Consider the following 115,343-nt stretch of genomic DNA (forward strand, 5'->3'; position numbering starts at 1 on the left):
CGCGGCTCACCGGAGCGTGGCTGGCCCGAACGCCTGCCTCACCAGCGCCACTTCGAGCCGCGCCAGGTGCTCACGCGTCCGTAGCGCGAGTCGTCGCGGTCCCACAGCCGGTAGCCCCGATTCGCCAGCAGGGACAGGCCGATGCCCAGCGCGCCGATGCCGAGCAGGCCGGTCAACAGCGCGAACAGTGCCGGGCCCGGGCCCACGTCCCCGCTCAGGGCGTCCGCCGCCAGCGCGGTGAGCGCGAGGCCGAACGACAGGACCAGCAGCCCCAGGCGAATGCGGCCCAGCGTCGACCAGAACCCCGGCCCCGACCGCACCGGAGGCAGCGCCGCCAGCGGGTCACGGGACTCGCGGCGCACCCGGAGGGCCTCCCCGACCGCCGTCACCCCGGGCCCGAGCGGGACCAGGGCCAGTACGCCGCAGGCCGCCGCCCCGACAGGTTCGCCTCGCCCGGCCAACGAGCCCGCCGTGAACACCAGCACCCCGCCGACCAGCAGCGACACCGTCGCGAACAGCGTCCAGCCGCAGACCCGCAGCACTCCGAGCCATCCCACAGCGCCCCCCGTCCCACCGTGCCGCCACGCGTCTCCCGGCGGCGGAGCCGCCCACGCCGCACCGCCACCGGCCGGTCCGTCCAGCGTGGCACGGCGGGTGACCGAAGAGAACACCGAAGGGAACACGGCGGCGACCCGGTCCGGGGAGTTCCGGGGCGTGCTCACCGAGAGTTATGGGGAGGAAGCCGGGCCCTCGCGGTCGATAGGATTTCGGCATGGCGGCCACTGGAGCAGAGCAGCGAAACGAGCGCGACACCGAACGGCGGGACCCGGGCACGTACTACGTCTCGACCCCGATCTACTACGTGAACGACGCTCCCCACCTGGGCCACGCCTACACGACCGTCGCGGGCGACGTGCTCTCCCGCTGGCACCGCCAGCGGGGCGAGAAGGTGTGGTACCTCACCGGCACGGACGAGCACGGTCAGAAGATCATGCGCACCGCCGAGGCGAACGGCGTCTCGCCGCAGGAGTGGTGCGACAAGCTGGTCGAGGAGGCGTGGAAGCCTCTCTGGCGACACCTCGACATCGCCAACGACGACTTCATCCGCACCACGGAGAAGCGGCACACCGAGCGGGTGCGCGAGTTCGTCCAGGACCTCTACGACCGGGGCGAGATCTACCAGGGCGGGTACGAGGGCCCGTACTGCGTGGGCTGCGAGGAGTACAAGTCCTTCGGTGAACTCCTGGACGGTGAGGGGGAGTTCGCGGGCGAGAAACTGTGCCCGATCCACCGCAAGCCGGTCGAGATGCTCCAGGAGGAGAACTACTTCTTCAAGCTCTCCGCCTACGGCCCGAAGCTGCTGGAGCACTACGCGGCGCACCCCGAGTTCATCCAGCCCGAGTCGGCGCGGAACGAGGTCACCCAGTTCGTCCGGCAGGGCCTGGAGGACCTGTCGATCTCCCGCTCCACCTTCGACTGGGGCATCAAGGTGCCCTGGGACGACAAGCACGTCATCTACGTCTGGATCGACGCGCTGCTGAACTACGCCACGGCCGTGGGGTACGGCTCGGACCAGGCCAAGTTCGACGCCACCTTCCCGGCCGACGTGCACCTCGTCGGCAAGGACATCCTCCGCTTCCACGCGGTGATCTGGCCCGCGATGCTGATGGCGAACGGACTGCCGCTGCCCGGCAAGATCGCGGCGAACGGCTGGCTGATGGTCGGCGGCGAGAAGATGTCCAAGTCGAACCTCACCGGCATCTCCCCCCAGCAGCTCACCGAGCACTTCGGCGTGGACGCCTACCGCTGGTACTTCCTCCGGGCCATCGCCTTCGGCCAGGACGGCTCCTTCTCCTGGGAGGACTTCACCGCCCGCTACACCAGCGAACTCGCCAACGACTACGGCAACCTGGCGTCCCGCGTCGCGGCCATGGTCGGCAAGTACTTCGGCGGGGAACTGCCCGAGGCGACCGCCGCCGGTCCCGCCGAACAGGCCATCGCGGACGGGCTGACGCACGCGCTCGCCGAGGCCGACCGGCGGATCGGTGAGGAGCTGGACTTCTCCGGCGGTATCCAGGCCATCTTCGACTTCATCAAGCAGGTCAACGGGTACCTCACCGAACAGGCCCCGTGGAAGGTCGCCAAGGACGACAGCCCCGAGGCCCGGGCCCGGCTCGCCACCATCCTCTACACGGCGGCCGAGGCGCTCCGCGCCTGCGCGGTCCTGCTCAACCCGGTGATGCCCGAGTCCAGCGAGAAGCTGTGGACCTCCCTCGGCGCGGAACCCCACCTCGGCCCGCTGGCCGAGCAGGACGTCACCGACACCGCCCGCTGGGGCCAGCTCCCCCCGGGAGCCACCGTCACCAAGGGCGCGGTGCTCTTCCCCCGCCTGGAGGAACCGAAGACCGCCTGAGCCCCCGGCTTCCGCCCCCGGGTCCCCGAGACCCGGGGGCCACGGGGGCGGGACCGGAGCGCGGGGTCGGTGGCGGCTGGCGACGGGGCTGGTTGGCTGACCAGCCCTTGAGTGGTTCGGTGTCCGGCTCGGTGCCCACCGGATCGGGCAGTGTCACGCCGCCGCCGAAGGGAACGGTGACGACGCGGCCGTAACGGGCCCCGTCGGGTTCCGAGCGCACCCGCAACCTCGCAGTGGTCCCGGTCGACGAGCGGATAGCGGGGTGGGTTTCGGGCGGGGTCACGGTGGGTGCGCCACCCTGCCGAGCCGCGCGGGCTCGTTCCACGGCGTGCGGCCACCCTGGGCAGACGGTGCCGCGCCCCGGGCCCGGGCCGGAGCGGTCAGAGGCCGGGCCAGGTCCAGGTGGTGATCTCGGGTGGATCGACGCCGGTGCGGCGCAGCTCGTCGCGGACGCGGTCGCGGTGGCGGGCGTATTTGGTGGCCAGGTCGCCGGTGACGGAGGCGCGTCCGGGCAGGTGCCGCAGCACGCTGATCGCCAGGTCGTGCCGGGAGGTGCCGTTGCTGGCCAGCAGGTCGTACGGGGTGGTCGTGGTGCCTTCCTCCAGGTAGCCGCGCACGTGGAAGCGGTCGGGGCGGGGCCGGTCGTGCAGCAGTTGGTGCACGGCGGAGGGGTAGCCGTGGAAGTCGAGGACGACCGGGGTGTCCTCGCCGAACAGCTCGCGGAAGGCGTCGTCCGACATGCCGTGCGGATGCCGTTCGCGGGTCGCCAGCACACACAGGTCGACGATGTTGACGGTGCGGAGACTCAGGTCGGGCAGGTCACGGCGGAGCAGGTCAACGGCGGCCAGCGTCTCGACGGTTGGGATGCCGCCAGCGCAGGCGAGGATCGCCTCGGGGTGGTCCCCGCCGTGGGTGGAGGCCCATCGCCAAACGGACGCCCCGGCGGCGCAGTGTTCGCGGGCGGCCGCCATGTCCAGCCACTGGGCGGCGGGTTGCTTCCCCGCGACGACGATGTTGACGCGGCCGGTGTCGGCGAACAGCCGCTCCATGGTGACGAGCAGGGTGTTGGCGTCCGGCGGGAGGTAGACGCCGGTGACGGTGCTCTTCTTGGTGAGCAGGTTGTTGATGAAGCCCGGGCCCTGGTGGCTGTAGCCGTTGTGCTCCTGCCGCCAACCCTCGCTCGTCAGAAGGTAGTTGAGACTGCTCACCGGGGCGCGCCAGGGCACCTCGCGCGCCATCTTGAGCCACTTCGCGTACTGGTTGAGCATGCTGTCCACCACCGAGGCGAACGCCTCGTACGTGGGGAAGAAGCCGTGCCGCCCGCTCAGCAGGTACCCCTGAAGCCAGCCCTGGCAGTTGTGTTCGGACAGCATCTCCATCACCCGCCCGTCCGGGGCGAGTTGCTCGGCGTACTCGTCAACCGGCCAGGAGCAGGCGCGCGGGCTCGCGTCCAGTACGCGGTCCAGCTTGTTGGAGGCCAGTTCGTCGGGGCAGACGATGCGGAAGTTCCGCTCCTCCTCGGAGCGCCGCAACACGTCGGTCAGCCACTCGGCGAGGACGGTGGTGGGGCTGGCGGTCGCCGTTCCCGGCCCCTCGGGCAACGCGACGGCGTACGGGCCCAGCGGCGGAAGGTCCAGCGGCCGCCTCAACCTCCCCCCGTCAGCGGCTGGTTGGGCACCGATACGCAGAGGGCCCGTCGGGCAGTTGGCACGGACCGCGGCCTGCGGCCGTCCCTCGGCGTCGAACAGCTCCCCGGGCCGGTAGGAGAGCAACCAGGCTTCCAGCGCGGCGAGTTGCTCGGGATCGTCATGCACCCCCTCCAGCGGGACCTGGTGCGCGTGGAAGGTGCCCTCGATGCGCCTGCCCTGCACCTCGTACGGCGCGCCCTGCCCCTTGAGCCCCCTCAGGACGATCATGGGCCAGGCGGGACGCTCGCCCGGCTCGCCGGAGCGGGCGCGGAGCTGGATGTCCTGGATGTCGGTGTGCGCCGCGCGCACCGCGTCGGCCAGCGGCTCCTCCACCGGGCCGGAGCGCACGTCCACGAGGCGCGGCGCCCAGCCGTAGCCCCGGAACAGGTCGAGCAGCTGGTCGTCCGGCATGGTGGCGAAGACGGTGGGCGAGGAGATCTTGTACCCGTTCAGGTGAAGTACCGGCAGTACGGCGCCGCCGGTGGCCGGGTCCAGGAACTTGGTCGAGTGCCAGGCGGTGGCGGTCGGCCCGGTCTCCGCCTCCCCGTCCCCGACGAGGCAGGCGACCAGCCGATCCGGGGCGTCCAGCGCCGCGCCGAACGCGGTGGACAGCGCGTACCCCAGCTCGCCACCCTCGTGCAGGGTGCCGGGCAGGGCGGGCGACAGGTGGCTGGGGAACCCCTCCGGCGCACAGAACCGCTCGGCCAGCGCGCGCAGCCCGCGTTCGTCGCGGGAGAGCGCCGGGTCGTACTCCTCGTGGGTGCCCTCCAGCCACAGGTTCGCGTGGTTGGCGGGCGCGCCGTGGCCGGTTCCGGTCACCAGCAGCACGTCCGTACCGCGCTCCCGGACCAGCGTGTTGAGCGCCGCGTAGACCATCGTGATGCCGGGGCAGGTGCCCCAGTGCCCCAGCAGCCGGGGCTTGAGATGCTCGCGGCGCAGCGGCTCCCGCAGCAGGACGTTGTCCCGCAGGTAGATCAGGACGAGCGCGACGTAGTCGGCCGCCCGCCGGTACGCGTCGAGCGTCTCGTGGTCCTCTCGCACGGGGTCGCTCCCTCCTCTCGCACGGGGTCACTCCCTCTCGACGGTCTCCCTCCCCCTGGACCGGTCGCTCCCTCCCGACGGTCTCCCTCCCTCTGGACGGCGGCAACGGGCGGGGGACGCGACCGGGGTACCGCCGTCGGGCGGACACCTACTCCCGCGCCACGGCCTCCCGGCCACGTACCACCGAGGGCCACGGCCTCCCGGCCACGAACCCCCGGATGCCGACAACGGCCCCGGGGTGCCGGGCCCCCAGGCGCCCGGATTCTCCAGACGTCGGGGCCGCCGGTCTCCGGGCGTCGGGTGCCGGAGTTCCCGGGGTCGCCGGTCCCCCGGGCAGCGGATCCCGCACGGCGGGTTCCGGACGTGGACGGGCAACCGGGTTCCCGGAGTCCCCGACCCACACCCCACAGGGCCGACCACCGCCGTCACCTCGTCCCGGCCCGGCACCACGGGTCGCCGCGCCCCGGCCCGGCGGCCCGCTACCCCGCGTCCCGGCCCACGGTGCGGTACCCGCGCCCTGGTCCGTCGGCCCAAGGACAGCCGTTCCTCCACCGTCACACAGCTCGCCCCACCCCGCACCGCCACACCCGACCACCCCACCCCACCCCGAACCCCCGACCTCCGGATGCGGTGTGGCCTCCCTCAACCCAACGCCGCCACGGGTCACAGCACATCGCGCTCGCGCTGTCCAGGGGAGCAAGGAATCCGCAAGGTCGCGACAAGGAGTCCGTCCGGAAGGCGGCGTAACCCTGTCGTCGAAGGACGTTTCTCGACCACAGGGGGATTGACCATGACAGACCCGCGGTACGCGGACGCGGTGGCGGAACCGGCCGTCATACGGGGCGGCCAGTGGCTCACCGTGCGTGACTGCAAGCGTGTGCTCGTCGTCGCGCACACCATGACCTACGCTCAGCGGCTCCGTGACGCGTTCGAGCTGCTGGCCCGTGATCTCCGAATCCAGGTGACCTTCACCGTCGCCCCACACCCGTTCGGCGGCGGGGTGCACCGCTACCTGCGGCACCTGGGAATCTCGGTCGTCCCGTGGCAGCAGGTGGTGCACAAGCCGTTCGACCTGGCCCTGGCCGCCGGTTCCCGGGGGATAGAGCAGATCGACGCACCGGTGATCCGCCTGCCCCACGGCGCGGGCCACATCAAGCCGCTACGGCAGGACGACATCACGCCCACTGCCAGCACGCGGCCCGCTGGCATGCTCAGCCGCACCCAGCTGACGCACGACGGCAAGGTCACTCCGGCGGCCATCGGGCTCTCCCACCGACGGGACCTGGACGAACTCGCGCGTTCCTGCCCGGAGGCGCTACCGGTGGCGACGGTACTCGGCGATCCCGCGCACGACCGCCTGACGGCCGGTCTGCCGCGGCGGGCGGAGTTCCGGCGCGCGCTCGGCCTCCGTCCCGGCGAGCGGCTGCTGGTGGTCAGCTCCACCTGGGGTCCCACGTCCACGTTCGGCCGCCTCGACGCGCTGCTGCCACAGCTACTGGACCATCTCACGGCCCCGTACCGGGTACTGGTGCTCACGCATCCCAACATCTGGGCCGGTCATGGCGGTTGGCAGGTGAACGCTTGGCTGCGGGACTGCGCGCAGCGGGGCGTGAGCGTGCTGCCACCGACATCCGACTGGGAGGCGCCCCTGATCGGTGCCGACGTGCTTCTGGGCGACCACGGATCGCTGACCGCGTACGGCACTCTCACCGACGTCCCCGTCCTCCTCACGCACAGTCCGCGACGGGCCATGACGCCGTCGTCACCCGCGGCGGCGCTCGCCCGGACCGCTCCGGTGCTGTCGCCCGGGCGCCCTCTCATGGAGCAACTGAAGTACGCGGCGAGGGAGTTCCGGTCCGGACAGTACGCGGAGGTCGCCGAGTCGCTGACTTCCGAACCGGGGCGCTTTCACCGGCGTATGCGGGCACTGATGTACCGCATGCTGGACCTCGGTGAACCCGCTTTCCCCGCACAGCCACCCGATCTCCCGTTACCCCCGGCTCTGTTGGAGCCGCTTCCGCATCCGCACGGCCCTGCGAACAAGCGACCCGAGGACACAGCCCACGAGTTGGTGACTCGCCCGGGGGCGTCACCGTGCGACTCGGAGGAGTTCGACCAGAGCAGGTCGGCGTGACCGGCCCGGCGGACCGTACCCATCGGGTCGTGCCGATGCGGGTGGTGTGGGCCGCCCCGTCCGGGAGCCTGGTCTCCGCCCAACGTTCCCACAGCGAACCAGCGTTGGTGTCCACGTCAGCTTCGAACCCAGCGGGGCGGCCCCCGGGTGGCGCCCAGGGCCGTGCCCTCTTCCGAATCGGTCCCGATCCGGTCCGTCCGTGCGCCGGGCCCGGGAGCCATCCCGCGGGTCCGGCAACCGCCGGATCGCACGGCACCCTCGCGCCCGCCCCGACGGGGCTTGTCGTCCCGAGCGTTCGGCCCCTGACCGGTACCCGCCGTCCCCCGCGCGAGGCGGCCTCCCGGGCGGTCGAACGCGGAACGGACACGCATCTGCTGGTCCTTCTGGACGACCGGGCCGGGACGGAGCGCACGCCCTGGGACGAGTGCGCGGACGTTCTCGTGCACGGCACCGACGTAGCGGTAGGGACGGCGGAACGGACCGTCCACACACTCCTCGACCGTCGTCCGGGGGCTCTGGTCGCGGCCGTTCCGGAGACCGGGGGTGGGGCCGTCGGAGTGCGCGCCCAGCCCGTGTTGCGAGTCGAGCCGACGTCCGCGGTGGCCCGCTCCCACATGTGGACCGGACTGCTGGCGTCCTTCCTGCACGCGTGGACGGTCTCCGGGCGAGGGCCCGGGACACTGCGCGGCGCGGTGCTCCGCACCACAGCCGGGCGGATCGCCCTCCGCCTGCGGTGAACCATCCGGCGCGGCCCGCCCAGCACGGACGGGCCGCGCCGGAGCGTGACCGAGCAGAGGCGCTGGCGGAGCAGAGGCGCTGGCGGAGCCCACGCGGAACAACGAACGACGGCATACGAGGTACCACTCACCAACCAACCATCGTCTGATGTCGTCGAGTTGGCATTCCGTCCTCCGTGTATTCCACCCCGCCAGCCCGATCCGTCTCGCCCCGACCCGGCGGTTGGCGTCAGAGCGCCGCCAGCAGCTCCTCCAGCCGCGCGGCGTCCGTCGGGCTGAGCGGACGGTAGATATCGCGGGCCGTCCGGTAGCTGTCCCGGGCCACGGCGACGTCCCCGTGCTCCTGGGCGGCCTGTCCGTGCTTCTCCAGCGTGCGGGCCCGCCAGTGCGCCGAACCGGTGGCCCGGAACTCGTCAACCGCCTGCCGCAACAGCCGTTCACCACTCGGATAGTCGCCCGCCCCCGCCGTCGCCTCACCGAGAAAGGCCAGTGCCCGCGCCGCGTCGTAGGCGTCTCCAGCGGCGAGCAGCTCGTCCCGCGCCCGGGTGAGAAGGGGGACGGCGTGCGGGTGGCGACCGGCCGCGAGGGCCGTCTGTCCCAGGCAGACCCGGGAGAGCGCGGCGCCGCGGGAGTACCCGATCGACTCCCGTAGCGTCAGCGCCTCGACGAAATACCCCTCGGCATCCGTGAGTTCACCTGCGGCCAGGCACGCGTTCCCCAGACCGTTGAGGGCCTGCGCAACCTCGCGTGGCCCCTGGTGCGACCGCGCGTGCTCCAGCGCCTCCGCGTACCAGGTGGCGGCCTCACCGTGCCGCGCGGCGTTCCGCAGGCCCGCCCCACCCGAGGTCAGCATGCGCGACACAGCCTCACGGTCGGACAGTGCCCGGGCGGAGACGATGCCCAACTGGTGTGCCTTCACCCACCATTCGGTGGGTCGGAGCCGGAGGAACCACGGCCAGGACGCGTCCACCAACTGCCAGCAGGTAGCGTGCCATCCCGCCTCCGCGCACTGCCGCACCGCGCCCTCCAGTGCGCCGCCGTGGGTCTCCAGCCAGCGCAGGGCCATGGTCTCGTCGGAGAACCGAGGTGTCTCGGCGGGGGGTTCGACGTAGGTCCGGGCCAGGTTGCGATGGCTGGGCGTGAGCAACTCCTCGGCCGCGGTGGCCGTCGCCAGACACCAGTCGACGTATCGGCGCAGCGTCCGACCGCGCTGCTCCGCCGTGTCCGCGCTCTCGGCGCACTCGCGTGCGTGCGGCAGCACCAGATCGTGGAAGCGGTAGCGTTCCGGCGCTAATTCCTCCAGCAGGTTGTTGTCCAGCAACACCTCCAGGGATCGGTCCCGTTCAGCGGCCGACTGCCCGGTGACGGCCGCGGCCATGGCGGGATCGTAGGAGGGGGCGGGGAGAAGGCCGAGCGCCCGGTAGAGAACAGCCGCGTCCGGGGGCAGCAGCCGGTACGAGGCGTCCAGCGCCACCCGCACGGCGGCCTCACCGTCGGCTCGCAGGGCCTCCAGCGGACCTTGCGCCCCGGCGAGGGAGTCCGCGAGGGAGGAGAGCGTCTGCCCTGGCCGCACGGCGAGTTGGGACGCCGCCAGGCAGAGCGCCAGGGGCAGACGCGCGCAGAGCCGCGCCACTTCGCGCGCGGCGTCCGGCTCTCGCCGTACTCGGGGCGCCACGCCACTCCCTGCCAGCAGTTCCACGGACGCCTCGGTGGAAAGGGTGTCCAGCCGGTAGAGCGTCGCACCGTCCACCAGTAGACCCGTCAGGTGGTTTCGGCTGGTTACCACGGTCAGACTCCCGGCCCCGGACGGCAGCAGCGGACGTACCTGGCCCGCGGTGAGCGCGTCGTCGACCATGACTGCCAGTCGCCGGTTCGCGGTCAACGACCGCCACAGCGCGACGCGTTCGTACGTCTCGGTCGGTACTGACCGAACCCCGATCGAGCGGAGCAGATGCTCCAACACAGCGCCGGGTTCCTTCGGTCCGGCACTGTCGTAGCCGTTCAGCTCGGCGTAGAGCTGTCCGTCCGGGAACTCGTCCGCGCACCCCCGCAACCAGTGTGTGAGCAGTGCCGTCTTGCCCACCCCGGCCAGACCGCTGACCACCAGGAGCTGCACCCCCGAGTCCGGAACGGCCGAGCGGTACGCGTCCAGCTCCCGCAACTCCGCGTCCCGGCCCACGAAGTACGGGCGAGCAGCTGGGAGTTCACGGGGTACGCGGAACGGGGAGGACTCGGGTGGCGGCTGCGCGGACACCGACTGGTGGAAGTGCACGTCCCGAACCGCTCCGGCCTGTACGGTCGGCCCATACACCCGCGCCGAACCATCGATGGTGTTCCCCGTTGCCGACGGGCGTCCAGCCAACCAGGTGCGCAACTCGACCGACAGTGCCTGGTCCTCCCGCGCCAGTACAGCCAACCGCTCTGCGAACGCGGTGAGTTCGTTAAGCGGGTTCCCGGCCGACTCCACCGAATCCCGGAGCCGACGCAGTCCGGCGTCCCGTTCGAGCCACGGCGCCAACCGAAGTTCCAACTCCCGCCAGACATCATCATGTTCGGAAGCACGTGCGGAAACCATGGCCGCCAGGAGCATGGGGGCCGTGCTGTAATCCTCCATCGTTCCCCACCCGTCTGTCACCGGAGAGCCCGCCCAGCCCACCGGGGACCTCGCATGAGGACTCCCCCGGTGGCCCCACCACTCGTTGCCTACCCGGGGGAAACCTGGCTGCACCACACCTCCGGATCCGGGGCGGAATCCCGTCCCCCACCCGGCCCGACGCCGTATAGCCGAGCATGTGCACTTGTGCGATGCTCAGTTGGTTCGTCTCGCTCATCCACGGACATGCCGGACCGGCGGGAGGTCGCTGGTGGAGTTCCGCATCGTGCTGCTGGGCCAGGTGGAGTTACGGGCAGGGGCCACACGCGAGCAACTCGGTGCCCCGAAGGAGCGGATCGCCCTCGCCGCACTCGCCTGGGACGCGAACCGCAGTATCGGGGTCGACACCCTCGTCCATCGCGTCTGGGGTGAGTCACCGCCCGCCAAACCCCGGGACGCGCTGTACTCCCACATCTGCCGAATCCGCAAGAGGCTCCGGGAGTTCGTCGACCCCCGGGTGGCCGAGGTGGTCCGGCGCGGACACACCTACACCCTCACCGCGGATCCGGACGCCGTGGACCTGCGCCGCTACCTCACCCTGCTCCAGCAGGCCCAGACGCTCGCCGACGCCGACCTCGACAGCGCCTGTGCCGCCGTCGACACCCTCGACGAGGCCGCCCGGCTCTGGGGCGGCGAGCCACTCGCCGGACTCCCCGGCCCCTGGCCCCAGCACCTCCGTGAGACCGTGGCCGAACGGAACCTGGCCGCCTCCGTGCTACGCGCCGGCGTCGCCCTGCGGCGCGGGCGGTACACGGAAGCGGCAGCGGACCTCCAGCCCCTCGCGGAGGCACATCTCACCGCCGAGAAACTGGTCGAGCAACTGGCCCTCGCGCTCTACGGATCCGGGCGCACGGCCGAAGCCGCCCGGCTCCTGCAACGCGCACGCCACCGGCTGCTCAGGGAACTCGGCAGCGAACCAGGCCCGGAGCTTCGCAGGGTCCACGAGGGCATCCTCGCCCGCACCCCGATATCCCAGCTGCTCCCCGACAGCCTGCGAGAGAACTCCGGCGCCCCACCCCCCGACACTCTTCCCCGCGACGTCACCTGGGTGGGCCGCCGACCGGTCCTGGACCGCCTGCTCGACAGCCGATCGGCGTCCGGCGACGACACGCGCACCGGATCCATCGAGCTGCTGACCGGAATGCCGGGCACCGGAAAGACCACCCTCGCCGTCCACGTCGCCCACCGGCTCCACGAGCACTACCCGGACGGACGGCTCTTCCTCGACATGCGCGGCCACGCCGCCTTCCAGCCACCGCTGCCCCCCGAAGAGGCCCTGAGCACACTGCTCCGGCTCCTCGACAGCCGACTGACCGATCTGCCAACGGAGTTGGACGACCTCGTCGCACTCTGGCGGACCACCGCGCGCCACCGGCGCTTCGTCGCCGTCCTGGACGACGCGGCCAACGCCGAGCAGGTCAGACCGCTGCTCCCCGGCGCCTCCCCCGCCATGATCCTCGTCACCAGCCGCAAGACCTTCACCGATCTCCCCGGGGTGCGCCCCACCACCCTCGACCTTCCCTCCAAGGCCGAGGCGAGCGCGCTGTTCCAGCACTTCGTCGACGGGAACGCGGTGGCGGCGCCGGAGTCGTCCGAACTGGTGCGACTCGTCGGGCGTCTCCCCCTCGCCATACAGATAGCGGCAAGCCGACTCCTGGCCCGGCCCTCCTGGAGCACAGCAGACCTACTCGAACGTTTCAATGACGCAAATTCTCGACTCCCCGTACTCAAATCCGGAAACATAGACCTCCGGCACACCTTCTCGCTCTCCTATCGCACGCTCACCTCCACCCAAGCCCGCACCTTCCGTCGCATAGGACTCCATCTCACGCCCGAGTTCGGCCCGGAAGCCGCGGCCGCCCTCAGCGATCTTCCGCGCGATGCGACAGAACAGACGTTGGAAGAGCTGGTGACGTACAACCTCATACGGGAAACCGCACCCAATCGTTTCCGACTGCATGATTTAGTACGGGAGTTCACACTCGAACTGGTGAAAAAGGAACACGGCGCCGAAGAACGCACGGCTGCTCTCCAGCGCCTCCTACGGCACTACACGCACTCCGCCGACCACGCCGACCGACGGGCCTATCCGCACCGCACCCGCGGCCCCGTACCCGAGGACCTCCACTCCCCGACGACGGACGAACGCGCCGAACACGGCGACGCACAGCAGTGGTTCACGACCGAGGGCCCGAACCTCCTCGCCACGCTGGAGTACACCCACACCCACGGGTCAGCCCGCGACGCGGCCGTCCTCGCCCACGTACTGGCGGGCTTCCTCGACGGCGAGGGCCACCTCAGCACCGCGTTACCGCACCTCAGGCGTGCCGTCGACCACTGGAGCACCACCCGCGAACACGAGCCACACGCCCACTCACTGCTCGACCTCAGCTCCGTGTGCACCCAGGCGGGCCATTACGACGAGGCCATCGAAGCCGCCAACGCGGCGCTCGACATCGCCCTCCGCCTCCCCCACTCCGCCGCGCTCGCCGCCGAGGCCCGGCACCAGCTGTCGATAAGCCACTGGCACACCGCCCAGTACCACCCCGCCTACGCGCACCAGCAGCGCGTCCTGCAATACCGGCTCACCACCGACGACCGCAGGCAACAAGCCCGGAGCTACAACATGCTGGGCATGATCTGCCTTCATTTGGAGCGGCACAACGAATCCCTCCATTTTTTCTCCCTTGCTCTCGCAGGGTTCCGCGAAACAGGAGATACCTTCGGCGAGGCGATAGCACTTAACAATATGGCAGAAGCGAACATGAAATCCGGCGACCGAGAACAAGCAGAAAGGTTCTACAAACAGGCACTGCGAATCTCCGCCACGCTCGGACTCAAGAGTCGGCTTGCCATAATTCAAATCAACTACGCCAAAACCCTGCGCCTGAGTGGGAACCACGAAGCAGCACTCAAAATCTACGAAGAGGCTCTTCCCGTTCTGCGCAGCTCCGGAGATCTCCGGAGTGAGGCGATAGCACGGAACGGCATCGGCCAAGTACTGCACGCGCTGGACCGGAGCGAGGAAGCACTGGCCCACCACACAGCCGCGCTAGCCGCAGCGCGAAGAATCAGCGCGAACCCCGAGGAGATTCAAACCCTGCGCGACCTCGGCAGCGCCGAACTGAGCACGGGCAGACATGGACAAGCGCTGGTGCACCTGAGGACAAGCCTGGAGATGGCGCGACGCCTCGGTGAGACATCCGAAGTCACCCAGACCCTGGAAGTCCTCCGTGCGCTGGACCAGGCACGAGAACACAGACTCGCGTCCTGACCCACACCACCTCAAGCACCACCCGCTATCGTTCACGCCTTTGGCATATGCCTTGTCGCTCGCTGTGGGCACACACTTCTCGAAAATCGGAACCTTTGATTCCGAAGCTGGCGCCAGGGACATGGGTAAAACCGCTCCGGAGAACCAGGCGCCCGCCGCAGCATAAATCCGTCTCTCATGCACAAAGTTGCGATCCAGCGCGATATCTGCTGGAATCTCCGCCCGGCTGATCGAACCGGGGATCCATCAGAGCACCTCCAGGAGCACGTGTGCAAAACAACGTGAGTCGCCTTCGGGCGACCCAGCAAGTCGCAGCCATCGCACTCTCCGCCATCGCATTGATATGCATACCGTACGCGGGGTCAGCGATGCAGGACTTGACCAGCCATGAAGGCAAAAAGAGCGTAGTTAGCGCACCCCTGGAGACGAGAGCGATATCCATCGCCTCATAAGCGCATTTCACATGCTGGCCGGGCCGTCGCACCCAAGAGTGCGACGGCCCGGCCTTCTATGCCCCGTCATCTCTCACCCCTCACTCTTGGAGCCCCTCCGTAGCGGGTGGATCTCCACTCGGGCGACGTCCACACGTGACGACCCATTGCCACGGACGCGACCGGCAGCTTCCGACGACACGGGACGTGGGACCCCGACGGACTGCAGGTGCGGCCCCGAGACTCGGATCACCCTTGTATGTGCCAGGGGAATCGGCTTAGTGTGCCGCGTATGCAGTCCTACACGATCGGTCAGGCGGCACGGCTGCTCGGCGTCAGTCCGGACACCGCGCGGCGTTGGGCGGATGCCGGTCGGATGGCGACCCACCGGGACGAGGGTGGGCGCCGTCTGGTGGACGGGCGCGATCTCGCCGCCTTCTCCGTGGAGTTGGCGCAGTCGGGCGGGGAGGGGGGCGGGGCCGAGGAGTCGTACACCTCGGTCCGGAACGCCTTCCCCGGCATCGTCACCGCCGTCCGGCTGGGGGACGTGGCCGCGCAGGTGGAGATCCAGGCGGGCCCGCACCGACTGGTCTCGTTGCTGACCCGGGAGGCCGTGGAGGAGCTGGGCCTGGAGGTCGGGGTGGAGGCCACCGCGCGGGTGAAGGCCACCAACGTGCACGTCGACCGCGCCTGACCGGGCTCACGGACGGCGCCAGGGACGGCGCCACGGGGAGCCCGGCCCGCCGCTCACCAGCGGGACGCCGTCCAGCGGCCGGCGGGCTGCGGTCGGCGGGCTGCCGGTAGCAGGTGGCCGACAGCCGGATGCCGGGTGTCATGGAAGCGGGCCCCGTACCTCGGGGGGTCACGTAGGCCGCGCCCCGGTGTGGGTGCGCGCACGAACGCAAGGAGCTGTCCATGTCGCGTGGAGGACGTCGGGAGAGTCGGGTCCGTCGGGGCCGTCGGGAAGCTGCCGGGGTGACGGCGGGGCGCCGGGCCGTACTCGCCACCACCGCCTGCCTCCTGGTCCTGCCGCTCACCGCCTGCGGCGGCGGGGACGAGGGAGGGGGCCGTACCGAGGTGACGGTGCTGGCCGCCTCGTCCCTCACCGACGCGTTCACGCGCGCTGGCAAGGTCTACGAGCGGGAGCACCGTGACACGAAGGTGCGGTTCTCCTTCGCCGGGTCGCAGGAGCTAGCCGCCCAGGTGCGGCAGGGCGCGCCCGCCGACGCCCTTGTCACGGCCGACACCGCGACCATGGACGGGCTGCGCGAGGAGACCCGCGAGCCCGCCGTCATCGCCAGGAACCGGCTGGTCATCGCGGTGCGGCAGGGCAACCCCGAGCGGGTCGAGAAGCTGCGGGACCTGGGGAAGGGCTCGTTGAAGGTGGTACTCGCCGCCTCGGACGTCCCCGTAGGCCGGTACGCGAAGCAGGTGCTGGAGGAGCACGGGGTGCGGGTGCGCCCGGTGTCGCGGGAGGCGAACGTGCGGGCGGTGCTCAGCAAGGTCGAGTTGGGCGAGGCGGACGCCGGGATCGTCTACCGGACGGACGTGGCCGCCGCCTCGGACGCGGTGGACGCGGTGCGCGTTCCGGACGGTCGCGGCGTCGTCGCCACGTACCCGGCCGCGGTCCTCAGCTCCTCGGGCGAGGCGAAGGCGGCTGAGCGGTTCGTCAACTGGCTCGGCACCCCGAAGGCCCAGAAGGTCCTGCGGGACGCGGGCTTCCAGCGGCCGTAGCGGGCGACGGACGCGGCAGGGAGATGACGGGCATGGCGGGCGAGCACGACGGACGGACGGGCATGGCGTCGGCACGATCCTCGGTGGACGGAGCCGGAGGCGCGGAACCGGAACGGGACACGGCGATGACGCACGGAGACCACACGGAGCCCACGACCCGCACGGAGCCCACCGACCGCACGAAATCCACGGCCCGCACGGAGCCCACCAACCACACGAAACCCACCAACCGCACGGAGCCCACCGACCGTTCGGAGCCCACCGACCGTTCGGGGTGTACGCGGGCCGGGTTCGCGCGAGCGGGGCGTACGCGGGCGGCGTTCGGACGGGGGCGCTCAGGCCGCGCGCACCCAGCGGCGGGGCAGAAGACGACAGGACAGGCAGGGGAAGGACGAGCGGGGGAAGGGCGGAGGCGCACCGGGCGGAGGGAGGGCGGACCGAACGAAGCCGGGCGGAAGAAGGCCGGGCGGAAGGAGAGCGGGCGGAAGGAGAGCGGGCGGGCGCGAGCGCCCCTCGCCTTGACGCTGCCCGCGCTGCTCGCGGTGGCCTTCCTGCTGGTACCACTGGGCGGCATCCTGGTCCGTACACGGTGGAGTGAACTCGGCGCGCACCTCTCCGCTCCGGGCGTCACCGAGGCCCTGCGGCTCTCCCTGCTCGTCTCGGGCTGGGCGCTCGGGCTCTCGCTCCTCCTCGGGGTGCCCCTGGCCTGGGTGCTGGCCCGCGTCGACTTCCCCGGAAAGGCGCTGGTCCGGGCGCTGGTGCTGCTGCCCATGGTGCTGCCACCGACCGTCGGCGGGGTGGCCCTGCTGCTCGGGTTCGGCCGGCGCGGCCTCCTCGGCCCGTGGCTGGAGGAGACCTTCGGTCTGGTGCTGCCCTTCCACACCTCGGGGGCGGTGGTCGCCGCGACGTTCGTCGCCATGCCGTTCCTGGTCATCAGTCTGGAGGGGGCGCTGGCCGGGCTGCGCCCCGGCTACGAGGAGACGGCGGCCTCGCTGGGCGCCTCCCCCCTGCGGGTGTTCGCCACCGTCACCGTCCCGATGGTGGCTCCCGGACTCGCGGCCGGGGCGGCGCTCACCTGGGCGCGGGCGCTGGGTGAGTTCGGCGCGACGATCACCTTCGCCGGGAACCTTCCGGGGACGACGCAGACCCTGCCACTCCAGGTCTACCTGCTGCTCCAGGACTCCCCGGAGGCCGCGACCTCGCTCTCGTTGTTGCTGCTCGCGGTCGCGATGGCCGTCCTGGTCGCGCTGCGGGGACGGTGGACGGGCGGCGCACCACCGCGCGCGGGGCGCCGCCGCGCGCGCCGCCGCCACGACGTCCCCGACGAGCCCTCGGACACCTACCCGGACGAGCCGTCGGACGAGGGGCCGGGGGCGGGCGCCGGTCGCTCGCGCGGGCTCGACTCAGCGCACCGGGGACACGAGACGACCGAGGCGACCGGGGCAACCGGGGCGACCGGGGACACGCACACCGGCGGAGGTCGGGAGCCAGGGGAACGCCCCGTCGGACGGGCCGCCGTCGAGGCCACGGGTGGAGGAACGCTGACGGCCGAGCTGAGCGGCTTCGTCCGGCTGGCGCTGGGGGCCGAACCGGGCACCACCATCGCGGTGGTCGGCCCGAACGGCGCGGGCAAGACGACGCTGCTGCGCGCGCTGCTCGGGCTCACCCCGCGCGCGCGGGCGCGGCTGCTCCTCGGTGGGCGGGACGTCTCCCGCCTCCCCGTACACCGCCGCCGGGTCTCGTGGGTACCGCAGGACGGCGCGCTCTTCCCTCACCTCAGCGCGCGCGCCAACGTCGCCTACGGGCTGCGCGCGCACGGTGTCCGCCGGTCGTCCGCCCGGCGGACCGCGACGCACTGGCTGGACCAGCTCGGCGTCGGCCACCTCGCGCACCGCAGACCGGCGCAGCTCTCCGGCGGGCAGGCCCAACGGGTCGCGCTGGCCCGGGCGTTGGCCAGCGATCCGCGGCTGCTGCTGCTCGACGAACCGCTCGCGGCGCTCGACCAGACCACCCGTACCCGGGTCCGGCGCACCCTTCGACGGCACCTCGACGGGTTCACCGGCGTCTGCCTGCTCGTCACCCACGATCCGGTGGAGGCGGTCTCGCTGGCCGACCGGGTGCTGGTGCTGGAGGCGGGCGCGGCGGTGCAGTACGGCACGCCGTCGGAGGTCGTCCGGCGCCCCGGCTCCCGCTGGGTGGCGCGGATGCTGGGCAACAACGCCTGGCCCGGCACCGTCACCGCGCACGGCGGTCTCGCGCTGGACGAGGGCGGCGAACTCGCCACCGACGGTGTACCGGCCGACGCCGTCCTCCCGCACAGCCCGACACCACACAGCCCGACACCAACCCCGATCCGGGCACCGGCACCGGCACCGGTACCGGCACCCGACCCGGCCCCGGAGGGTGCGCTGCGGGTGGGCGGCCGGGCGCTGGCGGTCGTCGCGCCGGACGCGGTGTCGGTGTTCCGGCGGCGCCCGGACGGGAGTCCACGGAACGTCTGGCCTGGCACGGTACGCGAGATCACCGCGCTGGGCGGGCGGCTGCGCGTCGTGATCGTGCCGGAGAGCGGGCCGGAGCTGATCGCGGAGATCACGTCGACGGCGGCGGCCGAGCTGCGGCTGGCCGAGGGCACCCACGTCTGGGCGGTGCTGAAGGCCACGCAGGTCACGCTGATACCGACCTGAGCCGGTATCCCGCCACCGCCGCGCCCGGACCCGCGCCCCCGCGCGACAAGCCCACGCCGGGCCCACCCCATCCGCCCACCCACGCCCCGACCCGCCCCGCCCCGCGAACCCACCCCGAACCCTCCGGAACGAAACCCCGAGCCCCCGAACCCTTCGGCCTGGACCCCGCCGCCCCCCCGCCCCGGACCGTTCGGCCGGACCGCGGTTCCGAGCGACCGTTGCGGGCTGAAACGGCGCTGACCTGCCCGTACGTCCTGAAGCGCCGGGGATTCGGCGGGAGTGTCAGAGGGGGCGCCTATCCTTGGGCCGATCCGACCGCCGCCCGGCCCCCGCGTCCCGTGCGGCCCGCCCACCTACGGAACGACCGCGGGGCGCACGCCCGGCGGACGGTACCCGGGGCGGCGGCGCGCCGTCCCTGACCGGCAGCCGGACCGGGGGGGTCACCGCAGTGCACCGGCGTCGCGCGGAACCGACGTTCCGCCGGAACCGCCGCCGCGCGGGATCGCCGTCACCGTGGCGACCCGGGCCGTACGGGCGCCACGGTCCCGGGTCCGCCGGGTGCCGGTCCCCCGGCCCACGGGAGCCGGGGGCCGTCGGCCGGATGGGCGGGCCCGTGGACCGGGCGGCGGCCGAGCGCTGTCCACCGAAGCCGAAAGGCGCCGCAGGAAACGCCGCGAGACCCGGTGTTCGGAGCCCACCTCCGGAGCCCCGCCCGTCGGGCGCTTCGAGTCCGGACCCGCGCACGCGGGCGCCGGACCCGTCCACGCGGGCGCCGGAGCACGCGCGGTTCGGAAACGCCGGACCCGCGCGCGTGGGACCCGGGTGGCCCGCGCGCGGTTCAGGAACATCGAGAGACCGAGAAGTTCGAGCAACGCGAGGAGCCGTTATGGCCGCCGACCCGTCCCGTCAGCCGTCCCCCGAGACGGACCGTCACCGCGCGCTTCAGCCGGCGGACGGGCACAACGTGATCAGGGTTCGAGGGGCGAGGGAGAACAACCTGGCCGACGTCTCGGTCGACATACCCAAGCGGAGGCTCACGGTGTTCACCGGGGTCTCCGGCTCGGGCAAGTCCTCCCTGGTGTTCGGTACCGTCGCCGCAGAGTCGCAGCGGCTGCTCAACGAGACGCACACCGCCTTCGTCCAGTCCTTCCTGCCGAGCCTGGGCCGTCCGGACGTGGACGCGCTGGAGAACCTCAGCGCGGCGATCCTCGTCGACCAAGAGCGGATGGGGGCCAACTCGCGCTCCACCGTGGGCACCGCGACGGACGCGTACACCATGCTGCGGATCATCTACAGCAGGCTCGGCACCCCGCACATCGGCACCTCCTCGGCGTTCAGCTTCAACAGCGCCGAGGGGATGTGCCCGGCGTGCGAGGGGCTGGGCGAGGTGTCCAGCGTCGACATAGACCAGCTGGTGGACCGCGACCTGTCGCTGAACGAGGGCGCGATCACCGTCCCGGGCTTCGCCGTCGACTCCTGGTACTGGCAGATCATGGCCGGATCCGGGCTCTACGATCCGGACAAGAAGCTGCGGGACTTCACCGACCAGGAGTGGGACGACTTCCTGCACAAGCCCACCACCAAGATCAAGGTGGGCTCGCACAACATCACCTACGACGGGTTGCTGCCGAAGGTGCAGCGGGTCCACCTCGCCAAGGACCGCGAGTCCATGCAGTCGGCGGTGCGCGCGTTCGTGGACCGGGCCGTGGTGTTCCGCCGGTGCGCGGACTGTGAGGGGACCCGGCTGAGCGCGGCGGCGCTGTCCTCCACCATCGACGGCGTCAACATCGGCCAGTGCTCGGCGATGCAGATCAGCGACCTCGCCGTCTTCGTCCAGCGCGTCGCGGACCCGTCGGTGGCGCCGCTGCTGGCCACGCTCCGCCAGACGCTGGACTCGCTGGTGGAGATCGGCCTGGGCTACCTGAGCCTGGACCGGCCCGCGTCCACCCTCTCCGGCGGGGAGGCCCAGCGCGTCAAGATGGTCCGGCACCTGGGATCCAGCCTCACCGACATCACCTACGTCTTCGACGAGCCGACGGCCGGACTGCACCCGCACGACATCCAGCGGATGAACGGCCTGCTGGAGAGCCTGCGGGACAAGGGCAACACGGTGCTGGTGGTGGAGCACAAGCCGGAGGTGATCACGACGGCGGACCACGTCATCGACCTGGGCCCGGGCGCGGGTTCGGACGGTGGCCAGATCTGCTACACCGGCGACGTCGCCGGGCTGCGCGCCTCCGGCAGCCTCACCGGGCGCTACCTGGAGCACCGTGCCGCGCTGCGCGAACCGGCCCGGTCGCCGCGTGGGGCGCTGACCATCAAGGACGCCGACCTGCACAACCTGCGGAACGTCTCCGTCGACGTCCCGCTCGGGGTGCTGACCGTGGTCACCGGGGTGGCGGGCTCCGGCAAGAGTTCGCTGATCCACGGCTACGTCTCGGAGCGGGAGGGTGTGGTGGTGGCCGATCAGTCCCCGATCCGGGGATCGCGCCGCAGCAATCCGGCCACCTACACCGGACTGCTGAACCCCATCCGTACGGCGTTCGCCAAGGAGAACGGCGTCAAGCCGGGGCTGTTCAGCGCCAACTCAGCCGGAGCCTGCCCGAACTGCCAGGGCATCGGCCTGGTCTACACCGACCTCGCGATGATGGCCGGGGTGGCCTCGGTCTGCGAGGAGTGCGAGGGCAAACGCTTCACGCCGGAGGTGCTGACCTACACCCTGCGCGGTAAGAACATCAGCGAGGTGCTGGGCATGTCGGTCGCCGAGGCCCACGCGTTCTTCACCTCCGGTCAGGCCCGGGCCATCCTCGGCCGCCTCACCGACGTGGGACTGGGGTACCTCCGTCTCGGCCAGCCGCTGAACACCCTCTCCGGCGGGGAGCGGCAGCGGATCAAACTCGCCATCCACATGGCCCAGAAGTCCTCGACGTACGTGCTGGACGAGCCGACAACCGGGCTGCACATGGCCGATGTCGACCAACTGCTGGCACTGCTCGACCAGTTGGTGGACAGCGGCAACTCGGTGATCGTCATCGAGCACCACCAGGCCGTGATGGCCCACGCCGACTGGATCATCGACCTCGGCCCGAGCGGCGGACACGACGGCGGCCAGGTGGTCTTCAGCGGTACCCCGGCCGACCTCGTGGCCCACGGCGAGACCCGCACCGCCCAGCACCTGCGCGCGTACGTGGGCCACGACGCCTGACCGTCCGCTGTCGGCCATCGTCGGCCGCCGTCGGACACCGACCGGTCCGCCCGGCCTGGCCAGCGGAATGAGCGGACGGAGGCGGCGGAGGCCGACGATGACGCGGTGCGGGCGCGGGCCACGGCGAGGCGTCGCGCCGAGGCGCGGCGTCGGCATGGGCATCGGCATCGGCAGCGGCAGCGGCAGCGGCAGCGGCAGCGCGCCGGGGCGTTCCCGGGGACGGGGAATTCACCCGACCCGGGAACGGCCCCCGACCCCAACCGACCTGTCCCCACGGGCAGTTCGCCTGGTGGGAGGCGGTAACCCACGGTACGGAAGCGGCGGCGGGACGGTACGGGACCCGATCCACGACGCGGCGGATCGCCCGGAGGGCTTCTAGGCTGAGCGCGCATCAGACGGGAACGGCCGTCGTGGGGGACGCAGTCCCCGGCGCGGCGCACCCAGCGACCGGCACCGGCCTCCGCGTCAGCACCCGGCACCGGTATCCGTACCGGTACGGGCGTCGGCAACGGCATCCGTACCGGCGGTGGTGTCCGTACCGGCGGTGGTGTCCGTACCGGCGGTGGTGTCCGTACCGGCGGTGGCGCGACTGCCGTCGGGGCTCCGGCGGTGGCGCGGCGGGGGGCTCCGGCCGTCGTCAACTCCCCGGCGTGGGAGACGACATGGTCGCCGCACTCCCCCTCCGGGGCGGTCGTGGCCGGGCCCTCCCGGAAGCGGTCGTGGCCGGGCCCTCCGGGAGCGGTCGCGGTCGGGCGCGAGCCTGGTCGAGACGGACGGCGGGGTGTGAGAGGGCGAGCGTGGGGCAGCGGGGGCGTGGGACGGCGCGGGCGCGGCGAGACGTGGCGGAGCGGGGCGATCGGAGAGGGCCGCGGGAGCGGGGAGGAAGGATCCGGGGGAAGAAGGGATGGGGACCCGTACGAGGCGGGGCCGGACCGGACGGGCGAGAGCCACCGGTGCGGGCGGGAGCGGTACCGGTCGGGCCACGGAACCGGTGTGGGGCCGGGGGAGGGCGATACGGCACAGGGAGCGCCCCCGTGTGGGGCATGGCAGGCGGCACCGCGCGGGTAGCGCGGAAGCAGGTGGAGAGGCAGGGCAACCGATGGTCAAGTACGGCGATCAGCCCGGAGAGAGTGGCGGACGCAGGCGCGGTCAGGGCGAGTTGGAGAGCCAGGTGCTCGCGGTGCTGCGGGCCGCGCCCGGGCCGGTGACGGCGGCCTGGGTGCGTCAGCACCTCGGGGACGAACTGGCGTACACCACCATCGTCACCATCCTGACCAGGCTGCACGCCAAACAGGCCGTGACCCGGGGCAAGTCGGGGCGGTCCTACCTGTGGTCGGCCCTCGCGGACGAGGCCGGGCTCGCCGCGCTGCGGATGCGCAGGGTCCTGGACAGCGAGAGCGACCGGAACGCCGTGCTCACCAGCTTCGTCTCCTCGCTGTCGGAGGAGGACGAACGGCTGGTGCGGGATCTGCTGCGGGAGGAGTGACGCATGGACCGGATGGCAGCGGCGCTCGCCTTCCTGCCGTTCGTACTGCCGCTGACCGTCCTGCCGGTCGCGCGGCTGGCCGACCAGCGCACCCATCCGCGCCGCGCGGCCCGGATGCTGACGGCACTGGGGGTGGCGCTGGCGCTGTGCAGCACGCTCTCGCTGGTGCTGCTCGGACTCGTCGGTACCGCTCAACTCCCCGGCAACCCGCTGCCGGACGTCTGGGCGGACCCGGAGGTCAGCACCGTCATCCCGTACGCCCACCTCACCGGGCCACCGGCGATCGGGCTGCTGCTCGCGGTCGTCGGGGCGTGTCTCGCGGCGCTTCGGCGCCACCGCCGGGTGCTGGCCCGTACACGGCACGCGCTCGCCACCCTCGCCCCGGCGGCCGGAGCGCCCGCCCCGGCCCCGGGAAGCCACCCGGACCGGGAGCGCTGCCCGGGGCCGGAGGGCCGCGCGAGCCGGAAGGGCCGTGGAGAACCGGGGAACGCCGGGGCCGGAGAGCCGGGGAGCGGGGTGGACAACAGGCCGGAGAGCGGACCGGGTAGCGGGGCGGGGAAGGGGCCGGGGGTTCGTACGGCGGCGCACCCCACCGGCGAGGACCCGGTGGCGGACCTGGGCCCCGGAGTGACGGTCCTGCCTGACGAACAGCCCTACGCCTACGCCTTACCGGGCGCACCGGACCGCATCGTGGTGTCCACCGGGATGCTCGCCGGGCTGGAACCGGCCGAGCGCCGCGCGATGATCGCGCACGAACGCGCCCATCTCACGGGCGGGCACCACCGGTACCTGCTCGCGGTGGCGCTGCTGAGCCGCGCCAACCCCCTGTTGTGGCCGCTGCGTTCGGCGGTCGGCTACCACCTGGAACGCTGGGCCGACGAGTCGGCGGCCCGGGCCGTCGGTGACCGCCGCACCACCGCGCGCGCCGTGGCCAAGGCCGCGCTCGCCGCCCGGACGACGGGGGCCTCCGCCCCACCGGGGCTCCTCGCCTTCGCCGCTCCCGCGGACCCCGAACCAGCACCGGAACCGGCGCCGTTGCCGCTGCCGTTGCCGGAACCGTCACCGGGATCGGTGACGCTGCCGGAAGCAGCGGTGGAACCGGCGCCGCCCGTCGACCGCACCGCCCTGGGCGGCAGGGCGGAGGCGTCCGCGGCTCCCGTCCGGCTCCCCGCGCGCCCCCGAGGGCCAGCGCCCGCCCGCACTCCCGCACCAGCTCCCGTCGCCCCGCCCGAGGGGCAGTCGCCGTCCCGTCCGGTACCGCCTCCCCCGGCGGCACCGCCCTGCGAGGAGGTCCTGCCCTCGGCGGCGGGCGGGCCGGTGCCGCGCCGGGTGGCGGCGCTGCTGGGTCCGGTGCCGCCGGAGCACGGCTGGTTCCCCGCGGCGAGCCCCGCCGGCCTGGCGGCCTTCCTCGCCACCGCGGGCACCACCCTGTCCGCCGTCGCCGCGCTGGACACGGCGCTGGCTCTCTTCCTGGTGCTCAAGGCGGCCACCCCACTCTGACGGGCCGCCGCTCGCCCCGGGTTCGGCGGACCGGGACGCGGGGCCCGGCGCGGCGTCCCGTCCGGTGGGGCCGTGCGGCGCCGTGTCGGGGGTCGGTGGGGGCTGGGCAGCGCGCGGCCGACGCGGCGCGCTGGGGTCCCCTTCATCCCGCCCCCGGGCGGCTACGCTCCTCCAAGCCCGGCCCGTGCCCGTGTGGCAGCCCGGTGGCACTTTCCCTGATCAACTCTGCCGTGGAAGGGGCCCGGATTCGGCACGGACTTCGACCGGAAACGAAGCGGAGTTCAGACAGTGAGTCTTCAGAGAGCTTCACCCACGGAACACCGTGCGCACACTCACCGATCAGGCCGAGTAGCAGCCTAAGCGGAATCACGACAGAACCAGCCGGTCCAGCGCCTGGCGTGCCACCCCGTTTGGATCAACTCTTGAACGAGTCGGACCGTTCCACATGACCCCGACAACCGGCACATGCCGAACCCGGGCGGCCTTCCAATGGTTTCGCAGCACGTTCACAACTGGCTCGAACCATCCGGTCACTTCGGCGACCGACCCTCCACCGAACGCACATGACATGGGAAATCGCGCTCCGGCGGGGGGTTCGGCGGTGGCGGCGCCGGGGCGGCCATATCGCGGAGAAGTCATTTCGTTACTCGCGGATTCGGGGCGGAACGCGCGCTGCGGGACTACGCTCCTGTCCCCTCGAAGGCTCCGCAGCCAGTGGGGCGCCGCGCCCCGACGAGGCGGCTCCGGCCGCTCACTCGATGACACTCCTTTAAAGATTCATGGTCTGTTTTTGAAGGTCCATCGACCGCTGTATGACGCATGCAGACCGCGCCGTCGGGTAGCGGGCTTCTGTGCTGCCGTCGTCTGTACATACAAGAGTCGACAACTTAAGTGGAGGAACGGGTGGACAAAAAGCCACGCAGCGGTGAGGTCCCCACGGGGGCTTCTCCCAGCTCCAGTCTGCGACCGGCGCTGAGACCACCGCCGACGGACTACGTGGTGTTCGGCGTCACGGCGGCGCTCACCCTGGCCTTCGTGCTGTGGGGTGCCTTCGGCACGGACTCCCTGGAGAGCGTCTCGACGAGGATGCTCAACGAGACGATGCACAACGGCGGTTGGGCCTTCGTGCTGGCCGCCTCGGGGTTCGTCATCTTCGCCCTGTGGCTGGCCTTCAGCCGCTACGGGAAGATCACCCTCGGCAAGGAGGGCGAGAAGCCGGAGTTCCGCACGGTCTCCTGGATCGCGATGATGTTCAGCGCCGGTATGGGCATCGGTCTGATGTTCTACGGCGTGAACGAGCCGCTCACGCACTTCGCCGATCCCCCGCCCGGTACCCACGGGGCGGACGCCGACGCGGCGGACCGGATGGAGACCTCGCTCGCCACCACGCTCTTCCACTGGACGCTGCACCCGTGGGCGATCTACGCGGTGGTCGGTCTGGCCATCGCCTACAGCTGCTTCCGCCGTCGGAGGCGGCAGACGATCAGCGCGGTCTTCACCCCGCTGATCGGTGAGCGGCACGCCAACGGCACCATGGGCAAGATCATCGACATACTGGCGATCTTCGCCACGCTCTTCGGCTCCGCCGCCTCGCTGGGTCTGGGCGCGCTCCAGATCAGCAGTGGTGTCGAGGAGGTCGGCTGGGCCGACAACGTCGGCCAGACGGTGCTGGTGCTCATCATCGCCGTGCTCACCGTGGCGTTCGTGCTGTCCGCCGTGTCCGGGGTGGCGAAGGGCATCCAGTGGCTGTCCAACATCAACATGGTGCTGGCCGGGCTGCTGGTCGTCTTCGTCTTCGTGGTCGGGCCGACCATCCTGATGCTCAACATGGTGCCGAGTTCGATCACCTCGTTCGTCGGTGAACTCCCGCAGATGGCCGGGCGTACCGACTCCTCCGGGGGTGAGGACGTCGCCACCTGGCTCTCCGGGTGGACGGTCTTCTACTGGGCCTGGTGGATCTCCTGGACGCCGTTCGTCGGCATGTTCATCGCGCGCATCAGCCGGGGCCGCACCATCCGGCAGTTCGTGGGTGGCGTCATCCTCGTGCCGAGCGTCGTCAGCCTGATCTGGTTCTCCATCTTCGGCAGCACCGCGATGAAGCTGGAACAGGACGGGGCGAAGCTGACCGACGAGGCGACCGCCGAGGGCCAGCTGTTCGCCGTGCTGAACGAGTACCCGATCGCGGGTGTCACGACGCTGCTCGTGATGATCCTGGTCGGCATCTTCTTCGTCTCCGGCGCGGACGCCGCGTCCGTGGTCATGGGCACGCTCTCGCAGAAGGGGACGATGGAGCCCACCCGGCTCGTCGTCATCACCTGGGGTGTGCTCACCGGTGCCGTCGCGGCCATCATGCTGCTGGTCGGAGGGGGTGGGGACAAGGCGCTCGAAGGGTTGAAGAACCTCACCATCCTGGTGGCGGTGCCCTTCACCCTGGTCATGATCGGACTCTGTATCGCGCTCCTCCGCGACCTCCGCAGGGATCCGCTGATCCTGCGTGGCGAGCGCGGCGAGGAGGCCATCGAGAGCGCCGTCATCGCCGGACACGAGCAGTACGCCGGGGAGTTCGAGATCCAGATCGGTCCCGTCTCCGACGACAACGGCAACGGCAACGGTGACGACGGTGGCAAGGCCGCCGCCGGATCCGGTGGCCCGTCCGATACGCCCAGCAAGGGCGAGTAGACGCCGTGTCGGGGTCACGGGTCGCCAGGACTCGTGACCCCGGCGGTCGTTCGCCGCGCGGGCCACGGAGCGTGTCACACGACGGGTGGCCTGCCGTACGACCCGCCGGACGACCGATCAGACGCCCCGCCACGGAGCTCCGTGGCGGGGCGTCCGCGTTCCCGCCCCCTCCATGGCGGCGGGCCAATCCAAAACCCCTGCACAGAACGGGACTTGGCCATCCGACCGGGCGGTGACGCGGGTTAGCCCGACCTCACGGTCCGACGGAACGAGCGGCGTCTCCGCCGGTAGCGTGGCCGTATGTCTTCCGTACTCGTCATCGGCTACGACCCACGAGCGCTCCCGGAGGGTGACGGGGAACGGGTACGCGCGGCGCTGGAGGCGGAGTTGGCGCGCTTCGCGGAACACGGCGTCGAGGTGGGCACCGCGCTGGTCAAGGACGACGCCGCGGCCGAGTCCGTCCTCGTAGCGGCACTGCGCGAACGGCCGTGGCGGGTCGTGGTCATCGGCGGGGGAATCCGCCAGGACCCCGCGCTGCTCCCGCTGTTCGAGCGCATCGTGAACCTGGTGCGCCGCCACGCGCCGCGGGCCGCCGTCGCCTTCAACTCCGGCGTCACGGACACCGTGGACGCGGCGCTCCGGTGGCTCTGAACCACCCGGTCACCGCCTCGCGCGGCCGTTCCACCCCCATGGCGTACGGGGCGTGGGAGAGCCCAACCGCCGTGTGACGGGCGGGGCGTGGGCGTGCGCGACGACGGCCTGGGACAGGCGGTGCGGCGCGACCACAAAGACCACAACGACCATTAGTTTTCCAGCGCGCGCGAGGGGAGACATCCGCCGGCCGCCGGGGCAGCATGTGGGCGCTTCGCTCCCCTCCCCGAAAGGCGGTGCCCGCGTGCGCCTCCGCGCAGTGGTCTCCACGCTCTGTGCCGCGCTGCTCCTGCTGGTCGGACCTCCGCTGATCAGTTCCGGCGACGGCAAGGACACCGGCACCAACATCCCCGGTCTGCGGTTCATGGTGCCCAACACCCCGGGCGGCGGCTACGACATCACCGCCCGTACGGCGGCGAAGGATGCCGAGGACGCCGAACTCAACCACAACATCGAGGTGTTCAACCTGCCCGGGGCGGGTGGCACCGTCGGCCTCAGCCGTCTGGTCAACGAACGTGGCAACGGCAAGCTGACCATGTCGATGGGGCTGGGAGTGGTGGGCGCCGTCCACACCAACCGCGCCCCCTCCACGCTCGCCGACGCGACACCGATCGCGCGGCTGGTGGAGGAGCCGAACATCGTCGTCGTCGCCAAGGACTCCCCGTACAAGACGTTCCGCCAACTGCTGGAGGCGTGGCGGAAGAAGCCGCGCTCGCTGCCGGTCGGCGGTGGCTCCTCGGCCGGGGGCCCGGACCATCTCGCGCCGATGCTGATGGCCGAGGGCGCGGGGATCGCCCCGAAGACGGTCAACTACGTGCCGTACGACGGTGGTGGGGAACTGCTCGCCTCGGTGCTGGGCGGCAAGGTGGCCTTCGGCGTCTCCGGACTCGGTGAGTACCGCGACCAGATCGAGTCGGGCGAACTGCGGCTCCTCGCGGTGACCGGGCCCCAGCGGGTGGACGGCTTCGACGCGCCGACGCTCAAGGAGGCCGGTATCGACGTGGAGTTCACCAACTGGCGCGGCATCGTGGCACCTCCGGGACTGTCCGACACCCAGCGCACCAGACTCATCCGGTTCTTCGGCACCCTGCGCGACTCCAGCCAGTGGAAGGAGTCGTTGCGCCGCAACGGCTGGGACGACGCCTACCTCCCGGGGGAGAAGTTCGGGCGCTTCCTGGCGTCGGAGGACCGGCGCGTCGACTCCGTACTGAAGGGACTTGGCCAGTGAGTCCGATCGCTCCCGCCCCAGGCCCACCGGAACACCCCGGTCGCCCCCGACTCATCATCCGCATACGGGAGTTGCTTCGGGGTCGCGCCGAACTCGGCGTCAGTGCCCTGTTGCTGGCTCTCGGCCTGCTGGTGCTCTTCGACGCGCTGACGATGGACCAGGTGGCCACGGAGCGCGGCCCGGTCGGCCCCCGGACGGTTCCGCTGGTGGTGGGCTGCGCGCTGCTGCTCGTCTCGGTGGCGCTCGCCGTGGAGGTCGTACGGGGTGGCCCACGGCGGAGCGGACGACCGGACGCCGCACCCGAGGCCGAGTCCGAGCCCGATTCCGCCACCCAGGTCACCTCCCAACTCTCTTCTTATGAACAGGAGTTGACGGGTCGCGCGGCAGACAACCCGGACACCGGCACGGAGCCGGAGGGCTCGCGGCCCACCAAGCCGGAGGCCACCGAACCGGGCGCCGCCGAGCCCGACTCCGGCGCGGACGGCACGAACTCCGGTGTAGGCGGGGCGAGTTATGACACGGACGGCCCGCCCTCCGGTACGGACGGGCCGGGGGACTGGCGGACGGTCGGGCTGCTCGTCGGAGTGTTCCTCCTCACCGCGGCCCTGATCGAGCCGCTCGGCTTCCCGCTCGCGGGCGCCCTGCTGTTCTGGGGCGCCGCCTACGCGCTGGGCAGCCGCGCCCTCGTCCGCGACCCGCTCATCGCCGCGGTGCTCGCGCTACTCACCTACGTCCTCTTCCACACCCTGCTCGGGGTGCCGCTGCCCGGCGGCCCCCTGATGGGGGTGATCTGAGATGGACGCCCTCTCCTCCCTGATGGACGGCTTCGGCACCGCCCTGGCCCCCGTCAACCTGATGTGGGCGGCGATCGGCGTGCTGCTCGGCACCGCCATCGGCGTCCTGCCCGGCATCGGCCCCGCGATGGCGGTCGCCCTGCTGCTGCCGGTCACCTACGGGCTCGACCCGGTGGGCGCCTTCATCATGTTCGCCGGGATCTACTACGGCGGGATGTTCGGCGGCTCCACCACCTCGATCCTGCTGAACACCCCCGGTGAGACCGCGGCGGTGATCGCCGCCGTCGAGGGGCACCCGATGGCGAAGGCGGGCCGCGGCTCGCAGGCGCTCGCCGCGGCGGCCATCGGCCACTTCGCGGGCGGGCTGATCGGCACCGTACTGCTGGTGATGCTGGCGCCCACGGTCGCCGAACTCGCGGTGGACATCGGGGCGCCGGACTACCTCGCCGTCATGGTGCTGGCCTTCATCGCCGTGACCTCGGTGCTGGGCAGCTCCCGGGTACGCGGCTTCGCCTCCCTGCTGATCGGGCTGACCCTCGGGCTGGTCGGCCTCGACCAGATGACCGGGCAGCAGCGCCTGACCTTCGGCAGCCTGCAACTCTCCGACGGGATCGACGTCGTGATCGTCGCCGTCGGGCTCTTCGCGATCGGCGAGGCGCTGTGGATGGCCGCGCGGCCCGGCGGCCCGGGTGGGCCCGGCGGGGCCACCGGGCCGGGCCGGAAGGGGCGCGGCACCGCGCCGGAGGCGGAGCCGGTGGGACGGCCCTGGCTGGGCCGGGCGGAGCTGCGGCGCAGCTGGAAGCCGTGGCTGCGCGGCCCGTTGATCGGTTTCCCGTTCGGCGCGATCCCGGCCGGCGGCGCGGAGATCCCCACCTTCCTCTCGTACATCACCGAGAAGCGGCTCTCCCGCCACCGGAAGGAGTTCGGCAAGGGCGCGATCGAGGGCGTGGCCGGTCCGGAGTCGGCGGCCTCCGCCTCCGCCGCCGGAACGCTGGTCTCGATGCTGACGCTGGGGCTGCCCACCACGGCGGTTGCCGCCGTGCTGCTGGCCGCCTTCCAGAGCTACGGGATCCAGCCGGGGCCACTGCTGTTCGAGCGGGAGCCGGAACTGGTGTGGGGGCTGATCGCCTCGCTGTTCGTGGGCATGGTGATGCTGCTCGTCCTCAACCTGCCGCTCGCGCCGGTCTGGGCGAAGCTGCTGCGCGTCCCGCGTCCCTACCTCTACGCGGGCATCCTCTTCTTCGCCGCGGTCGGCGCCTACGCGGTCGGCGGCGAGCCGATCGACCTGGTGATCCTGCTCGTCATCGGGCTGCTCGGACTGCTGATGCGGCGGTTCGACCTGCCGGTGCTGCCCGCCATCATCGGCGTGATCCTCGGGCCCGCCGCCGAACAGCAGCTGCGCCGGGCGCTCCAGATCAGCGACGGCAGCGTCACCGGCCTCGTCAACACCCCGTTCTCGGTGACGGTGTACGCGGTGATCGCGCTCGTGCTGGCCTGGCCGTGGCTCAAACGGCTGCTGTGGCGCCCCCGTCGCCGCGTCCGCTGACCCTCGCCCCGTCCGGCACTCCGGCCGCCCCGCGCACCTCGGGGGCGGCCGGACCCATGACGGCGCCCCCGCGCGCGGTCCCGACCGGCCACCGAGCGCCCGGTGGCCTCCCCGGCGGTCACCGGGCGCCCCGGGGGACGCCCCCGCCCCGCCGGCGCCGACCGTCGCGTCCCCCTCCCCACCTGCGAAGTCCCCCTGTCTCCCGGGGAGTTCACCCGAGGTCCGCCCCGCCACCCGCGCCTGTGCCGCGTCCCCCCGTCCCGCGCTCCGGCGCCCGCGCGGACCGGTCCCCGCGCCCCGTCCGCGCCGGGACGCCCCCGTTCCGCCCCGCTCCAGAGCGCGGGCGCACCGCCCGCCCGTCATGACGGTACGTACCGGCGGAATGACGGGGAGGGTTTACGCCAGACCGGACAACGCCCTCCGGGCCGATGGGTTTCGTTTGGTAATCTAAGTATTAACGCGCTCTTGACGCCTACTTGACAGTGCTGCCCAGACGCCGAGGAGGAGATCATCCAACCGCCATCCCCCGTCCCCAGCCCCCGCTCCCCACGCCGCACCACCCCCGACGTCACCAGCGCCACCGGCCCCACCCATGGGGGGCGTTGACCCATGGGACACGCGGACACCCTCATAGCCATGGGCGGCGCCTTCGTGGCCGCCGCCGTGCTCGCCCGGCTCGGCAGCCGGATCGGCCTGCCGACCATCCCGCTGTTCATCCTCGCCGGGATCATGCTCGGCCCGAACACCCCCGGCTTCGTGCTGGTGGACGACGCGCACGACCTGGAGATGCTCTCCGCGCTCGGCCTCGTCCTGCTGCTGTTCTACCTCGGCCTCGAATTCCACATGGACGACCTCAAGTCCGGTGGCAAACGCATGGCCCTCGCCGGATGCGGCTACCTCGCCCTCAACGTCGGCGCCGGACTGGCCTTCGGCTTCGCGCTCGGCTGGGGCACCTCGGAGGCCCTGGTCCTAGCGGGCGTCCTCGGCATATCGTCCTCCGCGATCGTCACCAAGGTCCTGGTCGACCTCGGCCGGATCGGCAACCCCGAGACCAAGCCGATCCTCGGCATCATCGTCGTCGAGGACATCTTCCTCGCCCTCTACCTCGCCGCGCTCCAGCCGGTCCTCGCGGGCGCCGACGGCCCCACCCAGGCCCTGACCCAGACCGGCAAGGCGTTCGCGTTCCTGCTGGTGCTCGCCGCGGCGGCCCGCTGGGGCACCCGGTTCATCGGGCGGCTGTTCTCCACCAAGGACAACGAGCTGCTCGTCATCTCCTTCCTCGGCGCGGCAGTCCTCGTCGCGGGCATCGCGGAGGAGTTCGGCGTCGCGGACGCCATCGGCGCGTTCATGGTCGGCCTGATGCTCGGCAACACCACCTCCGGTGAACGCATCCGCGAGCTGGTACACCCGCTGCGGGACGCCTTCGCCGCGATCTTCTTCTTCGCCTTCGGCCTCTCCATCGACCCGGGCGACCTGCCGAGCGTGCTGTGGCCGGTGATGATCGCCGTCTGCCTCACCGTGGTGATGAACGTCCTGGCCGGGCTGCTCGCCGCGCGGATCTACGACTTCGACGCGCAGCCCACCGCGAACATCGCCTCCACGCTGCTGGCCCGCGGTGAGTTCGCCCTGATCCTCGCCACGATGGCCGCGGCGGCGGGCCTGGACGACCGGCTCTCCCCGTTCATCGCCGGGTACGTGCTGATCCTCGCGGTCATCGCGCCGCTCGCCGCGGGGAAATCGCACTGGCTGGCGCGGATGCTGCCGAACCACCGCGAGGAGCCGGACGAGGCGTCGGCCGAGCCCCCGAAACTGGTGAACCACTGACCGTGCCGTTACCCCCGACCGCTCCGGCGCCACCCGGCAGTGCCAATCCGGCGCCGCCACCCCGGAACAGGCAGCCGCGCCCCCGCGCCCCCGGCCCACTCGGAGCGCGGGGGCGCTGTCGCGTCCGGCGCACGGCCCCCCACCGGGCGAAGCCGCCCCGGGGCGGACACCGGCCCGCGGAACCGGGCGGAGCGCCACCCAGCCGGGGGATCACCGGGGGCACCGCACCACGCGACCCCTTCGGGGGAATACCGTACGATCTGGCCTGTTCCAGGCGGGAGTTGTCCCTTTACGCCAGCGTGACAAGGCTGCGCTCAGCACCGCTGTCCCGGTAGGCTTTCCGTGTGATCTTCAAGCGAATCGGAAACGGGCGGCCGTACCCCGACCACGGCCGGGAGAGCACCCGCCAGTGGTCGGACGTGGCGCCACGCCCGGTCCGCCTTGACCAGCTCGTCACCACCAAGGGCCAGCTCGATTTGGAGACCCTGCTCGCGGAGGACTCCACCTTCTACGGAGACCTCTTCGCCCACGTCGTCAAGTGGCAGGGCGACCTCTACCTGGAGGACGGACTGCACCGCGCCGTCCGGGCGGCCCTCCAGCAACGCCAGGTGCTGCACGCCCGCGTCCTGGAGCTGGACTGACCGGACCGGCGGGCGGTACCGCTCCCCACCGGACAGCCGGACCCGACCCCGGGCGGCGGCGCGGAAGAGCGGCACGGGACGAGCGGCCCGCGGGCGCTCACTAAGCCCAGCCGCCGCACCGGGTTGCCCCTTTTGGGTAGGCGATCGGTTCGGGCATTGATCATCTAGTAGGCACCGCCCGCCGGGCGCACTACGCTGCGCGTATGAGCATGCTCACACCTCCCGGCATGGGCGGAAAGTACCGCATCACGGGTGACCGCTACCCCCGGATGCGGAGGCCGAAGGGACAGCGTCGGGTGGTGATGGCCTCCGTCGCGGCGGTCGTGGCGCTCGCCGCCGCGGGGTACGGCACGCTCGAACTCGTCCAGGTCTTCTCCGGCGACGACAGCTCCACGGAGGCCAAGCGCGGCGGCGGCGCCTCCCCCTGCCCCTCCCCGTCCACCGGGGACGGCGGGAGCGAGGGCGCGCGGACCGCGTCCGGTGACGCGAAGCCCGGCGCGGAGCCCCGGGCGGAGCGGCTCCCGAAGCCGGGCTCGATCACCGTCAACGTCCTCAACGCGACCACCCGTTCCGGGCTGGCCAAGGACACCGCCGACGAGCTGAAGAAGCGCGGCTTCACGATCGGTGAGATCGGGAACGCCCCGGCGAAGCTGGACAAGAAGGTGAAGGGCAGCGCCCTGCTGCTGGCCGCCCCGGGGAAGCGGACCACGGCCAGCCTCAAGGTGCTGGGCACCCAGCTCACCAAGCCCGAGACCAGTTACGAGGAGCGGGACGGGCGGGAGGTCGACCTCGTCCTCGGGGACGACTTCACGAAGCTCACCGGGAAGAAGGAAGCCGACCACACCCTCTCCACCCTGCGCCGCGCCACCCCGGCTCCCGCCGCCTCCAACTGCTGAGCCCGCCCCGGCAGTTGGCCGAAGCCGCCCCGTGCGGCGCGGTGGCCAGGCGACCGGCCCGCCGCCCGAGGCGGGCGGAGCGTCGGCCGGGTCAGCCGGCGGTGCCGTACATCCGGTCACCGGCGTCGCCGAGACCGGGCACGATGAAGCCCTGGTCGTTCAGGCAGCTGTCGACGGAGGCGGTGACGACGGTCACCGGGGTGCCCGCCAGCTCCCGCTCCATCACGGCCACCCCCTCCGGCGCCGCCAGCAGGCAGAGCGCCGTGACGTCGTCGGCGCCCCGGTCGATCAGTTCCTTGATCCCGGCCACCAGGGTGCCGCCGGTCGCCAGCATCGGGTCCAGCACGTAGACCTGGCGCCCGGAGAGGTCGTCCGGCATCCGGTTGGCGTAGGTGGACGCCTGGAGCGTCTCCTCGTCCCGGATCATGCCGAGGAAGCCGACCTCGGCGGTGGGCAGCAGCCGGACCATGCCCTCCAGCATGCCGAGGCCCGCCCGGATGATCGGCACCACCAGGGGACGCGGGTGCGAGAGCCGCACCCCCTTCGTCTCGGTGACCGGGGTGCGGATATCGACCTCGTCGATGCGCACGTCGCGGGTGGCCTCATAGGCGAGCAGGGTCACCAGCTCGTCCGCGAGACGCCGGAATGTGGGGGAATCGGTGCGCTCGTCACGCAGCGTGGTGAGCTTGTGCGCCACCAGCGGGTGGTCTACGACGTGGGTCCGCATGACCCCGACAGTATCCGAGGGTCCCGGCGGGGAGACCGCCCCGGGTGCTCCGGGCGCATGGCCACAGCCTGGAGGGGAAGGTAGGGACGTCGACGCACGATCGCCGCAGGCACCCCGCCCCGCGCGGGCACGCACCGGAGGTGTGCACATGCCAGAGCGAGACGACCCCGGACCGGCCAGAGGCTCCGGCAGAGCGCGCGGCGGCGCCTCCCCCCGGGACGGCGACCGGCCCCGCGAGGAGGGCCACTCCCGGGAGAGCCCCACGAGCCGGGAGCGGGAGCGCGCTCCGGCGGTCGCCGGCGGCCGCGACCCCGGCCGCACCCGCGAGTCCCCCCGGTACCTGCCGCCTGACGACTCCCAGCGGAGCCCCGAGGACACCGAACGCGCCGAGCGGCTACGCCGCCGCGCCCGCTTTCTCCGGGAGCTGAACGAGGCGAAGGAGCTGCGGGAACGCGTCCAGCCCCGGCGGGCCCGCGCGGCGCGGATGCGGCAGCAGATGCTCATGCGGACGTTTCGCTGGTGACACCCCCCGGCCCGCCGCCGGACCCCGAACGCGCCACTGCCCTGGCAGACCTCCTGCCGCGCCACCGCAAACGCGGGCGCGGCGCACGACCGAAGACCCCTCGCACGGCGCCGGTTTCTGCCACGATTCCGATGGGGCGGGGGAACCTCCTCGTCAGCACTCGGACATCTGGAATCAGTGGGAGAGTCACGGTGTATTTCGCCGCACTGCTCGCGCGCACCGAAGACGGGTGGGAAGCGAGCGACACGGAGCTCGACGATGTGGAAACCCTCGCCGACCTGGCCGACCTGGCCCGGGAGGCCGCTACGGACGACGAACCGGTACTGGTCTGCATCGAGCAGGAGGCCGCCTGGTTCGGCATCGTCCGGGTAGACGGAGAGGACGACCCGCGCGTCTTCGTCTCCGACGCCGCCGCCGCGACGCGCAGTTCGTACGGCGAGATCCTGCTCTCCGACGAGCTGCTCGGCCGCGAGCCCGAGGACACCTCGGTCCTGGACCGGCTGGCGAGCCTGGACGGCACGGAGGAGGGCGAACCCGACGCCGCCGGGGAGGAGGCGACCGGCGAGGAGGACGCGGAGCAGACCCCCGTCGGGCCGCTCGGCGACTCCGGGCTCCTCTCCGACCTGGGCCTGGGCAGCAGAGCGCTGCTGGGCCTCACCCCCCAGGACGCGCTGAGCGAGATCGCCGACGCACTGGGATGCCCCGACGTCCTGGAGGCCGTCCGCTGACACGCCGCGCGGCCCCGGAGTCCAGGCCCCGGGCTCCGGAACCGCCGCGCCCCACGGCACCACGCCCTCCCCGGGCCGGGCGGCCCGAACCGGCCGCCCGGCCCGGGTGCACACTGACCGTATGACCGAGCACCCCGGCCGGACCGCGCACACCGGGTCCGAAGGGCCCGCCGCTCCCGTCCCCGGCCACCCCGGGTCCGCCCCCGCGTGCGACCCGGCGCGTCAGCCGGTGCCCGATCCGCCGTCTGACCCGATCCACGCCCCGGCCCCCGACCCCGTACGGGACCCCTGGGTCGCGCCGATGCGCCGGGCACTGGCACAGGCCGCCCGCGCCCCCGAGTCCGGTGACGTACCGGTCGGTGCCGTGGTCCTGGGCCCGGACGGCACCGAGCTGGGCCGGGGCCACAACGAGCGGGAGGCCACCGGCGATCCGACCGCGCACGCCGAACTCGTCGCGATCCGGGCCGCCGCCCGCGCCCTGGGCGGCTGGCGGCTCAGCGGCTGCACGCTGCTGGTGACCCTGGAGCCCTGCACGATGTGCGCGGGCGCGATCGTCCTCTCCCGCCTCGACCGCGTGGTCTACGGGGCGCCGGACGCCAAGGCCGGAGCCGCCGGTTCCGTCTGGGACGCGGTACGGGACCGGCGGCTGAACCACCGGCCGGAGGTGATCAACGACGTGCTCGCCCCGGAGTGCGGCGCCCTCCTCACCCGCTTCTTCCGCGCCCCCACACCCCCCGGCACACCCCCGCACCCCACCGCACCACCCGCACCGCCCGGCACCCCCGCGCCGTGATCCGGGCCGCCGACCGTCACGAGGAGGCCCGGATACCGGTTTCCGTCCACGCGCCCCCGTGGGCTAGAGTTCCTCTCGGTAGCGTGTCCGAGCGGCCGAAGGAGCTCGCCTCGAAAGCGAGTGAGGGGCAACCCCCCTCCGTGGGTTCAAATCCCACCGCTACCGCTCAGCAGTACGGCGAGGGCTGGACCTGACATCGGGTCCGGCCCTTTTCCGTGCGCGCCCACCCGGAGGGCTCCGGCAACCCCCGGCACCCCACCTCCTCCCGCCTTCTCCTCGCCGTCGCCTTCCCTCGTCCTCTCCCGTCCTCTCCGGTCTTCTGCCGCCTTCTGTCGGCCTCTCCCGTCTTCTCCGCGCGGCTCCGTACCGGGCGAGGGGGCGGCGTCGAGCCCCCGGCCGGGCGGTCGGGCCCGCGACGGGAGGCGCCGGTCAGGGGGCGGCGGGGAGCGCGCGAGGTGCGGGTTTCGGGGGTTCCGTGGGAGGTGTGCGGGAGTTTGGTGTATGCCCCAAATGAGCGGCCACCCAGGCGTTTTGGTCTTTCCAAACCCCGACCGGAGGCCGAACGCGCCGGGCTAGACTCGCACACCCAACCGATCGCACCGGTGACGTGGCGCGCAGCGGAGAGGCAGACATGGTGCAAGCGAAGAAGGTCGTGACCTACTTGGTCATCGTCTTCGTGCTCTACACGATCATCACGTCACCGGCCAGATCCGCCGACCTCGTCCAAATAGGCTTCGAGGGCATCTCCAGTGCCGCCCAGGGCGTCGGGGAGTTCATGACGCAACTCGTCCACTGACCCTCACGGCTCGCGTCCGGCACGGAACCCCGCGCCCAGCCGGAACCCCCACGTCCGCACGCCGCCCACGGACGCCCACGCCGTCGCCTCCCGTCCGCCCACGAGGCTCGGCGTGACGCCCCCTCCGGCGGTCGCCGGTCCCGCTGACGGCCACCCGGCCCCGGGATCGTCCCGGCCGCCCGCCCGGACCCCGCGGCGGTCACCCGGCCACCGGCCTGACCACGGCCCCGCCTGACGGTCCGGCAGCCGCCGTCCACGGGCACACCGCCCTCCGCCCGCCACGGCCCGTCGACCCGCGGGGCCCGCGCTCCGGGTGCCGCGCCCGGCCCACGCGCCACCGGCCGCCGCCCCGTCGGCCACCCCTCCCGGCCGACGGCTCCGCTCGGCCGTCCCCGCGCCCGCCCGGCCCACGGAGCCGGGACGGGCGCCAGCGGGGCGAGCGCGGCGCGTACCGCCGTCCGCCGGTACCCGGGTGCTCCCCACGGGTGTGCGCGGGAGCGCCTGCGGTGCGCCGGTCGTGCGCCAGCTCTGGAGAACCGGAGTCTGACCTCGACGGCGGAGCCACGGGGCCTCCCGGGCTCCCGCGACCCAACTGGCCAGCAACACGGATTATTACGGTGCTTGCACACAGTGCACATGTCTTGTGATGCTATGACCGCTTTGGGCGGATGACTGGACGGATGAACCGGGACCAACAACCCCGGTACAGCTCGGCATCACGAAGGGGTGTGACTGAGTGGACGGGACCCGGACCCTCCACCCGGATTCGCCCGGATCCGCACGACCCGGCAACCGGGGCGCGCAGGCACGGGCACTGACCCAGGTGCTCTTCGAGCAGCTGGCCGACCTCACTCCCGGCTCGGCCGAGCACACCAGGGTCCGGGAGGCACTGATCGAGGCCAACCTGCCACTGGTCCGCTATGTCGCGGCCCGTTTCCGCAGCCGGAACGAGCCCATGGAGGACGTGACCCAGGTCGGCACGATCGGGCTGATCAACGCGATCGACCGCTTCGACCCCGAACGGGGCGTGCAGTTCCCCACCTTCGCCATGCCGACGATCGTCGGGGAGATCCGGCGGTACTTCCGGGACAACGTGCGCACCGTGCACGTCCCCCGGCGACTGCACGAGCTGTGGGTGCAGGTCAGCAGCGCGACGGAGGATCTGACGACGCTGCACGGCCGCTCCCCGACCACCGCCGAGATCGCCGAACGGCTCGGCACCCCGGAGGAGGACGTGCTCGCCTGCATCGAGGCGGGCCGGGCCTACCGTGCCACCTCGCTGGAGGCGGCGCAGGAGCGCGACGACGGTTCCTCGGGCCTGCTGGACCGGCTCGGCTACGAGGATCCGGCGCTGGACGGGGTGGAGCACCGCGACCTCGTACGGCACCTCCTTGTGCAACTGCCGGAGCGTGAGCAACGGATTCTTCTGCTCCGCTACTACCGGAACCTGACGCAGTCCCAGATCAGCGCGGAGCTGGGAGTCTCCCAGATGCACGTGTCCCGGCTGCTGTCCAGGAGTTTCGCCAGGCTCCGCGCCGCAAACCGGATCGACGCGTAGCCGGGTCGAGTGACAGGGTCAGGATCCGGCAACCTCATCTGTGCAGTTTTATCGACATGAGGCTACGTCGCGTTGCTGACTTGTGACATTCTGCGAGAGCTGCGTTTGCCGCAGCGGTACGCCCGGTATTGAGGGGGAGGTGCATCCTTCAGCCGGGAGCGCCGCCGTGACGACCCGTCCGCGACCTCAAGGGGGTGGCATGTCCGTAGAACTGGGCAGCTCGAAGGTGCTCACCGAGTATCCGCATGGGGAGACACCGTCCACGCGCACCGGAGCTGCCGAGGCTCCCGGCACGTCCGACGTCCCCGGAGTCACCGACACCACCGAGGCCTCCGGTGCCACCACGGCACCGGAGGCGACCCCGGAGTACACGGACTCCGGCGCACTCGACACCCGCACTCTGTCCCGATCGCTCTTCCTCCGGCTCGCCGCCCTGGAGGGAGACAGCGCCGAACGGACCTACGTCCGCGACACGTTGATCGAACTGAACCTTCCCCTCGTCCGGTACGCGGCGGCCCGTTTCCGCAGCCGGAACGAGCCCATGGAGGACATCGTCCAGGTCGGAACGATCGGCCTGATCAAGGCGATTGACCGCTTCGACTGCGAACGCGGCGTGGAGTTCCCGACGTTCGCCATGCCCACCGTCGTCGGTGAGATCAAGCGGTTCTTCCGCGACACGTCCTGGTCGGTGCGGGTGCCGCGCAGGCTCCAGGAGCTGCGCCTGGCGCTGACCAAGGCGAGCGACGAGTTGTCGCAGACCCTCGACCGCTCCCCGACCGTCACCGAACTCGCCACCTCCCTCGGGGTGTCCGAGGAGGACGTGGTGGACGGTCTGGCCGTCGGCAACGCCTACACCGCCAGCTCGCTGGACTCCCCCTCGCTGGAGGAGGAGGGCGGCGAGGGCTCGCTGGCCGACCGCCTGGGGTACGAGGACGGCGCGCTGGAGGGCGTCGAGTACCGCGAGTCCCTGAAGCCGCTGCTGGCCAAACTCCCGCCCCGCGAGCGGCAGATCATCATGCTGCGGTTCTTCGGGAACATGACGCAGTCGCAGATCGGCGAGGAGGTCGGCATCTCGCAGATGCACGTCTCCCGTCTGCTCACCCGCACCTTGGCGCAGTTGCGCGAGGGGCTGATCGCAGAGGAGTGATGTGACACGGGGGATGCGGGAACTCACGGGGTACGCGATCACGGTGATCCGGCCAACCGTCCACCCTCCGGGGGTGGTTCGGACAGCGGGCACCAGTCGGCAGCACAGGGCCGCCGGGGCGGGAGACGCCACGGCGGCCCTGCGTCGTGCGTACCGCCCACGCCGCCGCACCTGCCGCCGTACGCGTCGGAGTCGCGCCGCTTCTCCTGGCCTCCGCGTCCGCCAGCTGACGGCGCGCCACCCCAACGCGCGCTGTCAGGCCGAGGGTTGGGCAACTGGCCGGTTCGCGGGCGGATGTTGAGCCGAGGGCTCCGCCGGCCTCGCCGTCCGGGCGGACGGCCGGCACCCCGCGTCGTCCATCAACAGACGGGCACATGAGGTCACTTGGGACTTCCTGGTGCGACCTGGCGCTGCTCGGTGCAGTCGGAACCGTCCGGTGTCGGTCAGTGCCGCTCGGGGCCACGGTGGGTCAGCGGGTGTGGCACGGCGCGCCGCGGAGCGGCGCGGACCGTGTCACGTGTCCGGATCAGGAGAAGGCCAGCCAGGCGACGCCGGCGAGGACCACCACGACGGCGACCACGCCGACGATGACGCCGACCCGGGGGCCGCCCTGCGGAGCCGCGGCGGGCTGACCGCCCGGCGCTCCCCCCTCGTTGACGAATGCGCGGAACATCTGGGTGCTGCCCGCGGGGTCCTGCTGACCTTCGGGACCCTGCGGCGCTGGGGAGTTGTGAGCCATGGGGCAGGACCCTAGCGAACGCGCCACCGGGCGACCATCGGTCCCCCGCACCCCGTAACCCCGCGCCTGAGCCCGGGGCCGCGCCCGCGCCCGGCGAGCCCGCCCGCCACGCTCCGTCCACACCGTCCCGGCGGCCCCGTGCCGCGCTCGCGGCACGTCCACCGCTCGCCGACGCGCACCGCGCACGCTCCGCTGGCCGCGCTCTCGCCGTCCCGCGCCCCGTACCGCCGGGCGGGCGCGCCCCCGCCCGCGCGGCCGCCCCGCGCGCCGCCTCCGGGCGCCCGGGCGGGACGGAGAGCGCGACGTGAGGCTGATCACATTCGGACGGCCAGGGCGGCACGGAGAGGGCGACTCCGTACCCAGGGCGGCGTATCGGTGGGTCAGCGCGCGACCACGGACAGCTTCCGGGCTTGGAGCGGGACACACGAAGGCTTGGCGTTTTGTTTGCCTCGGTTGCCCCAAATCAACTTGCGTACAGCAACTAATGGCTCCTACGGTTGCCCGGAGCAACGATACGAGGGGAGTCACGGTCGCGGTGGCCGCACGAGGGCTGTACGAGGAGCTGGCGAGGCAACTGAGCGCGGTCGGCGTGGTGAAGCGCGAGATGGCCCGCGAGCTGCCCGGCGACTGCCCACCGGCCTCGGTGGGCGTGCTCATGCTCCTCCACAAGCACGGCGAGATGCGGATCAGCAGGCTCACCGAACTGCTCGCCATCGACATGTCGGTGACGAGCCGGCACGTCACACACGTCGCGGAGCGGGGCTGGATCGAGCGCCACCCCGACCCGCAGGACGGGCGGTCCCGGCTGCTGCGGCTCAGCGAGGGCGGCGAGCAGCTGCTCCAGGAGCTGTCCCGCCGCACGGCGGAGACGCTGGAGCGCCAGCTCCGCGAGTGGTCCGACGAGGACGTGGCCCGCCTGGCCACGCTCCTCCAGCGCCTGCGGGACAGCTTCGGGGACGGCCGTGCGCGCCTGCCCCAGCAGGGCGCCGGAGCCGCCGTGGAGCCACCGGGCCCACCGGAGCGCCCGACGGCGAAGCCCCGGCCCGACTGAGGCCGGGCCCGCCCGGCGCCTCCCACGCGCCGGACGTGCGGGCTCGGCCCGCCCCGTACCGACTGCCCGTACCGACCACCGGCCCGACCGCGGGTGAGGGCCCCGAACAGAGACGACCCGCGAACGGCGCCCGAGGGGGCGGCGGACGCCGGACGCCACCGGCGCACGCGGCACGCACCAGTTCCCGCACACCGGAGTGACAGGGCGACGCCACGCGCGTAAACCAGCACCACCGAAGACCACCGCGCCGGAGCCACGCCAGAGCCCCTTGGCACCACGGGCGCCACAGGAACCGCACGGCACAGGAACCACCACACGAGCAGCACCCACCAGCACCCCTGGAACCTCACGCACCACCAGACCCACCAGACCCACCAGACCCACCAGCGTCATCCGACCCGGCGCCCGGCCACGGGCGGGCGCCGCGAGGGCCGGAGCACGCACCGGCCCCGAGCGGACGCCCGCCGGAGGGGAGGGCCGGACGGCGCCGCCGGACCAGGAAACGAACCAGCTGAGCGACACGAGGCGAGAAGGAATCGGCATGACCACCACCCACCCCCCGTCACCGCAGGGGAGGCCGCACCCCGCACCGGACCAGGGGTCGGACGTCCCCGGCGGCGGCGCGCGGCACACGGCGCGGCACGACGGTGACACTCCCGGTGAGTCGCCGGGCATGACCCATCGGCAGGTGCTGGAGGCGCTGTCGGGCCTGCTGCTCGGCATGTTCGTCGCCATCCTGTCGTCGACGATCGTCTCCACCGCGCTGCCGCGGATCATCGCGGACCTCGACGGCAACCAGGGGTCGTACACCTGGGTCGTCACGGCCTCGCTGCTCTCCATGACCGCGAGCACCCCGCTGTGGGGCAAGCTCGCCGACCTCACCAGCAAGAAGCTGCTGGTGCAGTCGGCGCTGATCATCTTCGTGCTGGCCTCGGCGGGCGCCGGGCTCTCGCAGAACGCCGGGACGCTGATCGCCTTCCGGGCCGTCCAGGGACTGGGGATGGGCGGTCTCGCCGCGCTCGCCCAGATCATCCTGGCCGCGATGATCTCGCCGCGCGAGCGCGGCCGGTACAGCGGCTACCTGGGCGCCACCTTCGCCATCGCGACCGTCGGCGGGCCCCTGCTCGGCGGTGTCATCACCGACACCTCCTGGCTCGGCTGGCGCTGGTGCTTCTACGTCGCCATCCCCTTCGCCGTGATCGCGCTGGTCGTCCTCCAGAAGACGCTCCGGCTGCCGGTGGTGAAGCGGGCCAACGTCAGGATCGACTGGGCCGGTTCGCTGGTCTTCGCCGCCTCGGTCAGCCTGCTGCTGGTCTGGGTGACGCTGGCCGGGGACTCGTACGACTGGGTGTCCTGGCAGACCTACGCGATGGTGGGCGGCTCGATCCTGCTGGCGCTGCTCTTCCTGCTCATCGAGTCCAAGGCCGCGGAGCCGATCGTTCCGCTCCGGCTGTTCCGGAACCGCACGGTCTCGCTGGCCTCCTTCGGCTCGATGTTCGTCGGCGTCGCCATGTTCGGCGCGACGGTCTTCCTCTCGCAGTACTTCCAGCTGGCGCGCGGGCAGTCGCCCACCATGGCAGGGGTCTCGACGATCCCGATGATCGCCGGCATCTTCCTCTCGTCCACCGTCTCCGGGCAGGCGATCACCCGCACCGGACGCTGGAAGGCCTGGCTGGTGGTCGGCGGCATCCTGCTGACCGGCGCCTGTGGGCTGCTGGGCACCATGCGGCACGACACCCCGTACTGGCACCTGGCGATCTACATGGCGCTGATGGGCCTCGGCGTCGGCATGATGATGCAGAACCTGGTGCTCTGCACGCAGAACCAGGTCACCCCGCAGGACCTGGGGGCGGCCAGCTCCCTCGTCACCTTCCTCCGCTCGCTGGGCGGCGCCGTCGGCGTCTCGGTGCTCGGCGCGGTACTGGACGAGCGCACCCGGGAGCTGATGGCCAAGGGCCTCGCCGCGATCGGGATCAAGCAGGACGGGGACGGCGGCGGAAGCCTGCCCAACCTGGCCGAACTCCCCGCTCCGGTACGGGCCGTGGTGGAGAGCTCCTACGGGAAGGGCATCGCCGACATCTACCTGTTCGCGGCACCCATCTCGCTCGTCGCCCTGCTGCTCGTGCTGTTCATCAAGGAGGTCCCGCTGAACACCAAGTCCGCGATGGAGCAGGAGGCGGAGCCGGAGGACGGCACCGGACTCGGCGCTGGCCACCCCGGGGGCCCAGGCGCCCCGGTGGACCACGACCCCGCCCTGGCGAGCGCCACCGCCGTCCCGCCGGAGGCGGTGACGGTCACCCCCGAGGGCAGCCCGGACTTCCGGCAGGCGCCCATCGGCTACCCCACGTACGCCATCCCCGCGGACCCGGCGCACGACAGCGTGCCCAGCCCGGTCGGCGGCGGCGTGATCGCCCCCGGCGGCTCCGGGATCGCGGTCCGGGGCACCGTGCGCGGTGCCGAGGGCGGGCTGCCCCGCGCCGCCATCACGCTCATCTCGGCGGACGGGCGGCAGTTGGGCCGCTCGGTGGCGCACCGGGACGGCCAGTACGCGCTCGACGCGCCGGCGCCGGGCTCGTACGTCCTGATCGCGGCGGCCGACGGTCACCAGCCGCTGGCGTCCACCGTGCACGTCGGCACGGAGCCGCTGCACCACGACATCCTGCTCGGCGGCGTCAGCGGCCTCACCGGGGTGGCGCACGACGCTGAGAACGGCGAACTGGTCCCCGGCGCCGTCGTGGTCGTCACCGACGCCCGCGGCGAGGTCGTGGCGTCCGGACGGACCGGCGAGTACGGCGAGTTCCGCTTCGACGAGCTGGTGACCGGCACCTTCACCGTCGCGGTGAACGCCGCCGGGTACCGGCCGACCGCCCGCCCGGTGGAGGTCACGGGACCGGGGGCCACCCGGATCGAGATACCTCTCGCCCAGGGCGCCCGGGTGCACGGCACGGTGCTCGCGGGACCGGGGCGCCAGCCCCTCCCGGACGCGCGGGTGACCCTCCTCGACGCCGCGGGGTCGGTCATCGCCACCGTCACCACCGGCCCGGACGGCGCCTACGCCTTCACCGACCTGGACGCGGGCGAGTACTCCCTCGTCGCGAGCGGATACCCGGCGGTGAGCAGTCGGCTGACCGTCGAGGGCGACGGCGTGGAGGCGGTCGACATCGAGCTACGGCACCCGGACAACTGACCCCCGGCCGGACGAGTCGGACCCGGCGCGCCCGGGCCGGCCCGTTCCGGGGCGGTACGCCCGGCCGCGACGTACCGGACCGGTGACTGGACCGGTACGCCAACCATCCGGGCGGGACGGTGACTTCCGCCCCGCCCGGACCGTCCGGCCCCCGCGCCGCGCACCCCACGACGACTGGCACTCCCCACGACGGCTGACACCCCCACGACCCACCCCGGCCCTCCCGCCCCGCCCGGGCCCGTCCACAGCTCCAACTCCCCACCACACCCGGCGTCCTCGCTTCCGAACCGGCCGACTCCCGCTCCTGCGGGGCCGGTTGCCCGGATCTCCGGCCCGGTCCAGCACGAGCCCCCTCGCGGGCGGAGTGCGGGGTGCGTACGGGCCGAGCGGGGTCGCATGGGACGCACGGGGGCGCGCGGAACGTCGAACTCACCCTGGAAGTCCAGGGGTTCGACCCCCTACTTGAAACATCAGCGACACTACGCACGCAGAGGTGAACGGGGAACGGCTGAGAGTGATCAGAACCGGCGGCGGAGGAGATCCGGCGGAGCGGGCACCGGCTCACGGAGACGACGACCGCGTCACGATCGCGTCCGGGGCGGGGGGCTCCGCACCCTCGCGGTACGACGGCCCCGGCCCGAACAGCGCACGGCCACACCCCCGGCACCGAGGACGGACAAGGAGCGGCATGGCAGGGGTAAACGCACGCATCAGGACCCGGGACGGCTGGGCGGTACAGCACGCCGTGCTCACCGTCACCGACATGGAGGGCGCCCAGGTCCTCCGGATCGAGGCCGACGACGAGGGCGCGGTCCGCAGCGAGACGCCGCTGGAGCCCGGCCCGTACACGGTGATCACGACCGCGCTCGGCTACGCCCCCTCCGCCTCCACCGCCCTCGTCACCGCCTCCGGCCGCGCCGAGTTGGGCATCGTGGTGCTGACCCGGCAGGGCGGGGTCGAACTGCCGCCGCCCGGCGCCTGGACGATCGACCCGATGCACTCGTCGGTCGCCGCCACCGCGCAGCACCTCGGCATCTCCAGCGTGCACGGCCGGTTCACGGACTTCTCCGGACGGATCGAGATCGCCCAGGACCCGGAGAAGTCCAGCGTGGAGGCGGTGATCCAGGCGGCCAGCATCGACACCGGCAACGACATGCGGGACGAGCACCTGCGCTCCGCGGACTTCCTCAACGTCGCGAGCTATCCGTACATCACCTTCCGCAGCAGCCGCATCGATCCAACCGGCCCCGACCGGTGGACAGTTCGCGGCGAGCTGGCCATGCACGGGGTGGTGCGTACCGTGGCGCTCGACCTCGGCTACCTCGGCACCGGCCCGGACCCGTGGGGCGGCACCCGGGCGGCCTTCCGGGCGACCACCGAGCTACGCCGCCGGGACTTCGCGATCAACTTCAACCAGCTGGTCGCGACCGGCGTCGCCGCCGTCGGCACCACTCTCAGGGTCGAGTTGGACATCCAGGCGACCCAGGGCGAGACCCTCCCCTACGCCTGATCCGCCAACCGCCCAGCCCTCCGCCCGGACCCCGTACGCCGGACACGGCCACCGGCGCGGTCCGGCACGCTCCGCCGGAGCCGCTCCGGCCGCGCCCCGCCGCCCGCCGCCAACACCGAACCGCCTGTGCTGAACTGACGGCATGGAGATCGTCGCCACCAGCGTCATAGCCGTCGTGGGGACCCTGCTGGGCTCCGCCAGCACCTACCTCTTCCAGCGTCGCGCGACGCGGCGCGCCGAGTGGTTCGCCCGTACCGAGCGACTTCGGCAGGAACGCCTGGACGCGTACTGCGCGTTGGGCGGCGCCTTGGCCAACTACCGGCGCGGCCAGCTGGACTACTGGTTCGCCCACCACGCGCGCCGCTCCCCCGGCGATGTTCCCGAGCTGAAGCGGGAGGCCCAACGGCTGCGCACCGTCGCGCTGGAGGCGATGTTCCGGGTTCGTCTGCTCACCGAGGACACCGGAACCGTCGACACCGCCCAGCGGGCCCTCCGGTCCGTCGACCGCCTGTACTACGCCACCGACCGCGACGAGTTGGACCGGGGACGGGACGCCTCCCGCTCACTGATCGACGAGTTCGTCACCGCCTCCAAGTCCGGCGTCGCCCTCCCCCAACTCCCCTGAGACCTCCCGCACTTCCGTCCGCCCCGCGCGGCGCGGCACCGACCGCGCGGGGCGGTCACCATCGGACACGGCCCCGCGACCACGGGTGACCGCGACGACCACTCGTGGTCGCCGGTTGTCCATATCGAGCTCGTAAAGGTTTTGGGAAAGGTCTCGGCCACATCCGGTCGGCGAGGCCAGGATGTCGCCGACCGGGTACCCCACACGACACCCGGCCCCCCACACCAGGAGGCTCCATGTCTCTGTTCTCCCAACTCAGCCGCCGGGCACGGATATCGCTGGCCTCAGCGGTCGCCGGTGGCCTCGCGGTCACGGGCATCGCGATCGGCCCGTCGTTCGCCACCGCCGCGCCGCCCAAGGCCACCAAGACGGCCAGCGCCTCGACCTCCGCCGCCGCCAAGGCGGAACCGGTCACCCGACCCGAGGTGCTGCGCCGCGCGGCGACCTGGCTGACCGCCAACAACGGCTCCCAGGTCCCCTACAGCCAGACCTCGGTCTGGTCCGACGGCTACCGGCAGGACTGCTCCGGCTACGTCTCCATGACCCTGGGACTCTGGAAGTCGGGCCCCAACACCGTGGAACTGGCGAGCAACCGCGATCTCACGACGCCGATCTCGTTGAAGGACCTCAAGCCGGGCGACCTGCTGATCGACGCCGAGGGCAGCAACACCACCCGGCACGTCGTGATCTTCGAGGGCTGGACCGACTCCTCACGCACCGCCTACAGCGCCTTCGAACAGCGCGGCGGCCACGGCACCGACCACCGCGTCCTGACCTACGGGCTGGACGGCGGCGAGTACAAGCCGTACCGCGCGGTCAACATCAGCGACTCCGACACCCCCGACGACCCGCCCAAGGACCCGGCTCCCAGCTGGCCGACCCTGAAGAGCGGCAGCAAGGGCACGGACGTCACCACCGCCCAGTACCTGCTCAACGGCCACGGCCACCGCACCGCCAACGACGGCTCGTTCGGCCCGGACACCACCTCCCGGGTGAAGTCCTTCCAGCGCGCCAACGGCCTGGTGGCCGACGGCGTGGTCGGCCCCAAGACCTGGGCCAAGCTCGTCACCACCGTCCAGAAGGGCGCCAGCGGCAACGCCGTACGCGCCGCGCAGACCCAGCTGAACGCCCAGGGCCACCAGCTCGCGGTCGACGGTGAGTTCGGCCCCGCCACCGACGAGGCGGCCCGCGGCTTCCAGAAGAGCGAGGGCCTCGTGGTCGACGGTTCGGTGGGTCCGCTCACCTGGGCCGCCCTCCTCGGTTCCTGACCCGCCCGGAGGGGCCGTCCCACCACGACGACCCGACGGCCCCTCCCCAGCGGACACCCCCACCCGCACCGGAAAACCGCGACGCCGCACGTCGCTGCTGGACGCCGCCCACCGCGCCGCTGGACGTCGACGCCATACGCGCCCAACGCGAGAGGCCCCCGGGATAACCCGGGGGCCTCTGAGTTGCTGCGCGCTCGGCAGGATTCGAACCTGCAACCTTCTGATCCGTAGCTCTATGCGGATCAGTCGGTGGGGGTCAGACCGGCCGCCTGGAGGCTCCGAGGAGGCCTCGCCGGGCGATGTCGGTTACTGGGGTTGCTGTACTGCTGTACCGCGACGGCCCGCGTGGACCCCAGCCGCAGACAGCCCGCCACGACGGCGGGAACGCCGAACGATCAGGCGCGCGTGTGGCTCGCCGCACCGACTGCCGGTCCAGCCACGCTACCGAGCTATCGACGCCAACCAGAACAGACAGCAGCAGTTGCCCGGTCCGCAAGCCCGGAACCTGAGCTTGGGAATCAGGGGGTTGGTGGAGGCTATTGGGCTGGTGAGCTGGGCGGATGACGAGTTCGGTGGGTGTGCTTCGCGGGGTGGATGACCGCTGTTGACCGGTCATCACCGGCTGTTCTGGTGCCGATCTGGTGCGGTGTGGTGCTCTCTAAGCAGCTCAGACAATCAGGGGAATGCAGTCACTGCCGAGGAGGCGGATGAGAGTTGACGGTCTTGGCTGGTTGGCGTGGCTACAGTACTTCGCTGTTGTACACATGGACTTCCCAGTTCCGGCGACGTCCACGAAAGGGACAAATCGACAACTTGTACCCCAGACCGACTGAGCGGTGGCACGCTAGCCTGCATGCCCCGTCGTGTTCGCGCCACGAGAGAGATCATCTACCTGTCGACCGCCAAAGTTGATGAACTCGCACCTCCTCGAAGGTTCGCTGTAAACACTGGTAGGTCATTCGAGATCGAGACAGGAATCACACCAGTTGGCAGCTTTCGTTTAGCCATGGGGGAGCGGCAAGCCAACCGAACTGGAAAGTTCCGCACAAAGAAGGCCATCAAGCGCGTCAGAAGTTCCTGTTGCGCACACACTCAAATCCCGAAGTCATGCGACGGCCTACTTGCGCGAGACTGGGTAGAGTTCTCCGGGAACTTTATGTGCGGCCCAGTCATGAGAGATTCCATCATCCCTGGAGTCGACAGATTCCAGGGGGTATACGGCTACGCAAGTTTTCTGAATTATGATTGCGCCATCCCGGATTGCCAGGGGGTTGAAATACTGCTTTGTGGCTCGATTTCTCACGTTCTGGAATATGCAGATGCGGAGCCGACACGTATGGGCTCCCGGACGGAGTGGGTCCACGATCTGGCGGTTCGAGTGGCCGCTGCGGAGGCCGAACGGCAGCCGATAGAGCCTCCTTCGGTCTCTCTGGCGCGGGTTGAGTACCATACGAAGGCCGAAACCGCCGTGCATTTTGCGCACGACATGCTCTCCGGCCATGCGGCCTACGGGCCAGCAAAGCTCCACGGGTACGCGCGCGTGCTTTTCAACTTCCCCCCGACAGCGGGCCGTGGGCACCGCATGATTCTCGCCACTCCACTCTATGTGGAGTCGATTCCGCGTACCACTCAAGATGGTTCGGTCTTCCTTCCGTGTCCCGGCATTTCTGCTCCATAGATACGAAGTCGGTGGAGCGGCTTTGGGCTGGAGCTGCTTTGGCGTGAGAGATCAGGGGGCCTTACGCTCGCCAGCGGATCGGGCAGCCTCTGCCTGCCCGCGTTGTGCCCGATCGGCCCCCTGATCTTCGAGGCTCGCGGGGAGCTCTGGCAGGACACCCGCGGGCTCGTCTTCACGACGAAGTACGGGACGCCGATCGAACCGGGCAACCTGACGCGCATGTTCGCCCTGCGGGCCAAGCGCGCCGGCCTCCGCTTGATCCCGCTGCGGAACACCCGGCACACCACCGGCGCGCTCCTGGTCGTGGGCAAGGTCCACCCAAAGGTGGCACAACGCATCCTGCGGCACTCGCAGATCGCCATGACAATGGACGTCTACGCGGACGCCGACGACGCCGAGGTACGGGACGCGCTCCGACAGCTCTCGGAAGCACTGCGGGGTGGATCAGCCGCATAAGAGTCCGTTGCCGCACTTCGCTGTTGTACGACGCGGAAGAGCCCCACTCCGAGTGATCGGAACGGGGCTCACACTTGATGCGCGCTCGGCAGGATCAAACCTCCATCCAACTGATAGACGTCTCACACCAAATCGACCGGGTTCCAGGGGCCGGGCTAGGATGGAACCGGTTCGTACGGACGATGTCGAACGCTCGGTCGCGATACAGCGAGCATGGCCTGCGGCCGGTCCGATGGCATATGAAGCCTTGTAGGCTGCGCAGATTCATGACTGGGTACCTGGGGCCCGGTTGCGTCCTAGGTCTCTGCATCCAAGTCGATTACAGATCCCGAACCGACCTCCGCGTCTCGTCGCATCCACTCTGTAGTGGAGAAACAGGACGCGAGCCACAGCGCTTCGGGCATGTTCAAGATGGTCCCGTTGACCATCGCGATGGGCGCGAGCCGCCGCATCTCCTCGGGGAAGTCGCTACCGAACTCAAGTCCCAGAGGTGCACCCCCCGGGATGAGCAACCCGCCGGGGGTGATCAGAACGGGGTCCCAGTCGAGGTCGCTGTGCAGAAGAACCGCGTGGGACTGACCACGGCGTTGCCAGAAGATCAACTGCTCGCCGTGTTCATTGACCCAGTGAAGGACATGGTCAGCAGGCTCAAAGGTCACTCCTGCCATCTCGCCGAGGTGGGCCAAGACGGCATTTCGACCTCGGTACCCGCCCACATACGCGCGGGCCCTGTGCACGAACGACGCCATGGAGTCGTCATCGAGCACATCCGTGGCCAGGACCCTGATCGTTCGCAGCCGACTGCTCCTGCTCGCCCCACGTCGTAGATGCTCAGTGGCATTCGCCCAATGCAGTCGGCCCGTGTCCGGGTCGAAGACGACACAGAACACGGGAACATTCCCATTCGTCCAGGTCTCTCCATGCTGCCGAACCGGCACAGCGTATCCATAGGATCGCCGCCATGAGGCACCCCCCTTGACCTGGACTTTGATGACGTCATTGGTCACGCGGCCAGCGTCCGCGAAGGTAACGAACAGGTCTTCGCCATAGTCGTTCTGGCCCGAGATCTCTTCCACCACGTGGCCGTGGCTCTGCAGAAGCGTGCGTAAGGCGTTCACGGCTGCCTGCTCCATCCGCCGCCCCCTGGGAATCTTGGTCACTGCTCTCCCTTCGCTCGATCGCGTGCGCCGCACCTTCTCACCCGCCTCTGACACTGAGACAGGGAACGAGGACTCTCGCCAACGCGAGACTGTGCCGTGCCGATGCTTCATGCACGCAGTGAGCGCTTCTGGAGGGCGCCGTCGGGCAAGCTTCGGGGTTGCTCTACCGAGATGGCCCGAACGCGGTGATCTATAGCTGTGACAGTGGGCGCACCGCCGCTGACACGGTTGCTGTACTTCGCTGCTGTACAGCAAGTGAAAGCCCCGTCCCGAATGATCGGAACGGGGCTTTCACTTGCTGCGCGCTCGGCAGGATTCGAACCTGCAACCTTCTGATCCGTAGTCAGATGCTCTATCCGTTAAGCTACGAGCGCCTGGCCTCCGTCTGGTCGGTCAGACCGGACGGCGCGTTGCGGGGACAACATTACAGCACCCGTGGCCGCTGGCGAAATCTCTTTCCCCTACCCCTTCTGACCTGCACGAATACCCTGATTCAGGGGCTGCGGCGGCGGGGCCGGACTCCCCGGCCGGTCGACGCCACGGGCGTCGTCGAGGGCCGGATCAGTCGCTGTCCGTACCCGTGGACGCAGGCATGCTCACCGACGGTGAGTGAGGTGACTGGGCCCACCGAACACCGTCACCTCCCGGCCACCGAGGGAACCCGAGGGGGAGCCGGAGGGAGCCAGGAGACACGGGCGCGACGGGATACGCGAGGCCCCACGGTTGCCGGGACACGCGAAAGCCCCGACCGGGGTCGGGGCTTTGTGATCATGGTGATCCAGCGCGGAGGCGGAGGGATTTGAACCCTCGATGGGGGGTAAACCCCAAACCGCATTAGCAGTGCGGCGCCATAGACCAGACTAGGCGACGCCTCCATACACCCACCGGATGGCGTTGGGTGTGTGCAGATGATGGCACAGCCGGTGCGGCCGTCTCCAATCGGACCCCACCGTACTGGGTCAGGGGAGCGGTGGGCAAAGAGTTACCCCCGGAGCGGTCGAGGAGCGGGCGAGGAACCCCGGGGAGCACAGGGGAAGATGGGCGAATACCGGGGAAGATGGGGCAATTCCGGCAGGGAGTACGGCGGTAGCCGCCGCGCGAGCCCCGCTTCGCACCCACCTCGGCCCCACTCCAGCCTCCACCTCCGGGCACCTCGGCCCCACCTCGACCGCACGGCAGCCCCGTTTCGACCGCACCCCGGAAACCACGGCAACCCTCGCGACCCCGCTTCGACGGGACTTCGGGCCCAGCCGGACGGCACCCCGAGGACCACGTCGACACCCCGGCCCCGCGACGCCCGCCTCGCACCTCCGCTTCCCCGCCATCCACCCGAGGCTCGCGGCGTCGCGGAGGCGCGGAGAGACGGGGCGCGGAGGGGCGAGGAGGGGCGAGGGGGCCGGGGTTCGCCGAGAGCGCGTGACCGGCTGGCGTCGCGGATCGTGTTCGGGCGTACGCGGGTCGTGTGCGGGAACTGACGGCTGGCGCGGGAGACGACGGGGTGCGCCACGGGGGAGCGGCACCCGAGCGGGGGAGTTGGTCGCGCGTACGGACGCGGGGGCGGGAGATGACCGGCGGCGCGCAGTCGGCGGGGCGCGGGAGAGCCCCGCCGCCGGGGCGCCCGTGGGGCCGTACGCCGGGCGGAGCGCGGTGACTGGCTGGAAGCGTTCGGTGACGCGTGCTGTTCGGCGTCTCCGCACCCACTGATCCGCAACGGAGGGCGGTATGGCGCGTTAGGCGGAGTGGGATGCCCCGCTTCGCCCCCCGGCACCCGTGCCGCGCGGAGGCACCGGGGGGAGCGGCGGGGAATCGCGAAACCGGCGAGCCGTTGCCACCATGACGAACGTGGCAAACGGGACGGAAATCCGTGAGCCGGGTAACCAGGGCCAGGTCGCAGAGAGACAGGAGTGACGATGTCGCACCGCATCCTCGTTACCGCCACCGTGGGACTTGTGGGCGCCGCCGCGACGGCGGTCGGCTACGCGGCCCCGGCCACCTCGGCGGCCGGGAGCACCACCGAGGTCATGCGCCCGGTGGGGTCGGTCAGTTCCGGACAGCAGGCGCGGTCCGCGCCCAAGGACGGCTCGGTCGGGCCGAACACGCTGGACTTCGTCGTCAAGGACAGCGGACGACCGTCGATGGACGGTACGTACCGGCTGGAGTGCGATCCCGTCGGCGGAGACCACCCGAAGAAGCGGGAGGCCTGCGCTGCGGTGGACCGGGCGATGGGCGGGGAGCGGAACCCCTTCCGGCAGGTGGGCGCGGACGAGCAGTGCGCGATGATCTACGGCGGTCCGGCCACCGCCCACGTCACCGGCAACTGGCGGGGCAAGCCGGTCGACGGCGAGTTCACCCGCGCCAACGGGTGCGAGGTGGACCGCTGGGACTCGCTCGTCCCCGCGCTGCCGAAGATCAAGTGACCGACGCGGGACGGATGCCGGACAGCTGCCCGGCTGCCGGGGTCCACCGCGAAGGCCACCGCCGTGGTGGTGTTCCGTCCCGGCACGCTCGTCCGCTCGCCGCAGCCCCCGTGGCGCGCCGGGTGCGCCACGGTCGGGGGGCGGTCAGCGTCGCTTCGTGATCATCCGGTGGTACGCGGTGGAACGGCCTCCCGCATGCGGACGGTGGGCCCGTCGGATGGGCCCGGCTCGCTGAAGGCGGTCAGCGGGGCGGCCACCGGTTCGGGTGATGGAAGGGGCCGGGGTGGCAGCGGGGTCCGGTGGCGGGCCCGCACGGAGGTCGTCCCGGGGTGAGCGGCCCGGAACGGCGAGCTCTCCGGAACGTACTGCTCCGGATCGGGACGTCCGGGCGCTGAAGCAGCCCGGAACCGGGGGAATCCGGCCTGATGTGACCAGCGTGTGAGAGGAGTGAGAGGGGCGGGATGGACAGGTCGGGCGCACGGGAGGAATTCGCTCCTCCCTCTCGCGCATCGCGTACATCCCCCGCCGCGTGTCGGAGGGCTCCCCGTAGACTCCCCTCTAGTGACACGCCCGGGGCGAACGGCAGACTGTCGGCCGAGACCGGATCGGCCGAACCGGGCGTCTGGTCACCAGCACCGTGGGGTCAGCAGGGAGGAACGTCGCCGTGAGCAGCAGGCCATCCCGAGGCGCTGCTCGCCTCGCCGCCATACTCGACGCGCTGCCCGACGCGTTGCTCCTCGTGAACTGCAACGGCACGGTGGTCAACGCGAACACCATCGCGCTGGAGGCGTTCGAGACTCCGGGCACGGCGCTGGTGGGGCGTGGACTCCTCGATCTGCTGCCGGAGTTCGACTCGCGGCGCATCCCCGGGTCGATGCGCAGGCCCGAGGAGCGCGCCGAGGAGAACCAGGGGCGGACGAAGCCGACCAGGATGGTGGCACGCCGAACGGACGGCAGCACCTTCCCCGTTGAGGTGACGAGCGCCAACCTGGAGGACGGACGGACGCCGTACGCCTCCGCGTTCGAGGCCGCGTACGCCGACCACCCGCCGGGGAGCAACGGCTACACCGGCAACGAGCTGCTGATGCTCGTGGTGCGGGACCTGACCGGCACGCTGCATGCCGAGGCCGAACTCGGGCGGCAGCAGCGGCAGACGGAGATGATCCTGCGGGCCGCGTCGGAGGGCGTGGTGGGCGTCGACGCGGGGGGCCGCGTCGTCCTCGTCAATCCGGCCGCCGCGCAGATCCTCGGATACCGCGCCAGCGACCTCGGCGGTCAGGAACTCCACCCGCTCGTGCACCACTCGCGGGCGGACGGCACCCCGGTGTCGCTGGAGGAGACGCCGCTGGGCGACACGTTGCGCTCCGGCCGTAAGCACCGGGTGCGCGCGGGTCAGGTGCTGTGGTCGAAGGACGGCACCGTGGTACCCGTCGACATGACCACCGCGCCGGTGCGGGACGGGGAGCAACTCGTCGGCGCGGTACTGACGTTCACGGACCGGCGGGCGCACAACGCGATGGTCGCGCGGCACGAGCAGCTGCTCGCGGTGCTGGAGGAGGCGCTGCGGGGCCCGTTGGAGCAGCTGCGCGGCGAACTCACCGGGCTGGCCGCCGATCCCGCGGGGCAGCTCTGGCCGGAGGCGAACCAGCTGCTGCACCATCTCGCCGCCGGGTACGGCCGGATGACCAAGCTGGTCGAGAACGTCCTGGGCTACCAGCGGCTGGACGACGGCCGGGAGAAGCTGCGCTACGCCAGGGTCTCGCTGGACACCGTGGTGGCGGCGGGCGTTGACGGCGCGGTGGAGCTGATCGGCCCCGGGCGGGCGCAGTTCGCGGTGCACGCCCCGCCGATCGAGGCCGAGGTGGACGCTGAGCGGCTGGCCGTCGCGCTGTCCCATCTGATCGCCGACGTGGCCGGAGTGGACTCGACGGGCAACACGACCGTGGCGCCGCCGCCGGGCGTCGACCCGACGATCGTGGTGGCCGCCGCGCGACGCGGCACCGTGGTCCGGATCGAGGTGCGTGGGCCGCACACCGGCGGGGACCGGGTGCACGAGCCGATGGTGCGCGGCATCGTCCGGCAGCACGGCGGCGTCTTCCAGACGCACGAGATCCCTGGCGGGTCCGGTGGCAGCGCGTACGTGCTGGAGGTCCCGGTGACACCCGACGGCGGTGAACTCCCGCCCGCCGAGGGCGCGGAGGCCGCTCCGGGCGCGGTGGACGGCGGGCAGGGCGGCGCGGTGGACGGCGCGTCGTCGCCCGAGCGGGACGCGGCGGAGGGCGCGGGCGAGGGGGGCGCGGAGCCGCCGGAGGCGGACGCGACCCTGGGCGGCCAGGCCGTCGAGGGCAACGAGACGACGGTGATGCCGGTGCCGGCCCAGCCGGTGCGCGGCACCGAGGACCAGGCCCCCTCGTCCGGGGACGGCTCGGGCAGCGCGCACGGCGCGTCCGGGGTGGGCGGCGCCTGGGCGCACTCCAGCCCGGAGCCCGCTCCGGGTGCCCCGGCATCGCCCGTGGGCGGCGTCCCGGCGGACGCGGGGGTGGCGTCGGGCGCGGGCGAGCCGACGGCGGCGGGCGTGGCCGACGGCGGCGAGGCCCCCGGCGCGCCCCAGGACGAGACGGCGCGGGGTCTGGTCCCCGCGCAGGCCCAACTGCCCGCCGCGGAGCGGCAACGCCCGACGGGACGGCGGCGGGGTCGCCCCAGTCCGGGTGAGCGGGCGGCCGTCGAGGGCTCCGGGGAGTACCCGGCGTTCGACGGTCCGGCCGAGCCGACGGCTGGGCACGCGCTGCCCGGCGGCGAACCGGAGGCCCCGGTCGGCCCGGAGGAGGCGCACGCCCCGGAGCGTCCGGAGGGCGTGGCGCTTCCCCAGCCAGCGGGCCGTCGGGCGCGGCGGCCGCTGGCCTCCCCGGCCGGGCACCCCGCGGACCCGTCCGCCGAACAGCCGGGAACGGGAGCGCCGACGGCGCCCGGGCCGGTGGACCCGGCGGGTGCGTCCGAGGGCGGACGCCGCCAGTTGGTGCCCTCGCCCACGCCCCCGCCCGAGCAGGCGGTGCTGACGGGCCCCACCCCACCGGGCGGCCCCACCCCACCGGGCGGCCCCACCCCACCGGGCGGCCCCACCCCACCGGGCGGCCCCACCTCTCCGGCGGGGACCACCTCTCCGGCGGGCCCGGCCGGTGGGCAGCCGGGACCGGGGGCGCTGCCGCGCGACCCGGCCCAGGGGGAGCTTCCGCAGGGCGAACTCCCGCAGGGCGCGGGGCAGTCGGGCATTCCGAACCAGGCCGCACCGGGGACCGGTCGACGTGCGCGCCGCCCTGAGGACGGCGGGGCCACCGCTGCCGAGGGGGAGTCCACGGCCGGTGAACCGACCGCCTTCGACCATCCTCCGGCGGGTTCGAGCACCGGGGGCGGCGGACGGCGCGCTCGTCGGCTCGCGGCGCAGGCCCGCGCCCGGGCCGAGTCGGAGGCGCTGGCCCAAGGCGCGGAGTCCACCGCCGAGGCCGCCGTGGCCGAGGCGCCGTCCGGACCGGCCGCGCTGCCCGGATCGGCCCGTACGACGGACCCGTCCACCGGTTCGCCGGGGGCCCCTGTTTCGGCGCCCGCAGCCGGGCCCCCGATCGCGGAACAGCCTGGCCCGCTCCCCGCTCCGGACGCCGAGGGGCACCTCGCACAGCAGCCCCCGCAAGCACCGGCATCGGCACCAGCACCAGCACCAGCACCAGCACCCCAACCGGGACAACCGGCGGCACCGCGACAGGGGCCGCAGGGGCCGCAGTTGCCTCCCGGGCAGCCCATGCCCGCGCAGCCGCTGCCGGGGCAGCCGCCGGGTCAGCTCCCCGAGCGGGCACCGTCGCCGGACGCACCGGGGCTTCCGGGCGTTCCGGGTTCCGGTGCGGCGCCCGGGCTTCCGGCCGAGGTGGTCGCCGGTGCGCCGGTGTCCGCTCCGGTGGATCCCCGTCAGCCCGGACCGCAGGGGCCGCCCGACCAGCCAGCCCAGCCAGCGCGGCCAACCCAGCAGGGGGAGACGGCCGTTCCGGGGGACGCCCCCGAGGAGGCGCGGCCGGTTGATCCGCGCGCCGGGGACGCGCTGGGCGCGACTCCGGAGGCCGAGGCGGGCGACGGTGGACCCACGTCCGAGCCACAGGGCGTTCCGACGGGCGGCACGCACAACGCGGTCGCCGCCAGCCCCATCCTGGGCGGCGGCGCGCAGGCGCCGGGGCGTCCCCCGCTGCCTCCGGCGGAAGCGGAGCGTCCGGCGGATGATTCCGGCCAGGGTGGTCCGCGCGTGCGCACGCTCGGTCAGGGTGTGCCGTACGCGCGGCACGTGGCCGAACAGGCCGCCGCCCAGCAGACGTCGAACGGAAGCCAGGGCGGCCAGGGGCCGGTGAGCACCGCGACCGCCATACCGTCCACCCCCTCCACCCCGGCTCCGCCGCCCGGTTCCGGCCGGCGGCGGAAGCTCGCGACGCCGACGGAGAACCCGGAGGCCGCCCCGGGGCAGGCCGTGCCGGCCGCCCCGCCGTCCGCGGCGCCGGGTCCGCAGGGCTTCGTCCAGCCCGGTCCGGGGCCGCTGCCGCCGCAGGAGGGGTCCGCTCCCCAACAGTCCGGTCCCGCACGGGAGTTCGCGGTGGGTTCGGGGAACGGTTCCTCGGGTGGCGGCACGGAGGGCCCGGAGCCGCTCGACGGTCCGGACAGCCCGGTGGAGGTCACCGACGGCCGGGGCGTGCCGGTTCCCGCCGCGCTGCGGGACGCCGAGCTGCCGCCGGAGCCGCTGGACAACCCACGCCGTCTGCTGGTGTGGCCGGAACCGGACGTCTCCACCCAGCAGGCGCTGTCCGAACGGGGCTACCGTCCGGTCCTGGTGCACTCCCGGGAGGAGGTCGACGCGCAGATCGCCGCCTATCCGGCCGCGCTGTTCGTGGACCCGCTGACCGGGCCCATCACCCGTACCGCGCTCCAGTCCCTGCGCATGGCGGCGGTGGCCGCCGAGGTTCCGGTGCTGGTGACGGCCGGGCTGGGACAGGCGACCCGGGAGGCCGCGTACGGCGCGGACCCGGCGGTGCTGCTGAAGGCCCTGTCACCGCGGGACAGCGAGCAACACCCGCCGCGTGTCCTGTTGGTGGAGGAGCACCAGCCGATCGCGGCGGCGCTCACGGCGACGCTGGAGCGGCGCGGGATGCAGGTCGCGCACGCGGCGTCGGACGCGGACGCGGTGAACGTCGCCGCGCGGACGCGGCCCAACCTGGTGGTGATGGATCTGCTCCAGGTGCGGCGGCGCCGCGCGGGCATCATCGACTGGCTGCGCGTCAACGGGCTGCTCAACCGCACCCCGTTCGTCGTCTACACGTCGGCGGACATGGATCCGGCGGCGCTGCCCCGGCTGGCCTCCGGGGAGACGGTGCTGTTCCTCGCGGAGCGGTCGACCAGCCCTGAGGTGCAGTCCCGCATCGTCGATCTGCTCACCAAGATCGGCGCTCGCTGACCGTCCGTCTCCCGGGGGGCCGACCCCCGGGAGCGCCGTCCCTCTCGTCGCCCCGTCCGAACTGTCGTGTCGGGGCGATGTGTTGACCGGATGTCGGGCGATACGAGCTACGGGGCCGCGGGGCTACGGGGTGAGCAGGGTGACGTCGAGTTCCCCGGCGGCGTGCCACGCGCGGAGCACCTTCTTGTCGAACTTCCCGACGCTCGTCTTGGGGATGGCGCTGACCCGCGTCCACCGCTCGGGTAGCTGCCAGCGGGCCACCCGCTCGGCGAGGAAGGCGCGCAGCTCCTGGTAGGTGACGGCGTCCGCGTCCTCGGCCAACACGACGGCGGCGAGGGGGCGTTCGTCCCACTTCGCGTCCGGCACCGCCACCACGGCGGCCTCCGCGACCGCCTCGTGCGCCATCAGCGCGTTCTCCAGCTCGACCGAGGAGATCCACTCTCCGCCGGACTTGATGACGTCCTTGGCGCGGTCGGTGATGGTGAGGTAGCCGTCCGGGGTGATGGTGCCGATGTCGCCGGTGCGGAGCCAGCCGTCAGCGGTGAACTTGTCCTCGGGGCGCTGCGGTTCGCCGTCCGCGCCGCCGTAGTAGGAGGCGGCGATCCAGGGGCCGCGCACCTCCAGCTCACCGGCCGACTCGCCGTCCCAGGGCATCCGTTCGCCGTCGGGGCCGGTGAGCCGTGCCTCGACGGAGCCGACGAACCGGCCGGTGCGGTAGCGGTATCGCCAGCGTTCCTCGCCCTCCGCTCCGGCGGGGGGATGGCCGACGCAGCCCAGCGGGGAGGTCTCCGTCATGCCCCACGCCTGCACCAGGCGCAGGCCCAGCTTCTCCTCGTAGCCGCGCATCAGGGTCGGGGGGCAGGTGGAGCCGCCGGAGATCACCAGGTCCAGCGAGGAGACGTCCCGTGGTCTGGCCTCCAGTTCGGCCAGGAGGCCCGCCCAGATGGTCGGTACCCCGGCGGTGAAGGTGGGGCGCTCCCGCTCGATCATGTCCGCCAGCGGGGCGGGCTGGAGGAAGCGGTCCGGCATCACCAGCGAGGCGCCGCTGAAGAACGCGGAGTAGGGGATGCACCAGGCGTTGACGTGGAACATCGGCACGACGGGCAGCACGCGCGAGGAGAAGCTGAGCCCGAACACCTCGGGGGCCAGCGTCGCCACGGTGTGCAGGTAGATGGAGCGGTGGGAGTAGGTGACGCCCTTGGGGTCGCCGGTGGTGCCGGAGGTGTAGCAGAGCGCGGCGGCCTGGCGTTCGTCCAGTTCCGGCCAGTCGTAGTGTTCGGGGCGTCCCGCTATCAGCTCCTCGTACCCGTGCACGTGGGCGTGGTGCCCGTCGAGCGCGGCGCGGCTGCCGTCGCCGGCGACGACGATGTGCCGCACGCTGTCCAACCGTGGGAGCAGCGGGGCGAGGAGGGGGATCAGCGTGTCGTTGACGATGATGACCTGGTCCCGCGCGTGGTTGATGATCCAGGCCAACTGGTCGGCGGGGAGGCGGAGGTTGAGGGTGTGCAGCAGCGCGCCCATGGACGGCACCGCGAAGTACGCCTCCAGGTGCTCGCCGTTGTTCCACATCAGCGTTCCCACGGGGGTGTCCGTGGTGACGCCGAGTTCGTCCCGGAGGGCGTGGGCGAGTTGGGCGGCGCGGGTGGCGGTCTCCGCGTAGTCGCGGCGGCGCGGCTCGCCCTCGCCGGTCCAGGTGGTGACCTCGGCCCCGCCGTGCACCGTCGACCCGTGGGTCAGTATCCGGGACACCGACAGCGGGATGTCCTGCATCGAACTCTGCACCGGGGGCCTCCACGGGGTACGGCTGTAAGGGTGCCCGTGATTCTCGCGGCGTACCGCGCGGTATGTCACTACCCCTGTCACACCCACTCCCCCGGCGTTCCGGACCCGGGGGGCCGGTGGGGGTGGGAGGACCCGGGGCCCCGGGTCCTCGGCGGGGAGCGCCGTGGTTTCCGGCACTGGTCCCAACTCCCCCGGTCTCCCCCGGTGTTGGCGGGTGACTGCCGTGGCGGGGGCCGGTGCTCAGGTGGTCTCCCTGGCCCCTCGGTAGGTGCCGAAGGTCCACAGGTTGCCCTCGGGATCGCTCGTCGTGAACGTGTAGGAGGCGGCTCCGGAGCCGAAGGTGGCGTCGTGCGGGGGCTCGGCCACGTGTCCTCCGGCCTCCCGCACGCGCGCGTGGACGGCGTCCACCGCGTCCACGGTGTCCGTGGCGAGGTAGACGGCGCTGGTTCCGGCCCGCATCCCGCCGTGCACGCTGTCGGTGTGCTTCGTCGATCCGAGGACCAGGGCGCCCCCTCCGGACCAGCCCAGTTCGGCGTGTACGACGTCCCCCTCGTCGTCCGGCACCGCGATGATCTCGTCCAGTCCGAGGACGTCGACGAGGTAGCGCAGCGCCGCGTTCGTGTCGTCGTAGTGGAGGACCGGCCAGATCGGTGAACTCGTCGCGTGGGTCATGGAGTTCACCGTAGGACGGTCGCGGGAGGCGGGTGGGGCCGGGGCGGCGCCGGACGGGGTGCGCGTACTCCGCCCGCCCGGCCGGGGTGCGCCGGCGGGGTGCGGAAACACGGCGGCCGGGCCGCCCGTGGAGGGGACGGCCCGGCTGCCGGGTGGGACGCGGGTCAGACGGCGGCGACCGTCCGGCACGACGAGATGAAGCGCGTCAACTCGTCCATCCGGTCCGATTTGGCGTCCACCGCGCGGTTGACCACGCGTATCAGGTGCTCGTAGGCGTCGGTGTGGTCGTAGCGGGCGGTGTCCGCGATCTTCAGGGCCCAGCGCCAGTACCCGCGCATGGTGCCCGCGAGCGGCATCCGGAAGGTCGCGATCACGTCCCGTACGGGTTCGACCACCGCGTCACCGTGTTTGCGCAGATAGCGCTCGACGGTGTCCGCCATGAACGCGAAGTGCCGGGCCTCGTCCCGGCTGAGCCGCCCCAGCACCTCCGCGAGCACGGGCTCCTCCACCACGTCCCGCAGCTGCTGGTAGTAGATCTGGGTGGCCTTCTCCTGCACGAGCGTGTACGCGAAGTACTGCACGGCGTGCTCGTAGGGCAGCGTGAACTCCCGCTGCCCCTCCACCGCCAGCTCCGCCCGGAGCGTCTCCGGGTCGGTCAGCCCGGAGGCCGTCTGGTAGCGGGTGAGCGCCCGGGCGTGGGTGTCCTCCTCGGCCGCCCACCGGACGGTGAAGTGGTACAGCTCCCGGTTGTGCAGGTACGTCTCCCGTTCCACGTCGCCGTTGACCGGGAACAGCTTGTGGTACATCGCGAAGTAGCCGGGCAGGTGGTCCTCGATCAGGGTGACGAAGCGCACCGCCGACCGCTGGCCGTCGGTGAGACGGCCCGCGTCGGCCTGGTCCCAGCTGGTGATCGACTCCACGTCCCAGCGCCGGGAGACCGGCGTGGCCCGCATGAAGTCGGTGACGGACTCCTCCACTTCGAACGGCTCCAGCATGGGGCCGATCGCCGTACCGGGCGGGGTGGTCGCCGCCCGGGCGTCCTCCGGCACGCCCATGCCGCCGCGCGCGCCGTCCTCCGTGCCGGGCGCACGGGGCTGACGGGTCTCGCCGCTCATCGCCTCACCTCCCCTTCCGGCACACCAGCGCGTAGTGCTTGGTGGTGTAACCCCACCCCGCGTTGGCGACCTCCAGATAGCGCTCCAGGTGCTCGGCCATCCCCGGCCGCACCGCGTCGATCCGCTCGGCGCGCTCGCGGACGTTGACGATCCAGTCCTCGATGGTGCGGTGGTAGTCGGCGGTCAGGTCGTCCAGGCTCTGGATGGAGAAGCCCACGTTCTCGGCGCCCCGCACCAGTTCGGACAGCGGCCGCAGTTCGCCGTAGCCGAAGATCGAGTCGCGGACGAACTGGGTGCCCGCCCGCTCGTCGAACTCGGCGCGGACCCCCTCGCTGCGGAAGCAGCTCTCCGACACGTACAACCGCCCGCCGCGCCGCAGCAGTCGGCGGGCCCTGCTCAACACGGCCTCCAGGTCGGGCATGTGGACGATGGAGCCGAGCATGGTGACGGCGTCGTAGCCGCCCTCCGGCAGCTCCACCTCCTCGAAGTGCCCGACGACGCTGGACACCCGCTCGGAGACGCCCAGTTGGGCGGCGCGCTCGGCGATGTAGGCGTGCTGTTTCCCGGCGGGGCTCACCCCGAGCGTGGAGCAGCCGTACTCCTTGGCGAAGTGCAGGATGACCGAGCCCCAGCCGCAGCCCGCGTCCAGCACCCGCTCGCCGCCGCTCACTCCGAGCCGGTCCGCGACGAACGCGAGCTTGTTGAGCTGCGCCTGCTCCAGGGTGTCCGAGGGGGACCGGTACAGCCCGGAGCTGTACTTGCGCAAGGGGTCGAGGAAGAGCCCGAAGATGTCCGGGTCGAGGTCGTAGTGGGTGTTGGTGTTCGATAGGGACGGACTGTCCGTCCCGGCTGGTGCCGTGGTCATCAGTTGCCCTCCGCCAGCGCCTTCTCCACCACGGTGACGACTTCGGTGATGGTGGAGAGACCGAAGACGTCCTCGTCCTCCAACTCGATGTCGTACCGCTGCTCGATCTTGGCGACCATCCGCAGCACCTTGACCGAGTCGGCGCCCTCCAGGGAGCGCAGGTCGGTCTCGGGGGTCAGGGAGTCGGCCGACTGGCCGATCTCGCCCGCCACGATCTCGGTGACGGTGGTCAGGATCTGCTCACGCTGCTCGGTCATGCTGGATTCACCTTTCTAGGGGTACTGCCGGGTCTGGCGGCCCTTCGCCCACTGGCGAGGAGCGTCGGATCCCGGGGGTGGGATCCGGGTAGTGGTCGGTCCCGAGGGGCCCGCTCGGTCGGGGGGTGGACGGGTGGTTGGGGAGTCGGGTGGCCGTCAACCGGCGGGAACGCCCGGGCGGTCGCGCCGGATCCGGCAACTCCCTCCCACGTCCACGCCTTCCGCGTCACCCCGCGAAGCGCGGGCGTGCGCACGGACCGTCGGCGGCACCACGGTTCACTCCAACCATTCGTGTGTGACGGGGAGTTCGGCTCCGGCGTCAGCCGGAGGCCGCGCCGTCACCGCCGGGGCTGGCGGTGACGGACGAGGCGCCGGTCAGGCCCTCCGTCCGGGTGCGGTCGAGCCGTTCGACGAGGTCGGCCGCGTCGTGGTCGGTCATGCGCAGGTGCTCCCTGGCCCGGTCCATCGGGACGCAGCGGTAGCTGGCGGTGACCGTCGCCATCACCTCACCTGCCGCGTCCACGACCTCCGCCGTGGCGTGCGTGATCTCCTCGCCCTCCTTCTCCGGACGCAGCCGCGCGACACAGTGGTACCGGTCGCCGACCGCGAGCGGGGTGAGGTAGCGGACGCGCATCGCCACCGTGAAGGCGGGGGTACCGCGCCGGAGCACCACGAGGTTGCCCATGGTCTCGTCGCAGATCGTGGAGATCAGTCCGCCGTGCACCACACCGGGGTACGACTCGTGCGCCCGGCCGAGCCGGATCTCGGTACGCAGCCCTCCGTCGTGCTCCTCGAACAGCAGCCGCAAACCTGCGGAGTTGTGCGGCGAGCAGCCGAAGCACTGGTAGTCGGGCTGGGCGGCCCAGGGCACCTCGATTCCGGCTCTGCCGGTGTCGGCGCCGCCCTCGGCCTCCGCCGCGCCGTCGGACGCGGTGGCGGTGTGCGCGGCGGTCACGAGAGCGCCCCGGCGAGGGCGCGCCGGATACGCGCGCCGCTGGTCAGGTCGAGCCCGGTCATGGAGCCGAACGCGCCCCGCACCTTGGCGTGCAGCTGCTCCAACTCACCCTCGGAGGCGACCTTTTCGAGGAAGAACTCGAAGCCGGTGTCGATGGTCTCGAAGTCCCCCTCCACCAGGCTGTCCTTGAACAGGCTGACCGGGTGCTTGATCTTCGCCTCGGAGGTGTAGACGTAGAGCGTCTCCAGCACCGAGGGCAGTTCCTCGGGCAGCCGTTCCAGCCGCGTCTTGGTGTAGTGGATGAACTCCCGTGCGTGGCCCGCCTCGTCGCGGCTGGCGCGCCGCAGCAGGTCCCGGAGCACCGGCTCCCGCACCCACTCCGCCACGGCGCGGTAGACGTGGTTGACGGTCAGCTCCGAGATGATGTTCGTCGCCAGCGTCGCCGAGGGCGTGCTGCCGGGCGCGTACGGGGCGCGCATCGCGTCCACCGGACGCTGGTCCACGTCCTCGTCGATGGCGCGCAGCCAGGACTTGAACGCGTAGTGGTGCTGGAGTTCCTGGTAGCCCCAGATCGCCGCGAACGCCGAGAAGTCGTAGTCGTCGACGAACTCGTTGAAGAAGCCGTGGGTGGCGGCGATCGAGTTGCACTCACCCATGACCGCGCTCTTGGCGAGGGTCACGTACTCCGGCTCCACCAGGGAGCGGTCGACCGAGTCGAAGTCGATGTCGGAGAGCTTCCAGTGGTTCCGTTCGTAGTGGTTGAAGACGTCGAAGGCATGCATCTGGACTCCATTGCTGCGAGGGTGTTCCTGCTTGTCGGATGGCTCGGTCAGGGCCCGGGAGCGCCGGGCCGGGCGCCGTACACAGGAGCGCACGACCCCGAGGTCACGGTGTCCCGGCCCGGGCACGGGGTTCCGCGCTCCGGGCGAGCCGGGTCGGAGCGACGGGCCCACCGTCGCCCCGTACGGGGGAGGTTGGTCAGCCGCTCGCCTCCTCGACCGCCTTCCGGGCCGCCAGCCGCTGGAACTTGCCGCTGGTGGTCCGGGGCAGGGTGCGCGGCGGTACGACGCGGACCAGCACGGCGTCCAACCCCAGCCCGCTGGAGACGTGTTCGCGCATCTCCTTCTCCAGCGCGGCACGGGCGGCCTCGTCGCGCGCCTCCCGGCTCTCGGCGGCGAGGACGATCCGCTCGGATCCGTCCGGCGCCGTGTCGGCGTAGGCCACACAGCGCTCCTTGTAGACGCCGGGGTGGGCACGGCCCAACTCCTCGACGTCCTGCGGGTAGTAGTTGTCCCCCCGGACGACGATCATCTCCTTGAGGCGCCCGGTGACGTACAGTTCGCCGTCGCGCGTGTACCCCACGTCCCCGGTGTGCAGCCAGCCCGCGGTGAACGAGCCGCGCGGGTCGGCCTCCGCCGTCAGGTAGCCGCGGGTCACCGAGGCGCCCCGGATGAGCACCTCGCCGACTCGTCCGTCCGGCAGCGCGGGCGGCCCGGCCTCCGCCGCCACACCGTCCAACGCCGGTGCCCCGCCGGTCTGTTCAGCGGCTCGGGTCTCCCGTAGGTCCGTCGCGCAAACCCGCACCTCCATGCCGCGGACCGGCGGGCCGACGGACGCCACCGCGCGCGCCGTGGGGTCGTCCTCCTCCACCGGTACCGCGACGCCCTCCAGGGAGAGCCGGTCGCGGTCGACCACGTCCCACACCGGTTCGCGGCCCAGCGGGGGGAAGTTGACGGCGAGGGTCGCCTCGGCCATCCCGTACACCGTCATCAGCGCGCCGGGACGGAACCCGGCGGGCGCGAAACGCTCCAGGAACGCGTCGACGCTGTCCCGCCGAATCGTCTCGGCACCGTTGAAGGCGATCCGCCAGCGTGAGAGGTCCAGTGCGGCGGCCTCCTCGGGCGTGACCGCGTCCGTCAGGTAGCCGTACCCGAAGTCCGGGCTGGTGGAGATGGTGGCGCCGCTCGCGGCGAACTCGCGGAGCCAGCCGCCGGGTCGCTTCACGAAGGAGAGCGGCGACCAGACGGTCGCGGGGATACCGGCGAACAGCGCGCTGAGCGTGGCGAAGAGACCCATGTCGTGGAAGAGCGGCAGCCACATGCCGAGGCTGTCCTCGTCCCCCAGCTCGATGCCGACGGAGATGGCCTCCAGGCACGCCAGGATGTTCGCGTGGCTGAGCTCCACCCCCTTCGGGTCGGCGGTGCTGCCCGAGGTGAACTGCACGATCGCGGTGGACTCCGCCTCCACCGTGGGTGGTTGGAACGCGGCGACGGCGCTCGTCTCTGCGGTGGCGGCCAGGTCGCTGGAGAGGACGGCGACGCCGGGCAGCGCGCCGGTGAGGAACTCCCCGAACGAGGCGAAGCTCGCCGAGAGCACCAGGTGCCGCATCCCGGCGACCTGGGACACCCGGCCGAGACGCCCGAGATAGGCGTCCACGTCCTTGGGCCCGGTCGGTATCGGCAACGGGCAGGCGGCGCAGCCGAGTCGCGCGGCGGCGAACAGCGCGACGAGGAAGTCCGGTTCGTTCTGGCAGAGGACGCCCAGCCGGTCACCGGGCTCGACCCCGGCACCGGTGAGCGCCCGCGCCATACGGCGCGAGTCCTCGGCCAACTCCCCCAGGGTGGTGGAGCGTTTCTCGGACGGGAAGTCGACGGGCACCGTCGGACGGCGCTCCGCCACGGAGTCCAGGGTCTCGTGCAGGGTCTTGGCAAACATGAGTCTCCCAACTGGCCATCGGGTGGGGTGATGTGAGGTCCTCGCGCCGGTCAACCGGTGTGCGGCACCGGGGCCCCGCGCGGGGAACGGCAGGCCGCGCGCCGGGGGCGGCGCCGGGACCACACGCCTGGTGGCACGAAGCTCCCCGGACCGCCCCCTCACTGACGTACTGACGCTGCTGGCGTACCGCGGCTGGCGCGCTGGACCGTTTGACCGCGGCGTCGCGGTGCGTTGCCGCGTACGCGCCCGGTGGTGACGGTCCCGTGATGCCGCGCCACCTCGGCGCTGCCGTGGTCACCTCGCGGGCCGCTCCGGACGGTCACGTCCGCGGCGCGTCCCGGCTCCGTGGCCGGACACGGTCCGCGGACCCGGCGGCGGAACGGTTCCCCGGTGTCGGCGGCGGTGACCGGTGTGTTCCCGAACAGCGGGACGGGGGCGGCGCGTTGGGGCGGACGGCGATTCCGGCGGCGCCCCGGAGGTGGCCACGGCCACCGGCCAGGACGTTGGCCGACCGGCCATCCACCCGCGTTCCGCCCGCCGTTCGCGGCCCACGCCCGGAGGGCGCCGCCGGGAACGCGCGGAGACCACTCGCCGCCGGGGCGTGCCACGCCCCGTCGCCGGTCGTCCCGTACCGGACACGTTCGTCACCCAACCGTCCCTCCCGCACCTGTCGTTGCCCTCGGCTCCGGGCCCCCACACGAGGCGAAGCCCCGAGCCAACCCGAGCCTGGGTACCGACACCAGATCCGGAACCCCGGTTCTGACCCCGGGGCCACGCTCGACCCGATCCCGTCCCGTCCGGGCACGTACCGTCCGGACCACCCCGGACGGGCCGGAACGCCGTGCTCCCCGGCGGCGTTCCGCTCCGTGCCGTTCCGGCCGCCCAGCCGGTCCGGACCAGAAGCGGAATCCCAGGACGAGCCCCGCTGCCCGTACCGGACCACCCTTCCCGTCCGCGCCCGCGTCTCACCCACCTCCGTGGGTCGCGCCAACCGGAGTGCGGTCACGTGGAGTTCGCGTCCCAGGCCGGGGGGCACCGGACGCGGTCGCGCGCATCACGGACCACCACGGCGCGCGACACCACGACGGGCGTGCTCGTCTCCGGACCCGAGCGGGAGCGTGCGCCCCCGCCCCGGACGGCCACCGGCCGGGGAGGCGGGCAGCACCGGGGCGCGGGTACGGGCCGCAGGACGCGACGACCGCCCCGCCGACCGCGCCCCGGGCCCGCCACCCTCCCCCGCCATGCCCGCCGGGTCCGCCATGACCGCCACGACGGCCGGGTCCGCCGTGGCTCCGGCGCGGGTCACCGTCCAGCGGGTCCAGCGCACGGCCGGGGGGCTGGCGGCGCGCACCGCGAGGGACAGCGCCCGGCCGGGCACCACGTGGGTCCGCACCAGGTGGCCGGTGGGGCCGCCACGCCAGTGGGCGACCGCCCACCCGGCTCCGCCCGGGAGCGGCTCGGTCGTCACGGTGCGGAGCCCCGCGCGAAGGCCCTGGCCGAGCGCCTTCGCCACGCTCTCCTTCGCGGTCCAGCGGGCGCGCGCCTCCACGCCCGGCCCCGCGTCCGGGCCGTCCCGCCGGTCACCGGGTGTGACGTGCCGGACGTCGCCGGGCACCGCCCAGCCGGGGCCGCCGAGTTCGCCGGGCGCGCAGAAGCGCGGGGCCACGTCCACGAAGTCCGTCACCGGCCCGTCCTCCACGTCGACGCCGCAGTCGTCCGGCGTGTCCTCCCGTCCCGCGCGGAACGCCACCGCGAGACCCACCCCGTCGTGGCTGACGCCGAACGCGGGCGGCGGGCCGCCCCGGGGACAGCGCGCGGCGGCGTACCGGGTGCGTCCGTCCGCTCCCCGGACGAGCGGTACCGCGCCGGGCTGTACGTCCAGAGCGCGGGCGAGTACCGCGCGGAGCACCGTCCGGGCGAGCGCCGCCTGTAGCTGACGGCGCGCGCCCGAGTACGCGGTGGCGTGCGCGAGGTCGTCCGCCGGGAGCCCGGGGACCTCGGCCACCGAACTCCAGGGCACGTCGGCCCAGTCGAGCAGGTGCACCTCGACCGCCCCGGCCTCCTCCTCCCGGTCTGCCCGGGCCACGGGCCCCGCCGCCTCCGCGACGGTGGGCTCCGTGGCTTCCCCGGCGGTGGCCTCCGCCGCCCGGCCCCCGCGCGTGGTCACCGCCCGGTACGCACGGGCAGTGAGCGCAGCCCACGGAACTGGAGGCTGTCCGCCCGCCATTCGTGCGGGCGCTCCTCGTCCAGCCGCATCCCGGGGAAGTACCGGAGCAGCGCGCCGATCAGCAGCCGCCCCTCCAGCCGCGCGAGCGCCGCGCCCAGGCAGTAGTGGATGCCCGCGCCGAAGGCCACGTGCTCGACGCCCTCGCGGCCCACGTCCAGCCGGTCCGGGTCCGGGAACTGGTCCGGATCGCGGTTGGCGGCGCCCCGGATGAGGTAGACGATGTCCCCCTCGGATATCCGGGTGCCGTGCAGCTCGATGTCCTCGGTGACCCGCCGGTGGGTGAGCTGCACCGGCCCGTCGTAGCGCAGGAGTTCGTCGATCGCGGTGTCGAGCAGGGCGGGGTCGGCGGCCAGCCGCTCCCACTGGTCGCGGTTGCTGAGCAGCGCCAGCGTCCCGTTGCCGATCATGTCCATCGTCGTGACGAAGGCGGCGGCCAGCACCAGCACCACCTGCGCGACGACCTCGTCCTGGCTCAGCAGGTCCCCACGGTCCTCGGCGTGCACCAGCCGGGAGATCAGGTCGTCCCGGGGCTCCTTACGCCGCTCGTTCACCGCCTCGGTGAAGTACCGCATCATCTCGTCGATCGCGGCGGCGGCGGGAGCGGCGGTCGCGCCCAGGTCGGGGCTGCCGCCGACGAACACCTTCATCGCGTCGGACCAGCCCTTGAGCCGGTCGGCGTCGGCACGCGGGATGCCGTAGTAGTCGGCCAGCACGTAGGCGGGCAGCGGGTAGCCGAGCGTCGGGACGAGGTCGAGCCGGTCGCTCTCCAGGTGCGGGGCGAGCAACGTCTCCACGGTCTCCGCGATGTGCTCCTCCATACCGCTCACCGAACGCGGGGTGAACGCGCGGTTCATCAACCGGCGGAGCTTGGTGTGGTGGGGCGGGTCGTTCATCCAACTCCACTGGGAGGCCACGGTGATGAACGGTTCCGCGATCGGCTTCGCCTCCTCGGGGACCCGGCCGTCGATCATCTGCGCCAGCCGTACGGAGGAGAAGCGCCCCGGGTCCCGCAACGCCCCGTAGACGTCCTCGTAACGCGAGATGATCCACCCGTTGAGTTTCGTGTCCCAGTGCACCGGATCGTGGTCTCGCAACCGGCGGTAGGTCGGGTACGGGTCCCGCAGGACATGGTGGGACAGGAGGTCGATCTCAGCGGCGGATTCGTCGTGTGTCCGATGTGAAGTGCTCTGACCAGGCATGCGCGAACCTTTACTCAGCCTCCTGGGAGGCGGTGGACCGATACGGAAAACCAGGGGGGTTGACCGGGGGAGGCGCACTTGCTCAGGAGATACGGGACGAAACGTGCGCGGAGCACGTGTACGTGACGGCACCGTGGGGGCGGACGGTCAGCGGAACGATAGGCGAACGGTCAGACAGCGACGGTGAGTTGATGAGCGTGCCGAGAAGTACGAGAGGGCCGGGAGGAGGGGGAACGGAGACGGGTGGGAGGGGTGAGGGAACGTACCGGGCGAGGAGGGCGGGTTCACGATCGGCGACGGATGGCGAGAAGACACCGCCCGGCGAACCGGACCGCGGACCCCCGCTGTTCGGCCTCGGGCAACCACCGGGCCGGGCGAATCCGGGGCACGGCCCGGTCGACCGTGTGACGCGGAACGGTGAGTGATGTGACGCGCGGAGACCGTTCCCGACCAGCGATCAGCCGAACCGGGAACGAACCGTCCGGCGCATGGACCACACCACCAACCGCCCTACGAGAGCAGGACCTTGGGACACCCGCCCCCGCTCACCCCGCTCGGGGGCTGCGCTCTGCCCGGCTCACCCCGCGGCGTCCGCGAACGCGCCGGTGCACTGGCTCACGAGGACCTCCGTACCGTTCTGGTTGCGCACCGTGGTGGACAACGTCAGGACCGGCTCGGGGGAGTTCGCCCCCTCGCCAGCCGTCTCGGCGCCCTCGCCCGCCGGGGCGGCGACCTCCTCGACGAGCACCTCGGAGTCGACGGTGTCGCCCACGTGCACCGGCTGGAGGAAGACCATCGACACCGTGTGGTGCCGAAAGCCCCGGTCACCCCGGATGAGGGGCACGGAGGTGGAGGTCAGCAGGCCCTGGGCCATCTGCCGCTCACCGGAGTGCCCGAGGTGGTGGGCCCCGTAGTCACCGGTGATCTCCGCGCAGAGCGCGATGTCCTCAGCGGTGACGGTGGCGCTGCCGCGCAGCACGGCCCGCGGCGCGATGCCGTCCAGCAGCGCGGCGTCCGCCTCGGGTCGGCCGGGGTGCGGCGCGGCGTCACCACCCTGCTCTCCAGGGCTCGTTGGGGCGTCCGCGACGTGCAGCACCAGCCCCTTGCTGTGGCCGTCGAGCACCACCTCGCCGTCGCCCGCCCGGACCCGGGCGTCGAAGGCGATGCGGTGGAAGCCGGCGTCCTCCTCCAGCTTGAGGACCTCCAGCTCGGCCGTCAGCTCCTCGTCGGCCAGGACCGGGCGCGTACGCCGCCATGTCATCTTGCGCGCGAGGTAGTTGAGGTCCCCGCCGAGCTTGGTGAGTGGCGCGACGACGAGCAGGTCCGGGAGTTCGCCCGCGCTCCCCCGTGGTGCGCGTACCCGCCCCGACAGGGAGTCGTAGGAAGCGATCTCCGCCGGGCTGTACCGACGCGTATAGGTCAGCAGCCGACCCACCTGGAGCTCGCCGTGCGGCGTCGGTGGAAGGGACATGATCGACACCAATCCTCAAGGCCCGAGGGGAAACTGGGCAGGTACCGGACGGTACGGTAGCCCACGGACAGCCTCGGCGACAGACGTTCCGGCGAACCTGACGGCCGGGCCGCGCCCGCTTCGCCCGGCCTCCGGGAGCCACCTCTCCGCCCCTCTCCCCGGTCCCCGCGCACCCGCCCAATGACCGTGACAACGCCCGCAGTTCGGCAGCACCGGCGGTACATCCACCCCGGACGCACCCCGCCACCCCGTCCAGCGGCACCTCCGGGGGCGCACACCGAACAGCCCACCATCCGGCGGGCGTTCGGTCCCCCACCCCAACCGGCCCGCAGCGGGCGCCCACAGTCCGCCCACCACCCCGAACCGGCCCACCACGGGCGCGTGTTGGAAGACGGAAGCCGGAGGACCGCGGACGAGAACCCGGGCGGGAGGTGCGCGACGAGGAACGGAGGGCGCGGGCGACCAGGCGGCCGGTCAGCCCACGGGCTGGGCCTCCTGGTGCAGCTGCGGATCGTCCCGCAGCTTCGCGAGCGCCCGGGACACCGCGCTCTTCACCGTGCCGACCGAGACCCCGAGTACCTCCGCGGTCTGCACCTCGCTCAGGTCCTCGTAGTACCGCAGGACGACCATCGCCCGCTGCCGCGCCGGGAGTTTGAGCACCGCGCGCCACATGGCGTCCCGCACCGCCTGCTGCTCAGCGGGGTCCGCCGCCGTCACCGGCCCGGGCTCCGGCAGCTCCTCGCAGACGTACTCGTCGACCTTGCGCTTCCGCCACTGCGAGGTCCGGGTGTTCACCAGCGCGCGGCGGACGTAGCCGTCCAGCGCCCGGTGGTCCTCTATCCGCTCCCACGCCAGGTAGGTCTTGGTCAACGCCGTCTGGAGCAGGTCCTCGGCGTCGGACGGGTTGGCCGTCAGCGAGCGGGCGGTGCGCAGCAGCACCGGACCCCGGGCCCGCACGTACGCGGTGAAGGTCATGCCCCCGGCGGTGGCCGTCGGCACTCCCGCCGCCCGGGACGACGCCCCGGCGCACTGCGGTTCGAGCGGGGCGTGGCCCCCCACCTCCTGCGGCACGGTGGCCGACACGACGGCCTTGGCGTACGTCCGTGGGGCCGTCGGCCCGGGGCGTACCCCCGGGGTCGCGAAGGCGGCAGCGGCGGTCCGGTTCTCCCGGAGAGTCCCAGGCGTGGTCATGGCTCAACGCTAGGAGAGGAGGCCGGGTGAGCGGATCGATCGGAGGTCCCGATGGACTGTCCGCCTCAGGGTGTAGGGGTGGTGCTGCCTACACCTCCTGAGGGTGGAGACCGTACGGCGCCGGGATCAGGGTGGCTCAGGGACTCACCTGATGATCGCGACCGGAGCGTCCACCTCGTTGCGGTCGATATGGAGCGTCCTGCCACCGTATGTACGCTTCACGTTCCCCTGGAACTGGTGAGCGCGGCGGTGCGGCCACCAGTGGGTACGACGCAGCGCGGGCGCCGCTTCCACCGAGGGGCGCACTCCCCAGCGCGCGAACCAGAGCGCCATCGGCAGATCCCGGCTCCCCTCCCGGCGGACCCGCTCCATGTGCGCGATACCGGACTCCGAACTGCTGTAGAAACCCGGCAGGTACCCCGCCCGCCGCACCGCGGCCGACCAGCCCCGGACGAAGCGGAGCGTGGTCTTCGCGCAGCGCGTCCTCCTACTGTCGTACGCCTCCATGTCCAGGTAGATCGCGCTGCGCGGCGCCATACCCAGCGCCTTCACCCGCCGCACCGCGTCCCGCCCCTCCCGCACCCCCCGGGTGCGGGGCGCCCGGCGGCCGATCGCCACGCGCCGCTTCGACTGCTCGGTGACGCAGGGCGCCTGCGATCCGACGTACAGCGGCAGCAGGCGCCAGCCCATCCGGTCCACCCCGCGCACCCAGTCCGGCGTCAGGTTCGGCTGCCGGGGACAGGCCCGCCCCCGGCCACCGATGTAGACGCCCACCGCGCGGAACGGGGACGCCCGCCGCCAGGCGCGCATCGTGTCGTACGGCGGGGTGTGGCAGGTGTCGAAGGCGGCGCCCCGGAACACCCGCGCCCCCAGCGCGCGCGGATCGCCGGTCAGCGAGTACGGCAGCGCACGCGGGGCCCCGGCCCGTCCCGCCCCGCCGTCGGACCGCCCGGCCACCGAGGCGGCGGAGGACGCCGAGACGGCGGGGGTCACGGCGGGACCGGCGGCATGGCCCGCCGAAGACCGGGCAGCGGCCGGACGGGCGGGATCCGCCAGGCTGACGGGGGCCGCCGGGTCCACCGGACGCTCCCGGGGAGCGCCCGCCGTGCTCAGGGGCGCCTCCCCGGAGCGGTGCTCCGGCGACGCGGAGCCGTCTCCACCCGGGATCGTGGTGGCGCCGGACGGGTCCATCGGGAGGAGCACGGTGACCGTCGCCAGAACACATCCGATAATCCGCCTTTTTTGGTGCATGGGGCGAGTGAAGCCGCGGACCCTGACTCCCACCGTCCACCACGCCGCACCGACCCGAGGAATCAGCCATCCGCCCCAGCCCCGCCACCCAGCTCCCGCCAGCCGGAGCCCGGTCCACCGCTCCCACCCCGAGCGAGCTGCCTCCGGTGCACCCCCGATTGGGCCGACTCCGGCCGACCCGGCCCCACCGGATCGGCCCCGCCGCCGTACGGGCGCGCCGCCGGGTGTGGCGGCCCAGCCCCGGAACCGTGGCCACGAACCAGGGCCACGAACCAGGGCCACCGGTGGGAGCGTCAGCCCGTGAGCCGTCCGCGACCGGCCGTGGGTGGTGGCCGTGAGCACGGGGCCGTGAGCACGGGGCCCTGGACCGGCAGCACACAAGACCGTGTGCCCGAACCGCCCTGGCGGTACGAGCACACGGCCCTAACCCATCCCCATGAGCACCCTGCTCCACTGAGTTACCCCAGACACACCACTCCCTCTGCGAACCAGACTTCCTCGCGCGAGCGCGAGACTCGGAGGCCACCTCCGGTGCGGGTGCGCAACTCCTCGGATACGCGGCCTGAGTTCCCCCCGGTGTTGTCGACAGGCACCGCGTGTGTTCCACCATCGCCCGTGACCGAACGGCCAGTTCGGCGCTGCCCCACCCCGGGTGCCCGTGTTCACGGCCGGAGCGGCCGCGAACACCCGCCCCTCATCACGGAGATCGCCCGCGACAACATCCGCGGCGACTCACCCGGTCATTCCGATGACGTACCGTCATACGTTCCTCCGTGACGCTCGACTCAGCGTTCCCAACGGACAGTTGACGATCCGTGACCACTTTCGCGGCTCCGTCTCGCGAATCCAGAATTGCCCATGAGCCGGCGGTCGAACCACCCCTTCTGTCCTGGTTCGCTCGCACGAAGGATGGCGCGGGAATAAACCTTGGGGACTCCGGAGATTCCCGCCTCGGGCGGACGAGGCACCCCTGGACGCCCCGCTCTCCGCCCACACGCGTGGAGCGCCGTCCCGTAGGGAACGGCGCTCCACTTCCACTCCACGCCGGGGCGCGGACCCCGGCTCCACGCCCCGGACCACCCCGGGAAGGACCCGGTCCCGTGCCCGTCCCGGGGCCCAACACCCGCTGACGTTTACCTACTTGGAGGCCGTCCGGGGGCCGCGTACGGGGCCGGGGCCACGGGCCGGGCCGGGGCCATCCGGCTGGCTCAGCGCTCCTCGTACACCACCCAGACCTGGCCCGGGTCGAACGGCATCCGCGTGCCGTCCGGGCGCGTGAAGGTGGTGTCCGCCGTCTCGTCGGTGCGCTCCCAGGTCGTCTCGAACGCCTCGCCGTCCCGCAGCACCGTCGCCTCGCCCTTGCCGACCGTCTCGATGTAGGGCGTGGTGTTGGTCGGGTCCTGGAAGTCCGAGGGCGGCATGTCCACCTTCTGGATCACGACGGTCTTTCCGCCCAGCCGCTCACCGTCGGTGCTCGTGGCGGGCTTTCCGTCAAAGGAGGCGAGCCAGCGCTTCTCCTTTTCCGACCAGCTGAATCCGGTCTCCGCCGACGGGTATTTCACACTCCGTTCCTTCGTTGGTTCTCCGCCGCCCGGCTTGTCACCGAAACGGAATCCGATATCGGAGCTGAGACTCGCGTCGGGGGCGGCGTCGAGCACCTTGTCGGGATTCAGGAAGAGATTGTGCGGCGGCTCCCGTCCCTCATCCCGGTAATAGCCGCTGGGAAAGGTGTCGTTGGACAGGGCGTACAGCGGCGACTTCTGGATGAGGTCCTCGACTCCGGCCTGCGCTCCGGAGTACGCCAGCGCCGGACGGTCGAAGGTGCGCAGCTGCTCGACGTTGTACTCCCGGGCGCTGCGGACCGGCCCGACCGTCTCGGGCACCTGCGAGGAGTACACGCCGATCAGGCGGCTCATCCCGCCCTCGACCTTCTCCACGAACACGATGTCCGCGTCCTCGACGGCCGTGTGCGGCCGCGCCTTGGACGCGTTGTCGATCTTCACCGCCAGCACCGGCGCGGGGTCGGCGGGGAGGCCGGTGAAGGGCGAGGTCGACTCCTTCACACGGGAGTCCTCGGAGGCGTGGGACTGCGCCGCCGTTCCCGCCACCAGCACCCCGATGACGGAGAACGCCGCGAGAAGACGCCTGGTTCGCCGGGTATTCCGGGATACGGCCCCTTTGGTACCGGAGGATGGTGGAGCGGTTCTGCTTCGCATAACGCTGCCTTTCGCCGTGGGGGGTCAGCTGCGGAGCAAGCTCATCCCCACCTTGGCCGCCCGTCAATCCCGCGTGCGCGTCCGCTCTCGCGTCACACGGAACGCCTGCCGCGTCCTTCGCGAAGCATCCCGGAAAACGGCACAGGATCCCCACGCACCCCCTACCCCATACCGCGCCACACCCCCGGACGGCGACACCGCCCGCGTCCCCGCACAACGCGGAGCTCCGGCCGCGCCGGAACCCACGCGCCTGGCCCCTCCCCGGAGTTACTCCCCGGAAGACCGGGCGTCGCGGTCGTCACCGAGGCGGGCGATGCCGTCGAGGATCCGCTCCAGCCCGAAGTCGAAGGCGTGGTCCGGGTCGTACATCCCCTGATGGCGCTCTCCCGCCGCGCTTCCGATCCGTGCGGCGAGGGGGAACCGGGCGGGATCGAAGACCTTCGCCAGGAGGGGTTCGTTGGCGGCCCACCACTGCTGGTCGGACATCACGCTGTCGCGGGCGGCGGCCTTGGCGTCGAGGGCCGCGCGGGCGGTGGAGTGCACGAAGCCGAGGAGAAGGGTGAGGGCCTCGTCCGTCTCCACGTCACCGAGGCCCGAGCCCTCGAACGCGGCCAGCTCGTGCTCGTACTTGGCCATGAGACCGGGACCCAGCGGTGGGCGCGCCGTGGACATCGTCACCACCCAGGGGTGGCTGCGGTAGAGGTCGCGGTTCTCCCGCGCGACGGCCTCCACCGCGCCGCGCCACGAGGCGGCCGGCCGGTCACCGCGCGGCATCCGCAGGTACACGGCGTCCAGCATGAGGTCGAGCAGTTCCACCTTGCCCGGGACGTAGGTGTAGAGGGTCATCGGCGTGACCCCCAGCTGACGGGCGATGCCGCGCATGGTCAGCGCTTCCAGGCCGTCGGAGTCGGCGAGTTCGACGGCGACCTGGACGACGGCGTCGACCGACAGCCCCTGCCGGGGCCCGCGGCGAGGCTGCCCGGCCCCGGGCTCCCGCCACAGCAGTTCCAGGATGCGCGCCGGGTCGCTCGTGCCTCCGTGTTCCTTACCCATCGCGCCATTCTCCCCGCCGGGGCCCGCACCCGGGCGGGTCGGCCTGAGACACCCCGACACACGGAAAGCCGCCCCTCGTTGAGGGGCGGCCTCTCATCGCGTGTTCGCTACCGCTGCGGAGGCGGTGGGATTTGAACCCACGGTGACATCGCTGCCACGACGGTTTTCAAGACCGTTCCCTTCGGCCGCTCGGGCACGCCTCCCCGCGTCGCCACCAGCGGCGACGCGGGGACAGCCTAGCGCGTGCGGAGGGGGTGGCCGCACGCCGTATCCGGTGGCCGGACGGTGCGGTCAGCGGTCGCCGCGCTGGGCGCCGAGGGTGACCTCGGTGGTGGCCTCCTTGCCGTCCCGCTTGTAGGTGATGGTCACCTTCTCCTTGGGCTGATGCGTCCAGATGGTGCCGATAAGGGTGGGTCCGCTGTCGATCACCGTGTCGTCGAGCTTGGTGATCACGTCGCCGGAGCGGAGACCGCCGCGGTCGGCGGGGCTGCCCTTCGGGATCGCCGGGCCGCCGTCCTGGCCGCCCTCCGCGATGGTGGCGCCGCCACCGGTCTCGCCCATGTCGACGGTGGCGCCGATGACCGCGTAGACCGGGACACCGTCCTTGATCAGCTGGGCCGCGACCCGCTGAGCCTGGTTGACGGGGATGGCGAAGCCGAGGCCGACGCTGCCCGCCCGCGACTGGCCGCCGCCACCGCCGGACTCGATGGCCGAGTTGACGCCGATCACCGCGCCCTGCGCGTTCAGCAGGGGGCCGCCGGAGTTGCCGGGGTTGATGGAGGCGTCCGTCTGGAGCGCGCTCATGTACGAGGCCTTGCTGCCCGCGCCGTCGCTGGAGGCGACGGGCCGGTTCTTGGCGCTGACGATGCCGGTGGTGACGGTGCCGGAGAGGCCGAAGGGCGCGCCGATGGCGATGGTGGCGTCACCGACCTGCACGTCCCCCGACTTGCCGAGCGGCAGCGGGGTGAGCTTCCGGTCGTCCGCGTTCCGGAGCTTGATGACGGCGATGTCATAGCCCTGGGCCTTGCCGACCACCTCGGCCCGGTACTTCTTGCCGTCCGAGAAGGTGGCGGTCAGCTCGCCGCCGTCCGCCGCGTTGGCCACCACGTGGTTGTTGGTGACGATGTGGCCCTCCTTGTCGTAGACCCAGCCGGTGCCCTGCCCCTCCTCGCCGCCGCCCGCCGACTGGAGGGTGACCACGCTCGGCAGTGCCTTGGCCGCTATTCCGGCGACGGAGTTCGGCGAGCGGTTCAGGATCTCCGGGTCTCCGTCGGCCGAGATGGTGGTGCTGTTGCCGTCGCTCCCGCTGTCGGCAGCCCAGAAGCCGACGCCGCCGCCGACCAGTCCGGCGAAGAGCGCACCGGCCACGATGGCGGCGGTGAGCCCGGAACGGCGCCGTCCACCGGGGGGCGGGGCGGGCGGCGCGCCCCAGGGGTACTGCGGTCCTCCGGCACCGCCGCCAGGGGCACCGGGGGCGCCCGTCCCGCCGTCCGCGCCGAAGTACTGGCCGCCCGCGCCCGCCGCCGGACCGCCCGCGCCCGCCGCCGGGCCACCGGGGGGCGCGTGGTGGTCGGCCGCGACCGGTTCGCGGCGGGTGGGCGCCTCGCCCGCGCTCGCCGCCGGGGTGGTGTCGGTGGGCGCGGGGCCGCCGGGGGCGGCCTCCGGTGCGGGGTCGGGGGTGTCTGGCCGTGGCCGGGTGTCCCCGGCGTCGGCGCCCTCCGGCGCGCGCAGCGGAAAGTCCCCCTCGCCGGCCGGACGGGAGCTTTCCGGCTCCGGTGACGTGGGGGTCGGCCGCGCCGCAGGCGTGCCGGCGGCGCCCTCGTTCTCGGTGCTCACGCTCTCTCCTCCGCTACAGGACGTCCCACGGACGGCTTCGGTGCCCGGCTCTCCGTACGGACCGGACCTCGGTTCGGCTCCTGCTCGTTCGCTCTCCCACCGGCCGGTCCTGGCGCCCCGTCCCGACTGGGTCCGTTCGGGTCCGCTCAGGTCTGCCCGGTGCCGCCCAGGTTGCCGACGGCTCATCGACTTCCGTGGACCACTTCGTCCATGAGCATTGCTCATGAGGCGTCAGACGGACGTAAGGCGGCATACCGTCCCGGGCGGCCGGACCTTATCCCCGGCCGACGCCACGGGGGCGGATACCGCGGCGGGGCCGGTCTCCCCGCCGAGTCAAGCCTGCCGTCAGTTCTCCCGGGCACGCACCCGGGACACCCGCCACCGCGTCCATCCGGACCTCGGTGGCACGATAACCCGGTGAGCTTCCCGATCAGCCCGGGGCCGGGAGCCGCCGGGGCCCGGCCCATCACCGTCATCGCACACCGCGGCGCCTCGGAGGACGTCCCCGAGCACACCCTCGCCGCCTACCGCAGAGCGATCGAGGACGGGGCGGACGGCCTGGAGTGCGACGTACGCCTGACCTCGGACGGGCACCTGGTCTGCGTGCACGACCGCCGGATCAACCGGACGTCCAACGGGCGTGGCGCGGTCTCCGCGCTGGAGCTGGCCGACCTCGCGGCCCTGGACTTCGGCTCCTGGAAGGAGTACCCGGACCCGTACGAGTCGCCGGAGCACGAGGAGCGGGAGCGGACCTCGGTCCTCACTCTGGACCGGTTGCTCCGACTGGTGGCGGACGCGCCCCGTCCGGTCGAGCTGGCGATCGAGACGAAGCACCCGACCCGCTGGGCGGGACAGGTGGAGGCCCGGCTGCTGGAGCTGCTGGACCGCTACCGGCTGACCACCCCGGTCCGCGTCATGAGCTTCTCCGCGCGCTCGCTCCACCGGGTGCGGGCCGGCGCCCCGGACCTGCCGACGGTGCTGCTGACGCACTGGCTGCTGCCCCGCCACCGGGAGGGCCGACTGCCACCCGGCGTGCGGATCGCCGGACCCAGCATCCGCGCCCTGCGCGCCCATCCGGAGTACGTGGCGAGAGCCCACGAGGCCGGGTACGCGGTGCACGTCTGGACCGTGAACGAACCGGAGGACGTGCGGTTCTGCGCGGAGTTGGGCGTGGACGCGGTGATCACCAACCGGCCCCGGCAGGTGCTCGCGCAGCTCCGCTGACCCCGCCCGCCGCGCGCCCCGCCGTGGCCGCCAGCCCGCACGGCCGCCGAACCGCCGAACCGCCGACGGCACCGCGGGCACGAGCCGGACGAGCGGCACGCGGGGTACGCGGGACACGCGCGGCACGCGGGACACGACGAGCGGCAGCGGGGCAAGGAGCGCGAGCGGCTCGGGCCGGGCGCGGAGGGGCGGGCTGGCGCGCGGCGGGAGGCGGAGCTCCGGTGCGAGGACGCCGGGGAGGGGCGCGGCGAGCGCACGGCCCGGGGCGGTGGGGCGCGGCCCCGGGGAAGGGGGCGCGTGCGGGGGGCGCCACCCCGGTGCCGTATCCGCGCCGCTCTCGTCCAACCCCTCCGGACCTGCGTCTCTTTGGGCCGACCCGCACCGTTGTGCCCCTCCGTGTCCCCGGGTTCGGGCCGTCCTGTCACCGCCGAGGGGAACGGCCGCGCCGGTGGGGGCACTTACCCGGAGTGCGATCTCCCACCCGGTCTGTAATGGATCACTACTCACGCGTCAAGAGACCGCGCATGGCCGGTTTCCGATCCACCGCACCTGGGCATTCATCTTCTGGCGTGGGGCAAAGGAGGTCTCGGGGGTGGCGTTGGTCGTGGCACAGGAAGTGCCTACTTCGTCGACCATGGCCGTGCCTCACAGCCCAGCGGGCGTGGGGACGGCACGGCGGACGGTGCGTGAGGACCTCCTCGCGCACGGAACGCCCGATTCGGTCGTCGACGATGCGATTCTGATCCTTTCCGAACTACTCAGCAATTCGTGCCGACATGCGCGCCCACTGGACGCGCGGGAATCGGTACACGTGGCCTGGAGTCAGGACACACGGGGCGATATCACCATCTCGGTCACGGACGGTGGTGGGCCCACCCGCCCACTTCCAGCCACTCCATCGGTTAGCGCCCGAGGAGGCCGCGGACTGGCTATCATCACGGCGCTCGCGCGGGACTGGGGCGTCACCGAGGAGGCGCGCGGGCGGCACCGGGGCGACCCCGGCGGCCGCGGCCCGCGCGCGAACCACGGCGACGAACAGAGCCCCGCGTACGGGCGGTTGGGGGGCGAACCGGACCCGGGCAGGGCGGTCACCGTCTGGGCGGTCCTGACGACGGACGACGCCTTCGGAGACGGACTGCCGGGGCGGGGGCTGACGGACCGCGTCGGCGTCGAACTCGCCACGCTCGACGGGCTACCGGAGGGCCTCCCGGGCACCTGACCAGCGGCTGACCGCCCACCACCGGCGTCCGCTCCGCCATGACGGCGGGCGCCGGGGCACACCCTCCGGGGTCGCGCCCACGGCACGGCGGGCCCCGGGGGCGGCGCGGCACGACAACCGCCGCACGACGCTACGGCGCGACGATGCGGAACGGCGGCCGGGCGCACTCCCGCCTCCGGCGCATAACCCACCACCGAGGCCCGTTCAGCACGTTCACCCCGCTCGGCCCGCTCGCGGCAGCGGCAGCGGCAGCCGTACACGGCGACGCGGAACCGCGGGCGGGGGGACGGCGTACCACGGGCGCGGGCGCTAGGCTCACAGCGTGCCTCCCGCGCTCCGTGGCCGGGAGGCACCGTCAACCGATGCCGCACCGTGGAGAGCCTTCCGTCATGGCCAAGAAGCGCCGTCCCCAGACCAAGGCAACCAAGCCGCAGCTCGCCGACGGAGAGGTGCCCGTCGTCGGCGCGCGGGAGCCCTGCCCGTGCGGTTCGGGGCGCCGCTACAAGGCGTGCCACGGACGGGCCGCCGCGCAGGCCGTCACCGAGCTGGTGCGCCGCCCCTTCGAGGGGCTGCCCGGCGAGGCGGACTGGGTCGCGCTGCGCGAACTCGTCCCCGCCGGGACGGTGTCGCTGACCCTGAAGGACGGGCTACCCGAGGACGTACCCGCGGTCACCCTGGCCACGGTGCTGCCCATGGCCTGGCCCGCGCTGCGCCGGGACAACGGCGAGGTGCTGCTCGGCCTCCAGAACGACACCGCCTCCGGCGACCTGAGCCGCGACCTCGCGGACACCCTCCAGCGCGCGCTGACCACCGAGCCCGGCTCCCCCGTGGACGCGGGACGGCCGGACCCGGAGGGGCCGCGCCTCCAGGACCTGCTGGACCCGGACGCCGCGTTCACGCCGGTGGTACACGAGGGCTTCGACTTCTGGGTGGACGACGCGGAGAAGGCCACCGGCGAGGTCGCCGCCTCACTGGAACGAGCCAATTCAGCCGCGATCCCGACCGCCCGGCTGAACGGGACAGAGGGTGCCTACTGGTGCGAAACCCCAGAAAAGAACCACTTGCGCTGGGTGATGACGCACCCCGAGGAGCAACTGCTCGACGCCCTCGCCCGGCTGCACGCCGCGGGTCGCTCCACGCTGGGTGAGGACACCAGGCTCGTCGGCTCGTTCCGGGCGCACGGGCTGACGGTTCCGGTGTGGGATCTGCCGCGTGGCATGTCAGCCGGGGACTGTGAGAAGCCCGCCGCCGAGTTCGCGGAGCGGCTGGCGGAGGCCCTCGCCTCGGCGGCGCCACTCTCGGCGGAGGAGCGGAAGGCCCGCAGCGGCCTCACCAACCGCCAGGTGACGCTCAGCTGAAACGGTGACGGGTGGGACCACCGGGGCCTGAGTGAACTGACGGTAACCGGGAGTCCCGCCACGCTCCGTCGTACGGGGCTTAAAACCGGAGGTAATTCGGCGTCTGGATCTGGGCGATCGAATTTGCGAACAGCCGATCTCTTGTTACCTTCTTAGGAGCCCGGTCGCTGGTGCATCCCCCGTCGCCAGCGGCCGGGTTTTTCCTTGCCCGGATTCGGCCGCCCGGATTCCTCCGCCCGAACCCGCCCGGTCCCGTGGATCGGCCCCCACCGGACTCGCCGCACCGCGCCCCCACCCCACCCCGCGGGCTCAACAGCCAGCGGATTCCGGACCGTTGATCGTCGTCCGTACCGGCTGCCCGTGGCGCGGCCGATGCCCCGGTCCACGCGCCACTCGCCCCCGCTCGCGCCGGGTGGGGTTCAGCGCCCCCGGCGTCCGCCGGGCGACTCGCTGCCCGCCCGCAGCAGCAGCCGCTCGCCGTCGGCGGTGGCGACCTCGACGACGGCCGTGCGGCCGCGCCCCGCCATCCCCCCGCCCTCCCGGCTGGGCTCACCGTCCACGGCGGCGCGGGGACGGCCGGGGGTCTCGCAGGTCTGGAGGCCGCCGGAGGCCGGGAGCGCGCAGCGCACCCGGAGCGAGCGCCCGTCCGGCCCGAGCAGCGTCAGTACCGCGCGCAGCCGGGAGTTGGTGGCGTTCCGGACGTAGGCGCGGGCCCGCGCGGCGCGTCCTTCGGTCAGCACGCAGGTCTGCGCCTCCACCCCCACGGGGGCGGCGACCTCGGGGCCGCAGGACGCCGGGGACCCGACGGAGGAGGGGCGCGGCGCGCGGCGCCCCGTGGGCTCCGGCGGGCTCTGCTGCCGTGCCCCGGAAGCGTCCCCGCCGCGCTCCGCCGGGGGGTGGCCGGGCTCGCGGGGGGACCCGGTGTCCTGGGAGGTCTCCGGGCCCACCTCCCGGGTCAGCCGGGACAGTCCGAGCGGCGGGTGGTCCCCGGTCGCCTCCGACGGTCCGTGCCGGCCGGCGCCCGCGCTCTCGTCGGCCGAGGGGGAGTGGGAGTGGCTGGTCCGCCGCTCGGGCGCGGGCCGGTCGGTCCCGGCGGTCGCCGCGGCGAAGGGCAGGATGACGGCGAGCGCGACGCCACTGGCGAGCGCGGTGAGACGGAGCCGGGAAGCGCCCTGGGGCTGCGACAGTTGCATGAGGACCCACCTGCAACTCACTGGTACACGGGGGACGGACACCGGACCCGTGGATACGGCGTCCGGGAGGCGCGGAAGACCGCCGGGCTGAAGACCGGCGGGGCGAACATACCGAGAGAGCGGGGCCTCGTCCGGGGAGCTGTCCGTGTCCGCCGCGCGTCACGGACTCCCGGTTACCCGTACGGGTGAGAGTCCGTCGTCCGGCTCCCGCTGGCCCTCCGCCCGCCCCCGCCAGCGGCCACCGTCCCGTCGGCCCCTGTCCGGAGGCCGCACGCCGCTTCCCGCCCAGGTGTGCCCGGCGGGCGCGCGTGGGTACGGTCCGCGCCGCCGGGGTCCTCCGCGCGGCGCCACGGTCGCGGCTCGCCCCCGCTCGTCCAGCACCCGGCCTCGTCCGCCACCTCCGCTCGGACGGACGGGCGGGCGGACCGGTGGACGAGCGGGCGGTGCCGAACGCCCTCCGGCGCGGGCGCGGTTGAGGACCGGCGGAGGCTCGGCGCTGGGGCGGGACGCTCGGCGCTGGGGGCGGCGGCGTACCACGGACGGGCGCTGGGGGCGGGGAGCTGGGGCTGGCGGCGCGGCGACCCCGGCACCGCGCGCCGCCGTCCGGGGTCAGTACCGGAGGGTGCTGCCGGTGTCGGGCACGCTGCCGCTCTCCTCCACCAGCACGTCCAGCACGTCCACGACCCGGGGCAGCCAGGGCGTCTCGCCCGGCCCCTCCGCGACGGGACGCCGATCCCACCGCACCATTCCGCCGCCGGTCCGCGAGGGGGGCAGCGCGACGTATCCGCCCGCGCTGTGGAAGCGCAGCGAACTCGGCACCCGGTCGTAGGAGTACAGCAGTTCGCCGAGTTCCTCCAGGAGGTACGGGGCGACGAGGACGGAGTAGCGCGTCGGGGTGGCGAGGACCGGCCCGAGGCGGACCCCCGCGCCGTCGAGGGCGGCGAGCGCCCGTTCGCCCGCGATGGCGGGCAGGCTCAGGGCGCAGGGCGCGTCACCGCCGGTCGCGAGGATCAGCGAGGCGCCGGGGCGCTCCGTCCACCACCAGCTGACCATCCGCGGGTCGGTCGTGGCGGCGAGCAGTACCGGGTCGAGGGGGTGCGCGCCGGGGACCGCGCAGTCGGCGTCCGGGCACTGACAGGCTTCCGACCGGCCCGGGGCCCGCGAGGAGGACGACGCGGTGCCGACGCCGGGAACGACGGGCCAGCGCCACCGGGTGGCACAGTCGAGCGCCGCGTTCCGCAGCGAGGACCGGGGCATGCGTCGCCTTCCGAGGATCTCACGCATAAGCACTCGTTCCTTTCCGTGCCGAAGGGTCGACGTCGCCGCGAGCATCGAGCGGTCGCCCGATGGGTGGCCAGGCCCCATGGCGGCAGCCGCAGATCGATGACCGCGTAACGCCGGAACAACTGATGGCTCATCATGCCGCGCCACACCGCGTGGCGCTCGCCGGGACGATGCCGGTGGAACGGCACACCATGCCAGGTGGTGGAACGTGGAACGACGTGGCGGGTGGCGCGCCCCTGGGCGCCCGGGTGCTGCTTGGTGCTGCGCTGTGCTAGCTGGTGCAGTCCCGCCAGTACGGGAGGGTCACGGACGCCGATCCACTCGGCGCTCCGCGCTGAAAGACGGACGTTCTGCTGTTGAGACGCTGTGTCTTCCCTTGTGGGTTCCGTACCCGCGGCAGCCGGGCCAACGCCCGGCCGACTGGCCTCAGTCGACAGTATTCCATGCCTCCTCGGCACCATTTCACGCCAGTCCCCCTTCTCGCGCCACCCCCGGTGACCCACCGGTTCATAGCGGGACACCTCACACCCCACCAGGGCAATGCTGGACATCCCATCATCCGCCCGTGTACATCTGGGAGGAGTGCAGGCGGCCAGCGTGACTTGGGGGTTTGTGATGCGGTTGCGAAGCGTCCGGCACAGCGGAAGCCGGTGGCCATGACCTCACCCCACATGCCGAAAGTGGCCGGATTCGAACCTTCGCCCGCCTCATCGAGCGAGGCGGCCACACCTGTCCCGTCCTCATCTGACGCCTCGCCAGGCACCGTCACGGCGGAGCGTGACGAACTCCACCACCGCCTCGCCGATCTGCGGCTGCTCCACGAGCGGACGGAACGCCTGGCGCGCACCACCACGCTGGACGGCGCCCTGCGCGAACTGCTGCACGGGGGAGCCGCCCTGCTCGGTGCCCGGCGCGGGCTGCTCACCCTGGTCCCCGGTCTGCACGGCGCGTCCGGCGCGGCCCCGGCCCACCATCCGGCCGACCCCGTCACGTCCGGGGCGGGCGCCGCCCCGCTCGCCGGGCACCCGGCGGACGGCGCCTGGCCCGCGTTTCCCGGACTGCGCCCCGGGCGCACCGTCGGGCTGGGCCTGGGCCCCGCCGACCTCGGCGAACTGGAGACCGTGCCGCACCACTCCGGCTGGCCCGCGTCCCAGGCGGCGTCCCCCGCGCCCGGAGCGCCGCCCGCCGAACCCTCCGAACCGCCTGGGTCCGCCGCCCCCCTGGCGCACCCGGCGCCCGACGGCGAACCCCCCGACCCGACGCCCACCGCCGGTCACCCCGCCCCCGACACCCCAGCGCCCTCCGGCGCTCCCGGCGTCCCCTCCGGTACTCCGGGCGTCCCTCCCGGGGCGGGGCGCCCCGAACACAGCCGTGCGGAGGGGGAGTTCGACGCCGTCCCGCATCCGCTGGCCGGGATCGCGCATCCCGACATCGCCGCCGACCACACCCTCGACCCCCTGCACCGGGCCGTCGCCGCCCGCCTCGGCTACGCCGCCAGCTACGCCGCCCCGCTCGCCACGTCCGAGGAGGCGGACGGCACCCCGAGCACGCTGCTGGGAACCGCCGTCTGGCTGTACGACCAGCCCGCCGAGCCCTCCCCCGGCCAGCGCCTGCTGCTCGACCAGTACCTGCGGTTCGCCGCCGCGCACACCGCGCGCGAGCTGGCCCGCAGCGGCGCCGAGCGCGCCCGGCGCGAACTCCACGCCGAGCTGCTGCCGGGCGGGCTGCCACGCCTGCCGGACGTCACGCTGGCCGCCCGGCGGCGCCCGGGGCCGGACGGCGGCGCCTGGTACGACGCGCTGCCGCTGCCCGACGGGGCGCTGGGCCTCGCCGTGGGCGGGGTCACCGGGGACGGCGCCGCCACCACCGCCACGCTGAGCCGGCTGCGCTCCGCGCTCCGCGCGTACGCGGTGCTGGAGGGCGAGGATCCGGTAGCCGTCCTCTCGGATCTGGAGGTGCTGCTGCGGCTCACCGAACCCGGACGCACCGCGACCGCGCTGTTCGCCTTCGCCGAGCCCGCGGCCCGGCGGGTGCGGCTGGCCGGGGCCGGGCACTGCCCGCCGCTGGTGACCGGCGAGCGGCGCACGGAGTACGTGGAGACCACCGTCTCGGCGCCGCTGAACATGCTGGCCTGCTGGGAGGCGCCGAGCGCCCAGCTGACCCTGAGGGAGGGGGAAACGTTGCTGCTGTACAGCGACGGGCTGCTGCGGCGTACCGGTGACCCCGTCGACCTGGCCTTCGCCAGGCTGCGGTCGACGGTCGCCGCGGCGCCGGACGAGGTACGGGCGGACCCGGAGGCCCTGGTCGACCACGTACTGCGCGAGCTGCTGCCGGAGGCGCCCGTCGAGCGGGCCACCGGGAACACCGGGACCTCCGAGGACACCGGCGCGGCGGGGGAGTCCGCGGACCGTGCGGAGCATCACGTTCCGGGGAGTGTTCCCGGCGCGGCCGGGCGGGCCCGCCCGGCGAACGCCGAGGTCGCGGACGCGGTGCTGCTCGCCGTCCGCTTCTGACTCCCTCTGCCGTTGTCTGCTGTTCTCCACTGATATCTGCCGTTTGTCCGCCGCCGCCGGTCCGCCCGGCGGCGGCCACCACGGGGCGACCGGGGCACTTCCGCGGGACGGCTCCGGGGGTGCGACGCGGCCTCACCCATACGATGGAAGGCGGACGTCACCGTCAAAGAGGAGGCAGGCGTGGCAGACGCGACCGGGAAGCAGCCGATCAAACCGCGGAAGAACGGCCTGTACTCGGGCGTCTCCGACGAGCTGGCCGAGAGCATGAGGACCGGCTGGGCCGACACCGAGCTACCGGACCTGGAGCCGATCGAGCAGGCCGAGCACACCGCCCGGCGGCGCGACCAGCTCTCCGCCCGCTTCCCCGGCGAGCGGCTGGTCATCCCCGCCGGCAACCTCAAGACCAGGTCGAACGACACCGAGTACCCCTTCCGGGCCTCCGTCGAGTACGCCTACCTGACCGGCGACCAGACCGAGGACGGTGTCCTGGTGCTGGAGCCGACCGGCGAGAGCGGCCACGCCGCCACCCTGTTCCTGCTGCCCCGGTCCGACCGGGAGAACGGCGAGTTCTGGCTCAGCGGACAGGGCGAACTCTGGGTCGGCCGCCGGCACAGCCTCGCGGAGAGCGAGAAGCTGTACGGGATGCCCTGCGCCGACGTGCGGACGGTCGCGGACGAGCTGCGCGAGGCCGTCGGCCCGGCCCGGGTGGTGCGCGGGTACGACGCGGGCATCGAGCGGGCGCTGACGGACAAGGTCACCCAGGAGCGCGACACCGAACTCCAGACGTTCCTGTCGGAGATGCGGCTCGTCAAGGACGACTTCGAGATCGCCCAGCTCCAGCACGCCTGTGACGCGACCGCCCGCGGCTTCGAGGACGTCGTGCGGGTGCTCGACCGGGCGGAGGCCACCTCGGAGCGGTACATCGAGGGCACCTTCTTCCTCCGCGCGCGGGTGGAGGGCAACGACGTCGGCTACGGCTCCATCTGCGCCGCCGGGCCGCACGCCACCACGCTGCACTGGACGCGCAACGACGGCGCGGTGCGCTCCGGCGAACTCGTCCTGATGGACATGGGCGTGGAGACCACCACCCTCTACACCGCCGACGTCACCCGTACCGTCCCGGTCAACGGCCGGTACGGCGACCTCCAGCGCCGGGTGTACGACGCCGTGTACGAGGCGCAGGAGGCCGGGATCGCGGCGGTGCGGCCCGGCGCGAAGTACCTGGACTTCCACCACGCCGCACAGCGGGTCCTGGCGACCCGGCTGGTGGAGTGGGGGCTGCTGGAGGGCCCCGTCGAGCGGGTCCTGGAGCTGGGGCTCCAGCGCCGCTGGACGCTGCACGGGACCGGCCACATGCTCGGCATGGACGTGCACGACTGCGCCACCGCGCGCCGCGAGACCTACGCGGACGGCACGCTGGAGCCCGGCATGTGCCTGACCGTCGAGCCCGGCCTGTACTTCCAGGCGGACGACCTGACGGTTCCGGAGGAGTACCGGGGCATCGGGGTCCGGATCGAGGACGACATCCTCGTCACGGAGGACGGGAACCGCAATCTGTCCGCCGCCCTCCCCCGTACCAGCACGGACGTCGAGGCGTGGATGGCGCGGCTGACCGGCTGAGCCGGCGGCCCGTCGGGGACCGGCGCGGCCCGGGACAGGCGGCCGCCCGGGCCGCGCCGGACGACGGGGCCGCCGGTCACTGCGATTCGGTAAACACGCGGCCAGGAACGATCGGGGTGCGTACGCTGCGAGCCCCCGGTCCCGGACAAGGAGAAGAGCACACTGTGGGCTCCCGGCTGAGGTTCGGACTGCTGTCCGCGTTCCCCTTCCTCGCCATGGGCGTCGTGGTGCTCGTCGACCTCGCGGTCGGCCCCGGGTTCGGCTTCCTCCCGATGATGGCGCTCGGCCCGGCCTTCGCCGGGCTGGTCGGGAACATGCGGCGCAGCGCCCTGATCGGGGGGCTGGCGCTGGTGCTGTCCCTGCTGCTGATCGTCTACGACGGGCAGCTCGGGGAGCGCCGGGGCTACACCACGCTGATCTCGGTGGGCGGCGTCGCCCTCGCGGGGGTGGTGGCCACCGCGATGCGGGAGCGGCGCGAGGCCGAACTGGCCAGCGTCCGCTCCATCGCGGAGGTCGCCCAGCGGGTCCTGCTGCGGCCCGTGCCGCGCGGCGCCGGGCCGCTGCGGGTCGGTGTCTCGTACACCTCGGCGCTCGCCGAGGCCCGGATCGGGGGCGATCTGTACGAGGTGGTCACCGGCCCGAGCGGGGTGCGGGTGCTCGTGGGGGACGTGCAGGGCAAGGGGCTGGAGGCGGTGGAGACGGCCGCCGTCGTCCTCGGCGCCTTCCGGGAGGCGGCGTACGACGAGCCCGATCTCACCGCCGTCGGCGAGAAGCTGGAACGCGCGCTGGAACGGCACCTGCCGACGGAGAAGTTCGTCACTGCGGTCCTCGCGGAGGTTCCGCTGTTGTCCGAGGACCGGGCGCAGGCGTATGCGACCCTGCTCAACTTCGGTCATCCGGCGCCACTGCTGATCAGCGCGGACGAGTCGGTGCGCTACGCCGAACCCCCCGCCCGCGCCCTGCCACTCGGCCTCACCCTGCACGGGGGCGATCCGCCCCGGCCCCACCGGGTGCCCTTCGCCCCCGGCGACCAGCTGCTCTTCTACACCGACGGGGTCACCGAGGCCCGCGACCACGAGGACCGCTTCTACCCGCTCGACGAGCGCGCCCACCTGCTGAAGGAACCCGATCCGGACCGGGCGCTGGACGCCATCCGGCAGGACGTCAGCGAACACGTCCGCTCGCCGCTGCACGACGACGCGGCGATGCTGCTGCTCCGCTACCGCGAGCCGACACCCCCGCGCCCCACCCCGCCCGAGGACACCCCGCCCGGCTGACAACCGCCGTCCGAGGCGGGGAGGCGCGCGCGGCGCGGGCGAGCAGGGGTCCGGCGGCACCCCGCTGAGGTGCGGGTTCGCGGAAAAACCGCACGCCACGGGTGGTCTCCCCGGGTTAGCCTCGGGCCCGTCCGCCGCCCGCCTCGGCGGCGTCCCCGGCCAGTGAAGGTGAGGACCGTCACCGTGAGTTCGCACATCGCCCGCTTCAACCCCGAGGGGCTGCACGAGACCCCGGGCTATCACCACATCACCGTCGTCGAGGCGGGCCGCACCGCGCACCTGTCCGGGCAGTGCCCGCTGGACCTCGCGGGCGAGGTCGTCGGCGGGGCGGACGTCGTCGCCCAGACGGACCAGGTGGTGGCGAACTGCCGGACGGCGCTCGCCGCCGTGGGCGCGGCCCCGGAGCACGTGGTCCGCTCCGTCATCTACGTACGGGAGGACGCACGGGGCAACGGAGCCGCGGGGGACGGTGCGGACGCGGGTGGATCTCCCCGGCTCGACGCCGTCTGGGAGCGGCTGACCAGTTCGCCGCTGGGCCCGGCCTTCAGCACCGCCAGCACCATCCTCGGCGTGAGCAGCCTGGGGTATCCGGGACAGCTCGTCGAGATCGACCTCACCGTCGCGCTGCCGCCGCGCCCCCAGGACCAGCCGCTCACCGACCAGCCGTCGAGCGCCCCGGCACCGAGGTCCGGAAGTTCGTGAACCGGAGTTCGTGAACGGGTCGCCCACGTACGGGAGTTCGCGAACCCGGCGCGGAGCCGCGCCGGTGGGGGGAGCGGGGGGAGGCGGGGGAGCGGGGGGAGGCGGGGGACCGGGCGGGTCAGGCGACCAGGTGCTCGTCGCCGTGCCAGGTCAGCACCTTGTCGAAGCTGATGATCGCGCCGCCGCTGCCCGGTCTGTTGTGCCACCGGACGTGGTCGGCCAGCGACTCGATGAGGAAGAGGCCGCGCCCCGCTTCCGCGAACTCCCCCTCGGGCGCGAGCAGCGGCCGGTGCTCCCGGCCGAAGCCGCCGGGAAAGCCCGGGCCGGTGTCCGCGACCTCGATCCGGCAGCGGTCGCCGTCCAGGTAGGCCGTCACCCGGTAGGCGCGGGAACTCTCCCCCGCCCCGTGTTCCACCGCGTTGGCGCACGCCTCCGAGAGGGCGACGGAGAGGTCGTAGGAGGTCTCGGAGTCCACCCCCGCCGAGCGCATGGCGTCAAGCAGCAACCGGCGGGCGAGCGGCACGCTCGCGGCCTCCCGGCGCAGCTGAAGCGACCACCACATCCTCATGCTCACCCTCCGGACCGCGACTCGACGGCGGGCTGGCCTGGACGACGGTGCGTCCGGCCGTACCGATAGGTATTGCCGTGAGCACGCGGCGCTACGCGCGCGGCGAATGTGATACCCCTCATTCGGCGCAGGCGGCGAACGCTCCGGCGACGGCCGTCCGGGCCCGGCCGCCGTTCGCCCACGCCCCTCCCGCACATCGCGTGACCTGCCCGGTCAGCCTCCAGCGCGGATTCACCCCCGGTTCCGTACGCCCCCGGCGGAGCGTCAGGGGCGGCGGCCGGGCGACCCGCGCCCGGCGTGGGCGGAGCCGGTGGGGGCCGCGCGCGGGGTCCCGCGCCCCCGCCCGGACCCTGCCACGGGGGCCCCGCGCGGCCGGTGAGATGATGGCGGCGCCATGGCCGCCGGTACGGATCTGCGAGTTCTGCGGGCCGCGGTCTTCGCCGCGGTCTGTGTCGCGCTGTCCGCGGCCGGGCACGCGCTCGCGGCCGACGCGCCCCTTCCACTCTGGACGTTCGCGGTGGCCTTCGGCGCCTGCTTCGCGGTCGCCGTCCCCCTCGCCGGGCGGGAGCGCTCACTCCCGGGCATCGCGGCGCTGCTCGCCGGAGGCCAGCTGCTGCTGCACGCCCTGTTCTCCTGCGGACCGCGCGGTCACGCCGGGCCCACCGGCTCCGCGCACGCCGGGGACGGGGGCGGTCTGGTGGCCTTCGCCCGTCAGCTGATCTGTGGTGAGCCGTCCGCCGGTGGGCCCATGACGGAGAGCCGGGCGCGCCGCATCGTGGCCGAGGCGGGGATCTCCCCGGCGGACGCCGCGGCGCGCGGCGGTGCGGCGCCCGGCGTCACCGACCATCCGCCGCACGGCGCGCCCGGTTTCGCCGAGGCCCCGCTGGAGTGCCTGCGCGGCGCCGCCCGGACGGTGCTGGCCTCGCTGGACGGCCCGATGCTGCTGGGCCACCTCTGCGCCGCGCTGCTGCTCGGGCTGCTGCTGCGGCGCGGTGACGCCGCGCTGGGCCAGCTGATCCGGCTCTCCCGGTGGCTTCCGGCCCACGCGGCGGAGGCGGCGCGGGAGCTGCTGACGGTACGCGCGCTGCGTACCGCCCTCGGTCTCGCGGCGGCGCTCAGCGGCGCGCTGACCTCCGGTGCCCCGGTACACCCGGCGGGCGCGGCGGCGGACGGGCTTCCGGCTCCGCGCTCCGCCGAGCTGCGGCACTCCGTGCGCCGGCGCGGTCCGCCGTTGCCCGCCTCGACCTCGTACCTGCTCGCGGCCTGACGCGCGACCGCTCCCGCGGTACCCCTTCCGGGGCCCGGCGGAGGGACGGTGGCGTCCGCGCCGCGCGGGTTCGCCGTGCCGCGCGCCGGTTCCGCCGCGCGCCGAAGGGCACGGGCCCACCGCGACGCCACGGCACACGGCCGCGCGGACGGCCCCGGCAGGGCGACCCCGTCTCGCAGTCGCACCGACCTCTCCGTCCTATCCGTCCTGCCTCTGACAGGAGCGCACGCGATGAACCACTTCCACGGCCGCGCCGTACCGCGCGCCGGGATCACGACCGCGCTGACCGCGACGGCCCTGCTGCTCACGGCGGTGCCGGTCGCCGCCCACGTGAGCGTGGAGCCCCAGTCCGCCCCGCGCGGCGGCTTCAGCACCCTCAGCTTCAAGGTCCCCAACGAACGGGACGCGGCGGCGACCAACAAGCTGGAGATCTCCTTCCCCACCGACCAGCCGCTCGCCTCGGTGATGCCGCAGCCGGTGCCGGGCTGGGAGGTCAAGGTCAGCAAGGAGAAGCTGGACAAGCCCGTGGAGAACCACGGGGAGCAGATCAAGGAGGCCGTCACCAAGATCACGTGGAGTGGGGGCCGTATCGAGCCGGGCGAGTTCCAGCAGTTCCCGGTGTCCGTCGGCCCGCTGCCCGAGAGGGGCGAGCGGTTCGTCTTCAAGGCCCTCCAGACCTACGAGGCCAAGGACGGCGAGAAGGGCGAGGTCGTCCGGTGGATCGAGGAGCCGGAGCCGGGTGAGAAGGAGCCGGAGAGCCCCGCTCCGGTGCTCCGGCTGACCGCCGCGGCCGACGGCCACGGCGCCTCCGACAGCGAGACCGCCGAGGACGGCGAAGGTACCGAAGACGGTGAGAGCGGCGCGTCCAGCGGCCAGGCGGCCTCGGACGACGGCGGCGACACCACCGCGCGGGTGCTCGGCGTCATCGGCATCGTGACCGGCGTCGGCGGGATCGCCTTCGGCGTCCTGGCCGGCCGGCGCCGCACCGCCTGAGCCCCCACCGGACGGCGGGGCGCACGCCAACTCCCGGCGCCCGCCCCGCCGTTCGGCCCGTACACCCGGCCGGTGCGCACCCCGACGGGCGCGCACCGGCCCCCACACCCACCTGACCCCGGGAAGACCATGAACAGCCCCGCACCGCGCACCACCGACCGCACCACCGGCGACCCGCGCGCCGACCGGAACCACCCCCGGCGCGGCACGAGACGCGCGCGCCGCGCCGCGCTCCCGCTGACCGCCGTGCTCGCCGCGACCGCGCTGGCCCTCTCCGCCTGCGGCACAAGCGACACGGCCGACGAGGCGGGCGCCACCCTCTCCGCCTCCGGCGAACCGGAGAAGAAGGGCGGCATCGTGCTCCAGCAGCCCCGCGAGAAGCCGGACCTGACGCTCACCGACACCGAGGGGAAGAAGTACGACCTGGTCAAGGAGACCAAGGGGCAGCCCACGCTGCTGTACTTCGGCTACACCAACTGCCCGGACGCCTGCCCGCTGATGATGAGCAACCTGGCGGTCGCCAAGTCGAAGCTGACCAGGGAACAGCAGAAGAAGCTGAAGGTCGTCTTCGTCACCTCCGACCCGAAACGGGACACCACGAAGCGGCTGGACAAGTGGCTGCGCATGCAGGACGCCGACTTCCTCGGGCTGACCGGCGACTTCGACACCATCCAGGCCGCCGCGCAGAGCGTGAACGTCGCGCTGGAACCCCCGTACAAGAAGAAGAACGGCGACATCGTCTCCACGCACGGCAAGGAACTGCTCGTCTTCTCGCCCAAGGACGACCGGGGCCACGTCCTCTACACCGAGAAGGACGCGACACCCGAGGTGCTGGAGAAGGACCTGCCGAAGCTCATCAAGGGGCAGAACCCGTGACCGCCGCCGAACCCGCCCCCGCCCGCCCCTCCCCGAGGACCGGAGGCCGGCGGACGCGCGGCGGCCGGACCTCCGGTGCGGCCGCGGCCCTCGCGCTGGCCCTCGGGCTCACCGCCTGCGGCTCCGGCTCCGGTGACGACCCCGCCGACGACTCCGGATCGGGTGGCGGGAAGCCCGAGTTGACGATCAGCGGCGCCTACGTGCCGCAACCCGTGCTGGACGACATGGCGGCGGGCTTCCTCACCGTCACCAACGGCGGTTCCGCGGCGGACACCCTGACCGGCGTCTCCAGCGACCTCTCCGCCACGGCGGAGCTGCACACCACCAAGGACCAGCGGATGCGGCAGGTCAGGTCCCTCCCCGTCCCGGCGGACGGCAGCCTGAGGCTCACGCGCGGCGGCCACCACGTGATGCTGATGGACCTGAAGCGGAAACCGCGCGTGGGCGAGCGGGTGACGCTCACCCTCCGTTTCGAGAAGTCCGGCAAGCGAACGGTGCGCGTCCCCGTCAAGGCGACCACCCACAACCCGGACACCCCGGCACCGGACGGATCGGCCGGGCACGACGGATCGTCGGACCACAAGGAGACGCCGGAGCACGACGGGGCGCCGGAGCACGACGGGACCACGGGGAGCGGATCCCACGATGGACACTGACGCGGTGGGTGGTGGCCGCCCGGCGGCCACCACCCACCCGGTCTCCGGAGCCCCTCCGACCGCCGGGGCGCCTCGGGCCGCCGGGCCCCACCCGGCCGCCGGGGACCACCCGGGTCCGGCCGCGCGCTGGCTGGTGACCGCGCTGTTCAGCGCCGTCTGCGCGCTCCTCGGGGTACTCGGCGCCGCCACACCCGCCGCCGCGCACGCGGTACTCACCGACAGCGCCCCCGGCGAGGACGCCGTCCAGTCCACCGCGCCCCAGCGGGTCACGCTCGACTTCTCCGAGTCGGTCAGCATGGCCGAGGGCTCGCTGCGGGTGCTCGACCCGCGCGGCGAGCGCGTCGACACCGGCCCGGTGCGCGACCTCGACGCCGACGGCACCGTCCGGCGCGGCGTCGACCTCGAACGCGGGCTGCCCCGGGGCACGTTCACCGTGGTCTGGCAGGCCGTCTCGGCCGACAGCCACCCGATCTCCGGCGCGTTCACCTTCTCCGTCGGCGCGCCGTCGAAGACCTCCGTCCAACTGCCCGAGTCCGGGTCCGGCTCCAGCGGCGGCCTGGTCGGCACGCTCTACGACGGCACGCGCTACGCGGCGTACGGCGGGTTCGCCCTGCTCGTCGGCGGTGCCGCCTTCGTCCTGCTGTGCTGGCCCGGCGGCGCCTCCGCGCGCCCCGTCCGCCGGGTCGCCCGCGCCGGGTGGCTCACCCTCACCGCCGCCACCCTCGCCCAACTGCTGCTCCGCGGGCCGTACACCGGGTCGGGCGAGCTGTCCGACGCGGTCGACCTGACGGTGCTGCGTGCCGTCGTCGCCACCGACTCCGGCACCGCCCTGGTCTCCCGGCTCCTCCTGCTGGGCGTCGCCGCCCTGTTTCTCGCGGTGCTCTTCGGCACATACGCCCGGCACACCGGCACCGGCACCAGCACCGACACCGACACCGGGTGTTCCGAGGTGGAACGTCCCGCGACGGAGGCCGGGACCGCGGAACCCGCAACCCCGGAGACCGACGTACGGACGGTGGGGACACGGCCGGAGACGGACGGCGGACGGGCCGAGGACGGCGCTCCCGGGGGCGTGCGCTGGCGGGCACGGCAACGCGATCTCACGCTCGGGCTCGGGCTGGGCGGCGGCGTCCTCACCGTCGGCCTCGCCGCCACCTGGGCGCTGGCCGAGCACGCCTCCACCGGCATCCAGACCTCCGTCGCGGTACCCGCCGCGATCACGCACCTGCTGGCGGTCGCGCTCTGGCTGGGCGGACTGGCCACGCTGCTCGGCGCGCTCCACACCGGCCCGCCCCCGCCGCGCGCCGCCGTCCGCCGGTTCTCCCGTACCGCGTTCGTGTGCGTAACGGTGCTGCTCGCGACCGGCCTCTACCAGTCCTGGCGGCAGGTGGGCAGCTGGTCCGCGCTGACCGGCACCGAGTACGGACGGCTGCTGCTGGTCAAGGCGGGGCTGGTCGGCACGCTGCTCGCGGTCGCCTGGGTCTCCCGCCGCCGCCTCGCCCACATCACCACCACGCCCGCGCTCGCCGCCCCCCGCCGCTCCCCCGAGAACACCGCCAGCAGCGCCTCCGATGCGGGCACCCCCGCCGAGCCGGACCCCGAAGCGGGCACCCCCGCCACCACGGCCACGCCCGCCGCGCGGGCGCCAGGCACGAAGGCGCCCGGCACGGCGGCGTCCGGCACGGACCGGCCGGAGACCTCCGCGAGGGGTGAGCGAGGGCTCGCCACACCGACGGTGGGACCGAACGCGCCGGTGGTACGGGGGAGCGCGCGGGAGGCCCAACTGGCCCGCCAGCGCGCCGCGATGGCGGCCGCCCGCCGGAAGCGGGAACGGGACGCCGATCCGCACCGTTCGGCGCTGCGCCGCTCCGTCCTCACCGAGGCCGGTGTCGCGGCGCTGCTCCTCGCCGTCACCACCGCGCTGACGGGGACCGAACCCGGGCGCACGGCGGAGACCTCGCGCGCCGCCCAGGACTCCGCGCGCGCGGCGCGCGGCCCCGTCGAGACGGACGTGGCGTTCGACACCGGCGGCCCGAAGGGCCGGGGCACCGTCGGGCTCACCCTCGACCCCGGCCGCGCGGGGACCGAGAGCAGGCTGCACCTGCGCATCACCGGCCGGGGGTCGGCTCCCCTCGACCCACCCGAGGTGAAGGTCGCCCTGACGCACCCCGGCAAGAAGATCGGCCCCCTGCCCGCCCGTCCGAAACCGGTCGCGGGCGATCCGGGGCACTGGCTCGCCACCGGCCTCCAGCTGCCCGTGGCGGGTGAGTGGGAGGTGGCCGTCACCGTCCGTACCTCGGACATCGACCAGGTGACCGAGACCACGACCGTAGAGATCGGCTGAGGCGGGCTGAGCCATGACTGACCGGAACCCTCCAGACCGCGACCGCCGCGCCGCCCCCGGCGCCGCGCCGCCCCCGACGACCGCGCGGCCCCCGAAGCCGAGCGGACGCCCGAAGCCGGACCCACACCGGAGCCCGGGCCCACACCGGAGCCCGGGCCCACACCAGAGCCCGGGCCCACACCAGAGATCGAGCGGACCGGGAGCACCATGAACACGGACCAGACGGGAGACACGGAACCGGTGGCCGAGACGGGTGGAGCAGACGAGGTGGCCGAGACGAGCGGCACCTCCGGAACGACCGTACCGGCCGGGAAAAGCGCGAAAGCCGGGACGAGCGGGAAGGCCGGGAGGAGCGCGAAGGCCGGGAAGGCCGGGAAGAGCGGGAAGGGCGCACCGGGCGCGGACGCCCGGAAGGGCGCGCGGGGGGGCACGGGCGGGAAGGCCGGGCGGGGCGCTGGCGGCGGACCGGCCAGAAAGGGCGAGGGGGACGCGGCGAGCGGACAGCCCTCGGCGAGCGGGCGGGACGCCGAGACCGGGCGGAACGCCGAGACCGGAGGCCGGTTCTCCCGCCGGACGCTGCTGGGGAGCGCGGGCGCCGCCGGTCTGGCCCTGGGGGGCGCGGGCGGGGCGTACGGCAGGGCGCTCACCGAGGAGACGCCCACTCCGCTGGCCGCCCTCGGCTCGGAGGCGGTGCCGTTCCACGGCACCCACCAGCCGGGCATCACCACCCCCCAGCAGTCGTACGGGCAACTGATCGCCTTCGATCTCGTTCCCGGCGCGGGCCGGAAGCAGGCGATCACGGTGATGCGCCACTGGTCCGACACCGCACGGCGGCTGATGGCGGGCGAACGGCTGCCCGGCCGGGCCGACCCGCTGATCGGCGCGGACGCCGGACCGTCCGCGCTGACCGTCACCTTCGGCTTCGGGCGGAGCTTCTTCCGGCGTACCGGTCTGCTGGCCGCGCTGCCGGAGGAGCTGGCCCCGCTGCCGGAGTTCTCCGCCGACGTACTGGACAGGGACCGGTCGGACGGGGACCTGTGGATCCAGATCGGTGCCAACGACGCGCTCGTCGCCCAGAACGCGCTGCGCGCGCTCCAGCGCGCGGCCGACGAGGCGGGCCGCGCCTCCTCTGACGCTTCCGGCAGCAAGGACGGCTCGGGCAGCGAGGGCGGCTCGGGTGGCTCGAACCGGTCGGGCGCGCGAGGGAAGATCGTGCGCCCCCGGTGGCAGATGAGCGGCTTCAACCGCTCCCCGGGCGCCACCGCGAACCCGATGACCGTCCGTAACCTGATGGGTCAGGTGGACGGGACCAACAACCCCCGTCCGGAGGACCCGGACTTCGGAGAGCGGGTCTTCGTGCCGTCCTCCGGATCGCCCGCCTGGATGCGTGGCGGCTCGTACGCCGTGGTGCGGCGGATCCGCATGCTGCTGGACGACTGGGAGGACCTGCCGCTGGCCCGGCAGGAGCGGGTGATCGGCCGCCGCAAGTCCGACGGCGCCCCGCTGACCGGCGGCGAGGAACGCACCGAACCGGATCTGGAACGGGAGCGCCCGGACGGCTCCCGGGTCATCGCGGCCGACGCCCACGTACGGGTGTCCGCGCCCGCCACGAACGGCGGTGCCGCGATGCTGCGGCGTCCGTTCTCGTACCACGACGGGCTTCGCCCGGACGGGGCGCCGGACGCGGGGCTGCTGTTCATCGCCTGGCAGGCCGATCCGCTGCGCGGCTTCGTGCCGGTCCAGCGAAAACTGGACAGCGGCGACGCGCTCTCCCGCTTCATCCGGCACGAGGCCAGCGCCCTGTTCGCCGTTCCGGGCGGCGCGGCGGAGGGCGAGTACGTCGGGCAGCGGCTGCTGGAGGGCTGAGCCCGGCCACCACCATCCGGCCCACGGCCCCGCGCGGGTGCCCGGTGCGGGTGCGGCCGTGCGAGTGCGGGGCCGGGGTGGTGGGGTGCCACGGGGGCTCCGTGCCCGGTGTCCGGAAGTGCTCATCGGGGTGCCCGGAGCGTGAGACGCGGTGCGGCCCCTCCCGGGGCGCGACTACCGTGATCGCATGAGCCCCGCGATCACTCCCGCCAACGGCTACACCTACCTCGGTCCCGAGGGCACCTTCACCGAGGCGGCCCTGCACACCCTGCCCGAGGCGGCCACCCGGCAGCTCGTCCCGATGGTCTCGGTGGCGGCGGCGCTGGACACCGTGCGGGACGGCGAGGCGGCGGCGGCCTTCGTGCCGATCGAGAACTCGGTGGAGGGCGGGGTCACCGCGACGCTGGACGAACTGGCCCGGGGCCGCCAGCTGATGATCTACCGCGAGGTGCTGCTGCCGATCACCTTCGCGCTGCTGGTGCGCCCGGGCACGAAGCTGACCGACGTCAAGACGGTGACCGGCCACCCGGTGGCCCAGCCGCAGGTGCGCCAGTGGCTGGCCCGGGAGCTGCCCGAGGCGGTGTGGGAGTCGGCGGCCTCGAACGCGGACGGCGCCCGCCTCGTCCAGGAGGGCCGGTACGACGCCGCCTTCGCGGGGGAGTTCGCCGCCGCGACCTACGGTCTGGAGCCGCTGGTCACCCGGATCCACGACGCGGAGAACGCGGCGACCCGGTTCGTCCTGGTCGGACGCCCCGCGCGGCCCGCCGCGCCGACGGGGGCCGACAAGACCTCGGTGGTCTTCTGGCTCCGGGAGGACCACCCCGGCGCGCTGCTGGAGCTGCTCCAGGAGTACTCCTCGCGCGGCGTCAACATGATGCGTATCGAGTCCCGCCCCACGGGCGAGGGAATCGGGCGGTACTGCTTCTCCGTGGACTGCGAGGGGCATGTGCAGGACCGCCGGGTGGGCGATGTGCTGATGGGTTTGAAGCGTGCCTGCCAGCGGGTGCGCTTCCTCGGCTCCTATCCGCGCGCCGACGAGGTGGGCCCGACGGTCCGGCCGGGCACCCGGGACGAGGACTTCCTGGAGGCCGCCGACTGGCTGGGCCGCTGCCTGGACGGCCGCTGCTAGACCGGCTGTTGGCAGGGGAGCACCGGACCTCCCGCCCCGGTCACCGGCTCCCGGTTCCCGGCTCCGGACCGTCCGGGGTCACGCGCCGCGTTCCAGCCACGGCGTCCGACGTAAGGCATCCCACGTACCGCCACCGGCGGTCGCGACCGGCCCGGCCGCCGTGCCCGGACGGGCGGGGCACCGGACGGGCGGGGGCATCGGACGGGCGGGGGCAGAGGTCAGCGCTCCGGGCCCCGCTGATCCAGCGGTCGGGAACGGTCGCGGGGCGGGCGGAGACCGTCAGGGGCGATCGATACCGGGCGGAGGGAACGGCGGGATCGGACGGCCGGGCAAGGGGTTCGGGAGCTGAGCTGGTGTGGGGCGCTCCGGGAAGCCGCCCGGGGTGGGTTGTCCACAAAGTTATCCACAGGTCGTCTCACCAGCCTGTGCACAAGCGGGCGCACCATCCGGACACTATCGACAAAACGGCATGCAGACCCCAGGGTGCTCCACAGCACCCCAGAGTGTCACTGGCCCCCTCAATTCCCTTGATCAACACGTGGGATACCTGAATCGCACGCGTTTACCTGCGGATTTCTCCGACGTATCGGAAATTGCGGACAGTGGATCGCGTGGCCCCGGAACCCGCGACTTCCACATCCACAGCCCGGCAAGGCGCCCTGTGGATATTCGAGGTTCCACTCTTCAACCTGTGGATAACTCACGCCCGAACGGTCAGCCCCCGAGCGGATTCCCCCGCCTTCGGACCTATTCCCGGGCCCCCGAGCCCCCGGCGGACGGCCCGACGGGAAGCACCGGAGAAGCGTCAGGGAACCACCGCCGAGGAGAAGGCGCACCCGGGACGCACCCGGGTTCCCTGCGACCCCGTGACATTCCACCGCTCCGCGTATCCCCCACAGCCGTATCCAGTTCAGGGCAATTCATCCGATTCAGGCCGTTTTATTGCGCATCGCCCCGCGCGCACCGCCATCCCATTCACCTCCCCCTCCCCCACGCACTCCCCCTCACCCCGCACACGTCACCCGGCCCTCCGTGCGCCCCCGCGCACCGAGGCACCGCGATTGCCGCCGGAACCCCACTCGCACCACCCATCTCCGCGCACCACCGCTCACCCCGCACACCCCGCACACCCCACCCATCCCGCACGCCTCCCCACGCCCCTTCGCCCTCCGCCTTCCGCCCCACACCCCCCTCCTCGCGTTTCCCTCTCTCCCACCGTCGCCGCACCCCGGATCGGCCCTCCTCAAACCGCTCCACCCACGGAGCCAATGAAAATTCCCAAACCGCCGTAAAACTCCGGTAAATCAACGCTCTATCCCGCAGCTCCGCAATGCTTCCCCCGCTGCGCCGCGCCTCCCCGCAACCGTCGCCCCGAGGCCGGACGCCCTCTGCCGCCTATCCCCGGATATCCCTGTTTCGCTCTGGTTCCTCCCCGCGCTCCGCCGGTTCTTCCCGGGTCTCCGCCAACTCCCGCGAGGATCCGTGCATCCGCCCCGGACCCCGTGCCGCCCGCCCCGTGCCGCTCCGATATCGCCCCCGGGTTTCCGGTCTCCCCGCACCTCTCCAGCCCCACTTCCCGTCCCACTTTCCCCGTCCTTCGCCCCTTCCGACCCGCCCCGCCCCTTCCGGCATTCCGGCTCCGCTCCGCCCCTTCCGGCATTCCCCTCTTCCGTCCCCGTTCCGGCTGGGACACCGCTGCCGCGGCGCGTCACAATTCCGCTCGGCTTTCCCGAACGCCAGCCGGCCCCGCACCGGATACGGCGGACCGGAAAACCGCGGCCACACCGGCGGCCATCTCCACGGAGCGCCACGAGAACACCCGGGGAACTCCACGGGGAACGGCACGAGGAACGCCACGGGATAAACCGGGTGAACCCCTCCGTTGGTCGGTCCGTGGAGACGGTGAGCGGCGCACCGGTACCCTGACGGGGTGATTGACCTTCGTCTGCTTCGTGAGGACCCCGACCGTGTACGCGCCTCGCAGCGCGCCCGTGGAGAGGACGTCGAACTCGTCGACTCCCTGCTCTCCGCGGATGAACGACGCAGGTCATCCAGCGCCCGCTTCGACGAACTGCGCGCCGAGCAGAAGCAGCTGGGCAAGCGCGTTCCGAAGGCCAGCGGGGACGAGAAGGCGGAGCTGCTCCAGCGCGCCGGTCAGCTCTCCTCCGAGGTCAAGGCCGCTGACGCGGAGCGGGACGCGGCCGAGGAGGAGACCCAGCGGCTGCTGCTGCGCCTCGCCAACCTGGTGCACCCCGAGGTGCCGGTGGGCGGGGAGGAGGACTACACGGTCCGCGAGACGATCGGCGTACCGCGTGACTTCGCCGCCGAGGGCTTCGAGCCGCGGGACCACCTGGAGCTCGGCCAGCTGCTCGGCGCCATCGACGTGGAGCGCGGCGCCAAGGTGTCCGGCTCCCGCTTCTACTTCCTGACCGGCGTCGGCGCGCAGCTGGAACTCGCCCTGGTCAACGCCGCCATCAACCGGGCCAGCGAGGCGGGCCTCACGCCGATGCTGACGCCCGCGCTGGTGAAGCCGGAGACCATGGCGGGCACCGGCTTCCTCGGCCAGGCGGCCCAGGACGTCTACCACCTGGACAAGGACGACCTGTACCTGGTGGGCACCTCCGAGGTCGCGCTCGCGGGCTACCACATGGACGAGATCATCGACGCGGACCGCCTCCCGCTGCGGTACGCCGCCTTCTCGCCCTGCTTCCGCCGGGAGGCCGGTTCGTACGGCAAGGACACCCGGGGGATCTTCCGGGTGCACCAGTTCGACAAGGTCGAGATGTTCTCGTACGTCGCGCCGGAGGAGTCCGAGGCGGAGCACCTGCGGCTGCTGGAGTGGGAGAAGGAGTGGCTCTCCGCGCTGGAGCTGCCGTTCCAGGTGATCGACGTGGCCACCGGCGACCTCGGCGCCTCGGCCGCCCGGAAGTACGACTGCGAGGCGTGGATTCCCACCCAGGGCAAGTTCCGGGAGCTGACCTCGACCTCGGACTGCACCGAGTTCCAGTCCCGGCGGCTGTCGATCCGGATGCGGGAGCCGAGCGAGGGCGGCGGCGCGGGCAAGGTCCGACCGCTGGCCACGCTGAACGGAACGCTCTGCGCCGTCCCGCGCACGATCATCGCGCTGCTGGAGAACCACCAGCGGGCGGACGGCTCGGTCTGGCTGCCGCCGGTGCTCCGCCCGTACCTGGGCGGTCGCGAGGCGCTGGAACCGGTCGCCGGGTGAGCGGGGCGCTGAGCGGCCGGTCCGCCCGTTCGAACGGTCCCGCCGGCTCGGGCGGTGCCGCCGAGCCGTCGCCCGGGGCGGCCACCGCCTCCGGGCGGGCGGACCTCCCGGGGCAGGCGGTCGGCGCCCCCGGCCGGGGCGCGCGGAAGACGCCGGGCGCGGGGGAGGGAGCGGGCGCCTCCGGGCTCGGGCCCTACCGGCTGGTCGCGACCGACCTCGACGGCACGCTGCTGCGCGCGGACGAGACGGTGTCCGGGCGGACCCGTGCCGCGCTGGAGGCGGCGGCCGGGCGCGGTGCCGCGCACATCGTGGTCACCGGGCGCGCGGTGCCGTGGACCCGGCACATCCTCGCCGAACTCGACTACCACGGGCTCGCGGTCTGTAGCCAGGGCGCACAGGTCTACGACGCGGGCGCGGACCGCCTGCTGACCTCGATGACGCTCGATCGGATGCTGGCGGAGCGCGCCCTGGCCGTCATCGAGGAGCAGGTGGGACAGCTGGCCCTGGCCGTCTCCCGGGACGGGCTGGACGGCGAGGTGCTGGTCGGCCCGGGATACGGACTGGCGGAGCAGCGGCTGGCGGTCGTCCCCTTCACCGACCGTTCCGAAGCCTGGGCGGAGCCGCTCACCAAGCTCTACGTCCAGCATCCGGCCCTGGGCGACGACGAGTTGGCCATGGCCGTGCGCGCGGTGGCCGGGCAGCTGGTGGACGTGGTGGTGTCCGGCGAGGGCCTGGTGGAGCTGCTGCCGCTCGGGCTGAACAAGGCGCGGGGGCTGTCGCTGGCAGCCCGTCGGCTGAGGGTCCGCGCCGCGGAGACCATCGCCTTCGGCGACATGCCGAACGACGTGCCGATGTTCCGCTGGGCGGGACACGGCGTGGCCATGGCCAACGGCCACCCGGAGCTGATCGCCGTGGCGGACGAGGTCACCGCCTCCCATGAGGAGGACGGCATCGCCGTGGTGCTGGAGCGGCTGCTCACCGAGGCCAGCTGAGCACCTCCGTCCGGCGGTCACGGTTCAGCGGGGCGCGCGGTGGGCGTGCGCCGGGAGTCACCGCGCGCGCCCGGTGTCGGGGTGGCCGCCAGCGTGGCAGTCGCTGGTGGCCTCGTTCTCGATCCCGGTCCCGGTCTCGGCGTAGCGCCGGGCGAGCCGGGCCGCGGTGTCGCCCAGCAGCCGCCGCGCCGCCGCCGGTTCCAGCACCTCCACGTCCGCGCCGAACTGGAGGAGCTGGTGGGCGGCGCCGAGTTCGCGGAAGCCCAGCCGGACGGTGACCCAGTCCTCCGTCCCGCTCTCCTCCCGCTCCGGCGGGTCTGGCGGGTCCGGCGGGTGAGGCGGGTCCAGCAGGGAGGCGCCGAGGATGCGGGCGAACAGGTCCCAACGGGCCCGCCGTACCCGGGCGGTGACCCGCACCGGGCTGGGCCGCTCCTCCACCCTGCGCCGCAACTCGGCCCAGATGTCCTCCAGTTCGACGCCCGGTCGGCGGCGCACCGGCGCGTCGACGAGGGTGGCGCGGACGATCCGGTCGGCGCGGTAGAGGTGTGGCCCGCGCCGCCAGTCGGCGGCCAGATACCAGGTTCCGGCCTTCGCGACCAGCCCGTACGGGTCGAGCGTGTACGCGCGGGCGCGGTCCGCGCCGCTGTGCCGGTAGCCGACGCGCAGCCGCCGGTCGGTGAAGACGGCGGTACGCAGCACGTCCAGGTCGACGGCGGCACGCGGCCCGGCGAGCCAGCGGTCCGGGTCGACGAGGACACGTCTGCTGGTCAGTTCGGCCGCCGGGCGGTGCGCCGCCGGAAGCGCGGTCATCACCTTGCGCAGCGCGGAGGCGAGCGCCGCGTCCAGACCGAGCGCCGCGTGGGTGCCACGTGCCGTCAGGACGAAGAGCGCCCGGGCCTCGTCCGGGGTGAGGCCGGTGACGTCGGTGCGGAAGCCGGGGAGCAGCGCGATGCCGCCGTGCCGCCCGCGCTCGGCGTAGACCGGGACACCGGCGGCGGAGAGGGCCTCGACGTCGCGGTAGACGGTGCGCCGCGACACCTCCAGCCGCTCAGCCAGTTCTCCGGCCGGAACCCGGTTCCGGGTCTGGAGGAGCAGCAGGATGGCGAGGAGACGATCGGATTTCACGGCTCCAGGGTGCGGCACGAAAGACGACGGCGGCTGTCACGTTTTGGCCGCACGCTCTTCCCGTTATCCGGCGTCTCGGAAGGGAGCACCCATGAACGGTGAGATCAGCGGAGCCTACGAACAGCGGGCCGTCAGCGAGTTGGCCCGGCGGGTGACCGGCCCGGTGCTGATCCCAGGCGACCCGGCCTACGAGGCGGAGCGGTCCGGCTTCCAGACCCGGCGGCGGCACCGTCCCGACGTGATCGTCGGCGCGACCGGAGTGGCGGACGTACGGGCGGCCGTCGGGTACGCGGCGGCCCGGCGGCTGCCGGTCGCGGTGCAGGCCACCGGGCATGGCCTGGCGGTACCGGCGGACGGCGGGGTGCTGGTGACCACCGGGCGGATGACCGGGCTGCGGATCGATCCGGTGGCCCGCACGGCCTGGGTGGCGGCGGGGGTCTCCTCCGGGGACCTCGTCCGGGCCGCGGCGCGGCACGGACTGGCGCCGCTGAGCGGCTCGTTCCCCGGAACCGGGGTCGTCGGGTACACGCTCGCCGGTGGATTCGGCCTGCTGGCCCGGCAGTTCGGGTACGCGGCCGACCGGGTGCGCCGGATCGAGCTGGTCACGGCGGACGGGGTCCGCCGTGAGGCGTCGCCGCACCGCGAACCGGAGCTGTTCTGGGGGTTGCGCGGCGGCGGGGGAAACTTCGGCGTGGTCACCGGCATGGAGGTCGAACTGCTGCCGTTGGAGCGGGTGTTCGGCGGGCGGCTGCTCTTCGACGGGGCGCACGCCGAGACTGTCCTGCGCGGCTGGCAGCGGTGGGCGGAGTCCGCGCCCGAGGCGCTGACCTCCTCCGCGACGCTGCTGCCGTACCCCGATCTGCCGCAGTTGCCCGAGGCGGTGCGCGGCCGCTACCTCGTACAGCTCCAACTCGCCTTCGCGGGACCGGTCGAGGAGGGGGAGGAGCTGGTGCGGCCGCTGCGCGAGCTGGCCCCGGTGGAGTCCGACACCCTGCGCGAACTGCCGTTCACCGAGTCCGCGACCATCCACGACGAACCGGCCGAACCGCACGGCTACCGGGCCTTCGGCGTCGCGCTCGACGGTGGGCTGGCGGGGTCCGAGCTGCGCTCCGTACTCGATCTGACCGGCCCGGGGGCTCCGATGATGTGCGTCCTGGGGATGCGGCACCTCGGCGGCGCCCTCGCCCGGCGGCCAGCGGTGGAGAGCGCGGTACCCCACCGGGACGCGCGCTTCCTGCTCAGCGTGCTGTCGGTCCCGGAGGGGCCGGAAGAGCCGGAGGGGCCGGACGGGCCGGACGGGGCGGGGGGCTCGCGGGGAGCGGGGGACGGCCCCCTCCCGTCCGGCGGGGACGCGGCGGTGACGGCGCTGCACGAGCGCGTACGCGCCGTGGTGCGCGCCCAAACGCTGGGGAGCTGCCTCGCCATGCTGTTCGGGGCGCAGCCGGAGGTGGTGCGCGCCGCCTTCCCGCCGGAGACCCACCGGCGGCTGGCCGCGCTGAAGGGCGCGGTCGACCCGGAGAACCTGTTCCGGCTGAACCACAACATCCCCCCGCGCTGAGTCGCCGCCGCCGCGGGTCGGGTGTGAGCGAGCGCACGCGGCCCGCCCGCCGGGCTCAACGCCCCTCGTGGGGCCGGGTGTTCGGCGGGCGGCCGGGGTTCGGGAACCTCCGGGGCGGAGGTGGGGGCGGCCGTCGGGCGCGCACCTACGAAGGTAGATGTACGATGAAGCTCAATTTGTAGGATGACTGGACAACCGCTTTCCCGGCCGGGGACGGTCCGGCCCGGAGCGGCGGGACCGGCCCGACGGCGGGGACAGCGGAGGGACCGGAGGAGGGAAAGCGGTATGGCGCTGCGGGCGGCGGAACGGCGGTCGCTGGTCGACACCGTCGTGGCCGAGCTGCGACGCCAACTGGCCGCCGGGACATGGGAGGTCGGCGAGCGCGTCCCCACCGAGCACGCGCTCTCCGAACAGCTCCAGGTCAGCCGGAACACCGTCCGGGAGGCCGTACGGGTCCTCGTCCACGCGGGGATGCTGCGCTCCCGGCAGGGCGAGGGGACGTTCGTCGTCTCCCGCGCCGACCCCGCCGAGGCGATGCGCGCCGTACGGCGCGCGGGCATCCGGGACGTCCTGGAACTCCGCATCGCGCTGGAGGCGGAGGGCGCCCGGCTCGCCGCGCTGCGCCACCAGCCCGGGGACATCGCGCGGATGCGGGCCGCGCTCGCCGCCCGTCCCACCGCCGTACCGGCGGACCAGCCCCCGGCGGGGCGGCCGCCGGAGATCCCGCACGAACTGCACGCGGAACACGACATCGAGTTCCACATCGCGGTCGTGGACGCGGCGCACAACGCGGCGCTGAGCGCGACGTACGGCTGGTTCAGCACCTCCGTACGGGACGCGCTGGTCGCCGCGTTGAGCGACGGGCAGCTGCCCCCCATCGACGAGGCCGACCACCGCGCGGTGGTGGACGCGATCGAGAGCCGGGACGCCGCGGCGGCCGAGGCCGCGGCGCGGGCCCTGCTGGAGAAGCCGATGCGGGTGGTCGAGGCGCTGCTCGCGGAGCGCGGCGCCACCGGCACGCGCCTGGAGGACGCGGGCACCCGGCCGCTCCCGGCAGGCGCACGACCGCTCACTTCGGGCGCGGGGGCGCGGAATCTCCCCCCGGACACCGAGGTGTCCCCTCGGGACGCCGACGCGGGCCAGGGTCCGGCGGACACCGGCCCCGGCGCCGACACCGACCCCGACACCGGTGCCGACCCCGGCTCCGGCGCGAGCGCCGCCCAGCGTCCCACCCGTCCGGCCCCGGCCCCCGGCAGGAGCGCGGCCCGGGCGGACCGGCTGCCTCCGGGCGCCCCCTAGCCGGGGCGGGCGCCGGAGCGGCCGGGACGGGCGCCGCGCTCACCCCCTCGTCCTGTCGGAACCCCGTCGTCCGGCGGGTCCGTCGAGTCCGGCGGTATGGCGGGTCCGGCGGTCCGTCCGACCGGCGGGCCCGCCGTCCGTGGGGTCCCGACGTCCGTGGGGTCCCGCCGTACGTGGTGTCCCGACGTACGTCACGTCCCGCGCCGTCCGGCTGGTCCCGCCGTCCGCAGGTCCGTGCGGCCGCCGCTCCGGCCCGCCGCGCGCTCCCGGCCGCTCGCCGTCGCGGGCCGGAGCGCCGAGGGGCACCCCCGGTCCGGCGAGCACGCCAGGTTCCGCGTCACGTTCCGGGGCGGCGGCTCAGCGCGGTCGGACCCCGCGTTCGCGCGGGCCCAGCCCCAGCCCCGGCTCCGCGGCACCCAGCGCACAGCGCCCAGCACCCAGCACCCAGCACCCAGCACGAACGCAGCACAGTGAGAAGTGAGAGAGGCACCACCCGCAGATGTCCGTTGACCACACGGAAGGGCTGCTCGCAGCCGAACTGATCGACGCGGAGGAGGGGTCGACCCCGACTCCACCGGTCGCCGCCGCACGGCGGCGGCTGCGCGGCCACCGTGCGCTGCTGCTGACCGGGATCGTGCTCGCCTCCCTGACGATGCGGGCGCCGCTGGCGGGAGTGGCCCCGGTGCTGGGGAGCATCGGTGAGCAGATGGGACTGACCGCGACCGCGAGCAGTCTGGTGACGACCATTCCGCTGGTGTTCATGGGGCTCACCTCGCCGCTGGTGCCCCGGCTGGCCCGCCGCTGGGGCACCGAGGCGGTGCTCACCGGCGCCCTCGTACTGCTCACGGTCGGTATCGCGCTCCGTACGGCGCCTCCGGCGGTGGCGCTCTTCGGCGGGTGCGCCGTGGTGGGCGTCGGCATCGCCCTGCTGAACGTCCTGATGCCCGGCCTGATCAAACGGGACTTCCCGAACAGTCCGGCCGGGATGACCGCGCTGTACTCCACGGCGATGATCCTGGGCGCCACCGCCTCCGCGGCGGCCGCCGTCCCGCTGGAGCGGGCGCTCGGCGGCTGGCAGGGCACGCTGCTCTCCTGCGCCCCGCTGGCGGCGGTCGCGGCGCTCGTCTGGCTGCCGCAGGCGGTCCTGCTCCGGCGGGGCGGCCCCGCGGGTGGTCCGGCGGCCGTGCCGAGCCCGCGTCCGGCGGGGGCGGCGCGGGAGCGGAGCCTGGCGCGCTCCGGACTGGCCTGGCAGGTGACGCTGTTCATGGGCGCGCAGTCGCTGATCGCCTATGTGGCCATCGCCTGGCTGCCGTTGATCCTCACCGACCACGGGATGGCCCCGGCCACCGCGGGGCTGGTCTTCGCCTTCAGCACGCTGGTGCAGATGCTCGGCTCCTTCGTGTTGCCGACGCTGGCCGGGCGGATGCGGCGGCAGCGGGCGCTGGCGGTCGCCGTGGTGGCGCTGATGGCCGCCGGGATCGGGGGCCTGCTGGTGGATCCGGTGGGCGGGGCCTGGCTGTGGGCGACGCTGCTCGGGCTCGGGCAGGGCGGCTCGCTCGGCCTCGCGCTGACCCTGATGGTGCTGCGGAGCCGGGACGCGCACGGCGCGGCGCGGCTCTCCGGGATGGCGCAGTGCTGGGGTTATCTGCTGGCGGCGGCCGGTCCGCTGGCGCTGGGCGCGGTCCACGAGCTGACCGGCGGCTGGACGGTGCCGATCGTGCTGTTGCTGCTGGTCTGCGCCGGACTGGTGCTGGTGGGCTGGGGCGCCGGACGGGACCGCACGGTCGAGACCGCCGGCTGAGCCGGACCACGGCGGCGGCCCGGCCCCGGCGCGCGGCGGCCGGGCCGCGCGCCGGGGTGGTTCACTCGTCGCCCGCCAGGGTCAGCGTCCGCAGGGTCCGCGTGGCGAACCAGGCGCCGCCGACGGTGACGGCGAGCAGGGCGCACACCGCCAGCGGCAGGCCGACGGCCGAGGTGATCTCGGCGCCGCCCGCGACGCGTTCGGCCCCGGCCAGCGCCCACTGCTGCACGCTCAGCGTCTGCGCCCCGGGCACGACGCTGCCGAACAGCGCCTCCCAGATGAGCGCGTACAGCAGCCCGAACACCACCGCGTGCCGGGAGACCGTGCCCAGCAGCAGGAACAGCGCGCTGTAGGCGACGGCGGCGAGGACGGCGGCGAGCGTGTAGGCGGCCGCGATGCCCTGGCTGTTGCCGTTCAGGATGAACCCGGCGACGAGCGTGGGGACAGCGGAGAACGCGGCGGTCACCGCGATCGCCACCAGCAGCTTGGTCAGGATGATCGTCGACCGCTTGAGCGGTTTCGACAGCAGGTAGACGACGGAACCGTCGTCGATCTCCGGGCCGATCGCGCCGGTACCGGCGATCACTCCGACCAGCGGCACCATGACGGCGAGCGCGAACCCGCCGAGCAGTCCGGCGGCGACGGTGTCGTCCGCGCCCGCCAGGAGGCGGACCACCACCGCGACGACGAGCAGCAGCGCGGGGAGCAGACAGAGGATCAGCGCCCGCCTAGGGCCGAGCAGCGCCCGGTAGGTGAGCCGGGCCACCGTGGGGTCGTACAGGTCCTTCACCGTGACTCCCTTCAGGCCGCGACGAGGTACGAGAAGACGCTCTCCAGCGACTCGTCCGAGGGCGAGACGGTGTAGAGCCGGATGCCGTGCTCCCGGGCGACCCGGGGCAGCAGGGCGGTGAACCGGGCGAAGTCGATCGCCTGCACCCGCAGGGCGCGTTCGTTCCAGTCCAGCTCGATCCCGGCCGTCGACTCGTCCGCGATGAGCGCGGCGGCCAGCGCCCGGTCGTCGCTGGACCGCACCAGGTAGCGGTGCGGGCGGTCGGTCATCAGCCGGCGGATCCTGCGGAAGTCGCCGCTGGCCGCGTGCCGGCCGGCCACGATCACCTCGATGTGCGAGGCGAGTTGCTCGACCTCCTCCAGGATGTGCGAGGAGAACAGCACGGTGCGCCCCTCCGCGCCCATCCGGCGCAGCAGCTCCATCAGCTGCATCCGCTGCCGGGGGTCCATTCCGTTGAACGGCTCGTCCAGCAGCAGCACCGAGGGGTGGTGCACCAGCGCCGACGCCATCTTCACGCGCTGCCGCATGCCCTTGGAGTAGGTCGAGATCCGGCGCTCCTGCGCGTACTCCATCT

77 protein-coding genes, 4 tRNA genes and 4 pseudogenes (1 of these 85 only partly in view) are annotated in these 115,343 nt (G+C 73.0%); 54 read left to right on the plus strand and 31 right to left on the minus strand.

What is annotated here, in order from left to right:
- Positions 1-38: 38 nt before the first annotated feature.
- Positions 39-557, minus strand: a complete 519-nt coding sequence (locus E0L36_RS17740; RefSeq protein ID WP_180930126.1) for a hypothetical protein — start codon at positions 555-557, stop codon at positions 39-41.
- A 215-nt stretch (positions 558-772) separates the two neighbouring features.
- Here E0L36_RS17740 and metG point away from each other — a divergent pair, with 215 nt between their 5' ends.
- Complete coding sequence (metG, locus tag E0L36_RS17745; RefSeq protein ID WP_180930127.1) at positions 773-2,413, plus strand: methionine--tRNA ligase; 1,641 nt, start codon at positions 773-775, stop codon at positions 2,411-2,413.
- 380 nt (positions 2,414-2,793) lie between these two features.
- On the opposite strand, the gene E0L36_RS17750 is transcribed toward metG, so the two are convergent.
- Positions 2,794-5,142, minus strand: a complete 2,349-nt coding sequence (locus E0L36_RS17750) for a phosphoketolase family protein (protein ID WP_180930128.1) — start codon at positions 5,140-5,142, stop codon at positions 2,794-2,796.
- Between the two features lie 790 nt (positions 5,143-5,932).
- Between E0L36_RS17750 and E0L36_RS17755 the strand changes: the two genes are divergently transcribed.
- Both E0L36_RS17755 and E0L36_RS17760 read left to right on the plus strand, forming a co-directional pair.
- Complete coding sequence (locus tag E0L36_RS17755; RefSeq protein ID WP_258016321.1) at positions 5,933-7,276, plus strand: hypothetical protein; 1,344 nt, start codon at positions 5,933-5,935, stop codon at positions 7,274-7,276.
- A gap of 557 nt (positions 7,277-7,833) precedes the next feature.
- Complete coding sequence (locus E0L36_RS17760; RefSeq protein WP_180930129.1) at positions 7,834-8,013, plus strand: hypothetical protein; 180 nt, start codon at positions 7,834-7,836, stop codon at positions 8,011-8,013.
- Positions 8,014-8,242: 229 nt separating this feature from the next.
- Here E0L36_RS17760 and E0L36_RS17765 read toward each other — a convergent pair whose 3' ends face one another.
- Entirely contained in the window at positions 8,243-10,588 is a 2,346-nt protein-coding gene (locus E0L36_RS17765; protein WP_180930130.1) for a tetratricopeptide repeat protein, read from the minus strand.
- Positions 10,589-10,877: 289 nt separating this feature from the next.
- Here E0L36_RS17765 and E0L36_RS17770 point away from each other — a divergent pair, with 289 nt between their 5' ends.
- The 16 genes and pseudogenes from E0L36_RS17770 (at position 10,878) to E0L36_RS17850 (ending at position 35,239) form a co-directional block, all read left to right on the plus strand.
- Positions 10,878-13,940, plus strand: coding sequence for a tetratricopeptide repeat protein (locus tag E0L36_RS17770; protein WP_180930131.1), 3,063 nt, complete (start codon positions 10,878-10,880; stop codon positions 13,938-13,940).
- Between the two features lie 723 nt (positions 13,941-14,663).
- The gene (locus E0L36_RS17775; RefSeq protein WP_180930132.1) at positions 14,664-15,065 is read left to right on the plus strand and encodes a molybdopterin-binding protein; all 402 of its coding nucleotides are present in this window, start codon (positions 14,664-14,666) and stop codon (positions 15,063-15,065) included.
- A gap of 221 nt (positions 15,066-15,286) precedes the next feature.
- On the plus strand, positions 15,287-16,105 hold the full coding sequence (gene modA / locus E0L36_RS17780; RefSeq protein WP_180930133.1) for a molybdate ABC transporter substrate-binding protein: 819 nt from the start codon (positions 15,287-15,289) through the stop codon (positions 16,103-16,105).
- A 518-nt stretch (positions 16,106-16,623) separates the two neighbouring features.
- Complete coding sequence (locus E0L36_RS17785) at positions 16,624-18,789, plus strand: ABC transporter permease (RefSeq protein WP_180930134.1); 2,166 nt, start codon at positions 16,624-16,626, stop codon at positions 18,787-18,789.
- 886 nt (positions 18,790-19,675) lie between these two features.
- Positions 19,676-21,994, plus strand: coding sequence for an excinuclease ABC subunit UvrA (locus E0L36_RS17790; protein WP_180930135.1), 2,319 nt, complete (start codon positions 19,676-19,678; stop codon positions 21,992-21,994).
- A 1,099-nt stretch (positions 21,995-23,093) separates the two neighbouring features.
- Positions 23,094-23,480 (plus strand): BlaI/MecI/CopY family transcriptional regulator, encoded by a 387-nt coding sequence (locus E0L36_RS17795; RefSeq protein WP_180930136.1) that lies wholly within the window; start codon positions 23,094-23,096, stop codon positions 23,478-23,480.
- A gap of 624 nt (positions 23,481-24,104) precedes the next feature.
- Positions 24,105-24,479, plus strand: a pseudogene (locus tag E0L36_RS27115) (M56 family metallopeptidase); the annotation flags it as partial.
- 300 nt (positions 24,480-24,779) lie between these two features.
- A pseudogene (locus tag E0L36_RS17805) lies at positions 24,780-24,980 on the plus strand (M56 family peptidase); the annotation flags it as partial.
- 960 nt (positions 24,981-25,940) lie between these two features.
- Complete coding sequence (locus E0L36_RS17810) at positions 25,941-27,659, plus strand: BCCT family transporter (protein WP_219636858.1); 1,719 nt, start codon at positions 25,941-25,943, stop codon at positions 27,657-27,659.
- Positions 27,660-27,959: 300 nt separating this feature from the next.
- Complete coding sequence (locus E0L36_RS17815; RefSeq protein ID WP_180930138.1) at positions 27,960-28,310, plus strand: hypothetical protein; 351 nt, start codon at positions 27,960-27,962, stop codon at positions 28,308-28,310.
- 244 nt (positions 28,311-28,554) lie between these two features.
- Complete coding sequence (locus tag E0L36_RS17820; protein ID WP_180930139.1) at positions 28,555-29,538, plus strand: tripartite tricarboxylate transporter substrate binding protein; 984 nt, start codon at positions 28,555-28,557, stop codon at positions 29,536-29,538.
- A 71-nt stretch (positions 29,539-29,609) separates the two neighbouring features.
- The gene (locus E0L36_RS27770; RefSeq protein ID WP_374705553.1) at positions 29,610-30,332 is read left to right on the plus strand and encodes a tripartite tricarboxylate transporter TctB family protein; all 723 of its coding nucleotides are present in this window, start codon (positions 29,610-29,612) and stop codon (positions 30,330-30,332) included.
- A 1-nt stretch (position 30,333) separates the two neighbouring features.
- Complete coding sequence (locus E0L36_RS17835; protein ID WP_180930140.1) at positions 30,334-31,878, plus strand: tripartite tricarboxylate transporter permease; 1,545 nt, start codon at positions 30,334-30,336, stop codon at positions 31,876-31,878.
- A gap of 636 nt (positions 31,879-32,514) precedes the next feature.
- The gene (locus E0L36_RS17840; protein ID WP_180930775.1) at positions 32,515-33,702 is read left to right on the plus strand and encodes a cation:proton antiporter; all 1,188 of its coding nucleotides are present in this window, start codon (positions 32,515-32,517) and stop codon (positions 33,700-33,702) included.
- Between the two features lie 344 nt (positions 33,703-34,046).
- The gene (locus E0L36_RS17845) at positions 34,047-34,343 is read left to right on the plus strand and encodes a type II toxin-antitoxin system VapB family antitoxin (protein ID WP_180930141.1); all 297 of its coding nucleotides are present in this window, start codon (positions 34,047-34,049) and stop codon (positions 34,341-34,343) included.
- A gap of 203 nt (positions 34,344-34,546) precedes the next feature.
- Complete coding sequence (locus tag E0L36_RS17850; RefSeq protein WP_180930142.1) at positions 34,547-35,239, plus strand: LytR C-terminal domain-containing protein; 693 nt, start codon at positions 34,547-34,549, stop codon at positions 35,237-35,239.
- Between the two features lie 91 nt (positions 35,240-35,330).
- Here the strand turns inward: E0L36_RS17850 and upp are convergent, their stop codons facing one another.
- Positions 35,331-35,966, minus strand: a complete 636-nt coding sequence (gene upp, locus E0L36_RS17855; RefSeq protein WP_180930143.1) for a uracil phosphoribosyltransferase — start codon at positions 35,964-35,966, stop codon at positions 35,331-35,333.
- A 340-nt stretch (positions 35,967-36,306) separates the two neighbouring features.
- Here upp and E0L36_RS27775 point away from each other — a divergent pair, with 340 nt between their 5' ends.
- The 7 genes from E0L36_RS27775 to E0L36_RS17890 all read left to right on the plus strand — a co-directional run bounded on the left by E0L36_RS27775 (position 36,307) and on the right by E0L36_RS17890 (position 41,511).
- Positions 36,307-36,489, plus strand: a complete 183-nt coding sequence (locus tag E0L36_RS27775; protein WP_258016383.1) for a hypothetical protein — start codon at positions 36,307-36,309, stop codon at positions 36,487-36,489.
- Positions 36,490-36,680: 191 nt separating this feature from the next.
- Positions 36,681-37,217: a hypothetical protein gene (locus E0L36_RS17865; RefSeq protein WP_180930145.1), complete on the plus strand. Its 537-nt coding sequence runs from the start codon at positions 36,681-36,683 to the stop codon at positions 37,215-37,217.
- 121 nt (positions 37,218-37,338) lie between these two features.
- On the plus strand, positions 37,339-38,010 hold the full coding sequence (gene tadA, locus E0L36_RS17870; RefSeq protein WP_180930146.1) for a tRNA adenosine(34) deaminase TadA: 672 nt from the start codon (positions 37,339-37,341) through the stop codon (positions 38,008-38,010).
- A 77-nt stretch (positions 38,011-38,087) separates the two neighbouring features.
- Positions 38,088-38,175, plus strand: a tRNA-Ser gene (locus E0L36_RS17875).
- A gap of 466 nt (positions 38,176-38,641) precedes the next feature.
- Entirely contained in the window at positions 38,642-38,806 is a 165-nt protein-coding gene (locus E0L36_RS17880; RefSeq protein WP_180930147.1) for a hypothetical protein, read from the plus strand.
- A gap of 736 nt (positions 38,807-39,542) precedes the next feature.
- Positions 39,543-40,364 carry an RNA polymerase sigma factor SigF gene (locus E0L36_RS17885; RefSeq protein WP_180930148.1) on the plus strand — a complete coding sequence of 274 codons (822 nt, stop codon included), beginning with the start codon at positions 39,543-39,545 and terminating at the stop codon, positions 40,362-40,364.
- 199 nt (positions 40,365-40,563) lie between these two features.
- A complete protein-coding gene (locus E0L36_RS17890) occupies positions 40,564-41,511 on the plus strand; it encodes an RNA polymerase sigma factor SigF (protein ID WP_180930149.1) in 948 nt (315 codons plus the stop codon).
- Between the two features lie 526 nt (positions 41,512-42,037).
- Here the strand turns inward: E0L36_RS17890 and E0L36_RS17895 are convergent.
- Positions 42,038-42,250: a hypothetical protein gene (locus E0L36_RS17895; protein ID WP_180930150.1), complete on the minus strand. Its 213-nt coding sequence runs from the start codon at positions 42,248-42,250 to the stop codon at positions 42,038-42,040.
- Positions 42,251-42,785: 535 nt separating this feature from the next.
- Here E0L36_RS17895 and E0L36_RS17900 point away from each other — a divergent pair.
- The 7 genes and pseudogenes from E0L36_RS17900 to E0L36_RS17925 form a co-directional block, all read left to right on the plus strand.
- A complete protein-coding gene (locus E0L36_RS17900) occupies positions 42,786-43,301 on the plus strand; it encodes a MarR family transcriptional regulator (RefSeq protein ID WP_180930151.1) in 516 nt (171 codons plus the stop codon).
- Between the two features lie 541 nt (positions 43,302-43,842).
- Entirely contained in the window at positions 43,843-46,488 is a 2,646-nt protein-coding gene (locus tag E0L36_RS17905; RefSeq protein WP_374705554.1) for an MFS transporter, read from the plus strand.
- A gap of 688 nt (positions 46,489-47,176) precedes the next feature.
- Positions 47,177-47,998, plus strand: a complete 822-nt coding sequence (locus tag E0L36_RS17910; RefSeq protein WP_180930152.1) for a YceI family protein — start codon at positions 47,177-47,179, stop codon at positions 47,996-47,998.
- A 142-nt stretch (positions 47,999-48,140) separates the two neighbouring features.
- Positions 48,141-48,623, plus strand: a complete 483-nt coding sequence (locus E0L36_RS17915; RefSeq protein ID WP_180930153.1) for a hypothetical protein — start codon at positions 48,141-48,143, stop codon at positions 48,621-48,623.
- A gap of 236 nt (positions 48,624-48,859) precedes the next feature.
- Positions 48,860-49,891: a peptidoglycan-binding protein gene (locus E0L36_RS17920; protein WP_180930154.1), complete on the plus strand. Its 1,032-nt coding sequence runs from the start codon at positions 48,860-48,862 to the stop codon at positions 49,889-49,891.
- 853 nt (positions 49,892-50,744) lie between these two features.
- A complete protein-coding gene (locus tag E0L36_RS28530; protein ID WP_374705555.1) occupies positions 50,745-51,569 on the plus strand; it encodes an SAVMC3_10250 family protein in 825 nt (274 codons plus the stop codon).
- A 129-nt stretch (positions 51,570-51,698) separates the two neighbouring features.
- Positions 51,699-52,025 (plus strand): annotated as a pseudogene (locus E0L36_RS17925) (tyrosine-type recombinase/integrase); the annotation flags it as partial.
- Between the two features lie 296 nt (positions 52,026-52,321).
- On the opposite strand, the gene E0L36_RS17930 reads toward E0L36_RS17925, so the two are convergent.
- From E0L36_RS17930 to E0L36_RS17940, 3 genes are all read right to left on the minus strand, one after another.
- Positions 52,322-53,185 (minus strand): DUF4365 domain-containing protein, encoded by an 864-nt coding sequence (locus E0L36_RS17930; protein ID WP_180930155.1) that lies wholly within the window; start codon positions 53,183-53,185, stop codon positions 52,322-52,324.
- A gap of 301 nt (positions 53,186-53,486) precedes the next feature.
- A tRNA-Arg gene (locus E0L36_RS17935) sits at positions 53,487-53,559 on the minus strand.
- Positions 53,560-53,969: 410 nt separating this feature from the next.
- Positions 53,970-54,060 (minus strand) — tRNA-Ser (locus tag E0L36_RS17940).
- Between the two features lie 1,035 nt (positions 54,061-55,095).
- On the opposite strand from E0L36_RS17940, the gene E0L36_RS17945 reads away from it, so the two are divergent.
- Together E0L36_RS17945 and E0L36_RS17950 are read left to right on the plus strand one after the other, a co-directional pair.
- A complete protein-coding gene (locus E0L36_RS17945) occupies positions 55,096-55,602 on the plus strand; it encodes a subtilase-type protease inhibitor (RefSeq protein ID WP_258016323.1) in 507 nt (168 codons plus the stop codon).
- Between the two features lie 664 nt (positions 55,603-56,266).
- Entirely contained in the window at positions 56,267-61,084 is a 4,818-nt protein-coding gene (locus E0L36_RS17950) for a PAS domain-containing protein (RefSeq protein WP_180930156.1), read from the plus strand.
- A 123-nt stretch (positions 61,085-61,207) separates the two neighbouring features.
- Here E0L36_RS17950 and E0L36_RS17955 read toward each other — a convergent pair whose 3' ends face one another.
- The 17 genes from E0L36_RS17955 to E0L36_RS18035 all read right to left on the minus strand — a co-directional run bounded on the left by E0L36_RS17955 (position 61,208) and on the right by E0L36_RS18035 (position 81,889).
- Complete coding sequence (locus E0L36_RS17955) at positions 61,208-62,866, minus strand: long-chain fatty acid--CoA ligase (RefSeq protein WP_180930157.1); 1,659 nt, start codon at positions 62,864-62,866, stop codon at positions 61,208-61,210.
- A gap of 240 nt (positions 62,867-63,106) precedes the next feature.
- Positions 63,107-63,538: a VOC family protein gene (locus E0L36_RS17960; RefSeq protein WP_180930158.1), complete on the minus strand. Its 432-nt coding sequence runs from the start codon at positions 63,536-63,538 to the stop codon at positions 63,107-63,109.
- Between the two features lie 164 nt (positions 63,539-63,702).
- Positions 63,703-64,653, minus strand: coding sequence for an acyl-ACP desaturase (locus E0L36_RS17965; RefSeq protein ID WP_258016324.1), 951 nt, complete (start codon positions 64,651-64,653; stop codon positions 63,703-63,705).
- 4 nt (positions 64,654-64,657) lie between these two features.
- Entirely contained in the window at positions 64,658-65,518 is an 861-nt protein-coding gene (locus E0L36_RS17970) for a cyclopropane-fatty-acyl-phospholipid synthase family protein (RefSeq protein ID WP_180930159.1), read from the minus strand.
- Positions 65,518-65,775: an acyl carrier protein gene (locus E0L36_RS17975; RefSeq protein ID WP_180930160.1), complete on the minus strand. Its 258-nt coding sequence runs from the start codon at positions 65,773-65,775 to the stop codon at positions 65,518-65,520. Before E0L36_RS17975 ends, E0L36_RS17970 begins: the two co-directional genes overlap by 1 nt.
- Before the next feature lie 319 nt (positions 65,776-66,094).
- On the minus strand, positions 66,095-66,730 hold the full coding sequence (locus tag E0L36_RS17980) for a PaaI family thioesterase (RefSeq protein WP_308416820.1): 636 nt from the start codon (positions 66,728-66,730) through the stop codon (positions 66,095-66,097).
- The gene (locus tag E0L36_RS17985) at positions 66,727-67,512 is read right to left on the minus strand and encodes a ferritin-like domain-containing protein (protein ID WP_180930161.1); all 786 of its coding nucleotides are present in this window, start codon (positions 67,510-67,512) and stop codon (positions 66,727-66,729) included. Before E0L36_RS17985 ends, E0L36_RS17980 begins: the two co-directional genes overlap by 4 nt.
- A 196-nt stretch (positions 67,513-67,708) precedes the next feature.
- Entirely contained in the window at positions 67,709-69,445 is a 1,737-nt protein-coding gene (locus E0L36_RS17990; protein WP_180930162.1) for an AMP-binding protein, read from the minus strand.
- A 1,054-nt stretch (positions 69,446-70,499) separates the two neighbouring features.
- Positions 70,500-71,612: a 4'-phosphopantetheinyl transferase superfamily protein gene (locus E0L36_RS17995; RefSeq protein ID WP_180930163.1), complete on the minus strand. Its 1,113-nt coding sequence runs from the start codon at positions 71,610-71,612 to the stop codon at positions 70,500-70,502.
- On the minus strand, positions 71,609-72,871 hold the full coding sequence (locus tag E0L36_RS18000) for a cytochrome P450 (RefSeq protein ID WP_180930164.1): 1,263 nt from the start codon (positions 72,869-72,871) through the stop codon (positions 71,609-71,611). The genes E0L36_RS17995 and E0L36_RS18000 overlap by 4 nt, the downstream gene beginning before the upstream one ends.
- A gap of 577 nt (positions 72,872-73,448) precedes the next feature.
- Positions 73,449-74,342, minus strand: a complete 894-nt coding sequence (locus E0L36_RS18005) for a hypothetical protein (RefSeq protein ID WP_180930165.1) — start codon at positions 74,340-74,342, stop codon at positions 73,449-73,451.
- A 474-nt stretch (positions 74,343-74,816) separates the two neighbouring features.
- Entirely contained in the window at positions 74,817-75,317 is a 501-nt protein-coding gene (locus E0L36_RS18010; RefSeq protein WP_219636864.1) for a SigE family RNA polymerase sigma factor, read from the minus strand.
- 360 nt (positions 75,318-75,677) lie between these two features.
- On the minus strand, positions 75,678-76,784 hold the full coding sequence (locus tag E0L36_RS28285; RefSeq protein ID WP_180930166.1) for a DUF1906 domain-containing protein: 1,107 nt from the start codon (positions 76,782-76,784) through the stop codon (positions 75,678-75,680).
- Between the two features lie 1,208 nt (positions 76,785-77,992).
- Positions 77,993-78,847, minus strand: a complete 855-nt coding sequence (locus E0L36_RS18020; protein WP_308416821.1) for a DUF3048 domain-containing protein — start codon at positions 78,845-78,847, stop codon at positions 77,993-77,995.
- A gap of 420 nt (positions 78,848-79,267) precedes the next feature.
- Positions 79,268-80,053: a TetR/AcrR family transcriptional regulator gene (locus tag E0L36_RS18025; protein WP_180930168.1), complete on the minus strand. Its 786-nt coding sequence runs from the start codon at positions 80,051-80,053 to the stop codon at positions 79,268-79,270.
- A 116-nt stretch (positions 80,054-80,169) separates the two neighbouring features.
- Positions 80,170-80,256, minus strand: a tRNA-Ser gene (locus tag E0L36_RS18030).
- A gap of 88 nt (positions 80,257-80,344) precedes the next feature.
- A complete protein-coding gene (locus E0L36_RS18035; RefSeq protein ID WP_308416822.1) occupies positions 80,345-81,889 on the minus strand; it encodes a trypsin-like peptidase domain-containing protein in 1,545 nt (514 codons plus the stop codon).
- Positions 81,890-82,306: 417 nt separating this feature from the next.
- Between E0L36_RS18035 and E0L36_RS18040 the strand changes: the two genes are divergently transcribed.
- From E0L36_RS18040 to E0L36_RS18050, 3 genes are all read left to right on the plus strand, one after another.
- A complete protein-coding gene (locus tag E0L36_RS18040) occupies positions 82,307-83,113 on the plus strand; it encodes a glycerophosphodiester phosphodiesterase family protein (RefSeq protein WP_308416823.1) in 807 nt (268 codons plus the stop codon).
- A 592-nt stretch (positions 83,114-83,705) separates the two neighbouring features.
- Entirely contained in the window at positions 83,706-84,332 is a 627-nt protein-coding gene (locus E0L36_RS18045) for an ATP-binding protein (RefSeq protein WP_180930171.1), read from the plus strand.
- 389 nt (positions 84,333-84,721) lie between these two features.
- Positions 84,722-85,690: a DUF5926 family protein gene (locus E0L36_RS18050; protein ID WP_180930172.1), complete on the plus strand. Its 969-nt coding sequence runs from the start codon at positions 84,722-84,724 to the stop codon at positions 85,688-85,690.
- A 419-nt stretch (positions 85,691-86,109) separates the two neighbouring features.
- Here the strand turns inward: E0L36_RS18050 and E0L36_RS18055 are convergent, their stop codons facing one another.
- Both E0L36_RS18055 and E0L36_RS18060 read right to left on the minus strand, forming a co-directional pair.
- The gene (locus E0L36_RS18055; RefSeq protein ID WP_180930173.1) at positions 86,110-86,883 is read right to left on the minus strand and encodes a hypothetical protein; all 774 of its coding nucleotides are present in this window, start codon (positions 86,881-86,883) and stop codon (positions 86,110-86,112) included.
- Positions 86,884-87,492: 609 nt separating this feature from the next.
- Positions 87,493-88,167 (minus strand): bifunctional DNA primase/polymerase, encoded by a 675-nt coding sequence (locus tag E0L36_RS18060; RefSeq protein WP_180930174.1) that lies wholly within the window; start codon positions 88,165-88,167, stop codon positions 87,493-87,495.
- Positions 88,168-88,823: 656 nt separating this feature from the next.
- Between E0L36_RS18060 and E0L36_RS18065 the strand changes: the two genes are divergently transcribed.
- From E0L36_RS18065 to E0L36_RS18080, 4 genes are all read left to right on the plus strand, one after another.
- Positions 88,824-90,680 carry a PP2C family protein-serine/threonine phosphatase gene (locus tag E0L36_RS18065; protein WP_180930175.1) on the plus strand — a complete coding sequence of 619 codons (1,857 nt, stop codon included), beginning with the start codon at positions 88,824-88,826 and terminating at the stop codon, positions 90,678-90,680.
- Positions 90,681-90,860: 180 nt separating this feature from the next.
- Positions 90,861-92,300, plus strand: coding sequence for an aminopeptidase P family protein (locus E0L36_RS18070; RefSeq protein ID WP_180930176.1), 1,440 nt, complete (start codon positions 90,861-90,863; stop codon positions 92,298-92,300).
- A gap of 215 nt (positions 92,301-92,515) precedes the next feature.
- On the plus strand, positions 92,516-93,577 hold the full coding sequence (locus E0L36_RS18075) for a PP2C family protein-serine/threonine phosphatase (RefSeq protein WP_180930781.1): 1,062 nt from the start codon (positions 92,516-92,518) through the stop codon (positions 93,575-93,577).
- Positions 93,578-93,760: 183 nt separating this feature from the next.
- The gene (locus tag E0L36_RS18080; RefSeq protein ID WP_180930177.1) at positions 93,761-94,279 is read left to right on the plus strand and encodes a RidA family protein; all 519 of its coding nucleotides are present in this window, start codon (positions 93,761-93,763) and stop codon (positions 94,277-94,279) included.
- A gap of 118 nt (positions 94,280-94,397) precedes the next feature.
- Here the strand turns inward: E0L36_RS18080 and E0L36_RS18085 are convergent, their stop codons facing one another.
- On the minus strand, positions 94,398-94,847 hold the full coding sequence (locus tag E0L36_RS18085) for an ATP-binding protein (RefSeq protein WP_180930178.1): 450 nt from the start codon (positions 94,845-94,847) through the stop codon (positions 94,398-94,400).
- A 394-nt stretch (positions 94,848-95,241) separates the two neighbouring features.
- On the opposite strand from E0L36_RS18085, the gene E0L36_RS18090 reads away from it, so the two are divergent.
- The 9 genes from E0L36_RS18090 to E0L36_RS18130 all read left to right on the plus strand — a co-directional run bounded on the left by E0L36_RS18090 (position 95,242) and on the right by E0L36_RS18130 (position 108,196).
- On the plus strand, positions 95,242-96,114 hold the full coding sequence (locus E0L36_RS18090; RefSeq protein WP_180930179.1) for a hypothetical protein: 873 nt from the start codon (positions 95,242-95,244) through the stop codon (positions 96,112-96,114).
- Positions 96,115-96,345: 231 nt separating this feature from the next.
- Positions 96,346-97,107, plus strand: coding sequence for a YcnI family protein (locus tag E0L36_RS18095; RefSeq protein WP_180930180.1), 762 nt, complete (start codon positions 96,346-96,348; stop codon positions 97,105-97,107).
- Between the two features lie 129 nt (positions 97,108-97,236).
- The gene (locus tag E0L36_RS18100; protein ID WP_180930181.1) at positions 97,237-97,983 is read left to right on the plus strand and encodes an SCO family protein; all 747 of its coding nucleotides are present in this window, start codon (positions 97,237-97,239) and stop codon (positions 97,981-97,983) included.
- The gene (locus tag E0L36_RS18105; RefSeq protein ID WP_180930182.1) at positions 97,980-98,639 is read left to right on the plus strand and encodes a copper chaperone PCu(A)C; all 660 of its coding nucleotides are present in this window, start codon (positions 97,980-97,982) and stop codon (positions 98,637-98,639) included. The genes E0L36_RS18100 and E0L36_RS18105 overlap by 4 nt, the downstream gene beginning before the upstream one ends.
- The gene (locus E0L36_RS18110; protein ID WP_180930183.1) at positions 98,629-100,983 is read left to right on the plus strand and encodes a copper resistance protein CopC; all 2,355 of its coding nucleotides are present in this window, start codon (positions 98,629-98,631) and stop codon (positions 100,981-100,983) included. The genes E0L36_RS18105 and E0L36_RS18110 overlap by 11 nt, the downstream gene beginning before the upstream one ends.
- Positions 100,984-101,190: 207 nt before the next feature.
- Positions 101,191-102,849, plus strand: coding sequence for a Dyp-type peroxidase (locus tag E0L36_RS18115; protein WP_180930184.1), 1,659 nt, complete (start codon positions 101,191-101,193; stop codon positions 102,847-102,849).
- A 187-nt stretch (positions 102,850-103,036) separates the two neighbouring features.
- Positions 103,037-103,978: a prephenate dehydratase gene (gene pheA / locus E0L36_RS18120; protein WP_180930185.1), complete on the plus strand. Its 942-nt coding sequence runs from the start codon at positions 103,037-103,039 to the stop codon at positions 103,976-103,978.
- A gap of 1,930 nt (positions 103,979-105,908) precedes the next feature.
- On the plus strand, positions 105,909-107,204 hold the full coding sequence (gene serS, locus E0L36_RS18125) for a serine--tRNA ligase (RefSeq protein ID WP_180930186.1): 1,296 nt from the start codon (positions 105,909-105,911) through the stop codon (positions 107,202-107,204).
- 200 nt (positions 107,205-107,404) lie between these two features.
- A complete protein-coding gene (locus E0L36_RS18130; RefSeq protein WP_258016391.1) occupies positions 107,405-108,196 on the plus strand; it encodes an HAD family hydrolase in 792 nt (263 codons plus the stop codon).
- A gap of 57 nt (positions 108,197-108,253) precedes the next feature.
- Here E0L36_RS18130 and E0L36_RS18135 read toward each other — a convergent pair whose 3' ends face one another.
- Complete coding sequence (locus E0L36_RS18135) at positions 108,254-109,321, minus strand: YafY family protein (RefSeq protein ID WP_180930187.1); 1,068 nt, start codon at positions 109,319-109,321, stop codon at positions 108,254-108,256.
- Between the two features lie 91 nt (positions 109,322-109,412).
- Between E0L36_RS18135 and E0L36_RS18140 the strand changes: the two genes are divergently transcribed.
- The 3 genes and pseudogenes from E0L36_RS18140 (at position 109,413) to E0L36_RS18150 (ending at position 113,979) form a co-directional block, all read left to right on the plus strand.
- On the plus strand, positions 109,413-110,879 hold the full coding sequence (locus tag E0L36_RS18140) for an FAD-binding oxidoreductase (protein WP_180930188.1): 1,467 nt from the start codon (positions 109,413-109,415) through the stop codon (positions 110,877-110,879).
- A gap of 285 nt (positions 110,880-111,164) precedes the next feature.
- A pseudogene (locus E0L36_RS18145) lies at positions 111,165-111,878 on the plus strand (FadR/GntR family transcriptional regulator); the annotation flags it as partial.
- Positions 111,879-112,677: 799 nt separating this feature from the next.
- A complete protein-coding gene (locus E0L36_RS18150) occupies positions 112,678-113,979 on the plus strand; it encodes an MFS transporter (RefSeq protein WP_180930189.1) in 1,302 nt (433 codons plus the stop codon).
- 61 nt (positions 113,980-114,040) lie between these two features.
- Here E0L36_RS18150 and E0L36_RS18155 read toward each other — a convergent pair whose 3' ends face one another.
- Together E0L36_RS18155 and E0L36_RS18160 are read right to left on the minus strand one after the other, a co-directional pair.
- Positions 114,041-114,760, minus strand: a complete 720-nt coding sequence (locus E0L36_RS18155; RefSeq protein WP_180930783.1) for an ABC transporter permease subunit — start codon at positions 114,758-114,760, stop codon at positions 114,041-114,043.
- 20 nt (positions 114,761-114,780) lie between these two features.
- Positions 114,781-115,343 carry the 3' portion of an ABC transporter ATP-binding protein gene (locus E0L36_RS18160; RefSeq protein WP_180930190.1) on the minus strand. Its footprint extends 355 nt past the window's final position, so 563 of the gene's 918 nt are visible here — the last part of the coding sequence; its start codon lies off the right edge, out of view — the gene reads right to left on this strand; its stop codon occupies positions 114,781-114,783.

This window comes from Streptomyces sp. AJS327 (assembly GCF_013450295.1).
Classification (GTDB): Bacteria; Actinomycetota; Actinomycetes; order Streptomycetales; family Streptomycetaceae; genus Streptomyces.

Excerpts from the sequence above, each read along its gene's own strand:
- E0L36_RS18090 (WP_180930179.1), top strand. The coding sequence starts at position 95,242 with ATGGCCGCCGGTACGGATCTGCGAGTTCTGCGGGCCGCGGTCTTCGCC.
- E0L36_RS17990 (WP_180930162.1), bottom strand. The coding sequence starts at position 69,445 with ATGTTTGCCAAGACCCTGCACGAGACCCTGGACTCCGTGGCGGAGCGC.
- E0L36_RS17795 (WP_180930136.1), top strand. The coding sequence starts at position 23,094 with ATGGTCAAGTACGGCGATCAGCCCGGAGAGAGTGGCGGACGCAGGCGC.
- E0L36_RS17975 (WP_180930160.1), bottom strand. The coding sequence starts at position 65,775 with ATGACCGAGCAGCGTGAGCAGATCCTGACCACCGTCACCGAGATCGTG.
- E0L36_RS17945 (WP_258016323.1), top strand. The coding sequence starts at position 55,096 with ATGTCGCACCGCATCCTCGTTACCGCCACCGTGGGACTTGTGGGCGCC.
- E0L36_RS17905 (WP_374705554.1), top strand. The coding sequence starts at position 43,843 with ATGACCACCACCCACCCCCCGTCACCGCAGGGGAGGCCGCACCCCGCA.
- E0L36_RS18050 (WP_180930172.1), top strand. The coding sequence starts at position 84,722 with ATGGCCAAGAAGCGCCGTCCCCAGACCAAGGCAACCAAGCCGCAGCTC.
- E0L36_RS18140 (WP_180930188.1), top strand. The coding sequence starts at position 109,413 with ATGAACGGTGAGATCAGCGGAGCCTACGAACAGCGGGCCGTCAGCGAG.
- E0L36_RS17775 (WP_180930132.1), top strand. The coding sequence starts at position 14,664 with ATGCAGTCCTACACGATCGGTCAGGCGGCACGGCTGCTCGGCGTCAGT.
- E0L36_RS17765 (WP_180930130.1), bottom strand. The coding sequence starts at position 10,588 with ATGGTTTCCGCACGTGCTTCCGAACATGATGATGTCTGGCGGGAGTTG.
- E0L36_RS18060 (WP_180930174.1), bottom strand. The coding sequence starts at position 88,167 with ATGCGTGAGATCCTCGGAAGGCGACGCATGCCCCGGTCCTCGCTGCGG.
- E0L36_RS17910 (WP_180930152.1), top strand. The coding sequence starts at position 47,177 with ATGGCAGGGGTAAACGCACGCATCAGGACCCGGGACGGCTGGGCGGTA.
- pheA (WP_180930185.1), top strand. The coding sequence starts at position 103,037 with ATGAGCCCCGCGATCACTCCCGCCAACGGCTACACCTACCTCGGTCCC.
- upp (WP_180930143.1), bottom strand. The coding sequence starts at position 35,966 with ATGCGGACCCACGTCGTAGACCACCCGCTGGTGGCGCACAAGCTCACC.
- E0L36_RS17850 (WP_180930142.1), top strand. The coding sequence starts at position 34,547 with ATGAGCATGCTCACACCTCCCGGCATGGGCGGAAAGTACCGCATCACG.
- E0L36_RS18150 (WP_180930189.1), top strand. The coding sequence starts at position 112,678 with ATGTCCGTTGACCACACGGAAGGGCTGCTCGCAGCCGAACTGATCGAC.
- E0L36_RS18115 (WP_180930184.1), top strand. The coding sequence starts at position 101,191 with ATGAACACGGACCAGACGGGAGACACGGAACCGGTGGCCGAGACGGGT.
- E0L36_RS18110 (WP_180930183.1), top strand. The coding sequence starts at position 98,629 with ATGGACACTGACGCGGTGGGTGGTGGCCGCCCGGCGGCCACCACCCAC.
- E0L36_RS18005 (WP_180930165.1), bottom strand. The coding sequence starts at position 74,342 with ATGTCCCTTCCACCGACGCCGCACGGCGAGCTCCAGGTGGGTCGGCTG.
- E0L36_RS18100 (WP_180930181.1), top strand. The coding sequence starts at position 97,237 with ATGAACAGCCCCGCACCGCGCACCACCGACCGCACCACCGGCGACCCG.
- E0L36_RS28530 (WP_374705555.1), top strand. The coding sequence starts at position 50,745 with ATGCCCCGTCGTGTTCGCGCCACGAGAGAGATCATCTACCTGTCGACC.
- E0L36_RS17815 (WP_180930138.1), top strand. The coding sequence starts at position 27,960 with ATGTCTTCCGTACTCGTCATCGGCTACGACCCACGAGCGCTCCCGGAG.
- E0L36_RS17985 (WP_180930161.1), bottom strand. The coding sequence starts at position 67,512 with ATGCATGCCTTCGACGTCTTCAACCACTACGAACGGAACCACTGGAAG.
- E0L36_RS28285 (WP_180930166.1), bottom strand. The coding sequence starts at position 76,784 with ATGCACCAAAAAAGGCGGATTATCGGATGTGTTCTGGCGACGGTCACC.
- E0L36_RS17790 (WP_180930135.1), top strand. The coding sequence starts at position 19,676 with ATGGCCGCCGACCCGTCCCGTCAGCCGTCCCCCGAGACGGACCGTCAC.
- E0L36_RS17755 (WP_258016321.1), top strand. The coding sequence starts at position 5,933 with ATGACAGACCCGCGGTACGCGGACGCGGTGGCGGAACCGGCCGTCATA.
- E0L36_RS17880 (WP_180930147.1), top strand. The coding sequence starts at position 38,642 with ATGGTGCAAGCGAAGAAGGTCGTGACCTACTTGGTCATCGTCTTCGTG.
- E0L36_RS17890 (WP_180930149.1), top strand. The coding sequence starts at position 40,564 with ATGTCCGTAGAACTGGGCAGCTCGAAGGTGCTCACCGAGTATCCGCAT.
- metG (WP_180930127.1), top strand. The coding sequence starts at position 773 with ATGGCGGCCACTGGAGCAGAGCAGCGAAACGAGCGCGACACCGAACGG.
- E0L36_RS17960 (WP_180930158.1), bottom strand. The coding sequence starts at position 63,538 with ATGACCCACGCGACGAGTTCACCGATCTGGCCGGTCCTCCACTACGAC.
- E0L36_RS17915 (WP_180930153.1), top strand. The coding sequence starts at position 48,141 with ATGGAGATCGTCGCCACCAGCGTCATAGCCGTCGTGGGGACCCTGCTG.
- modA (WP_180930133.1), top strand. The coding sequence starts at position 15,287 with ATGTCGCGTGGAGGACGTCGGGAGAGTCGGGTCCGTCGGGGCCGTCGG.
- E0L36_RS18095 (WP_180930180.1), top strand. The coding sequence starts at position 96,346 with ATGAACCACTTCCACGGCCGCGCCGTACCGCGCGCCGGGATCACGACC.
- E0L36_RS18010 (WP_219636864.1), bottom strand. The coding sequence starts at position 75,317 with ATGACCTTCACCGCGTACGTGCGGGCCCGGGGTCCGGTGCTGCTGCGC.
- E0L36_RS18055 (WP_180930173.1), bottom strand. The coding sequence starts at position 86,883 with ATGCAACTGTCGCAGCCCCAGGGCGCTTCCCGGCTCCGTCTCACCGCG.
- E0L36_RS18065 (WP_180930175.1), top strand. The coding sequence starts at position 88,824 with ATGACCTCACCCCACATGCCGAAAGTGGCCGGATTCGAACCTTCGCCC.
- E0L36_RS17965 (WP_258016324.1), bottom strand. The coding sequence starts at position 64,653 with ATGAGCGGCGAGACCCGTCAGCCCCGTGCGCCCGGCACGGAGGACGGC.
- E0L36_RS17840 (WP_180930775.1), top strand. The coding sequence starts at position 32,515 with ATGGGCGGCGCCTTCGTGGCCGCCGCCGTGCTCGCCCGGCTCGGCAGC.
- E0L36_RS18085 (WP_180930178.1), bottom strand. The coding sequence starts at position 94,847 with ATGAGGATGTGGTGGTCGCTTCAGCTGCGCCGGGAGGCCGCGAGCGTG.
- tadA (WP_180930146.1), top strand. The coding sequence starts at position 37,339 with ATGACCGAGCACCCCGGCCGGACCGCGCACACCGGGTCCGAAGGGCCC.
- E0L36_RS18000 (WP_180930164.1), bottom strand. The coding sequence starts at position 72,871 with ATGCCTGGTCAGAGCACTTCACATCGGACACACGACGAATCCGCCGCT.
- E0L36_RS18025 (WP_180930168.1), bottom strand. The coding sequence starts at position 80,053 with ATGGGTAAGGAACACGGAGGCACGAGCGACCCGGCGCGCATCCTGGAA.
- E0L36_RS17970 (WP_180930159.1), bottom strand. The coding sequence starts at position 65,518 with ATGACCACGGCACCAGCCGGGACGGACAGTCCGTCCCTATCGAACACC.
- E0L36_RS17895 (WP_180930150.1), bottom strand. The coding sequence starts at position 42,250 with ATGGCTCACAACTCCCCAGCGCCGCAGGGTCCCGAAGGTCAGCAGGAC.
- E0L36_RS18075 (WP_180930781.1), top strand. The coding sequence starts at position 92,516 with ATGGGCGTCGTGGTGCTCGTCGACCTCGCGGTCGGCCCCGGGTTCGGC.
- E0L36_RS17920 (WP_180930154.1), top strand. The coding sequence starts at position 48,860 with ATGTCTCTGTTCTCCCAACTCAGCCGCCGGGCACGGATATCGCTGGCC.
- E0L36_RS17835 (WP_180930140.1), top strand. The coding sequence starts at position 30,334 with ATGGACGCCCTCTCCTCCCTGATGGACGGCTTCGGCACCGCCCTGGCC.